General features: G+C 71.1%; 110 protein-coding genes, 2 pseudogenes and 1 riboswitch (2 of these 113 running past the window's edge). Of the genes and pseudogenes, 61 read left to right on the top strand and 51 right to left on the bottom strand.

The features are described 5' to 3' along the window. The 3 genes from AB5J55_RS09035 to AB5J55_RS09045 form a co-directional block, all read left to right on the top strand. Positions 1 to 679, top strand: partial view of a sporulation protein gene (locus AB5J55_RS09035; RefSeq protein WP_369270144.1) — the 3' portion only. It extends 104 nt beyond the left edge of the window; 679 of the gene's 783 nt are visible here — the last part of the coding sequence; its start codon lies off the left edge, out of view; it ends in the stop codon at positions 677 to 679. Positions 680 to 722: 43 nt separating this feature from the next. Continuing rightward, positions 723 to 1,262 carry a YbhB/YbcL family Raf kinase inhibitor-like protein gene (locus AB5J55_RS09040; RefSeq protein ID WP_369270145.1) on the top strand — a complete coding sequence of 180 codons (540 nt, stop codon included), beginning with the start codon at positions 723 to 725 and terminating at the stop codon, positions 1,260 to 1,262. Positions 1,263 to 1,408: 146 nt separating this feature from the next. Continuing rightward, entirely contained in the window at positions 1,409 to 1,915 is a 507-nt protein-coding gene (locus tag AB5J55_RS09045; protein ID WP_369270146.1) for an HNH endonuclease, read from the top strand. Positions 1,916 to 2,055: 140 nt separating this feature from the next. Here the strand turns inward: AB5J55_RS09045 and AB5J55_RS09050 are convergent, their stop codons facing one another. From AB5J55_RS09050 to AB5J55_RS09060, 3 genes are all read right to left on the bottom strand, one after another. Further along, positions 2,056 to 3,000: an SPFH domain-containing protein gene (locus tag AB5J55_RS09050; protein WP_328882571.1), complete on the bottom strand. Its 945-nt coding sequence runs from the start codon at positions 2,998 to 3,000 to the stop codon at positions 2,056 to 2,058. 132 nt (positions 3,001 to 3,132) lie between these two features. Further along, positions 3,133 to 3,564: an NfeD family protein gene (locus tag AB5J55_RS09055; RefSeq protein ID WP_369270147.1), complete on the bottom strand. Its 432-nt coding sequence runs from the start codon at positions 3,562 to 3,564 to the stop codon at positions 3,133 to 3,135. A 94-nt stretch (positions 3,565 to 3,658) separates the two neighbouring features. After that, on the bottom strand, positions 3,659 to 4,456 hold the full coding sequence (locus AB5J55_RS09060; RefSeq protein WP_362378668.1) for an ABC transporter ATP-binding protein: 798 nt from the start codon (positions 4,454 to 4,456) through the stop codon (positions 3,659 to 3,661). Positions 4,457 to 4,602: 146 nt separating this feature from the next. On the opposite strand from AB5J55_RS09060, the gene AB5J55_RS09065 reads away from it, so the two are divergent. Further along, positions 4,603 to 5,391: a hypothetical protein gene (locus tag AB5J55_RS09065; protein WP_369270148.1), complete on the top strand. Its 789-nt coding sequence runs from the start codon at positions 4,603 to 4,605 to the stop codon at positions 5,389 to 5,391. Positions 5,392 to 5,601: 210 nt separating this feature from the next. Here the strand turns inward: AB5J55_RS09065 and chpE are convergent, their stop codons facing one another. The 3 genes from chpE to AB5J55_RS09080 all read right to left on the bottom strand — a co-directional run bounded on the left by chpE (position 5,602) and on the right by AB5J55_RS09080 (position 7,795). Then, entirely contained in the window at positions 5,602 to 5,847 is a 246-nt protein-coding gene (chpE, locus tag AB5J55_RS09070; RefSeq protein WP_328428681.1) for a chaplin ChpE, read from the bottom strand. Positions 5,848 to 6,015: 168 nt separating this feature from the next. Next, positions 6,016 to 6,657, bottom strand: a complete 642-nt coding sequence (locus tag AB5J55_RS09075) for a response regulator (RefSeq protein WP_369270149.1) — start codon at positions 6,655 to 6,657, stop codon at positions 6,016 to 6,018. Next, on the bottom strand, positions 6,650 to 7,795 hold the full coding sequence (locus tag AB5J55_RS09080) for a GAF domain-containing sensor histidine kinase (protein WP_369270150.1): 1,146 nt from the start codon (positions 7,793 to 7,795) through the stop codon (positions 6,650 to 6,652). Before AB5J55_RS09080 ends, AB5J55_RS09075 begins: the two co-directional genes overlap by 8 nt. Positions 7,796 to 8,036: 241 nt before the next feature. Between AB5J55_RS09080 and AB5J55_RS09085 the strand changes: the two genes are divergently transcribed. The 3 genes from AB5J55_RS09085 to AB5J55_RS09095 all read left to right on the top strand — a co-directional run bounded on the left by AB5J55_RS09085 (position 8,037) and on the right by AB5J55_RS09095 (position 10,908). Continuing rightward, positions 8,037 to 8,735, top strand: coding sequence for an SDR family NAD(P)-dependent oxidoreductase (locus tag AB5J55_RS09085; protein ID WP_369270151.1), 699 nt, complete (start codon positions 8,037 to 8,039; stop codon positions 8,733 to 8,735). Beyond that, positions 8,732 to 9,838, top strand: coding sequence for an S-adenosylmethionine:tRNA ribosyltransferase-isomerase (locus AB5J55_RS09090; RefSeq protein ID WP_369270152.1), 1,107 nt, complete (start codon positions 8,732 to 8,734; stop codon positions 9,836 to 9,838). Before AB5J55_RS09085 ends, AB5J55_RS09090 begins: the two co-directional genes overlap by 4 nt. Positions 9,839 to 10,137: 299 nt before the next feature. Beyond that, positions 10,138 to 10,908, top strand: coding sequence for a transglycosylase SLT domain-containing protein (locus AB5J55_RS09095; protein WP_369270153.1), 771 nt, complete (start codon positions 10,138 to 10,140; stop codon positions 10,906 to 10,908). Between the two features lie 111 nt (positions 10,909 to 11,019). Here AB5J55_RS09095 and AB5J55_RS09100 read toward each other — a convergent pair whose 3' ends face one another. Beyond that, complete coding sequence (locus AB5J55_RS09100; RefSeq protein ID WP_369270154.1) at positions 11,020 to 13,575, bottom strand: FHA domain-containing protein; 2,556 nt, start codon at positions 13,573 to 13,575, stop codon at positions 11,020 to 11,022. Positions 13,576 to 13,817: 242 nt separating this feature from the next. On the opposite strand from AB5J55_RS09100, the gene AB5J55_RS09105 reads away from it, so the two are divergent. Then, the gene (locus tag AB5J55_RS09105; protein ID WP_369270155.1) at positions 13,818 to 15,773 is read left to right on the top strand and encodes a streptophobe family protein; all 1,956 of its coding nucleotides are present in this window, start codon (positions 13,818 to 13,820) and stop codon (positions 15,771 to 15,773) included. A gap of 280 nt (positions 15,774 to 16,053) precedes the next feature. Next, positions 16,054 to 17,265 carry a phosphoserine phosphatase SerB gene (gene serB / locus AB5J55_RS09110; RefSeq protein WP_369270156.1) on the top strand — a complete coding sequence of 404 codons (1,212 nt, stop codon included), beginning with the start codon at positions 16,054 to 16,056 and terminating at the stop codon, positions 17,263 to 17,265. Positions 17,266 to 17,339: 74 nt separating this feature from the next. Here the strand turns inward: serB and AB5J55_RS09115 are convergent, their stop codons facing one another. From AB5J55_RS09115 to AB5J55_RS09130, 4 genes are all read right to left on the bottom strand, one after another. Continuing rightward, positions 17,340 to 17,858 (bottom strand): histidine phosphatase family protein, encoded by a 519-nt coding sequence (locus AB5J55_RS09115; RefSeq protein ID WP_362378655.1) that lies wholly within the window; start codon positions 17,856 to 17,858, stop codon positions 17,340 to 17,342. Between the two features lie 65 nt (positions 17,859 to 17,923). Next, the gene (locus AB5J55_RS09120) at positions 17,924 to 18,130 is read right to left on the bottom strand and encodes a hypothetical protein (RefSeq protein WP_369270157.1); all 207 of its coding nucleotides are present in this window, start codon (positions 18,128 to 18,130) and stop codon (positions 17,924 to 17,926) included. A 195-nt stretch (positions 18,131 to 18,325) separates the two neighbouring features. Beyond that, positions 18,326 to 18,442, bottom strand: coding sequence for an SGM_5486 family transporter-associated protein (locus AB5J55_RS09125; RefSeq protein ID WP_363051485.1), 117 nt, complete (start codon positions 18,440 to 18,442; stop codon positions 18,326 to 18,328). A 49-nt stretch (positions 18,443 to 18,491) separates the two neighbouring features. After that, positions 18,492 to 19,766: a CynX/NimT family MFS transporter gene (locus AB5J55_RS09130; RefSeq protein WP_369270158.1), complete on the bottom strand. Its 1,275-nt coding sequence runs from the start codon at positions 19,764 to 19,766 to the stop codon at positions 18,492 to 18,494. 82 nt (positions 19,767 to 19,848) lie between these two features. Here AB5J55_RS09130 and AB5J55_RS09135 point away from each other — a divergent pair, with 82 nt between their 5' ends. Continuing rightward, the gene (locus AB5J55_RS09135) at positions 19,849 to 20,541 is read left to right on the top strand and encodes a FadR/GntR family transcriptional regulator (RefSeq protein ID WP_369270159.1); all 693 of its coding nucleotides are present in this window, start codon (positions 19,849 to 19,851) and stop codon (positions 20,539 to 20,541) included. Here the strand turns inward: AB5J55_RS09135 and AB5J55_RS09140 are convergent. From AB5J55_RS09140 to fabG, 3 genes are all read right to left on the bottom strand, one after another. Next, complete coding sequence (locus AB5J55_RS09140; protein WP_369270160.1) at positions 20,519 to 20,881, bottom strand: hypothetical protein; 363 nt, start codon at positions 20,879 to 20,881, stop codon at positions 20,519 to 20,521. The genes AB5J55_RS09135 and AB5J55_RS09140 overlap by 23 nt on opposite strands. 163 nt (positions 20,882 to 21,044) lie before the next feature. Beyond that, complete coding sequence (gene fabI, locus AB5J55_RS09145) at positions 21,045 to 21,821, bottom strand: enoyl-ACP reductase FabI (RefSeq protein ID WP_328882553.1); 777 nt, start codon at positions 21,819 to 21,821, stop codon at positions 21,045 to 21,047. 5 nt (positions 21,822 to 21,826) lie between these two features. Beyond that, the gene (gene fabG, locus AB5J55_RS09150; RefSeq protein ID WP_328428666.1) at positions 21,827 to 22,531 is read right to left on the bottom strand and encodes a 3-oxoacyl-[acyl-carrier-protein] reductase; all 705 of its coding nucleotides are present in this window, start codon (positions 22,529 to 22,531) and stop codon (positions 21,827 to 21,829) included. A gap of 240 nt (positions 22,532 to 22,771) precedes the next feature. On the opposite strand from fabG, the gene AB5J55_RS09155 reads away from it, so the two are divergent. From AB5J55_RS09155 to tyrS, 3 genes are read left to right on the top strand one after another with little or no spacing between them, the layout of a single operon-like run. Then, positions 22,772 to 24,295 (top strand): TldD/PmbA family protein, encoded by a 1,524-nt coding sequence (locus AB5J55_RS09155; protein ID WP_369270161.1) that lies wholly within the window; start codon positions 22,772 to 22,774, stop codon positions 24,293 to 24,295. Further along, positions 24,292 to 25,686: a metallopeptidase TldD-related protein gene (locus AB5J55_RS09160; protein WP_369270162.1), complete on the top strand. Its 1,395-nt coding sequence runs from the start codon at positions 24,292 to 24,294 to the stop codon at positions 25,684 to 25,686. Before AB5J55_RS09155 ends, AB5J55_RS09160 begins: the two co-directional genes overlap by 4 nt. Before the next feature lie 55 nt (positions 25,687 to 25,741). Next, the gene (gene tyrS, locus AB5J55_RS09165; RefSeq protein ID WP_369270163.1) at positions 25,742 to 27,010 is read left to right on the top strand and encodes a tyrosine--tRNA ligase; all 1,269 of its coding nucleotides are present in this window, start codon (positions 25,742 to 25,744) and stop codon (positions 27,008 to 27,010) included. Positions 27,011 to 27,090: 80 nt separating this feature from the next. Here the strand turns inward: tyrS and AB5J55_RS09170 are convergent, their stop codons facing one another. Then, complete coding sequence (locus tag AB5J55_RS09170; RefSeq protein ID WP_369270164.1) at positions 27,091 to 27,375, bottom strand: GlsB/YeaQ/YmgE family stress response membrane protein; 285 nt, start codon at positions 27,373 to 27,375, stop codon at positions 27,091 to 27,093. Between the two features lie 244 nt (positions 27,376 to 27,619). On the opposite strand from AB5J55_RS09170, the gene AB5J55_RS09175 reads away from it, so the two are divergent. After that, complete coding sequence (locus AB5J55_RS09175; protein WP_369270165.1) at positions 27,620 to 28,018, top strand: DUF3099 domain-containing protein; 399 nt, start codon at positions 27,620 to 27,622, stop codon at positions 28,016 to 28,018. A gap of 213 nt (positions 28,019 to 28,231) precedes the next feature. Then, on the top strand, positions 28,232 to 28,459 hold the full coding sequence (locus AB5J55_RS09180; RefSeq protein WP_328428660.1) for a hypothetical protein: 228 nt from the start codon (positions 28,232 to 28,234) through the stop codon (positions 28,457 to 28,459). Here the strand turns inward: AB5J55_RS09180 and moaA are convergent. The 3 genes from moaA to AB5J55_RS09195 form a co-directional block, all read right to left on the bottom strand. Then, positions 28,442 to 29,431: a GTP 3',8-cyclase MoaA gene (gene moaA / locus AB5J55_RS09185; protein ID WP_328428659.1), complete on the bottom strand. Its 990-nt coding sequence runs from the start codon at positions 29,429 to 29,431 to the stop codon at positions 28,442 to 28,444. The two genes, AB5J55_RS09180 and moaA, sit on opposite strands and share 18 nt — an antisense overlap. A gap of 160 nt (positions 29,432 to 29,591) precedes the next feature. Then, entirely contained in the window at positions 29,592 to 31,211 is a 1,620-nt protein-coding gene (locus AB5J55_RS09190; RefSeq protein WP_369270166.1) for a cation acetate symporter, read from the bottom strand. After that, positions 31,208 to 31,564, bottom strand: a complete 357-nt coding sequence (locus AB5J55_RS09195) for a DUF485 domain-containing protein (RefSeq protein ID WP_369270167.1) — start codon at positions 31,562 to 31,564, stop codon at positions 31,208 to 31,210. The genes AB5J55_RS09190 and AB5J55_RS09195 overlap by 4 nt, the downstream gene beginning before the upstream one ends. A gap of 387 nt (positions 31,565 to 31,951) precedes the next feature. Here AB5J55_RS09195 and AB5J55_RS09200 point away from each other — a divergent pair, with 387 nt between their 5' ends. From AB5J55_RS09200 to AB5J55_RS09210, 3 genes are all read left to right on the top strand, one after another. Continuing rightward, positions 31,952 to 33,481 (top strand): S8 family serine peptidase, encoded by a 1,530-nt coding sequence (locus AB5J55_RS09200; protein WP_369270168.1) that lies wholly within the window; start codon positions 31,952 to 31,954, stop codon positions 33,479 to 33,481. Positions 33,482 to 33,528: 47 nt separating this feature from the next. Next, the gene (locus AB5J55_RS09205) at positions 33,529 to 34,941 is read left to right on the top strand and encodes a CoA transferase (protein WP_369270169.1); all 1,413 of its coding nucleotides are present in this window, start codon (positions 33,529 to 33,531) and stop codon (positions 34,939 to 34,941) included. Between the two features lie 127 nt (positions 34,942 to 35,068). Then, a complete protein-coding gene (locus AB5J55_RS09210; RefSeq protein WP_369270170.1) occupies positions 35,069 to 36,049 on the top strand; it encodes a CopD family protein in 981 nt (326 codons plus the stop codon). A 170-nt stretch (positions 36,050 to 36,219) separates the two neighbouring features. On the opposite strand, the gene AB5J55_RS09215 is transcribed toward AB5J55_RS09210, so the two are convergent. Beyond that, positions 36,220 to 36,930, bottom strand: coding sequence for a VIT family protein (locus AB5J55_RS09215; protein WP_369270171.1), 711 nt, complete (start codon positions 36,928 to 36,930; stop codon positions 36,220 to 36,222). A 218-nt stretch (positions 36,931 to 37,148) separates the two neighbouring features. Between AB5J55_RS09215 and AB5J55_RS09220 the strand changes: the two genes are divergently transcribed. From AB5J55_RS09220 to AB5J55_RS09230, 3 genes are all read left to right on the top strand, one after another. Then, positions 37,149 to 38,174 carry a DEDDh family exonuclease gene (locus AB5J55_RS09220; RefSeq protein ID WP_369270172.1) on the top strand — a complete coding sequence of 342 codons (1,026 nt, stop codon included), beginning with the start codon at positions 37,149 to 37,151 and terminating at the stop codon, positions 38,172 to 38,174. Positions 38,175 to 38,253: 79 nt separating this feature from the next. Beyond that, entirely contained in the window at positions 38,254 to 38,487 is a 234-nt protein-coding gene (locus AB5J55_RS09225) for a hypothetical protein (RefSeq protein ID WP_369270173.1), read from the top strand. Between the two features lie 49 nt (positions 38,488 to 38,536). After that, positions 38,537 to 39,328, top strand: a complete 792-nt coding sequence (locus tag AB5J55_RS09230) for an SURF1 family protein (protein ID WP_369270174.1) — start codon at positions 38,537 to 38,539, stop codon at positions 39,326 to 39,328. 257 nt (positions 39,329 to 39,585) lie between these two features. On the opposite strand, the pseudogene AB5J55_RS09235 reads toward AB5J55_RS09230, so the two are convergent. Continuing rightward, positions 39,586 to 40,310, bottom strand: a pseudogene (locus AB5J55_RS09235) (carbon starvation CstA 5TM domain-containing protein); the annotation flags it as partial. A 6-nt stretch (positions 40,311 to 40,316) separates the two neighbouring features. On the opposite strand from AB5J55_RS09235, the pseudogene AB5J55_RS09240 reads away from it, so the two are divergent. The 4 genes and pseudogenes from AB5J55_RS09240 to AB5J55_RS09255 all read left to right on the top strand — a co-directional run. Further along, positions 40,317 to 40,520 (top strand): annotated as a pseudogene (locus tag AB5J55_RS09240) (sigma-70 family RNA polymerase sigma factor); the annotation flags it as partial. After that, a complete protein-coding gene (locus AB5J55_RS09245; RefSeq protein ID WP_369270175.1) occupies positions 40,517 to 40,828 on the top strand; it encodes a hypothetical protein in 312 nt (103 codons plus the stop codon). The pseudogene AB5J55_RS09240 and the gene AB5J55_RS09245, both read left to right, overlap by 4 nt. Positions 40,829 to 40,862: 34 nt before the next feature. Further along, positions 40,863 to 42,650 carry a glycoside hydrolase family 15 protein gene (locus tag AB5J55_RS09250; protein ID WP_369270176.1) on the top strand — a complete coding sequence of 596 codons (1,788 nt, stop codon included), beginning with the start codon at positions 40,863 to 40,865 and terminating at the stop codon, positions 42,648 to 42,650. 5 nt (positions 42,651 to 42,655) lie between these two features. Then, on the top strand, positions 42,656 to 43,411 hold the full coding sequence (locus AB5J55_RS09255) for an SDR family oxidoreductase (protein ID WP_369270177.1): 756 nt from the start codon (positions 42,656 to 42,658) through the stop codon (positions 43,409 to 43,411). Here AB5J55_RS09255 and amaP read toward each other — a convergent pair. From amaP to AB5J55_RS09280, 5 genes are read right to left on the bottom strand one after another with little or no spacing between them, the layout of a single operon-like run. Beyond that, the gene (gene amaP / locus AB5J55_RS09260) at positions 43,408 to 43,995 is read right to left on the bottom strand and encodes an alkaline shock response membrane anchor protein AmaP (RefSeq protein ID WP_369270178.1); all 588 of its coding nucleotides are present in this window, start codon (positions 43,993 to 43,995) and stop codon (positions 43,408 to 43,410) included. The two genes, AB5J55_RS09255 and amaP, sit on opposite strands and share 4 nt — an antisense overlap. After that, the gene (locus AB5J55_RS09265) at positions 43,992 to 44,672 is read right to left on the bottom strand and encodes a DUF6286 domain-containing protein (protein WP_369270179.1); all 681 of its coding nucleotides are present in this window, start codon (positions 44,670 to 44,672) and stop codon (positions 43,992 to 43,994) included. Before AB5J55_RS09265 ends, amaP begins: the two co-directional genes overlap by 4 nt. Continuing rightward, positions 44,669 to 45,052 (bottom strand): Asp23/Gls24 family envelope stress response protein, encoded by a 384-nt coding sequence (locus tag AB5J55_RS09270; protein WP_369270180.1) that lies wholly within the window; start codon positions 45,050 to 45,052, stop codon positions 44,669 to 44,671. The genes AB5J55_RS09265 and AB5J55_RS09270 overlap by 4 nt, the downstream gene beginning before the upstream one ends. Next, the gene (locus AB5J55_RS09275) at positions 45,049 to 45,234 is read right to left on the bottom strand and encodes a hypothetical protein (RefSeq protein WP_362378616.1); all 186 of its coding nucleotides are present in this window, start codon (positions 45,232 to 45,234) and stop codon (positions 45,049 to 45,051) included. The genes AB5J55_RS09270 and AB5J55_RS09275 overlap by 4 nt, the downstream gene beginning before the upstream one ends. Positions 45,235 to 45,294: 60 nt before the next feature. Continuing rightward, positions 45,295 to 45,780 carry an Asp23/Gls24 family envelope stress response protein gene (locus tag AB5J55_RS09280; protein WP_369270181.1) on the bottom strand — a complete coding sequence of 162 codons (486 nt, stop codon included), beginning with the start codon at positions 45,778 to 45,780 and terminating at the stop codon, positions 45,295 to 45,297. Positions 45,781 to 45,867: 87 nt separating this feature from the next. Here AB5J55_RS09280 and AB5J55_RS09285 point away from each other — a divergent pair, with 87 nt between their 5' ends. Then, positions 45,868 to 46,590, top strand: a complete 723-nt coding sequence (locus tag AB5J55_RS09285; protein WP_369270182.1) for a nucleopolyhedrovirus P10 family protein — start codon at positions 45,868 to 45,870, stop codon at positions 46,588 to 46,590. Between the two features lie 27 nt (positions 46,591 to 46,617). Here AB5J55_RS09285 and AB5J55_RS09290 read toward each other — a convergent pair whose 3' ends face one another. From AB5J55_RS09290 to AB5J55_RS09305, 4 genes are all read right to left on the bottom strand, one after another. Beyond that, a complete protein-coding gene (locus tag AB5J55_RS09290) occupies positions 46,618 to 47,421 on the bottom strand; it encodes an enoyl-CoA hydratase/isomerase family protein (protein WP_369270183.1) in 804 nt (267 codons plus the stop codon). A 132-nt stretch (positions 47,422 to 47,553) separates the two neighbouring features. Beyond that, positions 47,554 to 47,772, bottom strand: coding sequence for a helix-turn-helix domain-containing protein (locus tag AB5J55_RS09295; RefSeq protein ID WP_019758351.1), 219 nt, complete (start codon positions 47,770 to 47,772; stop codon positions 47,554 to 47,556). Between the two features lie 335 nt (positions 47,773 to 48,107). Next, a complete protein-coding gene (locus AB5J55_RS09300; RefSeq protein WP_369270184.1) occupies positions 48,108 to 49,706 on the bottom strand; it encodes an ABC-F family ATP-binding cassette domain-containing protein in 1,599 nt (532 codons plus the stop codon). A gap of 124 nt (positions 49,707 to 49,830) precedes the next feature. Further along, positions 49,831 to 50,625, bottom strand: coding sequence for a hypothetical protein (locus tag AB5J55_RS09305; protein ID WP_369270185.1), 795 nt, complete (start codon positions 50,623 to 50,625; stop codon positions 49,831 to 49,833). A gap of 263 nt (positions 50,626 to 50,888) precedes the next feature. On the opposite strand from AB5J55_RS09305, the gene AB5J55_RS09310 reads away from it, so the two are divergent. Further along, positions 50,889 to 51,326 carry a VOC family protein gene (locus AB5J55_RS09310; protein ID WP_369270186.1) on the top strand — a complete coding sequence of 146 codons (438 nt, stop codon included), beginning with the start codon at positions 50,889 to 50,891 and terminating at the stop codon, positions 51,324 to 51,326. 13 nt (positions 51,327 to 51,339) lie between these two features. Here AB5J55_RS09310 and AB5J55_RS09315 read toward each other — a convergent pair whose 3' ends face one another. From AB5J55_RS09315 to AB5J55_RS09325, 3 genes are all read right to left on the bottom strand, one after another. Then, positions 51,340 to 52,749 carry a hypothetical protein gene (locus tag AB5J55_RS09315; RefSeq protein WP_369270187.1) on the bottom strand — a complete coding sequence of 470 codons (1,410 nt, stop codon included), beginning with the start codon at positions 52,747 to 52,749 and terminating at the stop codon, positions 51,340 to 51,342. Positions 52,750 to 52,930: 181 nt separating this feature from the next. Beyond that, positions 52,931 to 54,058 (bottom strand): alpha/beta hydrolase, encoded by a 1,128-nt coding sequence (locus tag AB5J55_RS09320; protein ID WP_369270188.1) that lies wholly within the window; start codon positions 54,056 to 54,058, stop codon positions 52,931 to 52,933. A 273-nt stretch (positions 54,059 to 54,331) separates the two neighbouring features. Beyond that, a complete protein-coding gene (locus AB5J55_RS09325) occupies positions 54,332 to 55,063 on the bottom strand; it encodes a class II aldolase/adducin family protein (RefSeq protein ID WP_369270189.1) in 732 nt (243 codons plus the stop codon). A 208-nt stretch (positions 55,064 to 55,271) separates the two neighbouring features. On the opposite strand from AB5J55_RS09325, the gene AB5J55_RS09330 reads away from it, so the two are divergent. The 16 genes from AB5J55_RS09330 to cobC all read left to right on the top strand — a co-directional run bounded on the left by AB5J55_RS09330 (position 55,272) and on the right by cobC (position 75,364). Further along, entirely contained in the window at positions 55,272 to 56,021 is a 750-nt protein-coding gene (locus AB5J55_RS09330; RefSeq protein WP_369270190.1) for a lysozyme, read from the top strand. A 164-nt stretch (positions 56,022 to 56,185) separates the two neighbouring features. Then, the gene (locus tag AB5J55_RS09335) at positions 56,186 to 57,418 is read left to right on the top strand and encodes an anion permease (protein WP_369270191.1); all 1,233 of its coding nucleotides are present in this window, start codon (positions 56,186 to 56,188) and stop codon (positions 57,416 to 57,418) included. Between the two features lie 52 nt (positions 57,419 to 57,470). After that, positions 57,471 to 57,692, top strand: a complete 222-nt coding sequence (locus AB5J55_RS09340) for a hypothetical protein (protein ID WP_328428633.1) — start codon at positions 57,471 to 57,473, stop codon at positions 57,690 to 57,692. A 115-nt stretch (positions 57,693 to 57,807) separates the two neighbouring features. Next, positions 57,808 to 57,950, top strand: a riboswitch (cobalamin riboswitch). Between the two features lie 100 nt (positions 57,951 to 58,050). Continuing rightward, a complete protein-coding gene (locus tag AB5J55_RS09345) occupies positions 58,051 to 58,992 on the top strand; it encodes a cobalamin biosynthesis protein (protein WP_369270192.1) in 942 nt (313 codons plus the stop codon). After that, a complete protein-coding gene (locus AB5J55_RS09350) occupies positions 58,989 to 60,500 on the top strand; it encodes a cobyric acid synthase (RefSeq protein ID WP_369270193.1) in 1,512 nt (503 codons plus the stop codon). The genes AB5J55_RS09345 and AB5J55_RS09350 overlap by 4 nt, the downstream gene beginning before the upstream one ends. Continuing rightward, positions 60,497 to 64,153, top strand: a complete 3,657-nt coding sequence (gene cobN / locus AB5J55_RS09355; RefSeq protein ID WP_369270194.1) for a cobaltochelatase subunit CobN — start codon at positions 60,497 to 60,499, stop codon at positions 64,151 to 64,153. Before AB5J55_RS09350 ends, cobN begins: the two co-directional genes overlap by 4 nt. Next, the gene (locus AB5J55_RS09360) at positions 64,150 to 66,213 is read left to right on the top strand and encodes a putative cobaltochelatase (protein ID WP_369270195.1); all 2,064 of its coding nucleotides are present in this window, start codon (positions 64,150 to 64,152) and stop codon (positions 66,211 to 66,213) included. The genes cobN and AB5J55_RS09360 overlap by 4 nt, the downstream gene beginning before the upstream one ends. Then, positions 66,213 to 66,812 (top strand): cob(I)yrinic acid a,c-diamide adenosyltransferase, encoded by a 600-nt coding sequence (cobO, locus tag AB5J55_RS09365; protein ID WP_369270196.1) that lies wholly within the window; start codon positions 66,213 to 66,215, stop codon positions 66,810 to 66,812. The genes AB5J55_RS09360 and cobO overlap by 1 nt, the downstream gene beginning before the upstream one ends. Before the next feature lie 7 nt (positions 66,813 to 66,819). Then, positions 66,820 to 68,202, top strand: coding sequence for a cobyrinate a,c-diamide synthase (locus tag AB5J55_RS09370; RefSeq protein ID WP_369270197.1), 1,383 nt, complete (start codon positions 66,820 to 66,822; stop codon positions 68,200 to 68,202). Beyond that, positions 68,199 to 68,951: a precorrin-2 C(20)-methyltransferase gene (gene cobI / locus AB5J55_RS09375; protein WP_369270198.1), complete on the top strand. Its 753-nt coding sequence runs from the start codon at positions 68,199 to 68,201 to the stop codon at positions 68,949 to 68,951. Before AB5J55_RS09370 ends, cobI begins: the two co-directional genes overlap by 4 nt. A 62-nt stretch (positions 68,952 to 69,013) precedes the next feature. Then, positions 69,014 to 69,832: a precorrin-4 C(11)-methyltransferase gene (gene cobM / locus AB5J55_RS09380; RefSeq protein WP_369270199.1), complete on the top strand. Its 819-nt coding sequence runs from the start codon at positions 69,014 to 69,016 to the stop codon at positions 69,830 to 69,832. Further along, on the top strand, positions 69,829 to 71,064 hold the full coding sequence (gene cbiE, locus AB5J55_RS09385) for a precorrin-6y C5,15-methyltransferase (decarboxylating) subunit CbiE (protein WP_369270200.1): 1,236 nt from the start codon (positions 69,829 to 69,831) through the stop codon (positions 71,062 to 71,064). Before cobM ends, cbiE begins: the two co-directional genes overlap by 4 nt. After that, positions 71,061 to 72,764 carry a precorrin-3B C(17)-methyltransferase gene (gene cobJ, locus AB5J55_RS09390; protein ID WP_369270201.1) on the top strand — a complete coding sequence of 568 codons (1,704 nt, stop codon included), beginning with the start codon at positions 71,061 to 71,063 and terminating at the stop codon, positions 72,762 to 72,764. The genes cbiE and cobJ overlap by 4 nt, the downstream gene beginning before the upstream one ends. Next, positions 72,761 to 73,375, top strand: a complete 615-nt coding sequence (locus AB5J55_RS09395) for a precorrin-8X methylmutase (protein WP_369270202.1) — start codon at positions 72,761 to 72,763, stop codon at positions 73,373 to 73,375. Before cobJ ends, AB5J55_RS09395 begins: the two co-directional genes overlap by 4 nt. Next, complete coding sequence (locus AB5J55_RS09400; RefSeq protein WP_369270203.1) at positions 73,372 to 74,301, top strand: sirohydrochlorin chelatase; 930 nt, start codon at positions 73,372 to 73,374, stop codon at positions 74,299 to 74,301. Before AB5J55_RS09395 ends, AB5J55_RS09400 begins: the two co-directional genes overlap by 4 nt. Continuing rightward, on the top strand, positions 74,291 to 75,364 hold the full coding sequence (cobC, locus tag AB5J55_RS09405; protein ID WP_369270204.1) for an Rv2231c family pyridoxal phosphate-dependent protein CobC: 1,074 nt from the start codon (positions 74,291 to 74,293) through the stop codon (positions 75,362 to 75,364). The genes AB5J55_RS09400 and cobC overlap by 11 nt, the downstream gene beginning before the upstream one ends. Positions 75,365 to 75,400: 36 nt before the next feature. Here the strand turns inward: cobC and AB5J55_RS09410 are convergent, their stop codons facing one another. Beyond that, positions 75,401 to 76,306: an SCO1860 family LAETG-anchored protein gene (locus AB5J55_RS09410; protein ID WP_369270205.1), complete on the bottom strand. Its 906-nt coding sequence runs from the start codon at positions 76,304 to 76,306 to the stop codon at positions 75,401 to 75,403. A 277-nt stretch (positions 76,307 to 76,583) separates the two neighbouring features. Here AB5J55_RS09410 and AB5J55_RS09415 point away from each other — a divergent pair, with 277 nt between their 5' ends. Beyond that, positions 76,584 to 76,985 carry a carboxymuconolactone decarboxylase family protein gene (locus tag AB5J55_RS09415; protein WP_369270206.1) on the top strand — a complete coding sequence of 134 codons (402 nt, stop codon included), beginning with the start codon at positions 76,584 to 76,586 and terminating at the stop codon, positions 76,983 to 76,985. On the opposite strand, the gene AB5J55_RS09420 is transcribed toward AB5J55_RS09415, so the two are convergent. From AB5J55_RS09420 to AB5J55_RS09435, 4 genes are read right to left on the bottom strand one after another with little or no spacing between them, the layout of a single operon-like run. Continuing rightward, positions 76,982 to 78,076 carry an amidohydrolase family protein gene (locus AB5J55_RS09420; RefSeq protein ID WP_369270207.1) on the bottom strand — a complete coding sequence of 365 codons (1,095 nt, stop codon included), beginning with the start codon at positions 78,074 to 78,076 and terminating at the stop codon, positions 76,982 to 76,984. The two genes, AB5J55_RS09415 and AB5J55_RS09420, sit on opposite strands and share 4 nt — an antisense overlap. Before the next feature lie 21 nt (positions 78,077 to 78,097). Continuing rightward, entirely contained in the window at positions 78,098 to 78,907 is an 810-nt protein-coding gene (locus tag AB5J55_RS09425; protein ID WP_369270208.1) for an amino acid ABC transporter ATP-binding protein, read from the bottom strand. Continuing rightward, positions 78,904 to 79,746 carry an amino acid ABC transporter permease gene (locus tag AB5J55_RS09430; RefSeq protein WP_362378573.1) on the bottom strand — a complete coding sequence of 281 codons (843 nt, stop codon included), beginning with the start codon at positions 79,744 to 79,746 and terminating at the stop codon, positions 78,904 to 78,906. The genes AB5J55_RS09425 and AB5J55_RS09430 overlap by 4 nt, the downstream gene beginning before the upstream one ends. A gap of 4 nt (positions 79,747 to 79,750) precedes the next feature. After that, the gene (locus tag AB5J55_RS09435) at positions 79,751 to 80,599 is read right to left on the bottom strand and encodes a transporter substrate-binding domain-containing protein (RefSeq protein ID WP_369270209.1); all 849 of its coding nucleotides are present in this window, start codon (positions 80,597 to 80,599) and stop codon (positions 79,751 to 79,753) included. A gap of 192 nt (positions 80,600 to 80,791) precedes the next feature. Here AB5J55_RS09435 and AB5J55_RS09440 point away from each other — a divergent pair, with 192 nt between their 5' ends. The 6 genes from AB5J55_RS09440 (at position 80,792) to thpD (ending at position 86,052) form a co-directional block, all read left to right on the top strand. Continuing rightward, the gene (locus AB5J55_RS09440) at positions 80,792 to 81,892 is read left to right on the top strand and encodes an alanine--glyoxylate aminotransferase family protein (RefSeq protein ID WP_369276138.1); all 1,101 of its coding nucleotides are present in this window, start codon (positions 80,792 to 80,794) and stop codon (positions 81,890 to 81,892) included. Between the two features lie 183 nt (positions 81,893 to 82,075). Then, the gene (locus AB5J55_RS09445; RefSeq protein ID WP_369270210.1) at positions 82,076 to 82,609 is read left to right on the top strand and encodes a DinB family protein; all 534 of its coding nucleotides are present in this window, start codon (positions 82,076 to 82,078) and stop codon (positions 82,607 to 82,609) included. Positions 82,610 to 82,915: 306 nt separating this feature from the next. After that, positions 82,916 to 83,422: a diaminobutyrate acetyltransferase gene (gene ectA, locus AB5J55_RS09450; RefSeq protein ID WP_369270211.1), complete on the top strand. Its 507-nt coding sequence runs from the start codon at positions 82,916 to 82,918 to the stop codon at positions 83,420 to 83,422. Positions 83,423 to 83,453: 31 nt separating this feature from the next. After that, positions 83,454 to 84,725, top strand: a complete 1,272-nt coding sequence (gene ectB, locus AB5J55_RS09455; RefSeq protein ID WP_369270212.1) for a diaminobutyrate--2-oxoglutarate transaminase — start codon at positions 83,454 to 83,456, stop codon at positions 84,723 to 84,725. A 28-nt stretch (positions 84,726 to 84,753) separates the two neighbouring features. Further along, complete coding sequence (locus AB5J55_RS09460) at positions 84,754 to 85,158, top strand: ectoine synthase (protein WP_369270213.1); 405 nt, start codon at positions 84,754 to 84,756, stop codon at positions 85,156 to 85,158. Positions 85,159 to 85,164: 6 nt separating this feature from the next. After that, positions 85,165 to 86,052, top strand: coding sequence for an ectoine hydroxylase (gene thpD, locus AB5J55_RS09465; protein WP_369270214.1), 888 nt, complete (start codon positions 85,165 to 85,167; stop codon positions 86,050 to 86,052). Positions 86,053 to 86,056: 4 nt separating this feature from the next. Here thpD and AB5J55_RS09470 read toward each other — a convergent pair whose 3' ends face one another. The 6 genes from AB5J55_RS09470 to AB5J55_RS09495 all read right to left on the bottom strand — a co-directional run bounded on the left by AB5J55_RS09470 (position 86,057) and on the right by AB5J55_RS09495 (position 91,223). Continuing rightward, positions 86,057 to 87,073 carry a maleylpyruvate isomerase family mycothiol-dependent enzyme gene (locus AB5J55_RS09470; RefSeq protein WP_369270215.1) on the bottom strand — a complete coding sequence of 339 codons (1,017 nt, stop codon included), beginning with the start codon at positions 87,071 to 87,073 and terminating at the stop codon, positions 86,057 to 86,059. A gap of 48 nt (positions 87,074 to 87,121) precedes the next feature. Continuing rightward, positions 87,122 to 87,739, bottom strand: a complete 618-nt coding sequence (locus tag AB5J55_RS09475) for an RNA polymerase sigma factor (RefSeq protein WP_369270216.1) — start codon at positions 87,737 to 87,739, stop codon at positions 87,122 to 87,124. A 45-nt stretch (positions 87,740 to 87,784) separates the two neighbouring features. After that, positions 87,785 to 88,837 (bottom strand): aminotransferase class V-fold PLP-dependent enzyme, encoded by a 1,053-nt coding sequence (locus AB5J55_RS09480; RefSeq protein ID WP_369270217.1) that lies wholly within the window; start codon positions 88,835 to 88,837, stop codon positions 87,785 to 87,787. Positions 88,838 to 88,936: 99 nt separating this feature from the next. Beyond that, a complete protein-coding gene (locus tag AB5J55_RS09485; RefSeq protein WP_369270218.1) occupies positions 88,937 to 89,653 on the bottom strand; it encodes a DsbA family oxidoreductase in 717 nt (238 codons plus the stop codon). A 74-nt stretch (positions 89,654 to 89,727) separates the two neighbouring features. After that, positions 89,728 to 90,231 (bottom strand): N-acetyltransferase family protein, encoded by a 504-nt coding sequence (locus AB5J55_RS09490; RefSeq protein WP_369270219.1) that lies wholly within the window; start codon positions 90,229 to 90,231, stop codon positions 89,728 to 89,730. Further along, complete coding sequence (locus tag AB5J55_RS09495; protein WP_369270220.1) at positions 90,228 to 91,223, bottom strand: GlxA family transcriptional regulator; 996 nt, start codon at positions 91,221 to 91,223, stop codon at positions 90,228 to 90,230. Before AB5J55_RS09495 ends, AB5J55_RS09490 begins: the two co-directional genes overlap by 4 nt. Before the next feature lie 71 nt (positions 91,224 to 91,294). Between AB5J55_RS09495 and AB5J55_RS09500 the strand changes: the two genes are divergently transcribed. Then, positions 91,295 to 92,683 (top strand): MFS transporter, encoded by a 1,389-nt coding sequence (locus AB5J55_RS09500; RefSeq protein ID WP_369270221.1) that lies wholly within the window; start codon positions 91,295 to 91,297, stop codon positions 92,681 to 92,683. On the opposite strand, the gene AB5J55_RS09505 is transcribed toward AB5J55_RS09500, so the two are convergent. Both AB5J55_RS09505 and AB5J55_RS09510 read right to left on the bottom strand, forming a co-directional pair. Then, positions 92,643 to 93,251, bottom strand: coding sequence for a DUF1349 domain-containing protein (locus AB5J55_RS09505; protein WP_369270222.1), 609 nt, complete (start codon positions 93,249 to 93,251; stop codon positions 92,643 to 92,645). The genes AB5J55_RS09500 and AB5J55_RS09505 overlap by 41 nt on opposite strands. 54 nt (positions 93,252 to 93,305) lie before the next feature. After that, positions 93,306 to 93,902 (bottom strand): hypothetical protein, encoded by a 597-nt coding sequence (locus AB5J55_RS09510; RefSeq protein ID WP_369270223.1) that lies wholly within the window; start codon positions 93,900 to 93,902, stop codon positions 93,306 to 93,308. Positions 93,903 to 94,119: 217 nt separating this feature from the next. On the opposite strand from AB5J55_RS09510, the gene AB5J55_RS09515 reads away from it, so the two are divergent. Together AB5J55_RS09515 and AB5J55_RS09520 are read left to right on the top strand one after the other, a co-directional pair. After that, positions 94,120 to 95,844: a sensor histidine kinase gene (locus AB5J55_RS09515; protein ID WP_369270224.1), complete on the top strand. Its 1,725-nt coding sequence runs from the start codon at positions 94,120 to 94,122 to the stop codon at positions 95,842 to 95,844. Positions 95,845 to 95,937: 93 nt separating this feature from the next. Further along, entirely contained in the window at positions 95,938 to 96,600 is a 663-nt protein-coding gene (locus AB5J55_RS09520; protein WP_369270225.1) for a response regulator, read from the top strand. A gap of 12 nt (positions 96,601 to 96,612) precedes the next feature. On the opposite strand, the gene AB5J55_RS09525 is transcribed toward AB5J55_RS09520, so the two are convergent. Then, positions 96,613 to 98,079 (bottom strand): aldehyde dehydrogenase (NADP(+)), encoded by a 1,467-nt coding sequence (locus tag AB5J55_RS09525; protein ID WP_369276139.1) that lies wholly within the window; start codon positions 98,077 to 98,079, stop codon positions 96,613 to 96,615. Between the two features lie 193 nt (positions 98,080 to 98,272). On the opposite strand from AB5J55_RS09525, the gene AB5J55_RS09530 reads away from it, so the two are divergent. From AB5J55_RS09530 to AB5J55_RS09555, 6 genes are all read left to right on the top strand, one after another. Then, positions 98,273 to 99,046: an IclR family transcriptional regulator gene (locus AB5J55_RS09530; protein ID WP_369270226.1), complete on the top strand. Its 774-nt coding sequence runs from the start codon at positions 98,273 to 98,275 to the stop codon at positions 99,044 to 99,046. A 4-nt stretch (positions 99,047 to 99,050) separates the two neighbouring features. Then, a complete protein-coding gene (locus AB5J55_RS09535; RefSeq protein ID WP_369270227.1) occupies positions 99,051 to 99,521 on the top strand; it encodes a GNAT family N-acetyltransferase in 471 nt (156 codons plus the stop codon). 80 nt (positions 99,522 to 99,601) lie between these two features. Continuing rightward, a complete protein-coding gene (locus AB5J55_RS09540; RefSeq protein ID WP_369270228.1) occupies positions 99,602 to 100,600 on the top strand; it encodes a hypothetical protein in 999 nt (332 codons plus the stop codon). Continuing rightward, on the top strand, positions 100,597 to 101,871 hold the full coding sequence (locus AB5J55_RS09545) for a sensor histidine kinase (RefSeq protein ID WP_369270229.1): 1,275 nt from the start codon (positions 100,597 to 100,599) through the stop codon (positions 101,869 to 101,871). The genes AB5J55_RS09540 and AB5J55_RS09545 overlap by 4 nt, the downstream gene beginning before the upstream one ends. Beyond that, complete coding sequence (locus tag AB5J55_RS09550) at positions 101,868 to 102,530, top strand: response regulator (RefSeq protein ID WP_369270230.1); 663 nt, start codon at positions 101,868 to 101,870, stop codon at positions 102,528 to 102,530. The genes AB5J55_RS09545 and AB5J55_RS09550 overlap by 4 nt, the downstream gene beginning before the upstream one ends. A 55-nt stretch (positions 102,531 to 102,585) precedes the next feature. Beyond that, the gene (locus tag AB5J55_RS09555; protein WP_369270231.1) at positions 102,586 to 104,031 is read left to right on the top strand and encodes a peptidoglycan D,D-transpeptidase FtsI family protein; all 1,446 of its coding nucleotides are present in this window, start codon (positions 102,586 to 102,588) and stop codon (positions 104,029 to 104,031) included. A gap of 4 nt (positions 104,032 to 104,035) precedes the next feature. Here the strand turns inward: AB5J55_RS09555 and AB5J55_RS09560 are convergent, their stop codons facing one another. Continuing rightward, positions 104,036 to 105,487, bottom strand: coding sequence for an NCS2 family permease (locus tag AB5J55_RS09560; RefSeq protein ID WP_369270232.1), 1,452 nt, complete (start codon positions 105,485 to 105,487; stop codon positions 104,036 to 104,038). Positions 105,488 to 105,745: 258 nt separating this feature from the next. Here AB5J55_RS09560 and AB5J55_RS09565 point away from each other — a divergent pair, with 258 nt between their 5' ends. Together AB5J55_RS09565 and AB5J55_RS09570 are read left to right on the top strand one after the other, a co-directional pair. After that, on the top strand, positions 105,746 to 106,315 hold the full coding sequence (locus AB5J55_RS09565; RefSeq protein ID WP_369270233.1) for a SigE family RNA polymerase sigma factor: 570 nt from the start codon (positions 105,746 to 105,748) through the stop codon (positions 106,313 to 106,315). Beyond that, positions 106,312 to 107,178 (top strand): hypothetical protein, encoded by an 867-nt coding sequence (locus AB5J55_RS09570; protein ID WP_369270234.1) that lies wholly within the window; start codon positions 106,312 to 106,314, stop codon positions 107,176 to 107,178. The genes AB5J55_RS09565 and AB5J55_RS09570 overlap by 4 nt, the downstream gene beginning before the upstream one ends. 358 nt (positions 107,179 to 107,536) lie before the next feature. On the opposite strand, the gene AB5J55_RS09575 is transcribed toward AB5J55_RS09570, so the two are convergent. From AB5J55_RS09575 to AB5J55_RS09590, 4 genes are all read right to left on the bottom strand, one after another. Next, positions 107,537 to 108,682, bottom strand: a complete 1,146-nt coding sequence (locus tag AB5J55_RS09575; protein WP_369270235.1) for a pectinesterase family protein — start codon at positions 108,680 to 108,682, stop codon at positions 107,537 to 107,539. Between the two features lie 82 nt (positions 108,683 to 108,764). Next, positions 108,765 to 110,075, bottom strand: a complete 1,311-nt coding sequence (locus tag AB5J55_RS09580; RefSeq protein WP_369270236.1) for a polysaccharide lyase family 1 protein — start codon at positions 110,073 to 110,075, stop codon at positions 108,765 to 108,767. Positions 110,076 to 110,110: 35 nt separating this feature from the next. Then, a complete protein-coding gene (locus tag AB5J55_RS09585) occupies positions 110,111 to 110,914 on the bottom strand; it encodes a rhamnogalacturonan acetylesterase (RefSeq protein ID WP_369270237.1) in 804 nt (267 codons plus the stop codon). Between the two features lie 106 nt (positions 110,915 to 111,020). Continuing rightward, on the bottom strand, positions 111,021 to 111,191 hold the 3' portion of the coding sequence (locus AB5J55_RS09590; protein ID WP_369270238.1) for a sugar ABC transporter substrate-binding protein. Its footprint extends 1,179 nt past the window's final position; 171 of the gene's 1,350 nt are visible here — the last part of the coding sequence; the start codon falls outside the window, past its right edge; it ends in the stop codon at positions 111,021 to 111,023.

Below are 111,191 nucleotides of genomic sequence, written 5' to 3' on the forward strand. Positions count from 1 at the left end.
GGTGCGGATTCAGGGCGGGTCCGTGAACCAGAACATCGAGGGCCTGTCCGTGGGCCTGCAGGCGCGGGTCGAGGTCGAGGGCCAGGACTCGGAGTACAAGCAGGACATCGAGTTCACGAAGATGCAGCTCGGTGGAGCCTTCGAGCTGCAGGCCGGGGGTGTGCACGCGGTGCCCTTCGGGCTGGAGATCCCGTGGGAGACGCCGGTCACGACGATCGACGGTCAGACGCTGCGCGGCATGAACATCGGCGTGACGACGGAGCTGGCGATCGCGCGGGCCGTGGACTCCACCGACCTGGACCCGATCAACGTGCACCCGCTGCCCGCGCAGAAGGCGATCCTCGACGCCTTCATCCAGCTGGGCTTCCGCTTCAAGAACGCGGACATGGAGCGCGGCCACATCCGCGGTACGCGGCAGAAGCTGCCGTTCTACCAGGAGATCGAGTTCTTCCCGCCGCAGCAGTACCGCGGGATCAACCAGGTCGAGCTGAGCTTCGTCGCGGACGAGCGCACGATGGACGTCGTCCTCGAGATGGACAAGAAGCCGGGGCTGTTCAGCGAGGGCAGCGACACCTTCCGGTCCTTCCAGGTGGGTCTGAACGACTTCCAGGGGACCGACTGGGCGGCGTACCTCAACCAGTGGCTGTCCGAGGTCGGCAGCAAGCGCAACTGGTTCTAGGCTCGGAACTGCTGATTCCACCGGTTCATCAGGAGGTATCGAAGTGACCGAGCTCAAGCGGCGGCCGCTGCCCCACGACTTCCATCCGCCTGTGCCGTCCTTCACGGTCACGAGCGAGGACGTCGAGCAGGGCGGGACCCTCAAGGACGCTCAGGTCCACGCGGCGGGCAACACCTCGCCGCAGCTGCGCTGGGAAGGCTTCCCGGCCGAGACCAAGAGTTTCGCCGTGACCTGCTACGACCCCGACGCCCCTACGGGCAGCGGGTTCTGGCACTGGGTCCTCTTCGACATCCCGGCCTCGGTGAGCGAGCTGCCGGCCGGTGCGGGCAGCGGCAAGTTCGAGGGGCTGCCGGAGGGTGCCGTACACGCGCGGAACGACTATGGGTCGAAGGAGTTCGGCGGTGCCGCGCCGCCGCCCGGGGACGGGCCGCATCGCTACGTGTTCACGGTGTACGCCGTGGACCAGGAGAAGCTCGGTCCGGACTCGGACGCCAGTCCGGCCGTCGTCGGCTTCAACCTGCGGTTCCACACGCTCGCGCGTGCCCATGTGATCGCCGAGTACGAGGTGCCCGCCGAAGCCTGACGTTCATGGAACGTTTGCCCGCCCCCGGTCATGGAAGTGATCGGGGGCGGGCATTTTTTATTTCGTTGTCCATCTCGGCGTGCCCGGCCAGAGTTGATCCCAGCCCGCCACGGGGTGGGCAGCTGCACACGGGAGGTGGGCTGGTCATGCGGGACACGCTGGTACTGAACGCGAGCTTCGAGCCGCTGTCGACGGTGACGTTGAACCGAGCCGTCGTTCTGGTGCTTCAGGACAAGGCCGTCGTTGAGCAGGCCCACCCCGAACTGCGCATGCGCGGAGCCGCGGTCGACATACCCGCGCCCCGGGTGATCAGGCTCTGCAGGTACGTACGGGTGCCGTTCCGAAGACAAGCGCCGTGGTCGAGGCGGGGTGTGCTGGTGCGGGACCGGCACCGGTGCGCGTACTGCGGGCGCAGGGCGACGACTGTGGACCACGTGGTGCCGCGGTCGCACGGTGGGCAGGACACGTGGCTGAATACGGTCGCCTCGTGCGCCGAGGACAATCATCGGAAGGCCGACCGGACGCCTGAGCAGGCGGGTATGCCGTTGCTTCGGGAGCCGTTCGAGCCGACGCCTGCCGATGCGATGTTGCTGACGCTGGGGGCCGACAAGTTTGCTGCGCTGCCGGATTGGCTGGCAACGGACGCGGCCTGACTATTCTCCGTGGGACCACTGGTGGTTCGTAGGTCGCGGGTTCGTTGTGGCTTGTCGCGCAGTTCCCCGCGCCCCTGAAGACATTTGGGGCTCGCCTTCTTCAAGAAGGCGAGCCCCTTTGTCGTACGACGAGCTTCGCGTCAGTCGATCGACGGCTTCTCCCGGCGTTCCGTGCCTGTGCCGGAACCTCCGTTGCCTGAACCGCCGCCCAGGCCGCCCAGGTTGCCCATCGCGCCCGACAGGCCCTTGAGGGCGTCGCCGATTTCGCTGGGGACGATCCAGAGCTTGTTGGCGTCGCCTTCGGCGATCTTGGGGAGCATTTGGAGGTACTGGTAGCTGAGGAGCTTCTGGTCGGGGTCGCCGGCGTGGATGGCTTCGAAGACCGTGCGGACGGCCTGGGCCTCGCCCTCGGCGCGCAGGGCGGCGGCCTTGGCCTCACCTTCGGCGCGCAGGATCTGGGACTGCTTCTCACCTTCGGCGGTGAGGATCGCGGCCTGGCGCGTACCTTCGGCGGTGAGGATCGCGGCGCGCTTGTCACGGTCGGCGCGCATCTGCTTCTCCATCGAGTCCTGGATGGAGGTGGGGGGCTCAATTGCCTTGAGCTCGACGCGGTTCACGCGGATGCCCCACTTGCCCGTCGCCTCGTCGAGGACACCGCGCAGGGCCGCGTTGATCTCCTCGCGGGAGGTCAGGGTGCGCTCCAGGTCCATGCCGCCGATGATGTTGCGGAGCGTGGTGACGGTGAGCTGCTCGATCGCCTGGATGTAGCTGGCGACTTCGTAGGTGGCGGCGCGGGCGTCGGTCACCTGGTAGTAGATGACGGTGTCGATGTTCACGACCAGGTTGTCCTGGGTGATCACCGGCTGGGGTGGGAACGGTACGACCTGTTCGCGCAGGTCGATGCGGTTGCGGATGGTGTCGATGAACGGGACCACGATGTTGAGGCCCGCGTTGAGTGTCCGCGTGTAGCGGCCGAAGCGCTCGACGATGGCCGCGCTGGCCTGCGGGATGACCTGGATCGTCTTGATCAGGGCGATGAAGACCAACACCACCAGAATGATCAAGACGATGATGACCGGTTCCATGGTCTTTCCCCGTACCCCTTCTCCGCCGCGGCTTCTTCCGCAGATCTTATGGTTGTTGAAGATCTTGCTGGTCGAGTCTGACAGACCGTCGCGGAACTCGCGGCGGGTTCGCGCCAGTTACGTCGTGCGAGGTCACATGACGATCGCCGTGGCCCCCTCGATGTCCACGACGTCCACTTCCTGGCCTACTTCGTAGGCGCGGTCGGTGTCGAGGGCGCGTGCCGACCAGACCTCTCCGGCGAGCTTGATCCGGCCGCCGGAGGCATCGACGCGCTCCAGAACCACGGCCTGTTTGCCCTTCAAGGCCTCGATGCCGGTGGCGAGTTGGGGCCGCTGTGCGCGATGTCTGTTCGCGATGGGCCGTACGACGGCGATGAGTGCGGTGGAAACGACGACGAAGGACACGACTTGGACGACGGCGCCACCGCCGAAGATGCCGGCGACCACCGCTGCCGCAACGGCGCCCACCGCCAGCATGGCGAGTTCGGGCATCGCGGTGACCACGAGCCCGATGCCGAGCGCTGCCGCTCCGATCAACCACCAAACCCACGCGTCGATTTCCACATGGTCATGGTAGGACTGCGGGCCCGGTCGCGGACAGGGCGCCGATCGTTTGAGAAGCGGTTCTTACCGGGGTTTTGCGGGGTGAAGGACCGGGTCAGGAGAGCGGGAGGCCCTGTGCCGTCCAGCGGTCGCCAACCTGTTCGACGACGAGCGGGAGGCCGAAGCAGAGGGAGAGGTTGCGGGAGGTGAGTTCGAGCTCCAGCGGGCCCGCGGCGAGGACCTTGCCCTGACGGATCATCAGGACGTGGGTGAAGCCGGGAGCGATCTCCTCGACGTGGTGCGTGACCATGATCATGGAGGGCGCGATCGGGTCGCGGGCGAGGCGGCCGAGGCGGCGTACGAGGTCCTCGCGGCCACCGAGGTCGAGGCCTGCGGCGGGCTCGTCGAGGAGGAGGAGCTCGGGGTCGGTCATCAGGGCACGGGCGATGAGGGTGCGCTTGCGCTCGCCCTCGGAGAGGGTGCCGAACTTGCGGTCCACGTAGTCGCTCATGCCGAGACGGTCGAGGAAGGCGCGGGCGCGCTGCTCGTCGATCTCGTCGTAGTCCTCGTGCCAGCCGGCGGTCATGCCGTACGCGGCGGTCAGCACGGTCTGCAGGACCGTCTGCTTCTTGGGCAGCTTGTCGATCATGGCCACGCCGGCCGTTCCGATGCGCGGACGCAGTTCGAAGACGTCGGTGCCGGGCTTGCCGAGGGTCTCGTCGAGGATGGAGACGGTGCCCTTGCTGGGGAAGACGTAGCTGGAGGCGAGGTTCAGGAGGGTGGTCTTGCCGGCGCCGTTCGGGCCGAGGATGACCCAGCGCTCGCCCTCCTTGACCGACCAGGAGACCTGGTCCACCAGAGCCCGGCCCTCGCGGACCACGGATACGTCCTGAAGCTCCAGAACATCGCTCATGAGCGCGTTGTCTCCCCTTGCAGTGTGACCGGTCTCGGCGTCTCGGCGTCTCGGTGGTCGCGTGCGCCTGTGGGCGCAGCCCTCAACGAAATCTACGCCACCGGTCGGGCGCTTCATTCCATCGGTCCGGTCCTTAGGGTGGAGGCATGCTCTCGGAACCGCGTTCAGGACGCCTTGCGGCTTGGGGAAATGCCCTTTTGGCCGGACTTATCTCGCCGGATGACGCTGTGCTGGAGATCGTCGGGGACGATGCCGTGCACAGGGTGGAGGGGCTGCCGGGGGAGTCGGCGCCCGTCGGACTCACGCTGGCGCTGGGCCGGCTGCGGACGCTCGGGGTCAGCGGGCTGCGGGTCGCGCTGCCGGCGCCGGGGCATCCGCTGGGGCTGAGCGGGCCGCCCGAGTTCAATGCGCGGGCGATGGATGCCGAGGAGGCGGTGGTCTGTCACGGCGCCGCGTTGGGGCTGGTGCCGGAGGTGTACGAGGCCGGGCCCGATGGTGATGTACATGTCGAGGTCGTGTGGCATGTGCTGCCGGTACGGGAGGCGCCTCCTGCGGATGTGCCGTCTCTGGGCGAGGCGGAGCGGGAGCTGGCGGAGGCCCTGCGGGATGCGACCGAGGTCTTGGCACGGCTGGATGTGGCCGGGTCGGGGCCGGTGGCCGAGGCGGCGATCGATGCGTACCGGGCTCGGGCCGAGCGGGGGCGGGAGGTTTTGGCTCCGGGGTATCCGCCGCGGGCGGTGCGGGTGCTGGAGCTGGCGCAGCGGGTGGGGTTGTTGATCTCGCTGGCTTATACGAACGGGCACGGGGGTGCGGTGAGCTCCGCTGAGATGGGGGCTCGGGCTGAGGCCCTGCGGCCGGTGGAGCGGGTGGCGCGGCGGGCGCAGGTCGCTTCGTACAACGCGTACGTGGAGGAGCGGGAGCGGGGCGTGCGGTGAGCGTCCCTGGGCCGGCGCTGGTGTGACCGTCCTCTGGGGGCTCCGCCCCCAGACCCCCGTATTCGGCCTGGACGGCCTCGGCCTCAAACGCCGGACGGGCTGGATTGTGCCGACCTGCGCTGGAGAGTCCCCGAGCCCGCGCCGACAAACAGACCGGCCTCCCGGGGTGGGGCCGGGAGGCCGGAGGTCACTGCTTGCTTCGGGTGGGCGTCACTTGTTGACGGCCAGGTTGCCGAAGGCCGGGTTCAGGATGCCGACGACGTTCACGCTGTTGCCCGCGACGTTGACCGGGATGTGAACCGGGGCCTGGACGAGGTTGCCCGAGGCGACGCCCGGGGAGCCCACGGCCTTGCCGTCGGCGTGCGCGCCGTCGGTGGCGGAGGCCATTCCGGCACCGGCGGCCAGCAGGCCACCCGCCACCATCGTCACGGCCGCTGCCTTCTTCAGGTTCTTCACTTTCAAGCCCTCCTTGCGATTGCCGCGGCAGTCGCCGCAGCACGCACTGGAGAACGGTGGAGATCCCCGAAGGATGCGCCATCCGGGGGACATTCCCACGACGGTATGAATCTCAGTCCGGAGCGGAACCCTCCGTATTGCCGTCCGTCACGTCCTGCGGAGAGCGTTTCAGCCGGTCACGCCATGGCGTACGGCCCACAGGGCAGCCTGTGTGCGGTCCGCCAGGTCGAGCTTCATCAAGATGTTTGAGACGTGTGTCTTGACGGTCTTCTCGGAGAGGACCAGGGCACGCGCGATCTCGCGGTTCGAACGGCCGTCCGCGATCAGGCCGAGGACCTCACGCTCGCGGTCGGTCAGCAAACCAGCTCTTCCCTGCCCCGAGTTGGCCTCCTCCTGGGACAGCAGGGCGCCCGCGACCTCGGGTTGGAGCAGGATGTGCCCGGCGTACACGGAGCGGATGGCGCCGGCGAGGGCGTCCGGGTCCACGTCCTTGTAGACGTAACCGGCGGCGCCCGCGCGCAGGGCGGGGATCACCGTGCGCTGTTCGGTGAAGCTGGTGACGATCAGCACCCGCGCGGGGTTGTCGAGTTCGCGGAGCTTGCGCAGGGCGTCGACGCCGTCCATGCCCGGCATCTTGACGTCCATCAGCACGACGTCGGGCTTGAGTTCCTCGGCGCGGGCCACTCCCTCGGCGCCGTCGGCGGCCTCACCCACGACCTCGATGTCGTCCTGTACTTCGAGGAAGGTGCGCAGGCCCCGGCGGACAACCTGGTGGTCGTCGACGAGCAGCACCTTGATTGCGTCAGCCACCGGGGACCTCCATCTCGATCACGGTGCCCTTGCCGGGCGCCGATTCCACGGTCAGCGTGCCGCCGACGCCGCTCGCCCGGTCCCGCATGGAGACCAGGCCCAGGTGGCGCCCGGCGCGGCGTATCGCCTTCGGGTCGAAGCCGCCGCCGTCGTCCGTGATGCGCAGTACGGCTCCGCTGCCGCGCTTGTCCAGCGTCACGTCGACGTGCTCGCCGCCGGAGTGCCGCAGCGCGTTGTGCAGGGCCTCCTGGGCGACGCGCAGTACGGCCTCCTCCTGGGCGGAGGGCAGGGCCTTCACGCCGCGGCCGGCGAAGGTCACGCGCGCGGAGTGGGCGCGGTCGAGGACCTGGATCTGGGTGCGCAGGGTGGCGACGAGGCCGTCCTCGTCCAGGGCTGCGGGGCGCAACTCGACGACTGCGGCGCGCAGTTCATCGGCGGCCTCGGCGGCGAGCGCGGCCACCTGGTGCAACTCGCCCTTGGCGCGGGACGGGTCACGGTCGATCAGGGCGGCCGCCGCCTGGGCCGTCAGGCGCAGGGAGAAGAGCTTCTGGCTGACAGCGTCGTGCAGTTCGTGCGCGAGGCGCGAGCGTTCCTCCGCGATCGTCAGCTCGCGGCTGCGTTCGTACAGGCGGGCGTTGGTCAGGGCGATCGCGGCGTGCTGGGCGAGGATGCCGAGGAGGTCCTCGTCCTCCTCGGTGAAGCCGCAACTGCCTTCTGGCTTCGGGCAGTTCTTGTTCGCCAGGAACAGCGCGCCGATGACCTCGTCGCCGTCCCGGATCGGCAGGCCCAGGAAGTCGGACATGTCGGGGTGCGCCGATGGCCAGCCCTCGAAACGGGGGTCCTTGCGGACGTCGGCGAGGCGCTCGATCTCGGCCTCCTGGAGCATCGCGGCGAGGATGCCGTGCTGGCGCGGGAGCGGGCCGATGGCCTTCCACTGCTCGTCGCTGACTCCGTCGACCACGAACTGGGCGAAGCCGCCGTGGTCGTCCGGGACGCCGAGCGCCGCATACTGCGCGTCGAGCAGCTCGCGGGCCGAGGCGACGATCGTCTTGAGGACGTCACGCACCTCGAGATGCCTGCTCATGGCCAGCAACGCGGAGCTCACCGCGGCGAGGCCGGACCGGGGGCCTTGACTCATGCCCTCACGGTACCGGCGGGGTGTGACAGTCGGATCGGACCTGTGGCGGCGGCCGACTAGGGCGCCGGTCCTAGTCCTCTGGTCCCCCGAGCAGCGGCGTAGGGCGAACGGCCCCCCGGTGCGGCTTAGGACGAAGGACCCCGCGGCTTTGCGGCCCGCGTCCGAGGCGGTACGGGCGGCCCCGTTCCTACGTTGGGGGCACCGCCGATCGGAGGCGGCCTGGTACGAGGGGACGGTTGTCATGCCGGTAGCAATCATCACGGGAGCCTCGAAGGGTCTGGGGCGTGCGCTCGCCGAGGCGCTGGCCGCGCGCGACTGGGATCTGGTGCTCGACGCCAGGACGGCGGAGGTCCTCCAAGAGGCGGCGGCCGGGCTCCGGTCGTACGGCACGCGCGTGAAGGCCGTACCCGGGGACGTCACGGACGCCGGGCACCGGGCCGAGCTGGTGGCCGCCGCCTGGCAGCTGGGCGGCATCGACCTGCTGGTGAGCAACGCCAGCGCGCTGGGCGCCGAGCCGCTCGTACGGCTGGACGAGCTGCCCCTGGAGGGGCTGCGGCGGGCGCTGGAGGTGAACGTCGTCGCCGCGCTCGGCCTGGTCCAGGAGGCGCTGCCGCTGCTGCGGGCGTCGGGGACGGGTGCGGTGATCACGGTCAGCTCGGACGCTGCCGCCGAGGCGTACGAGACCTGGGGCGGGTACGGCGCGTCGAAGGCCGCCCTGGACCATCTCGCGGCGGTGCTCGGCGAGGAGGAGGCGGGGCTGCGGATCTGGGCGGTCGACCCCGGGGACATGGCCACGGACCTGTATGCGGCGGCCGTACCGGACGACTACGAGCCACGGCCGACGCCGGGCGACGTGGTGCCGGCCTTCCTGCGGCTGCTGGACGAGCGGCCGGCGAGCGGCCGCTATGGGGCGCCGGCTCTGCTGGAGGGACGGCGATGACTCTGGCGGTGCGGGTACCCGAGGAGCTGTCGGCCCGGGTACCGGCCGAGCAGCGGGGGCCGGGGCTGGACCGCGATGCCGTACGGCTGCTGGTGTCGAGAGGCACCGACGTGACGCATCACGCGTTCGGCGAGCTGCCGCGCCTGTTGCGGGCCGGAGATCTGTTGGTCGTGAACACGTCGGAGACGCTGGCCGCCGCCGTGGACGGGCGGATCGGGCGCGCACGCGTGGTGGTGCACTTCTCCACGCGCGGGGACGACGGGCGGTGGGCGGTCGAGCTGCGGGATCCCGACCCGCGCGGCGCCACGCGCGCGCGTGCGGGCGGGCCCGCGGGAACTGACGTGGGGCTGCCGGGCGGGCTGCGGCTGGTGCTGGAGGAGCCGCTCAGCCCGGGGAGTGAGCGGCTTTGGTGGGCGCGGGTCCCAGGGGCCCGGGAGAGCTCCCCTGCGGCAGGGGTCCGCGGGCTCATGCGTGAACACGGGCGGCCGATTCGTTACTCCTATACGGAGCGCGACCAGCCGCTCTCCGTGTACCAGACGGTGTTCGCGCTGCCGGCCGCCGACGGGACGGGCAGCGCGGAGATGCCGAGTGCGGCGCGGCCCTTCACGCTGCGGATGGTGACGGAGCTGGTCAGCCGGGGTGTGCAGTTCGCGCCGATCACCCTGCACACCGGGGTGGCCTCGGCGGAGGCGCACGAGCCGCCGTATCCGGAGCGCTTCGCGGTGCCGGAGGCCTCGGCTCGGCTGATCAACGCAGCGAAGGCAGGGGGCGGCAGGGTCGTCGCCGTAGGGACGACGGCCGTGCGGGCGGTGGAGTCGGCGGCGGGCGCCGACGGGGTCGTACGCGCGCGTGAGGGGTGGACGGACCTCGTCGTCACGCCGGAGCGCGGCGTGCGGGTGGTGGACGGGCTGCTGACCGGGCTGCACGAGCCGGAGGCCTCGCATCTGCTGATGCTGGAGGCGGTCGCCGGGCGGGCCGCGATCGACCGCAGCTACGAGGCGGCGCTGCAAGGGCTCTACCTGTGGCACGAGTTCGGCGACGTGCATCTCATCCTGCCGGAGGAGCGCCCTCACACAGAGCATTGCGCCAGCAACTGCCGGTGAGACTGTTACGCGGCCGATGTGAGCCCGCGCATAGGGCGCAGGTCACGTACGAAAGTCCGTAGTAGGTAGCGACGTCCCTTTTGAGCGGGACAGACGGTCCCGTCTGTCCCGTTTTGCCCTTCCTGGGTCCACTACCGGGGATCGTACGTCACACCTTTGCCTCGCCATTTTGCGGCCGCTAAGAATTGCTCTCGTCGCTCAGCGCCGTGGGTTCAGCCCGCGGCGTTTGTGCAGGAAGCACCCGTGTCCCCTGACGGACAGCGAGCGACCTCCGCGCTATTCGAAGAGGTCCCACTGCCATGCTCAAGAACACCAAGAACCGTCTTAGTCGCACGCTCACCAAGCGCCACAAGATCGCGATAGCCGGCGTCGGTACGCTCGGCGCCGCCGCTCTCGCCCTGTCCGCCGTCCCGGGCAACGCCCAGACGACCACGGCCGACGCCCCCGCGGGCAAGGTGGCGTACAGCAGCGAGCAGATCAAGGACGTCAAGCCGAGCGTCACCAACCAGCTCGCCGGTGCCGGCGTGAAGGCCGAGGCGATGTCGGCCAAGCACAAGGCCGCCGTGGCCGCCGCCCAGCACCGTGCCGCCGTGGCCCACGACAAGCACGTGGCCGCCCAGGCCGCCGCCAAGCAGCGGGCCGCCAAGGCCGCCGCCGCGAAGAAGGCCGAAGCCGCGCGCAAGGCCGAGGCCGCCGCGAGCCGGGACGCCAAGCGCGTCCAGGTCAAGCCGGTCGCCGCCAAGACCTACGCGAACAACCTCGACGGTTGGATCCGCGAGGCCCTGGACATCATGAAGAAGCACGACATCCCGGGCACCTACAACGGCCTGCACAAGAACATCATGCGGGAGTCCTCGGGTAACCCGAACGCGATCAACAACTGGGACATCAACGCCCAGAACGGCGTCCCGTCGATCGGTCTGCTCCAGGTCATCAAGCCGACCTTCGACGCGTACCACGTCCCGGGCACGGCCAAGAGCCAGTACGACCCGGTCGCCAACCTCACCGCCGCCGCCAACTACGCGGCCGACCGGTACGGCTCGATCGACAACGTCAACAGCGCGTACTGAGCGAGGTAGGCGCGGGCCTCTGATCCGTACGCCGAAGGGCGGCACCCTCCTGACGGGTGCCGCCCTTCGGGCGTGCTACGAGCAGTCCGCTCGCGGTCGTACGGGAGGCAACTACTTGCGCATGACCTCGGGCTCGTGGCGGCGCAGGAAGCGGGCCACGAAGATGCCGCAGATCACGCCGAGGACGATCAGCGCGAGCATGTCCATGGTCCAGGCGCCGACCGTGTGCTCCCACAGGGGGTCGTTGCTGTCGCCCTTGGCGGGCGGGCTGATCTGGTTGAAGTCGAGCGTGGCACCCGCGGCGGCGACCGCCCAGCGCGACGGCATCAGGTACGAGAGCTCGTTGACACCGATGGAGTTGGCCAACGGGAACAGGCAGCCGGTGAAGACGACCTGGACGATCGCGAACATGACCAGCAGCGGCATGGTCTTCTCGGCGGTCTTCACCAGGGCCGAGATGATCAGGCCGAACATCATCGCGGTGAAGCCCAGCGCCATGATCGGAATACACAGCTCCAGCAGAATCTGGCTGCCGAGGATCAGGCCCTCGTCCGGGATGGTGCGGCTGGAGAAGCCGATGACACCGACCATCAAGCCCTGCAGCACGGTGATCAGGCCGAGCACGAACACCTTGGACATCAGGTACGCGGACCGGGACAGGCCGGTCGCGCGCTCCCGCTCGTAGATGACCCGTTCCTTGATCAGCTCACGGACGGAGTTGGCGGCGCCGGCGAAGCAGGCGCCCACCGCGAGGATCAGCAGGACGGTGAGGGCCGTGCCGTTGGCGACGGGCTTGCCGGTGTTCGGATTGATCTCTGTGTTGACCAGGAGGTCCTTGCCGGAGTCGATGAGCAGGCTCACCGAGCCGAGGACGAGCGGCAGGATCACCGTCAGGGCCAGGAAGCCCTTGTCGGAGGCGATCACCGCGACATAGCGGCGCACCAGGGTCAAGAACTGGGACAGCCAGCCCTGCGGCTTCGGAGGCCTCATCGCCTGCATGGGCGGCATCTGTACGGACTGCGGAGCAATCGCGTCGATGTCCGCGGCGTACATCTGGTAGTGCTGCGAGCCCTTCCAGCGGCCCGCCCAGTCGTAGTCGCGGTAGTTCTCGAAGGCGGAGAAGACATCGGCCCAGGTGTCGTAGCCGAAGAAGTTCAGCGCCTCCTCGGGCGGGCCGAAGTAGGCGACCGCACCGCCGGGCGCCATCACCAGGAGCTTGTCGCACAGCGCCAGCTCGGCCACCGAGTGCGTGACGACGAGCACCGTACGGCCGTCGTCGGCGAGGCCGCGCAGCAGTTGCATGACGTCGCGGTCCATGCCCGGGTCGAGACCCGACGTGGGCTCGTCCAGGAAGATCAGCGACGGCTTGGTGAGCAGCTCCAGGGCCACCGAGACGCGCTTGCGCTGGCCACCGGAGAGGGAGGTGACCTTCTTCTCCTTGTGGATGTCCAGCTTCAGCTCGCGCAGCACCTCGTCGATACGGGCCTCGCGCTCGGCGGCCGTGGTGTCGGCCGGGAAACGGAGCTTGGCCGCGTACTTGAGGGCTTTCTTTACGGTCAACTCCTTGTGCAGGATGTCGTCCTGCGGGACCAGACCGATGCGCTGACGCAGCTCGGCGAACTGCTTGTAGAGGTTCCGGTTGTCGTAGAGGACGTCGCCCTGGTTGGCGGGCCGGTAGCCGGTGAGCGCCTTGAGCAGGGTCGACTTGCCGGAACCGGACGGGCCGATGACCGCGACCAGGGACTTCTCCGGGACTCCGAAGGAGACGTCCTTGAGGATCTGCTTGCCGCCGTCGACCGTGACGGTCAGGTGGCGTGCGGAGAAGGACACCTCACCGGTGTCGACGAACTCCTCGAGGCGGTCGCCGACGATCCGGAACGTCGAGTGACCGACACCGACGATGTCCGCCGGGCCCAGCAGCTGCGAGCCGCCCTTGGCGATCGGCTGGCCGTTGACGTACGTGCCGTTGTGGGAGCCGAGGTCGCGGATCTCCATACGGCCGTCGGGCGTCGAGTGGAACTCGGCGTGGTGCCGGGAGACCTGGAGGTCGGAGACGACCAGCTCGTTCTCCAGGGCACGGCCGATGCGCATGACGCGGCCGACGGAGAACTGGTGGAACGTGGTGGGGCTGCGGTCGCCGTAGACCGGCGGCGCCCCCGCGCCACCACCGGGGCCCTGTTGCTGCGGGATGTGAGCGGCGGCCTGCTGCGGCTGCTGCCAGCCGGCCTGCTGGGCGTGCTGCTGCGGGACCTGCTGGGACCCCTGCTGCTGCGGCGCCTGCTGCGGCGGGGCCTGCTGGGCCCAGCCGGGGTTCGCGCCCTGCGCGGCGTACGGCTGCTGCTGTGGCTGAGCCTGCGGCGAGGCGACGGAGGCCGCGGTGCCCGAGAGGTTCAGACACGGTCCGTCGGTCGCGTTGCCCAGGAACACGGCCGAGCCGCCGCCGATCTCCAGGTGATGGATCCGCTGGCCCTGCACGAACGTGCCGTTGGTGCTGCCGTGGTCCTCGATGACCCAACTGCGGCCGCTCCAGCTGATCGTGGCGTGCCGCCAGGACACTCTGGCGTCGTCGAGCACGATGTCACCCTGCGGATCACGTCCGAGGGTGTAGGGCCTGGACGGGTCGAGCGTCCAGGTCCTTCCATTCAATTCCAGTACGAGTTCCGGCACTCCAGCCCCACTGAGTAGTCCCCCGAGTTACCCCCAACACAGGGAGTCTAGGGATGTCGAACATCGTCGGGAACTATTTCAGGCTCCGCCCCCTGACCGAAAGTCGGGCCTTGTGAGGACCACGCCCACGCGCTTCGAATGGTTCCGTTGACGGGGTTGAAATCAGTCCGGAGAGTGGTAATCCACGCGAGGGGGACATGCGCGGCGAACACCTCGCCGTGCTGCGGATCGGGGGGTCTGCCATGAGCGCGTCCACGAACGTCGAGAGCGCGAGGCACGGCACACGGCTGCCGTGGGGAGACATCCTGTTGTCCGCGATCGCCTGCGTGAGCTGGGCATTGATCGGGATGGCGGGCACGGCGGCACTCGGGCTGCATCTGCTGGAGGCCGACACCGCGGGCTCCCTCTGGCCCATGACAGCGGCGGTGGTGGCCCTTGGGGCGGGTGGTTCTGTCACACCGTCCGGCGATGTGTCCGCTTTCGGGCTGACGGGCGCGGAGGCGTCGACCGCCATCGAGATCACGCCACTCGGGGTGAGCCTGGTCGGCGCGGTGCTCCTGTCGTGGTTCTTCCTACGGTCCTTGCGCGGTGCGGGAGTTGTGATCTCACCGTCCGAACTCCTCGCGCGCGCGGGCGCGGTGGTCGTGCTGTTCGTGGCGATGCTGGGCGGACTTGCCTGGGCCGGGCACGACGTCATCACGATCGACGGGAGCTCGCTGGGGCTCGACGACCTGCCGGGCGGTGGCGGGGGCGGTCTCGAGATCCCCGGAGTGGGTGACATCGGGGACATCGGCGGGCTGCTGCCCGACCAGATCGGCGACCTCGTCGACGCGAAGGCGGCGGTCGGCTTCACGGTGGACACGGCGCCGACGCTGCTCGGCGGCATGGCCTGGTCGGCGGGCATCCTGCTGATCGCTCTGCTGGCCTCGCGCCGCACCCCGCTGCCGCGCGGCTGGGAGGCTCTGCACCGCGTCGTACGGCCTGCCGCGTCCGCCCTCGTCACGGTGCTGCTGGTGGCCGTGGCAGCCGGGCTCGCGGCGGCGGCGTACGCCGCGATCGGCGACGACCACCCCAAGCGGATCGCGGGCGCGGCCCTGCTGGGCGCCCCGAACGGTGTGTGGCTCGGCATCCCGATCGGCCTGCTCGTGCCGTTCGACGGCCGTGCCACGGGAGCGCTGGTGGGCCTGCTCCCGGACCCCATGGACGACCTTCTGAACAGCGGCGCCGACCAGTCCGTGACGCTGAGCAGGCTCGCGGAGCTGGACGGCCGGGTGTGGCTGCTGGGAGTCGCGGCGGCGCTGATGATGCTGCTCGCGGGCGTGCTGACAGCCGTGCGGACGCCGGTCGTGGCGGGCGCGTTGGAGAGTCCGGGTTCCGGGGACGTACGGGATCCGGGTGCCCTGCGCTTCGCGGGGCGGTGTGCGCTCCGGCTCGGTGTCGCCACGGCGCTGACGCTGCCGTTGCTCGCATGGCTGACGGAGCTGTCCGTGGACGCCTCCCTGTCGGTGCTGGGCTTCGACGCGTTCGGCGCCGGGGTGCGGTTGCAGGGGAACCTCGGTGTGGCGCTGCTGCTGGGGGCGGCTTGGGGCGCGGGGGCGGGCGTACTCGGGGCGCTCATGGCCCGGGCGACGGGGGCGGCGGGGCAGCGGGCGGCGCCGTTTGCTCGGGGGACGGTGGTGGGTGTGGTGCCGGGTGGGACCGGAGTGGCCGCGCCTTGGAGTACGGCGAGCTCGGCGGCCGAGGGTTCCGGGGTTTCGTCGGATGCGAGCCCGTCCGGGCCCTACACCCCGGGCGCGCCGTACCGGCCACCCAACCCGGGGACGAACCCGTATCTGCGGGTGCCCGACCAGCTGCGCGAACCGGAGGACGCGCGGCCGCCGGGGACGACGCCGCCTCCCGGGGGCGCGCGGGCGGCCGGGGACGCGCCGGGGCGTGATGCGCGGTGGGGGCGCGGTGGTGTGCGGCGCCCTGGTGACCCGCCGGTGGGCGAGCCGCCGGCTGGTGAGCCGCCGTCCGCCGGTGACGGCGATATCTACGGGGCACCCACGGTCGTACGGCCGATTGCGCCGCCGCCGCGATCGCCGCGGCCTCCGCGGCGGCGTGGAGACGGGGCGTCGTCCGGAGGGGCCGACGGGCCGCCCCCTCCGCCACCGCCGCCTCCTCCCCCGCCGCCGGGGAAGCCGAAGAGGCGCTCATGAGCCGTGTGCTGGGGACGGGTCTCTTGGGTGATTCGAGTGCTGGGGGCTGCCGGTTTGTGACTGGCGGGTCCGCTGTGGCTGGTCGCGCAGTTCCCCGTGCCCCTTTGGGGCGCGGGGCGCGGCCGAACGCACAGGTGCCGCTGGTGTGATTCACAGGCAAATGGTGTGCCCGTGGCCGTCACGTAAAGCTCGCGCCACCCCGTCGACACCCAGTGTTCCGTGTCCGCTAGACGGACCTCAGGGGCGGCAGGCACTCGGTGCCGGATACGGTGGAAGCACCATGAGCGCTTCGCAGACCTCTGACATCCCCACCCTTCTCGTCAAGATCTTCGGGAAGGACAGGCCGGGAATCACGGCCGGACTCTTCGACACGCTGGCCGCCTACTCCGTCGACGTGGTCGACATCGAGCAGGTCGTCACCCGTGGTCGGATCACGCTGTGCGCGCTCGTGACGCAGCCTCCGGCCGGGATGGAGGGGGATCTGAGGGCGACCGTCCACAGCTGGGCCGATTCGATGAAGATGCAGGCGGAGATCATCTCTGGCCTGGGCGACAACCGGCCGCGTGGCCTCGGGCGCTCCCTGGTGACCGTGCTCGGCCACCCGCTGACCGCGGAGGCGGCTGCCTCGATCGCCTCCCGGATCACCAAGTCGGGCGGCAACATCGACCGTATCTTCAGGCTGGCCAAGTACCCCGTGACGGCGGTGGAGTTCGCGGTGTCCGGCGTGGAGACCGAGCCGCTGCGCACCGCCCTGGTGACCCACGCGGCGGCACTGGGTGTCGACATCGCGGTCGTCGCGGCGGGTCTGCACCGGCGTGCGCAGCGTCTGGTCGTCATGGACGTGGACTCGACCCTCATCCAGGACGAGGTGATCGAGCTCTTCGCGGCGCACGCCGGCTGTGAGGACAAGGTGGCCGAGGTGACGGCGGCCGCGATGCGCGGGGAGCTGGACTTCGAGCAGTCGCTGCACGCGCGTGTGGCGCTGCTGAAGGGGCTGGACGCCTCGGTGGTGGAGAAGGTGCGCACCGAGGTGCGGCTGACACCGGGTGCGCGCACCCTGATCCGCACGCTGAAGCGGCTCGGCTACCAAGTGGGGGTCGTCTCAGGTGGGTTCACGCAGGTCACCGATGATCTGAAGGAGCGGCTCGGGCTCGACTTCGCCCAGGCGAACACACTGGAGATCGTCGACGGACAGCTGACCGGCAAGGTCACCGGCGAGATCGTGGACCGGGCGGGCAAGGCGCGGCTGCTGCGCCGGTTCGCCGCCGAGGCGGGGGTGCCGCTGTCCCAGACGGTGGCGATCGGTGACGGTGCCAACGACCTGGACATGCTGAACGCGGCCGGCCTGGGCGTCGCCTTCAATGCCAAGCCGGTGGTGCGGGAGGCCGCGCACACGGCGGTGAACGTGCCGTTCCTCGACACGGTCCTGTATCTGCTGGGCGTCACCCGCGAAGAGGTCGAGGCCGCCGACATGCACGACGACGAGGTCTGACGACCCGCACGCGATGCCTCACGTGCGCAGGGGCCCGGCGCCGCGACGGTGCCGGGCCCCTGCGCGTGGGTCGGTCACTCGGAGGGTGCCCAGTAGTCGAGCAGTGTGGCCACGCCGGGCTCCAGCGTCTTCCAGCTGCCGCTGAAGGACAGGACGGCGAAGGCGGCGGTCGGGAAGCCCCGGCGGCTCATCCGGTCGCGCGGATCGGTCTCGGCCGAACCGGAGAGGATCTCGGCGAGGCCCTGCACGCCCGGGTTGTGGCCGATCAGCAGGACGTTCTGCGCGTCGTCGGGCGTTTCGTTGAGCACAGCAATCAGTTCGCCGGGCGAAGCCTCGTACACCCGCTCTTCGTAGACGGTTTTCGGCCGGTGCGGGAACTCATGGACGGCGAGCTTCCAGGTCTCCCGGGTCCGGGTCGCGGTGGAGCACAGGGCCAGGTCGAAGGGGATGTCGGTGTCGGCCAGCCTGCGGCCGGCCTCTGCCGCGTCCATTCGGCCCCGGTCGGCGAGCGGCCGCTCGTGGTCGTTCACCTGTGGCCAGTCGGCTTTCGCATGCCGGAAGAGGACAATCCTGCGGGATTCTGCGACGCTCATGAGATCCAGCTTCGCATGAAACAGGCCACGGGGCGCAGGGAGTTGACGGGCGGCTTCGGCGGTGCTCAGCGCGTGATCAACTGCATTATGCGCTCGAAGAGCTGGGTGATCGCGGGCTCGGCGGTCGCGGCATGCGCGTCGGACGGGTCGAGTATCAGCATCAGCAGCGTGATGAAGGCGAGCGTCGGCAGGGCCAGGGCCCACCAGGGCAGCCGGATGTCGGCACGGCCCGTGGACACCGGGTGGGGCGGGGTGTGCGTGCGGGCCGACATGTCGCCTCCGTGAGTCTTCGAGTGGTCCGTGACCGGCTCTCGCGGTCACACTTCGAAGTTACGGACTCCGCGACTCTCAACCCATCCGGTGATCCACCCAGTTGACCCTGACACTCACCCCCTAGGGGATGGTGGTGCTAGCCCCACCATCGCCGGGCCGCGGTGCGGCGAGTGACGTCCGCGAGGAGGCGTGCGTCAGGGCGAGGCGATCGTCGCGACGACGGCGATGATCACGAAGATGGCGAAGAACGTGCCGAAGACGAGCAGCAGCTTCTTCTGGCCGTTGCGGGGGTTCGGGTCGAGCACTGGCATACGGCAAGTCTCGCACCCGCGGGCCGGGGCGGGTCCGCCGGGGTGACGCTCAGCGGGCCGCCTCGTCCTCGACCGTGCGGTTGCGTCCCGCCAGGACCCCCACCGCCATCTGCGGGATCATCAGGCCGGCCATGAGCGCGATCGGGAGCCCCCAACCACCGCTGTGCTGGTAGAGCACGCCGACCAGGAGAGGGCCGGGGATCGAGATCAGATAGCCGGTGCTCTGCGCGAAGCCCGACAGCTGGGCCACTCCCGCACTGGTCCTGGCCCGCATGCCGACCATGGTGAGGGCCAGCGGGAACGAGCAGTTGGAGACGCCGAGCAGCAGCGCCCAGACCCAGGCGCCGGCGACCGGCGCGAGGTACAGACCGGCGTACCCCGCGAGGCCGCAGGCGCCGAGCGCGAGCACGATCGGCCCTTGGTGGGGCAGCTTGGTGGCGAGGCGCGGGATGACGAAGGCGAGCGGCACGCCCATCACCATCGTGAGGGCGAGCAGCAGCCCCGCCGTGCCGGCATGCACACCGGCGTCCCGGAAGATCTGCGCCATCCAGCCCATTGTGATGTAGGCGCCGGTGGCCTGGAGCCCGAAGTAGACGGCGAGGGCCCAGGCGGTGCGGCTCCGGGTGATCCGCAGCTGGGGTGCGGCCACGCGCTCGCGGCTCTCCGGCACGGCGGACGCCGCCTCCCGGTCCCGTACGAAGGGAATCCACGGCAGTATGGCCGCCGCCGCGAGGCCCGCCCACACCGTGAGCCCGGTCTGCCAACTTCCGCCCAGCGCCTCGGTCATGGGCACCGTCACCGCCGCGGCGGACGCGGTGCCGAGGGCGAGGGCCATCGAGTACAGGCCGGTCATGGAGCCGACCCGGTCGGGGAACCAGCGCTTGACGATGACCGGCATCAGGACGTTGCTGACGGCGATGCCCATGAGGGCGAGGGCGCTGGCGGCCAGGAAGCCGCCCGTGCTGCCCACGTACGGGCGTAGGAGCAGGCCGGCGGTGATGGCGACCATGCCCGCGCACACCACCGCGCCGGGGCCGAAGCGGCGGGCGAGCCGGGGTGCCATGACGCCGAAGACGGCGAAGCAGAGCGGGGGCACGGAGGTGAGCAGTCCGGCCACGCTGCCGCTCATGCCGAGCCCGTCGCGGACCTCTTCGAGGAGCGCGCCGAGGCTGGTGATGGCGGGGCGCAGGTTCAGCGCGGTCAGCACGATGCCGAGCACGACCAGCCGTACCGTCCACGCGCGCGTGGCGGGCTCGGTCGTGGTGGGTGCCTGCGGGGTGCGTATTCGCGTGGACGTCGCCGTCCGATTTTCCTCACATGCCATGCGACCCATCATAGAATCATGGGATGATTGGTTGTCCACCCCTGGGCTGTCCGGCCCCGGCCCTACCGTGCGAAGGTGTGCCATGCCCCTGAGCAATCCCCGTCGTTCGGCGCTGTCCGAGCAGGTCATCGCCGCGCTGCGGAACCAGATCACCTCGGGCGAATGGCCGGTCGGCACCCGCATCCCGACCGAGCCCGAGCTGGTCGAGCAGCTCGGTGTGGCCCGCAACACGGTCCGTGAGGCGGTCCGCGCGCTCGCCCACAACGGCCTGCTGGACATCCGCCAGGGCTCCGGCACCTACGTGGTGGCCACCAGCGAGCTGGCCGGCGTGATGCACCGCCGCTTCGCCGACGCCGACCCCCGGCACATCGCCGAGCTGCGCTCAACCCTGGAGTCGGGCGCCGCGCAGCTGGCCGCCGAGCGGCGCACCGAGAAGGACCTCAAGCAGCTGGACGCACTGCTGGCGCGGCGTGAGGAGGCCTGGGAGTCGGGCGACACGGAGGCGTTCGTGACGGCCGACGCGACCTTCCACCTGGCCGTGGTGGCGGCCTCCCACAACGACGCGATGATCGCGATGTACGCGGACCTCGGCGAGGTCCTGCGGGACTGGCTGCGCGACGACGTCGGCGCGGAGCTGACGCCGGATGCGTACCTGGACCACGCGCGGCTGGTCGACGCCATCCACGCGGGCGACGCGTCGGCGGCCGGGACAGAGGCCGCGGGCTACCCCTTCCACTGCAATCCGGGGCGCTTCAGCGCTCCTGCCGGTGGCTGACCCAAGCCGAGCCGACCTCTTTCCAGCAGCGCCCGGTCAGCCGCACGGTCTGCGCGGGCTCGGCGTCCACCGGGGAGCCGTCGCTGTCGATGTCCCACCAGCGGGCGCACTCCACGTGCAGGCTCACGCGGTCGGTCTCCGGATAGGGGTTGTGGCAGTACGCGGTCACCTGGGAGCCGGTGACGCTGATCCGGCACGCGGAGCCGAACGGCTCCCAGGGCTCCGCTTCCGCTTTCGCGGCGGGCACACGCACGTGCGCGTGGGCCATCGCCTCGTACGAAAGAGGCAGTACGAGAGCGACGGCAACGGTCGTCGAGGCCAGGCGGCGGGACAAGCGCACAACGGGACCTCCTCGGCCGTACGGGGGAGGGGCTCGCGTGATGAACGCGTACTCCAGACTGCGCTGTCGCAGGCCTTCCCCGCCTCGCCGGATGGGCCGAACGGGTGACGCCCCGCTCCCCCGCGCGCGGCGGGAGAACGGGGCGTCGACGGCGTACGGGCGATCAGGCGCCGATGGCGTGCAGGCCGCCGTCCACGTGGACGATCTCGCCGGTGGTCTTCGGGAACCAGTCGCTCAGCAGCGCGACCACGCCCTTGCCGGCCGGCTCCGGGTCCTCCAGCTTCCACTCCAGCGGGGAGCGGCTGTCCCACACGGACGCCAGCTCGGCGAAGCCGGGGATGGACTTCGCGGCCATGGAGCCGATCGGACCGGCCGAGATCAGGTTGCAGCGGATGTCGTGCTTGCCGAGGTCACGCGCCATGTAGCGGTTCGTGGCCTCCAGGGCGGCCTTGGCCGGGCCCATCCAGTCGTACTGCGGCCAGGCGAACTGCGCGTCGAAGGTGAGGCCGACGACGGATCCGCCCTCGGTCATCAGCGGCAGCAGCGCCATGGTCAGCGACTTCAGGGAGAAGGCGGAGACATGCATGGCGGTGGCCACGGACTCGAACGGCGTGTTCAGGAAGTTGCCGCCGAGCGCGTCCTGGGGCGCGAAGCCGATGGAGTGCACGACGCCGTCGAGCTTGTCGCCCAGGTGCTCACGCACCTGGCTCTCCAGGCGGGCGAGGTGCTCGTCGTTGGAGACGTCGAGCTCCAGGACCTTGACCTTCTCCGGCTGGGGGAGCTTCTTCGCGATGCGCTCCGTGAGCGTCGGACGCGGCCAGGCGGTGAGGATGATCTCCGCGCCCTGCTCCTGGGCCAGCTTCGCGGTGTGGAAGGCGATGGAGGACTCCATCAGCACACCGGTGATGAGGATCTTCTTGCCCTCAAGGATTCCAGCCATGGTGATCAGTGACCCATTCCCAGTCCGCCGTCAACGGGAATGACGGCTCCAGTGATGTACGAGGCGTCGTCCGACGCGAGGAACCGCACCGCGGCGGCGATCTCGTCCGGCTGCGCGTACCGGCCGAGCGGGACCTGCGTCACGATGTTCGCGCGCTGCTCGTCGGTGAGCACCTTGGTCATGTCGGTGTCGACGAAACCGGGCGCGACGACGTTGAAGGTGATGTTGCGCGAGCCCAGCTCACGGGCGAGGGAGCGCGCGAAGCCGACCAGGCCGGCCTTGGACGCGGCGTAGTTGGCCTGACCGGGCCCGCCGTACAGCCCGACGACCGACGAGATGAGCACCACGCGGCCCTTCTTGGCGCGCAGCATGCCGCGGTTGGCACGCTTGACCACGCGGAAGGTGCCGGTGAGGTTGGTGTCGACGACCGAGGTGAAGTCCTCCTCGGACATCCGCATCAGGAGCTGGTCCTTGGTGATGCCGGCGTTGGCGATCAGAACCTCGACCGGGCCGTGCTCGGCCTCGATCTCCTTGTAGGCCTGCTCCACCTGCTCGGTGTCGGTGATGTCGCACTTGACGGCCAGGAAGCCGGCCGGCGGCTCTCCCGAGCGGTACGTGATCGCGACCTTGTCGCCGGCGTCGGCGAAAGCGCGGGCGATGGCGAGGCCGATGCCCCGGTTGCCTCCGGTGACGAGAACCGAGCGGCTCAACGGATCACCCTTTCGATTGGGGTCTGAACACACCCGCCCGAACACTGGATGGCAGGCGGCTTCCCCGAAAACCTATCGGGCCGGTCGCGCCGAGGGACATTCGGGCACCGACAGTGGCTTACGGGTGTCACTGTCGGGTCCCTACAGAAAGTTGCGCAGTCCAGCCGGAAACGTGTGGTCCGTGGGCCCGGCCGCGCGACATGATCGGTGCCGACAGGCCACGACAGCAGGGAGACCTCCGTGCCCCATACGATCGATGAAGCCTTCACGGCGCTTCCGCTACGCGCCCTGGCCGACGCGGCGCTGGCCCGCGCGCGTGCGCTGGGTGCCGAGCACGCGGACTTCCGGTTCGAGCGGGTGCGCAGCGCGTCCTGGCGGCTGCGGGACGCCAAGCTCGCCGGGTCGTCGGACACCACCGACCTCGGGTACGCGGTGCGGGTCGTGCACGGCGGCACCTGGGGGTTCGCGTCCGGGGTGGATCTGACGCTGGACGCCGCCGCCAAGGTCGCCTCGCAGGCGGTGGCGATGGCGAAGCTGTCCGCGCAGGTGATCAAGGCCGCCGGGTCGGACGAGCGGGTGGAGCTCGCCGACGAGCCCGTGCACACCGACCGGACGTGGATCTCGTCGTACGAGATCGATCCGTTCACCGTGCCCGACGAGGAGAAGTCGGGGCTGCTCGCGGACTGGAGCGCGCGGCTGCTGGCGGCGGACGGGGTCAATCACGTCGACGCCTCGCTGCTCACCGTCCACGAGAACAAGTTCTACGCCGACACCGCCGGGACCGTGACCACTCAGCAGCGGGTCCGGCTGCACCCGCAGCTGACGGCCGTGTCGGTGGACGAGTCGACCGGCGAGTTCGACTCCATGCGCACCATCGCGCCGCCCGTGGGACGCGGCTGGGAGTACCTGACGGGCACCGGCTGGGACTGGGGCGACGAGCTCGCGCGCATCCCCGAGCTGCTCGCCGAGAAGATGCGGGCGCCGAGCGTCGAGCCGGGGCCGTACGACCTCGTCGTCGACCCCTCCAACCTGTGGCTGACCATCCACGAGTCCATCGGACACGCCACCGAACTGGACCGCGCCCTCGGCTACGAGGCCGCCTACGCCGGCACCTCCTTCGCCACCTTCGACCAGCTCGGCAAGCTCCGGTACGGCTCCGACCTGATGAACGTCACCGGTGACCGCACCGCCGAACACGGCCTCGCGACCATCGGATACGACGACGAGGGCGTCGAGGGCCAGTCCTGGGACCTGGTGAGGAACGGCACGCTCGTCGGCTACCAGCTGGACCGGCGGATCGCGAAGCTGACGGGGTTCGAGCGGTCCAACGGGTGCGCGTTCGCCGACTCCCCCGGCCATGTGCCGGTGCAGCGCATGGCCAATGTGTCGCTGCAGCCGGATCCGGCCGGGATGTCGACGGAGGATCTGATCGGCGGCGTCGACCGGGGCATCTACGTGGTCGGCGACCGGTCCTGGTCGATCGACATGCAGCGCTACAACTTCCAGTTCACCGGGCAGCGGTTCTTCAGGATCGAGAACGGGCGGATCACCGGCCAGCTGCGGGACGTGGCCTACCAGGCGACGACGACGGACTTCTGGGGCTCCATGGCCGCGGTGGGCGGTCCGCAGACGTATGTCCTGGGTGGCGCCTTCAACTGCGGCAAGGCGCAGCCGGGGCAGGTCGCGGCGGTCTCGCACGGCTGTCCGTCGGCCCTCTTCAAGGGAGTCAACATTCTCAACACCACACAGGAGGCCGGTCGATGAGCGCCCGTACCAACAAGCCGCACGAGATCGTCGAGCGTGCCCTGGAGCTGTCGCAGGCCGACGGGTGTGTCGTCATCGCCGACGAGCAGTCGACCGCCAATCTGCGCTGGGCCGGCAACGCGCTGACCACGAACGGCGTCACGCGCGGGCGGACGCTCACCGTCGTCGCGACCGTGGACGGCAAGGAGGGCACGGCCTCCGGGGTCGTGTCGCGGGCGGCGGTGACGGTGGACGACCTGGAGCCGCTGGTGCGGGCCGCAGAGGCCGCCGCGCGCGGCGCCGGGCCCGCCGAGGACGCGCAGCCGCTGGTGGCGGACGTGCCGGCGTCGCCGGACTTCACGGACGCCCCGGCCGAGACGTCGTCCACGGTGTTCGCCGACTTCGCCCCGGCACTCGGCGAGGCCTTCTCACGCGCGCGTACCGGCGGCCGGGAGCTGTACGGCTTCGCCAACCACGAGATGGTGTCGACGTACGTGGGCACGTCCACCGGGCTGCGGCTGCGGCACGACCAGCCGAACGGCACGCTGGAGCTGAACGCCAAGTCCCCGGACCGCACCCGCTCGGCGTGGGCGGGGCGCTCCACGCGGGACTTCAAGGACGTGGACCCCACGGCACTGGACGCCGAGCTGGCCGTACGCCTCGGCTGGGCCGAGCGGCGCCTTGAACTGCCGGCGGGCCGGTACGAGACGCTGCTGCCGCCGACCGCCGTGGCCGACCTGCTGATCTACCAGTTCTGGTCGGCTTCGGGGCGGGACGCTGTCGAGGGGCGGACCGTGTTCTCCAAGCCGGGCGGGAAGACACGCGTCGGCGAGAGGCTGAGCGAGCTGCCGCTGACCCTGCGCAGCGACCCGAACGAGCCGGGTCTGGAGTCCGCGCCCTTCGTGATCGCCCACTCCTCCGGGGGCGATCAGTCGGTGTTCGACAACGGGCTGCCGCTCGGCGCCACCGAGTGGGTGCGTGCGGGCGAGCTGAAGCACCTCACGACCAGCCGGCACAGCGCGGGGCTGACCGGTCTGCCGGTGGCGCCGGCCGTCGACAACCTGATCCTGGACGGCGGCGAGGACCGCTCGCTCGAGGAGATGGTCGCGAACACCGAGCGCGGGCTGCTGCTGACCTGCCTGTGGTACATCCGCGAGGTCGACCCGGCGACGCTGCTGCTCACCGGCCTGACCCGGGACGGGGTGTACCTCGTCGAGAACGGCGAGGTGACGGGCGAGGTGAACAACTTCCGGTTCAACGAGTCGCCGGTGGGCCTGCTCGGGCGGGCGACGGAGGCGGGGCGCACGGAGAAGACCCTGCCCAGGGAGTGGGGTGACTGGTTCACCAGGGCGGCGATGCCGGCGCTGCGCGTCCCCGATTTCAACATGAGCTCTGTCAGTCAGGGCGTATAACCTCGTAGTCGGCTGTCACCCGGCTGCCCGAGATCTTCAAGGAGACACGAGAACCGTGACGGACATCGTCGACGAGCTGAAGTGGCGCGGCGTGATCGCCCTGTCCACTGACGAGGACGCATTGCGCAAGGCGCTCGCGGACGGTCCCGTCACGTTCTATTGCGGTTTCGACCCGACCGCGGCCAGCCTGCACGTCGGCCACCTGGTCCAGGTGCTCACCATGCGCCGCCTCCAGCAGGCGGGCCTGCGCCCGCTGGCGCTGGTCGGCGGCGCGACGGGCCAGATCGGCGACCCGCGCCCGACGGCCGAGCGCACGCTGAACGACCCGGAGACGGTCGCGAACTGGGTGAACCGCCTGCGCGCCCAGATCGAGCCCTTCCTCTCCTTCGAGGGCGACAACGCCGCGACGATGGTCAACAACCTGGACTGGACGGCCGGCCTGTCGGCCATCGAGTTCCTGCGGGACATCGGCAAGCACTTCCGTGTCAACAAGATGCTGACCAAGGACTCGGTCGCCCGCCGGCTCCAGTCCGAGGAGGGCATCAGCTACACGGAGTTCAGCTACCAGCTGCTCCAGGGCATGGACTTCCTGGAGCTGTACCGGCGCCACGGCTGCACGCTCCAGCAGGGCGGCAGCGACCAGTGGGGCAACCTCACGGCCGGTCTGGACCTGATCCACAGGCTGGAGCCGCACGCCAATGTGCATGCTCTGGCGACGCCGCTGATGACCAAGGCGGACGGCACCAAGTTCGGCAAGACCGAGGGCGGCGCCATCTGGCTCGACCCGGAGATGACGACGCCGTACGCGTTCTACCAGTTCTGGCTGAACGCGGACGACCGGGACATCTCCACCTACATGCGCATCCTGTCCTTCAAGTCCCGTGCGGAGCTGGAGGAGCTGGAGAAGCAGACCGAGGAGCGTCCGCAGGCCCGTGCCGCTCAGCGTGCGCTGGCCGAGGAGCTGACGACGCTGGTGCACGGCGCCGATCAGACGGCCGCCGTGATCGCCGCGTCCAAGGCCCTCTTCGGCCAGGGCGAGCTGGCGGAGCTGGACGACCGGACGCTGGCCGCGGCGCTCTCCGAGGTGCCGCACATCCAGGTCGAGCAGCTCGGCTCGGTCGTCGACCTCCTCGCCGAGGTCGGCCTCGTGGCCAGCAAGTCCGCCGCGCGGCGCACCGTGAAAGAGGGCGGGGCCTACGTGAACAACGTCAAGGTGGCCGGCGAGGACGCGGTGCCCGCGAAGGAGGACCTGCTGCACGGGCGGTGGCTGGTGCTGCGGCGCGGGAAGAAGAACCTGGCGGCCGTCGAGGTCACCGGGGTCTGAGCGGACGCACCCATGGCGATGGGGCGGCCTCCTGGAAGGGAGGCCGCCCCATCGCCATGATCACGCCCACATCGTCATGATCACGCTCGGTTTTGCTGCTTCCTCTTGCCCAGCGTCGCCATGTACAGCATGTCGCCCAGGTACACGATGATCACCGCGGCGACGATCTGGAAGATGTGCCGGCTCCAGTCGATCCCGCGGGTCGACTCGACGCCGAACCCCCGGGCGACGGCGTTGCCGGCAATGGCGCCGAGGATGCCGAAGATGGTGGTCAGCCAGAGCGGGCTGTGCTGCTTGCCCGGGATCAGCAGTTTCGCGATCAGACCCAGCACGAATCCCACGATGATGGCCCACAACCAGCCCATTGCTGCCTCCTCGTACGGCTCGGGGTGAGCAGTACGCCCAGTCTTGGTCCGGCCCTGGTACGCCGCATGCCGGGCACCGCCATACGCGTTACGGCTGTCGGTGTTCCTCCAGGTGGCAGGTGCCCCGGTCTCGTAGGCGGCGGAGGCGAGGCGTACCGTGGGAGGTGTCCCGGCCCGGGTCCCCGACCGAGGGTGCACGGGTGCGGTCAGGGGAGAGTCCGATGCGGGCGGATGGTGGAATGTGATGCGGAAGCTGCATGCGAGCGGCAACACCGAGGTGTTCCGGATCACCGGGGCCCGGGCGGGTCTCCAGGACGATGTGCGCGCCCGGCAGCGCCGGTACATCATCTCGATGTCGGTCCGTACGCTGTCGGTGATCCTCGCAGCCTCGCTGTGGAACGTCGAACGCCATGTCGCGATCGTGGCGTTGGTGCTCGGCGCGGTACTGCCGTACATCGCGGTGGTGATCGCCAACGCGGGGCGGGAGAACGCGCCAGGTCTGCCCTCCACGTTCGTGACCGCGCCGATGCGACCGATGATCACGCCGCCGCGGACGAATGACGGTTTCGCGGAATCGGTCCCGGAAGATGTCGTGGGCGACTCCGCGCCAGGAGCACAGAGCAAACCCCGCGACGGGGTGTGATCCCGCGGACCCCTTCCCTCCGGAAGCCGACTCCAAGCCAAGCTCAGGAAAAGCTCAGATCAATAGTGTTGTTCCGGTGCCGGGCGACGGGTTACCCGTGACATACTTCGTAGGCGCTCCGCATCCCCCGTCGGAGCGACAGACCGACGCCGGGCAGCTCCCCCCGTGGCTGCTCGGCGTCGCCTTTTGTGCGCGAATCTGTGAGACGAATCTGTGAGTGACGAGACGCCGATCTGCTCCGCCAAGGGGTGCCGTGCCGACGCCGTGTGGGTGCTGGCGTGGAACAACCCGAAGATTCACACGCCGGAGCGGCGCAAGACGTGGCTCGCCTGTGAGGAGCACCGCGAGCATCTGTCGCAGTTCCTCGGGGTGCGGGGGTTCTTGAAGGACGTGGTCCTGCTCGCGGAGTGGGAAGAGGTCCCCTCAGCCACCGATGGCTGACATCGGCCGGTCCGGCTGCACGAACGACGGGTCGTCCAGGCCCGCTCCCGCCTTCTTGCCCCACATCGCCAGCCGCCAGATGCGGGCGATCTCCTCGTCGGGGGCGTCGGAGCGCAGCGCCGCGCGCAGATCCGTCTCCTCCGTGGCGAACAGGCATGTGCGTACCTGACCGTCAGCCGTCAGGCGGGTGCGGTCGCAGGCCGAGCAGAACGGGCGGGTGACGGAGGCGATGACGCCCACCACGTGCGGGCCGCCGTCGACGAGCCAGCGCTCCGCCGGGGCCGAGCCGCGCTTCGCCTCGCCCTCGGGGGTCAGCTCGAAGCGGGTGCGCAGGGACGTCAGGATGTCCCCGGCGGTGATCATGCCGTCGCGCTTCCAGCCGTGCTGGGCGTCCAGGGGCATCTGCTCGATGAAGCGCAGTTCGTAGTCGTGCTCCACGGCCCAGGCCAGCAGGTCGGGGGCCTCGTCGCCGTTCAGGCCCGGCATCAGCACCGAGTTGACCTTGACCGGGGTCAGGCCCTCCTCGCGGGCGGCGTGCAGGCCCTCGATGACGTCCTTGTGGCGGTCGCGGCGGGTCAGGGTCTTGAAGACGTCCGGGCGGAGGGTGTCCAGGGAGACGTTGACCCGGTCCAGGCCCGCGGTCTTCAGAGCGGCGGCGGTGCGCTTGAGGCCGATGCCGTTGGTTGTCAGCGACATCTGGGGGCGGGGCTCCAGGGCCGCGACCCGCTCGACTATGCCGACCAGGCCGGGGCGCAGCAGGGGCTCGCCGCCGGTGAAGCGGACTTCCTCGATGCCGAGAGAGGTGACGGCGATGTCGATCAGGCGGACGATCTCGTCGTCCGTGAGCAGGTCGGGCTTGGCCAGCCACTGCAGGCCCTCCTCGGGCATGCAGTAGGTGCACCGCAGGTTGCAGCGGTCGGTCAGCGAAACCCTCAGGTCGGTGGCCACTCGGCCGTAGGTGTCGATGAGCACGTGGGCCCCCTCCCTCGTCACGACCAGATTCAACTTCGTTCACCTGCGAGCCTACGCGACCGCACTGACAGCGACACCGGCCCGATCCCACGACGTACGACGCGGCCGCGTCGTAGGGATCTACGACACGGCCGCTCGGAACGCACTTTCAGGGGGCTTGCTAGTGGGCGCCGGTGCCGGTCAGGGACCGGACCTCCAGCTCCGCGTACTTGCCGGCGTCCGGCTCCTCCTTCGACAGGACCGTGCCGAGCCAGCCCATGAGGAAGCCGAACGGGATGGAGATGATGCCCGGGTTCTTCAGCGGGAACCAGGCGAAGTCGACGTCGGGGAACATCGCCTTGGGGTCGCCGGAGACGACGGGCGAGAACAGCACCAGGCCGACGGCGACGATCAGACCGCCGTAGATCGACCACAGCGCGCCCTGGGTGGTGAACCGCTTCCAGAACAGGCTGTAGAGGATCGTCGGCAGGTTGGCGGAGGCCGCGACCGCGAAGGCCAGGGCGACCAGGCCGGCGACGTTCAGGTCGCGGGCGAGGGCGCCCAGGAGGATGGAGACGGCGCCGATGCCGATGGTGGCGAGGCGGGCCGCCCGGACCTCCTCCTTCTCGGTGGCCTGGCCCTTCCTGATGACGTTCGCGTAGATGTCGTGGGCGAACGACGAGGACGAGGCCAGCGTCAGACCGGCGACGACCGCGAGGATCGTCGCGAAGGCCACCGCCGAGATCGTGGCGAGCAGGATCGCGCCCCACGCCGAGTCCACACCGCCCAGATGGAGGGCGAGCAGTGGTGCGGCGGTGTTGCCGGACGGGTTGGACGCGATGATCTCTTCCTGGGAGATCAGCGCGGCGGCGCCGAAGCCGAGGGCGATGGTCATCAGGTAGAAGCCGCCGATGATGCCGATGGCCCAGTTCACGGACTTCCTGGCGGCCTTGGCGTTGGGCACCGTGTAGAAGCGGATCAGGATGTGCGGCAGGCCGGCGGTGCCGAGGACCAGGGCGATGCCGAGGGAGATGAAGTCCAGCTTGGAGGTGCCGGTGGCGCCGTACTGCAGGCCGGGCTCCAGGAAGGCGGCGCCCTTGCCGCTGTTCTCGGCGGCCTTGCCCAGCAGGTCCGAGATGTTGAAGTTGAACTTCAGCAGCACCAGGAACGTAATCAGGATCGTGCCACCGATCAGAAGCACGGCCTTGACCATCTGGACCCAGGTGGTGCCCTTCATGCCGCCGATGGAGACGTACACGATCATCAGGACGCCGACGAGACCGACGATGAGGATCTTGCCCGCGTCGGAGGTGATGCCGAGCAGCAGCGAGACCAGGACACCGGCACCGGCCATCTGGGCCAGCAGGTAGAAGATCGACACGACGATCGTGGAGGTGCCGGCCGCCGTGCGCACCGGACGCTGGCGCATGCGGTACGCGAGGACGTCGCCCATCGTGTAGCGGCCGGAGTTGCGCAGCGGCTCGGCCACCAGGAGCAGCGCGACCAGCCAGGCGACCAGGAAGCCGATGGAGTACAGGAAACCGTCGTAGCCGAACAGGGCGATGGCGCCCGCGATGCCGAGGAAGGACGCGGCGGACATGTAGTCGCCGGAGACGGCGAGGCCGTTCTGGAAGGCGCTGAACGACCGTCCGCCCGCGTAGAAGTCGGCGGCGTCCTTGGTCTGACGGCCCGCCCACACGGTGATGAAAAGGGTCGCGACCACGAAGAGCGCGAACAGGGTGATGATCAGCGGCCGGTGCTCGCTGGCCTCGTTGGCCGCAAGGGTCATCGCGGGGCTCATGCGCCGCCCTCCATACGGGTCTTGATGGCCTCGGCCTTGGGGTCGAGCTTGGCGCTTGCGTGCCGCGCGTACCACCAGGCGATGAGGAACGTGGTGACGAACTGGGCGATACCGAAGACGAACGCGACATTGATGTTGCCGAACAGCTTGGTGCCCATGAAGTCGCCCGCGTAGTTGGACAGCAGGACGTACAGCAGGTACCAGGCGATGAAGGCGACGGTCAGCGGAAAGGCGAAGGAGCGGTAGGAGCGGCGCAGTTCACCGAACTCCGCGCTCTCGTGCACCTCGACGAACTCCTCGGTGGAGGGGAGTTTGTGTTGCTCTTTCGAGGGGGGCGGTGCGTCGGTGGCCACGGAGTCTCCTCGCGTTGCGGGCGCTGTTGCGACGGTGGACGGGGGCGGTTCGGGGATCGGGGACGGATCAGGGGTGGGGGACGGCTCGGGTACGGGCATGACGGCTCTGTTCCTCGCAGTGACGCGGATCACTTGAACCGGCTGGCGATGCTAGGGCCCCGGCACGTGATCCAACAGGGGGCTCGATCGTGCTCGCGCCTCCTGTCCAAGGTCACGGCGCCACGCGAGGACCGGTTCAACTCCCCGCACTTCTTTCCGAAGTCGATCGGTCGGATTGCTGGCCAGCAGGTTCGGGGATAGCTTCGCCTCTGCACCACTCGTCATGTACCTGCCTGAGCGCCCAACCGGTGTCTCGGGCGGTCTCGTTCCGGATGATGTGGAGAACCCATGGCTCATCTGCGGTCCAGACGCCGACTCGGCCTCGCCGTCCCGCTCGCCCTGTCGCTGACGGCCTCGCTCGGATTCCTGCCGACGGCGGCATCGGCCTCAGCCGCACCTCCCGCGCAGCCCGTCGCGCAGGTCACGGACGCACCCTCTTTGGCCTACGTCGTCAACACCCGGCAGGACCGCCGCACGATCGAGTCGGTGAAGAAGGCGATCGCCACGGCCGGCGGCACGGTCGTGATCGCGTACGAGAAGATCGGCGTGATCGTCGTCCACTCGGCGAACCCCGACTTCGCCAAGACGATGCGCAAGGTGCGGGGCGTCCAGTCGGCGGGTGCCTCGCGTACGGCCCCCCTGACCGCCGCCGGGACCACGGACGAGGGCCCCGCCCAGCTCATGACGGAGCAGCAGGCGGCACGGACGCAGAGCGCCGCGGCGGGCGCCGACGAGCCTCTCGAGGCCGATCAGTGGAGCCTGCGCGCCATCGGCGCCGACCGGGCGGCGAAGATCGACCCCGGCAGCCGCAGGGTGACCGTCGCCGTGATCGACAACGGCGTCGACGACACCCACCCCGACCTCGCGCCGAACTTCTCCGCCGGCCAGTCCGCGAACTGCGCGGGCGGCAAGGCGGACACCAGCCCCGGCGCGTGGCGGCCGTACACCACCGCCGACGCCCACGGCACCCATGTGGCGGGCGAGATCGCCGCGCCCCGCAACGGCATCGGCATCGCCGGCGTCGCCCCCGGTGTCAAGGTCTCCGCCATCCAGGTGAGCGACCCGGTCAACGGCCTCTACTACCCCGAAAGCGTCGTCTGCGCCTTCGTGTTCGCCGCCGATCACGGCGTCGAGATCACCAACAACAGCTACTACGTCGACCCGTGGCTCTACAACTGCATGGACGATCCGGACCAGCGGGCCATCGTCGACTCGGTCAACAGGGCCCAGCAGTACGCCCAGAAGAAGGGCACGCTCAACCTGGCGTCGGCGGGCAACTCCAACCACGACCTCGCCTCCGACGCGATCGTCGACGCCAGCAGCCCCGACGACTCGACCCCGGTCGAGCGCACCGTCGACCCGCACGAGTGCTTCGACGTACCGACGCAGCTGCCGGGCATCGTCACGGTCAGCGCGACGGGCGTGCAGAACGTCAAGTCGTACTACTCCACGTACGGTTACGGCGTCATCGACATCGCGGCGCCGGGCGGCGACCGGCTCTACCAGATCCCGGACACCCCGTCGAAGAACGGGCGCATCCTGGCCACCCTCCCGGACGGCAAGTACGGCTTCCTGCAGGGCACGTCGATGGCCTCCCCGCACGCCGCGGGCGTGGCCGCGCTGCTGAAGTCCCGGTACCCGCACGCGACCGGCGCCCAGTTGCACGCGCTCCTGAAGGCCCAGGCGGACAACCCGGGTTGCCCGGAGTCGTACGACCAGGACGGCGACGGCAAGCAGGACGCGGTGTGCGAGGGCGGCAAGCGGTTCAACGGCTTCTACGGGTTCGGCATCGTCAACGCGCTGGACGCCGTCGACTGAGTCGAAAACGACTCCGTTGACTGAGTCAAATACTGCATAGTGCAGTCATGACTCCGATCAGCACTCCGATCAGTTCTGCCTGGTCCGCGGTGGGCGGCGATCCCGCCCTTCTTCCGCGGCTGTCGATCGTGGAGCGGGAAGGCGCGTTGCGTGCGCGCCTTCCCGTACGGGAGTTGGCGCGCGCGTGCGTGGGCGCGTGTGCGCTGGCCGCCGCCGAGTTGGGGGCGCGGCGGGCCGGGCTTGGCGAGGTGCCCGGGGTGCGGCTGGACGACGGGGCGATCGCCACCGCGTTCGTGAGCGAACGGCATCTGCTGGTCGACGGGCGCGCACCGGTCAACTTCGCCCCGATGTCGCGGTTTTGGCGCACGTCGGACGGCTGGGTCCGCACCCATGCCAACTATCCGCACCACCGGGCCCGGCTGCTGGCCGCGCTGGGGGTGGCGCAGGAGGATCCGGACGCCGTGGGGGCGGTGCTCGCCGAGCGTTCCGCGCGCGAGGTGGAGGACGCCGTGTACGCGGCCGGCGGGCTGGCCGTGGCGCTGCGTACGCCCGAGGAGTGGGCGGCGCACGAGCAGGCGGTCGCGGTGGCGCGGCGGCCGCTGGTCGAGCACGAGCGGTCGGACACGGCACGCGCGCGTGCGCTCCCGTCCCTCGACGGCGCTCCCCTGCTGCCCGCCGCCGGGGTACGCGTACTGGACCTGACACGGGTCATCGCCGGACCGGTCGCCACCCGCACCCTCGCGCTGCTCGGCGCCGACGTCCTGCGCGTGGATGCGCCGCAGCTGCCCGAACTCCCCGACCAGCAAGCCGACACGGGCTTCGGCAAGCGCTCGGCGACGCTGGACCTGACGACGGACCGGCGGGCCTTCGAGGAACTGCTCGCGACGGCCGACGTCGTCGTCACCGGGTACCGGCCGGGCGCCCTGGACCGGTTCGGGCTGTCGGCGCGGGCACTGACCGAGCGGCGGCCGGGGCTGGTCGTGGCGGAGGTGTCGGCCTGGGGGGCGTACGGGCCGTGGGGCGGGCGGCGCGGGTTCGACAGCCTGGTGCAGGTCGCCACCGGGATCGCCGCGACCGAGGGAGGCATGGCCCACGGATCGGCCGGGCGACCCGGAGCGCTGCCCGCGCAGGCCCTCGACCACGGGACGGGATATCTGCTGGCGGCTGCCGTGCTGCGCGCTCTGACCGAGCAGTTGGACCAGGGGTACGGCCGTTGCGTACGGCTGTCCTTGGCGCGTACGGCGAAATGGCTGACGACCGGGATCCAGCCGGGCACGGAGGGGACCTTGGCATCGGAGGAGTCGGAGGCGTACGACGCTCCCGACGCCTGGCTCACCGAGCGGGACAGCGCGCTCGGGCGGCTGCGGTACGCCCGGACGCCGGTGTCGTTCGCGGGCGGTCCCGTCGACTGGGCGCGGCCGCCCGGGGCTTGGGGCGCGGATTTGGCGCGGTGGGTCTGAGCGCCGGGGGGCACCGGCGCCGTACCCCCGTACGGAATGCCGCACCACCACTTGTTTTCCGGTGCTTGCCCGACTATGTGATTTTTGTGAAGATCTTGAGGTGACGTTGACAAGACCTTCCCCCGGCATGATCGACGGGAGTGCTCCAAGACCCCGTCCCGGCGTCAGCCGGGCCGTGGCCGTTCTCGTCCTGGTCGCGCTGGCGGCGCTGATCCCCCTGCTGGGGCCGTCGGCCGCGCTGCACGGCACCGGGGAGGCCGCCGCGCCCGGCACCGGTGGGATCGGGCTGCTGCGCACGGTGCTGTTCGCGGCGCTGTGCGTCCCGGTGGGCGAGCTGTTCGTGAACCGGCTGGCCCGGTCCGTGCCCGGCGCTCCCCCGGCCATGCCCCGCAGTTGGGCGCCCTACGCTGCGACGGCCGGTTTCGTCGCCGCGCTCGCCCTCGCGTCGGTCGTGTCCACCGGCAACCTCGTGCCGAGCAGCCCGGCCGACCTCGACGTGGGCGGCCTCTACGCGACGCGCGACGGCAAGCTCGCGCTGCTGGAGGTCAACGCCTTCGCCGTGGCCGGGCTGTGCGCCCTCTCACGCCGGCCGGCCACCCAGCTCTGGCCACTGGCCGCGGTCGTGGTCGCCGAGGCGCTGCGCGCGCATCCCACGACCGAGCACAGCCCCCTGCTGGGCTCCGGTCTGACGCTGGTGCACCTGACCTGCGCGACGCTCTGGGTCGGCGGGCTGCTGTACGCCCTGCGGACCCAGCACGGATGGGGCGTCAGGGAGGCGGGCGCGGCCCTGCTGGGCCTCTACGCGCGCGTGGCGGCCGTGCTGCTCGCCGCCATCACGGCGACAGGGGTGTGGAGTTCGCTGCGCCGGATGCCGCCGGACACGGTCCTGCACCAGCTGACCGAGACGGCGTACGGACGTGCCCTGCTGGCCAAGGTGATCCTGATGGTGGCCGTGGTCGCGCTCGCTCTGTGGGCACGGATCCGGCTGCACCGCGCGGCCGACCCGCTGGCCGCCTGCTCGCCCGCGCGGGCGGAGGTCGTCGCGCTGGGCGTGGTGGTCGCCGTGTCGGGGCTGCTGACGGCCCTTCCGGTGCCGATCCGCTGGTGAGGTCCGCGGTGAGGGCGGGCTTGTGAGGGCTCCGCGGTGAGAGCGGGCTCGACGGTGAGGGCTCCGCGATTCGGGAGGGGCTCGACGGTGAGGGCTCCGCGATGAGGGCTTCACGTCGCAGCAGTCGAGCGCACCCCCATGCCGTACGCCGCTGCAGGGAGCCGGAGGCGCTACACCCCCGCCACGTCCAGCAGCGTCCCGGCCGCGTACGTGACCCCCATGGCCAGCGCCCCGCCCGCCATATTGCGCAGCACCGCGCGGGGTGGGGCGGCTGCGCCCAGGCGGGCGCTGCTCCAGCCGGTCAGGGCGAGGGCGGCCAGGACGGAGGCGACGGTGACCGCCAGCCGCCAGTCCGCCGGCGGCAGCACCATCGCCAGCAGCGGCAGCAGCGCCCCGGCCGTGAAGGCCACAAAGCTCGCCCACGCCGCGTGCCAGGGGTTGGTCAGCCGGTCCGGGTCGATCCCGAGCTCCACGCGCGCGTGCGCCTTCAGCGCGTCCCGTTCCGTCAGCTGGACCGCCGCCTCCATGGCCACCTCCCGGGACAGCCCGCGTCGTTCCAGCAGTTCCGCCAGTTCCTCCAGCTCCGCCTCCGGTCGTTCCCGCAACTCCCTCTTCTCCTGGGCCAACGCGGCCTTCTCCGAGTCGCGCTGGGTGGAGACCGAGACGTACTCCCCCGCCGCCATCGACATCGACCCGGCGAGCAGCCCGGCCAGCCCGGCCGTGAGCAGGGCCGCACGCTCGTCGGTCGCACCGGCCACGCCGACGACGAGCCCCGCGGTCGAGACGACGCCGTCGTTCGCCCCGAGAACCGCCGCCCGCAACCAGTTCAGCCGCTCGCTCAGCGCGCCGCCGTGGGTCTCGTCATGCGTTGGTTCGGTCATATGCGGAGGATCGCACCGCACGGGACATCGGGTACGTACCGACGCTCCCGGGCCGGCGCCGGGCCCGGCACCCGCGGCCGCCACCGCTGCTCGGGGTCGGCAACACCGCGCGGACGCCGACCGGTTGACGCGCTGGCGTTCGTGGCGCTCGAACGGGCAGGCGGGGCAAGCCACCTGACGGGCAGGAGTGTCAGTCCGGGCCCGTATCCTCAGTGACCATGCTCGAAGACCCTGCGACGGCAGCGCCCTCCCCCACAGCATGGCCGACCGCGTACCCCCAGGGATACGCGGTCGTTGACGTGGAGACCACCGGCCTGGCCCGGCACGACCGGATAATCTCCGCGGCGGTGTACCGGCTGGACGCGCGCGGCGAGGTCGAGGACCACTGGTACACGCTGGTCAACCCGGAGCGCGACCCGGGCCCGGTCTGGATCCACGGTCTGACGAGCGAGGCACTGGAGGGCGCTCCCCTCTTCACGGACATCGCCGAGGAGTTCTCGGCGCGGCTGGACGGCCGGGTCCTCGTCGCGCACAACGCCGTCTTCGACTGGCAGATGATCGCGCGGGAGTACGCGCGCGCGGAGCGCCGGGCCCCGGTGCAGCAGCGGCTGTGCACCATCGCGCTGTCGAAGGAGCTGGCCCTGCCGCTGCCCAACCACAAGCTGGAGTCGCTGGCCGCGCACTTCGGCGTCGTGCAGCAGCGGGCGCACCACGCGCTGGACGACGCGCGCGTGCTGGCGGAGGCGTTCCGGCCGAGCCTGCGGGCCGCAGCGGCGGGCAGTGTGCGGCTGCCGCTGCAGGAGTGCCTGCCGCTGACCGAGTGGCGGGACACCGCGACGGCGGCCCCGCGGATCGGTCAGCAGGCGGGCTCCCAGGGCGGCTACGGCGGCAGCAGCGGCTACAGCAGTTATCAGCCGACCACTTGGCGACCGTCCCGCAAGAGGCCGGCCTGCCCCTACCCCAACCCAGGTCGCTACGAGGACGGCAAACGGCTCAAGCAGGGCATGCGGGTCGCCTTCTCCGGAGACACGTCCGTCGAGCGCGACCTGCTGGAGGACCGTGCGATCGAGGCCGGGCTGCATGTGTCGACGAGCCTGTCCCGGCTGACCAGCCTGCTCGTCACGAACGACCCGGACGCGGGCACGTCCAAGGTCGTCAAGGCCCGCCAGTACGGCACGCCGGTGATCGACGAGGCGGCGTTCGGACAACTCCTGCGGGACGTGGAACCGGCGTCGGAGCGGTGACCGTACGGACGGGTGATTGCCGCGCGACTCGCCCGGAGCCCCCTCGCCCGGGCCGCGGGGACGGCTCACCCTGTGGCGCATGGCGACATGTGAAGTGTGCGGAAACGACTACGGCATGACCTTCGAGGTGCACGCGCAGGGCGCGGTGCACGTCTTCGACTGCTTCTCCTGTGCGATCCACCGCATGGCACCCATCTGTGAGCACTGCCGTGTGCAGGTCATCGGGCAGGGCGTCGAGGTCGAGGGTCACTGGTACTGCGGCGCCCACTGCGCCCGCGCGGAAGGAAAGGCGGGGATCGTCGACAAGGTGTGACCCGGTACCCGCCTGAACGCACCCCACGACCGAGTTGTACGGTCGTGGGGTGTACCGCTTCCTGTTGTCCCGGCAGTGGGTGATCCTCACGCTGGTCGCCCTGCTGCTCATCCCCACGATGATCAGGCTGGGCATCTGGCAGATGCACCGCTACGAGGAGCGCAGCGCCCGGAATCAGCTGGTCGCCGACGCCCTGGGCGCCAAGCCGCTGCCCGTGGAGAAGCTGACCTCTCCGGGGCACAAGGTGACCTCCAACGAGCGGTACCGCACGGTGACCGCGCAGGGCCACTTCGACACCGACCGGGAGGTCGTGGTCAGGCGGCGCGTCAACTCCGACGAAGAGGTCGGCTTCCACGTCCTCACGCCGTTCGTCCTGGCGGACGGCAAGGTGCTGCTCATCAACCGCGGCTGGATCCCCGCCGACGGGCCCAGCCAGACGGCGTTCCCCAAGGTCCCCGCGCCGCCGAGCGGCCGTGTCACCGTGACCGGGCGGCTGATGCCCGACGAGACGACCGAGGCCAGCGGGATCAAGAACCTCAAGGGGCTTCCCGACCGGCAGGTCATGCTGATCAGCAGCGAGCAGGAGGCTCGGCGTCTCGACGCGTCGGTGCTCGGGGGGTACGTCGTGCAGACGGCTCCCGAGCCGGCGGGGGACGCACCGGAGCTGATCGGTAAGCCGGGTAACGAGAACGCTCCGCTGAACTACGCGTATGCCCTGCAGTGGTGGCTGTTTGCTGCCGGGGTGCCTGTCGGGTGGCTGGTGCTGGCTCGTCGGGAGGCCCGTGAGCGGCGGGCCGCGGAGACGGAGAAGGCGACCGAGGCCGAGCCGGTGGGTGCGTAGTACCCGGCGTAGGCGGGGGGCTTTACGCCCACCCGCCGTGGCCGGGTCAGGCTGTCGGGCGGGTGCGGGTCGCATGCGGCTGGTCGCGCCCACGCGGCGGAGCCGCACATCGATACGGCCCCGCGCCCCTTGAGGGCGTCCACTGAGCCCGCGTCAGCAGCAGCGTCCCTGTCTGTGGTCCTCCCGGTGCTGTCGGCTCATCGCCTCCGTCAGCTCCCTCACGTACCAGCGCACCGCCCTCGCCCAGCGTGCCGCCCTCACGACCGGGCCCCCACGAGAGGCTCGCCCGTCTGCTCGGGCACGTCGAGGCGGGACTCGACGTACGGGGCCTCCGTGGTCGGCAGGGTGCCCGGCGTGCGGATCGCTCGGACGCAGACCGCTGCCGCGTTGACGGTCACGATCGCGACGAGGAGCGGGAACAGGGCGATCAGTACGCCCTCGACCGTGGAGTTGGTGACCACGATGTGCATGTCGTCGAGGGTCTTGGCGGGGGGGGCAGGACCTGGCCGGAGGCGATGCCGTCGGCGTACCTGGTGCGCTGGGCGAAGAAGCCGATCTTGGGGTGGTCGGAGACGATCTTCTGCCAGCCCGCGGTGAAGGTGATCGCGACGACCCAGGCGAGGGGGACGCCCGTCACCCAGGCCCAGCGCGGTCGGCCGGACTTGATCAGGACTGTGGTGCAGATCGTCAGCGCCAGGGCGGCGAAGAGCTGGTTGGCGGTGCCGAAGAGCGGGAAGAGCTGGTTGATCCCGCCGAGCGGGTCGGTGGCGCCGGTGTAGAGGAAGTAGCCCCAGGCCGCCACGACGAGGCCGCTGCACAGCCAGATGCCGGGCTTCCAGTTGACCCGGCCGATCGGCTTCCAGACGTTGCCGAGCATGTCCTGGAGCATGAAGCGCCCGACGCGGGTGCCGGCGTCGACCGGGGTCAGGATGAACAGCACCTCGAACATGATCGCGAAGTGGTACCAGAAGGCCTTCATCGCGCCACGCTCCTGCATGACGACCAGCGGGTGCTGATCGACGCGCTCCAGCAGTTGCCGGCCCGGCAGCGCGAGGCGCTGGTGCTGCGACACTGGCTCGGGCTGAAGGAGAGCGAGATCGCCTCGGCGATGGGGATCTCGCGCGGATCCGTCAAAACCCATACGGCGCGCGGCCTCGCCGCCCTGACCCAGGCGATGGAGGCCCGGCGATGACGCATCGAGGCGCGACTCCGGCGCGCGGCACCGGTCCGGACCGCACGGAGCGGGAGCTGCGCGAGGCCCTGTCCGCCCTCGCCGACGGGGTGCAGGCGGCGCCCGACGCCTACCGCACCGCTCGCGGCGAGTGGCTGCGCCGGGAACGCAGGCGGCGGCTCGTCCTCACCGTTCTGATCGCGGTCGTGTTCGCTTTGGCCGCCCTGATCGGGCTGTGGGTGCTCAATCAGACCCCGGCCGATCCGGGCGTGATCTTCTCGGGCACCGGCTCCCCGGCAGCCGGATCACTCCCGCGGCCCCACCCCTGATTGGCCCATCGGCCCTTGGGGAACCCGCACTTGCGTGCCCCAGCGTATCGAGGACTACGCCCTCATCGGCGACGAACAGACGGCCGCCCTGGTCGGCAGGGACGGTTCCGTCGACTGGCTGTGCCTGCCCCGCTTCGACTCGGGTGCCTGCTTCGCCAGGCTCCTCGGCGACAAGGACAACGGCCACTGGCGCATCGCCCCCAAGCACGCCAAGGGCACCTGCACACGCCGCGCCTACCGCCGGGACACTCTGGTGCTGGACACGGAGTGGGAGACCGACGAGGGCGCGATCCGCGTCACGGACCTGATGCCCCAACGCGACCGCGCGCCCGACCTCGTACGCATCGTGGAGGGCCTCAGCGGCCGCGTCACCGTACGCAGCACCCTGCGGCTGCGCTTCGACTACGGCTCGATCGTCCCCTGGGTGCGCGAGTCCGACGGGCACCGGGTGGCCGTCGCCGGCCCGGACTCGGCGTGGCTGCGCAGCGAACCCGAGGTGCGCACCTGGGGCAGGAACTTCGGTACGCACTCGGAGTTCACGGTCGAGAAGGGCGAGAAGGTCGCGTTCGTCCTCACCTGGCACCCCTCGCACGAGCCGCGCCCGCCGCTCGTCGACCCGTACGAGGCGTTGCACAGCAGCGTGCGGGACTGGCGGAAGTGGGTGGGGCACTGCCGTTATGACGGGCCGTACCGCGACGCCGTCGTGCGCTCCCTGATCACTCTCAAGGCCCTCACCTACCGGCCGACCGGCGGCATCGTCGCCGCCCCCACCACCTCGCTCCCCGAGGAGATCGGCGGCGTCCGCAACTGGGACTACCGCCACTGCTGGCTGCGCGACTCCACCCTCACCCTGAACGTGGGCCTGTCGGCGGGCTACCGGGAAGCAGCGGAGGCCTGGCGCGACTGGCTGCTGCGCGCGGTCGCCGGCAACCCGGCCGACCTGCAGATCATGTACGGCCTGGCGGGCGAGCGACGGCTGCCCGAGTTCGAGGTGCCGTGGCTGTCCGGCTTCGCCGGCTCCACCCCCGTACGGGTCGGCAACGAGGCCGTGAACCAGCTCCAGTTGGACGTGTACGGCGAGGTGATGGACACGCTGGCCCTGGCCCGGGAGGCGGGACTGTCCGCCAAGCCGCACATCTGGGCGATTCAGGCCGCCCTCGTCGAATGGCTGCGCGCGGCGTGGCGGCAGCCCGACGAGGGGCTGTGGGAAGTGCGCGGCGGCCGTCGGCACTTCGTGCACTCGAAGGTGATGGTGTGGGTGGCGGCGGACCGGGCGGTGCGCAGCCTGGAGAAGAACCCGAAGCTGGACGGCGACCTCGACGGCTGGCGCGAGTTTCGCGACGAGGTGCACCGCGAGGTGTGCGAGAAGGGCTACGACGCCGAGCGGAACACCTTCACGCAGTCCTACGGCTCCGCCGAACTCGACGCCGCGCTGCTGCTGATCCCGCGCGTGGGCTTCCTGCCGCCCGACGACCCGCGCGTCGCCGGCACCATCGACGCGATCCGCTCAGAGCTCAGCCATCAGGGCTTCCTGCGCCGCTACAGCACCGACGGGACCGCCGTCGACGGGCTGCCCGGCGGCGAGGGCACCTTCCTGGCCTGCTCCTTCTGGCTGGCGGAGGCGCTGCACATGACCGGTCGTACGCAGGAGGCACGCGAGCTGTTCGACCGGCTCGTCGGGCTCGCCAACGACGTGGGCCTGCTGGCCGAGGAGTACGACCCTGTGGCCGGCCGCCAGCTCGGCAACTTCCCGCAGGCCTTCAGCCACATCGGCCTGGTGAACACCGCCCTCGCCCTGTTCGGGGACGACGGGGCAGGATAGGGACCATGGATCTTGGACTGAAGGACCGGGTGTACGTCGTCACGGGAGCCACGCGCGGGCTGGGCAACGCGGCGGCGCGTGAGCTGGTGGCCGACGGGGCGAAGGTCGTCGTGACCGGCAGGGACGAGGAGCGGGTCGCCGCCGCGGCGGCCGAACTGGGGCCGAACGCCGTCGGGGTCGCCGTGGACAACGCCGAAGCGGATGCCGCGGCACGTCTGATCGCTGCCGCGCGGGATGCCTTCGGCGGGTTCGACGGCGTCCTCATCAGCGTGGGCGGGCCGCCGGCCGGGTTCGTCGCGGACAACACGGACGAGCAGTGGCAGGCCGCGTTCGAGTCGGTGTTCCTCGGGGCGGTGCGGCTGGCCAGGACGGCGGCGGCGGAACTCGACGAGGGCGGCGTCATCGGGTTCGTGCTGTCGGCCTCGGTGCACGAGCCGCTGCCGGGGCTGACCATTTCGAACGGGCTGCGGCCGGGGCTCGCCGGGTTCGCCAAGTCTCTTGCGGACGAGTTGGGGCCGCGGGGAATTCGGGTCGTGGGACTGCTGCCGTCACGGATCGACACGGACCGCGTGCGCGAGCTGGACGGCCTGTCGGCCGACCCGGAGGCCACTCGGGCCGCCAACGAGTCGCGGATTCCGCTGCGGCGGTACGGAACCCCGGACGAGTTCGGGCGTGCTGCGGCCTTTCTGCTGTCTCCGGCCGCGTCCTACCTGACGGGGATCATGCTGCCGGTGGACGGCGGAATGCGGCACGGGTTCTAACTCACCCTTTCCGCACCGTGCTTGACGCCCCGCAGGCGGACCTCCGCCGGCAGTGACGCGAGGCCCGCCGAATTGCGGGCGTGGTCCAGCGCCTGGGTGGTGAGGTCGTTCAAGGCGGTCCCCGGATCCACGTGCGGTTCAAGGCGGAGGCGCACCCGGGCCTCGGGGGCTGTGCGCCTGCCCGTCAGCTGGACGCGGGCCCGCTGGACGCCCTCCTGCCCCGTCGCCTCGCCGGCGAGGACGTTCTCCAGGGCCCGGCCCCGCAGCAGTGCGCCCTCGCCGTCGCCGGTGTCGACCAGGACCTCGGCGAGGCGGTGCCGGCGCAGGACCGAGGTCAGCCACCACAGGGCGAGCAGCAGCAGGACGGCCAGCACGGCGATCACCACAGGCCACCACCAGCCGTCGTCCCGCCAACGCGTGCGTTCGGCGTCGCTGAGCAGGACGTCGTGCCGACTGTCGTGGATCCACCAGGGCGGGGGATCCAGCCCGAGCCCGACTGCCAGAACGGACCCGCCGATCACGAGCAGCACCAGCCCGACGAGCCCGATCAGTACCCGGTTGACCATCCTGAGCACGGCCCTCACCCCTTCCGTCCCGGCCGCCGTACATGCACCGACAGCGACGGCGGGCGGGCCAGCCCGAGGCCCCTGATCGCGTCGGCGAGCGTGGCGTCCAGGTCGGCGCGTACGTCGTCCAGTTCACGGAAGTGCGACATGGCGCGGACGTCGGCCCGGGACCTGCGCACTCGTACCCGTACCGACTGGACCCCGGAGACCTCCATGGCCCGGTCGCGCAGGACCAGGGCGGCGAGGTCGCGGTGGAGTCCGGCGCGGACGTCGGGGTGGGTGCGCCGCATCGGCAGTACGGACCGCAGGCCCGGCGTGGCGGCCAGGACGAGCAGCCAGAGGCCGAGCACGGCGGCGACGCCCGCGCCGACGAGCACCCAGATGTCGTCGAGGGGACGCTCGGCGAGTTGCTGGGCCAGTTCCCGACGCCAGCGCATCGCGGACCGGCCGGCGCGCACCGAGACGATGTCGTAGAGGAACATGCCCGCGACGAACAGGAGCACGAGCGCCGTGATCGCCGCCGGGATGCGACGCGCCGACCAGAAGCGACGCCGGCCGCGGCCCTTGTCGTCGACCGGCGGCGGGGGGTCGTAGGCCGCCGCCGACGCCGACTGGTCGAGGGTGGCGGGTCCGGCCTCCTTCTCGATGACCGGCAGTCTCTGTGTGGTGCCCTCGGAACCCTGGGACTCGCTCATCGCGTCCTCCCCTGTGCAGCGCCCGTTCCGGGCGCCGGGTGCAGCCGCTCCACGTGCACGGCGACCTCCGGCACCTCCATGCCCACCAACGCGCCTACCCGCTCGACGACGTGCCGACGCACGGTCGCGCACCGGGAGCCGATGTCCGTGGGGTAGTCGAGTTCCAGGTGGACGAGGACCCGCGCGGTCTCGTGGTGCACGACGACGTTGGCATGCGGCCTGGCGGCGTCCTTGGCGAGGTCCCCCACGGCCTCGCGGGCAGCCTGGGAGGCGACCTTCGCCACGACCCGGTCGGCGATCCTGGTGGCCCCGCGTCCGCCCGGACGGACGGTGGCAAGAGGTCTGCCGACTTCACCGGCCCCCGTGCTCACCGGCGTCACCGCCGCCGTTCGTCACGACGCCGGAAGAAGTCACCGAGCTCGTACTCCCCCTCCGAGAAGCGCCCGACGACGAAGCCGACGGCGCCCAGAGCCGCCACCAGCAGGAAGGCGCCGAACCCGCCGAAATACCCGGCGAAGCCCAGTGCCATGCCGGCGATCATGCCGACCACGGCCATGCTCATGCTGCGCTCCTCAGTTCCTCAGCAGTTCCCCGGCCACTGCGTTGTCGGGTCGTCGGCACCTCACTGGATCCGGCGCTCCTCTTCCTCTTCCTCTTCCTCTTCCTCCGGAAGCTTCACATCGCTCACCGCGATGTTGACCTCGACGACTTCGAGGCCGGTCATCCGCTCGACGGCGTTGATCACGTTCTCGCGCACGTCCCGCGCCACGTCGGAGATCGACACGCCGTACTCGACGACGATCTCCAGGTCGAGCGCGGTCTGTACCTCGCCGACCTCGACCTTCACCCCACGCGACACCGACTTCGTCGTGCCGCCCGGCACCCGGTCGCGCACGGCCCCGAAGGTCCGCGAGATACCGCTGCCCATGGCGTGCACACCGTCCACATCGCGTGCGGCCATCCCGGCGATCTTCTCCACGACACCGTCGGCGATGGTGGTCCGGCCGCGGGCACCGGGTTCTCCCCCACCGCGCCTGGTCACCTGGCTCTTGCGGGTGCTGAGGGCCTCGCCCTCCGCCGGCCGGTTCTGCTCCGTCGTCTCGCTCATGGCCGTTCGTCCTTTTCGGTCGTCGTCCCTTGACCACCGTAAGCACGGTTACACGATCCCGCCCCAGGGATGCGGCAGGCTGGAGGAATGACAACGGCGGACGGGTGGACACAGGCGGTCCGACAGCAGCTGGGGCTCGGCAGGCTGCTGCCCCTCGGCAGCGCGCGCGATGGCGCGTGGATCTCCGAGAGGGCGGCTGAGGCGGCGCTACGGCGCGCCACCGAGGACATGCGCGGGGTACGGCTGGACGCGCTCCGGATCGGGCTCACCGACCCGGAGGACACGCAGGAGGCGGCCGTACCGCCGCCGCCGAGCGCGCTGCCACCGGGCCCCTTGCGGGTGACGGCGGACTTCGCGGCGACGGCGGCCGAGGCTCTGCCCACGACGGCGGACCGGCTGCGCGGACTGCTGGCCACCGCAGCCACGGAGCGTCTCGGCCTCACGGTGACGGAAGTGGATCTGCGCGTGACGGCCCTGCTCGACGAGGACGCCGAACCCGCTCCCGTGCACCAGCCGGAACCGACGCGGGCCGCGAAGCTCGGGGGCCCCGACGAGGAGCGCGTCGCCGCCGCGGCCCTGGCGGTCCCGGGGGTGATCCAACTGACGGGCGCCCTGGGCGGATTGAACCGTGCGGTGCACATCGAGGAACGGCAGGGCGAGGCCGCCCTGCCGCGCCGGCACGTACGCGTGGAGATTGCCGTGCGCTCGGACCGCCGGGCGGTGGAGGTGGCCCGGGAGGTCCGCGAGTGGGTGAGAGAGGCGCTGGCGGATCGCCCGACGGTGGCGGTGCTGATCACAGCCGTCAGTTGATCAGCGCATGGCTGATCGGCGCATGACTCAGTCGCCGAGGCCGGCCAGGTCCCGCAGCCGGCGCGCCTGCGCGGCCCGCTCGGCACCGCGCTGCTCGTCGTAGGTCCGGTCCACGGCGCCACGAAGCAGCGCCTTGGTCTCGATCACGGCATCCCGCGGCGCGGCGACGATCGCCGCCGCCAGATCCCGTACGGCATCGTCGAGTTGGTCCGCGGGCACGGCGAGGTTGGCCAGCCCGCTGCTGACGGCCTCCTCGGCCAGCACGAAGCGGCCCGTCACGCAGATCTCCAGCGCACGGCCGTATCCGACCAGCCCGACCAGCGGGTGCGTACCCGTCAGGTCCGGCACCAGCCCGAGGCTGGTCTCACGCATGGCGAACTGCACGTCGTCCGCGACGACGCGCACGTCACAGGCGAGCGCGAGCTGGAAGCCCGCCCCGATGGCATGCCCCTGTACGGCGGCGATGGACACGACGTCGTTACGCCGCCACCAGGTGAAGCCCTCCTGGAACTCGGCGATGGCAGCGTCGAGTTCACCGTCGCTGCTGCGCGCGAGTTCGATGAACGAGGGCTCACCCTCGATCCCGTCGGGCGTGAACATCTGCCGGTCGAGCCCGGCGGAGAAGGACTTGCCCTCACCGCGCAGCACGACGACCCGCACGCTGCCCGGCACGGCCCGCCCGGCCTCGGCGAGCGTCCGCCACATGGCGGGGCTCTGCGCGTTGCGCTTGGTCGGGTTCGACAGCGTCACCGTGGCGATCGCGCCGTCGACGGTGAGCCGTACGCCGTTCTTGTCGAGCAGGGGAGCGTGGTCCTGGTCGGGCGAAGCCATGGGGCGCCTCCGATGAGTGCGGTCATCATGGGATGCCCGGAAGGGCACCCCCTAAGTGACTGCACAGTAACCACCCGGCCGATCAGTCGACCGACCGGGTGGCCACCATCGAAGCCGATGGGCCGCCCGGTGTCAGCCGGCCGCCTTCTTGCCTCGCGTCGCGCCGCCACGCCCACGAAGCGTGACGCCCGACTCGCTGAGCATCCGGTGTACGAAGCCATACGAGCGGCCGGTTTCCTCGGCCAGTGCCCGAATGCTCGCACCGGAGTCGTACTTCTTCTTCAGGTCTGCCGCGAGCTTGTCGCGCGCGGCGCCGGTTACCCGGCTGCCCTTCTTCAGAGTCTCGGCCACCCGTGCCTCCTCATGGGAAGTGCGCTCTGGTCTCCTCATGATCACCCCTCCGGGGCTTCATGGCCACCCATTCGGCAAGGTCCGTGAGACATGGTTGTGACGACAGGAGCACATCCCCACATGCGGAATCCGTGATTCCGGAGAATGCTGTCCGCTCGGCCGAACGGGTTCTTTTACGAACTCCCAGGTCAGCGTCGTGAGACGGCCGAGCCCTTGTCGATAAAGGACTCGGCCGCAAAATCGATGTAGTACACACCTCGGTACGAGGAGATCTCACACAGATGATGGATCACCGATAGGCCGAATGATCCATACGCCGTTGATCACGCATTCGATCAAGCCAGGGCGACGAGATCCGCGTAGTCGGCGCCCCACAGGTCCTCGACGCCGTCCGGCAGCAGAATGATCCGCTCCGGCTGCAGCGCCTCGACGGCGCCCTCGTCGTGGGTGACGAGCACGACCGCGCCCTTGTAGGTGCGCAGCGCACCGAGGATCTCCTCGCGGCTGGCCGGGTCGAGGTTGTTGGTCGGCTCGTCGAGGAGCAGGACGTTCGCCGACGACACCACGAGGGTGGCGAGGGCGAGGCGGGTCTTCTCGCCGCCGGAGAGGACGCTGGCGGGCTTGTCGACGTCGTCGCCGGAGAACAGGAACGAGCCGAGCACCTTGCGGACCTCGACGAGGTCCATGTCGGGGGCGGCCGAGCGCATGTTCTCCAGGACGGTGCGGTCGGCGTCCAGGGTCTCGTGCTCCTGGGCGTAGTAGCCGACCTTGAGGCCGTGGCCGGGGATGACGGCGCCGGTGTCCGGCTGCTCGACACCGGCGAGAAGCCTCAACAGGGTTGTCTTTCCCGCACCGTTGAGACCGAGGATGACGACCCTCGACCCCTTGTCGATGGCCAGGTCGACGTCGGTGAAGATCTCCAAGGAGCCGTACGACTTCGACAGGCCCTCCGCGGTCAGCGGGGTCTTGCCGCAGGGCGCGGGCTCGGGGAAGCGGAGCTTGGCGACCTTGTCCTGCATCCGCACCGCTTCGAGGCCGGCGAGGAGCTTGTCGGCCCGCTTGGCCATGTTCTGCGCGGCGACCGTCTTGGTCGCCTTGGCGCGCATCTTGTCGGCCTGCGAGTGCAACGCGGCGGCCTTCTTCTCGGCGTTCTGCCGCTCGCGCTTGCGGCGCTTCTCGTCGGCCTCGCGCTGCTGCTGGTAGAGCTTCCAGCCCATGTTGTAGATGTCGATCTGGGCGCGGTTGGCGTCCAGGTAGAACACCTTGTTGACGACCGTGTCGACCAGGTCGACGTCGTGGGAGATCACGATGAAGCCGCCGCGGTACGTCTTCAGGTAGTCGCGCAGCCAGACGATCGAGTCGGCGTCGAGGTGGTTCGTCGGCTCGTCGAGCAGCAGGGTGTCCGCGTCCGAGAACAGGATGCGGGCGAGCTCGATACGGCGGCGCTGACCGCCGGAGAGGGTGTGCAGCGGCTGGCCGAGCACCCGGTCGGGCAGGTTCAGCGCGGCGGCGATGGTGGCGGCCTCGGCCTCGGCGGAGTACCCGCCCTTGGTGAGGAACTCCGTCTCCTGGCGCTCGTACTGCCGGAGGGCCTTCTCGCGGGTGGCGCCCTGGCCGTTGGCGATGCGCTGTTCGTTGTCGCGCATCTTGCGGATCAGGACGTCCAGGCCGCGCGCGGAGAGGATGCGGTCGCGGGCGAGGACGTCGAGGTCGCCGGTGCGGGGGTCCTGCGGGAGGTAGCCGACCTCGCCGGAGCGGGTGATGGTGCCGCCGGCGGGCATGCCCTCGCCGGCGAGGCACTTGGTGAGGGTGGTCTTGCCGGCGCCGTTGCGGCCGACGAGGCCGATGCGGTCGCCCTTGGCGACGCGGAAGGTCGCGGACTCGATGAGGATGCGCGCACCGGCGCGCAGCTCGATACCGGAGGCGGAGATCACGGACAGACTCCAGGGCAAGGGTGGGTGGCGGGATGGGCGGCTGAGGACGTTCCCGCCGTCTAATGCGCGAGGAGAATGGCCATGAGGCCAGTCTAACGGGGCGGTGCAACCACTTTTTCTGGGTTCACGTGTTCGGCCGGGGCTCGGCGCCCCTCTCGCGGAATTCGTTGCCGAGCGGCCGGCGGTGCGGGGTGATCTGCCCCAGGTCGTCCACGGCGATGACCTGCGCGGTCCGGTCCGCGCCGGTGCAGGGCTGGGCGAGGAGCAGCGTCTTGCCGTGATGTACGGCACGTGCGGGCCGGAAGGCACAGCCCTCGCGGGCGGGCAGCACCCAGCGCAGGTCGCCGTCGGCGATGCGGTACGCGGCGACGCGGTGCGGAGTGACGACGGCGAGCATGCCGCGGCCGAGGGCATGCAGGACGCCGGTGCTGCCGTGGTCCGGCAGCCACTCGTCGGCCGCGGGCAGGGCGCGGTGCCAGCGCACCGAGCGGCCGTCGGTGGCGGTGACCATGCCGTCGTCCCAGAGCGTGATCGCCTCCCCGCGCGTGTGGAGCGACGTGAGGGGGCGGCGGCCTTCGCGGGCGTAGCGCCACAGGGGGGCGCCGGTGACGGGGTGGTGAGCCTCGATGGCCGCTCCGCGCGTGCGGAGGGGCGTCGGTGGCGGCTGCGGCTGCCGTGGGGTGGTGGCGGGGCGCACGCGCGCGTGGGCGGCCGCGTGGACCGCGTGGACGGTGAGGTGGTCGCCGTAGGGGGCTGGACGGGCGTGGTGGGCGATCGCGAGGAGCGGGGGCGCGAGGAGGAGCGCGAGAAACGCCGGCAGCAGGCGGGAGCGGGTGGCCGCGGTGGGCTTGGGGGCGGTGACACCGGGAGCCGCGGTCCCTTCGCTGCCTGCGGCCGCCTCGACCGGCTGAGTGGCCACCACACCCCCTGGTCTCATCGGCCCGGTCTCATCGGCCAGGTCTCGTCCGGCCGTTCCGGAGCCCGCTTCCCACGGATCAGGCGCAGAAGCGTAGCCACGCCCGGGGCCGGTGGCGGTGTCTGCCGTCGGGACACGGCGAGGGGGCTCGGGCCTTCCCCCGCTTGGCCGCTTCGGTTCGCGGGCCGTTGTCGGTGGTGGCTGCAAGACTGGGCAGCGGTCGGTTTTCCGGCGGTCGACAGCGACCACGGAGCTGGATCACGGCGATGGATCACGAAGGAGTGATCGGTGTGGCAGGCACGAGCGGTGGGCGTCCGAGCATCTACCCCACGCTGCTGTACGCGGACGCGCAGGCGGCGATCAAGCAGCTCACGGAGGCCTTCGGGTTCACGGCGCTGGCCGTGTACGAGGGCGAGGACGGCTCGGTGGCGCACGCCGAGCTGGCGCAGGGCAACGGCGCTGTGATGCTCGGTTCCAAGGGCACCGGCAGCGCCTTCGACAAGGTGATGAAGGAGGCGGGCACGACCGGGGTGTACGTCGTCGTGGACGACGTCGACGCACACCACCGGCGGGCCGTGGAACAGGGCGCGGAGATCCTGATGCCCCCGACGGACCAGGACTACGGCTCGCGGGACTACATGGCCCGGGACATCGAGGGCAATGTGTGGAGCTTCGGCACCTACGCCCCCGAGATCAAGGGCTGAGCGCCGGTCCGGCTCAGCTCCCCCCGGTGTGCACCTGGAAGGCGGCGCGGCGTACGGCCTTGGCGAGGGCGGGGTCGGGGTGCGCGGCGGCGAGCGCCACCAGGACCTGCACGGTGCGGGGGTGGCCGACGGCGCGCACCTCGTCGAGGAGCGCGGGCACGGTCGGCTGCACCGAGGACTCCAGGTGCCGTACCAGCATCGGGGCCTCGCCGTGGTCGGCGACGGCGGCGGCGGTGTCGACCCACAGCCAGGTGGCCTCGTCCCGGGTGAGCACCTCGTGTGCGTCCTCGGGGTCGATGCCGTCGTGCTCGGCCAGCCACAGCAGGGCGTACGGGCGCAGGGTCGGCTGGTCCAGGACGGCACGCACGTCGGGCTCGGCGGGGGCGCCCACGACGCGCAGCGCCTCGAAGGCGAGGCCGCGCAGGAGGGCGTCGTCGCCGCGGGCGGCGCCGAGGAGTTCGGCGACGGCGCTGCCCACCGGGCGGGCGGCGAGCCAGGCGCGGTATTCGTCGCGGGCGGCGTTCGGCCGGAGCTGGGCGCAGCCGCGGAGCATGGCTTCGGCGGACTGCTCGATGTTCCCGGCGGGGCTCTGTGCGGCGACGCAGATCTGCTCCAGTTTGACCCAGACCGCCCAGCTGCCGAGCGGGGTGAGCGTGGCCTGGCCGTCGCCGTAGGTGAGGGCGCCGACGGAGGCGAGGGCGTGCAGGGCCCAGTCGAGCAGCGGGGCGAGGGGCGTGTCCTCGGCGGCCGCGGCTTCGGCGACCGGCTCGGGCTGGGGCTGGGGCCCGTAGGGGATCTCGCACCTCTCGGTGCGCAGCTCGGTGACGCGCTGCTCCAGCAGGTCCAGGAGCTGCTCCACCGGGACGGGCCCGGCGGACAGCTGAAGGAAGGAGAGCACCTGGGGCAGGGCGGAGACAACGTCGGCCACGGCGCCGTGCTCGTGCTGCTCGGGTTCCGGGTGGGCGAGCGACCAGGCGTCGAAGAGGGCGACCCAGCCGCGCAGCACGGCGCTGTCGTCACGGTCCCAGGCGCGCAGGCGCCAGCCGGGGCGGGCGCTGTCGCCGTGCACCTCGACGAGTCCGGCCAGGCGGGCGGTGTCCCAGTCGGCGCGGACCTGAGTCACGGTCAGGCCGAGGTCGCGGGCCGCGCGTTCGGCCGTTGCCTCGGAGAGGGTGCCTTTGCCGTCGGGGCTGGCGCTGTCGCGGCCGGGGCGCAGCGCGGTGTCGGCCCAGTGGGCGACGCGGGCCGCGGCGGCCAGACCGGAGCGAGCCATTCTGGCCAGCTCCGCCTGGGCCGGTGTGCCCTCCGGGGGGCGGGGCGCGGGGCGGCGGGGGCGCCGTTGGTTCACAGCTCGTGGGGCGGCGGCCAGGGGTCGCGGGCGGACGAGTCGAAGCCTGGAGTCGCGCGGGATACGGGACGTCACGGGTGCAGTCTTCCGGTTGACGGTCCGAAAACCCAAACGGAATGTCACGAGGGGCGACGGGATGGCCAACGCACGGGGTCCTGCGAGCGGCAAGGGGCCTAATACAGGCCACTGGTACGGGGTTAAATGGAATCTGCGGGACCGGTGTGGGAAGGGTGGGCCGCGGGGCGTCCCACCGGCGTCACATCAGCGGTGTCAGGAAGCGACGCAGGGACTCCTCGTAGAACTCGGGGTCGGCGTTCCACATGGCCGCGTGGGGTGCGCGGTCGACGGTCTGCAGGGCCACCAGGTTGGGGCGGGCGTCGGCCAGTCGGCGGGAGAGGCTCCAGGGGGCCACCCGATCGTCGGGCCCGTGGAAGATCAGAGTCGGCACGGCGAGGTCGTCGCGGGTGCCGTCGCCGTCGGCGCGCTCGGCGTTCAGGCCGGTGCGGCCCTGTGCCGCGCGGACCGCGAGCGGAAGCAGCGCGCTCGGTGTGTGGCGGGCCGACGCGAGGGCGCGCAGGGTGGCCTCCCAGCTCAGGACCGGGGAGTCCAGGACGAGGCCCGAGACACGGTCGCGGAGCCCGGAGCGCGCGGCGGCGCGCAGCGCCATCGTGGCGCCGGTGGACCAGCCGAGCAGGACGAGTTGCTTGGCGCCGTACCGCACGGCGTAGCGCATCGCGGCGTCCAGGTCGCGCCACTCGGTCTCGCCGAGGTGGTTCAGGCCGTCGGGCGGGCGGGGCGCGCCGAGGTCGCCCCGGTAGGCGAGGGCGAGGACCGGGAAGTGGCGGCCGCTGAGGAACTCCATGACGTTCATGGCCTGTTCGCGGGTGGTGCCGAGGCCGTGCACCGCGATGACCCAGGTGTCCCGCGCGCCGGGGACGAACCAGGCGGGCAGGGCGCCGAGTTCGCCGGGGATGTCGACGTCGGCGTGCTCCAGGCCGAGGGCGGCGCTCGGGTTGCCGACGTACACGTTCGGGGTGAGCCAGACGTTGTCGCCGGGCTCCAGGGTGCCGTGGGTGACGCGCTCCAGGCGGCGTACGACGGTGTCGGCGGAGTGCTTCGCCGCGGCGAGGACGGGGCCGACGACCGCGTGCGAGCCGTCGCCGGAGAGGCCGTAGGTGCCGGGGCGCAGGGAGGCCAGGTCGCGGGTGAGCGCGATCTGGCCGGCGGCCGTGGCGTGCACGGTGAGGCGGGGTTCCGTGGGCAGTGGCCTGCCGGGGGGCGCCGTCAGCGCGACGCCACTGGCGAACCGCCCGGCGGCGACGCTTGCGGCGCCGGCGGCCAGGGCCACGGTGACGGCAGCGGCCGTCGCTTTGACAGTGCGCACCCATCCAGTGTCCGGGTGGATGGGGGTGGCGGCCAGTGGGAGGTCACTGCCGTGGGCTATGCGGGGGTGCGGGGTCACTGCCGTGGGCTTGCGGGGGTGCGGGGTCACTGCCGTGGGCTTGCGGAGGTGCGTCGTGCCGGCGCGTGCCCTTCTGGGGGCTGCCGCCCCCAGACCCCCGCTTCGGCCTGAACGGCCTCGTCCTCAAACGCCGGACGGGCTGAAATACCTGGACCGGCATCGGGCAACGGCCGTGGGCACCCGCACCCGCACCCGTCACCCCCGCTGCCCGTACCCCCGCAACCGCTCCGCCACCTCCCCCAGCTGCCCCTCCGACAAGAGCGTCGGGGACAGGCCCGGTACCGAGGATGCCGTGAGCCACAGGCGGGACATCCACTCGAGCTGGGCCGTGCGGTCGTAGGCCTGGTCCAGGGTCGTGCCGTGGGCCATCGTGCCGTGGTTCTGGAGGAGGCAGGCGGTGCGGTCGGTGAGGGCCTGGAGCATGTTCTCGGCCAACTCCTGGGTGCCGTACGTCGCATAGGGGGCAACTCGGACGGAGCCGCCGAGGGCTGCGGCCATGTAGTGGATCAGCGGGAGCTCGGGCACCAGGGTCGAGACGGCCGTCGCGTGGACCGCGTGGGTGTGGACGACGGCGCCGGCGTCCGTGGCTCGGTAGACGGCGAGATGCATGGGCAGCTCACTCGTCGGCACCAGGGTGCCCAGCACCTGCCTGCCGTCCAGGTCGACCCCGGTCACATCCTCCGGCGTCAGGCGGTCGTACGGCACTCCCGACGGCGTGACCAGCACGGTGTCGTCGACCCGCACCGAGACGTTCCCTGACGTGCCGACGACCAGGCCGTCGGAGACGGTCCGGCGGGCCGCCGCCACGAGGGCATCCCAGGCATCCACCTCCTCGGGGCGGGCACTGCGGCCCCACGACTCCCCCATTTCCTGTGCGCCCTCCCGCGCGTCTCGCGCGCCCCGCTGGTCCCGCCGCTCCTCAGCCATGCGGCGATCCTGCCAGGCGCGGCGGCGGCACGGCATCAAGTCGCCGTCGGGCCGGGGCACTTTAGGGGAGGAAGAGCGGCGTCCGGCAGGGTGCATACCGGGACATAACCCTTCGCCCGCCACCTTGGCCTGGGATCGATCAGGATTCAACGATCTTCCCGTAGCCTCTGGCTGATTTGTCGTGCACGCCGCCATTCCGGGGGAAAATATGGCCCGTGATCGCAAACCGTCCCGTCACCGCTCCCGCCTCCTCGCGATATCCGTCGCAGCGCTCACGCTCGGCGGAACCGCGCTCGCCGAGACACCTGCCGCGGCGGCCGGCAAGCCCAAGGGCCATGACGTCTCTTCCCACCAGAAGAACGTCAACTGGCAGAGCTCGAAGAGCAAGGGCGCCAAGTTCGTCTACGTCAAGGCGACCGAGTCCCACACCTACCGCAACCCCTACTTCGGCCAGCAGTACAACGGCTCCCGCAACGCGGGCCTGATCCGCGGCGCCTACCACTTCGCGCTGCCGAACAAGTCGTCCGGCAAGACGCAGGCCGCGTACTTCGTGCGCAACGGCGGCGGCTGGCGGTCCGACGGCTGGACCCTGCCACCAGCTCTCGACATCGAGTACAACCCGTACAGCAAGCACAAGTGCTACGGACTGAGCAAGGCGAAGATGGTCAGCTGGATCCAGCCCTTCAGCAACGAGGTGAAGCGGCTGACCGGGCGCCGCCCGGTGATCTACACGACCACGCACTGGTGGAACAACTGCACCGGCGGCAGCCGCGCCTTCGCCTCGAACCACGCACTGTGGATAGCGCGCTACGACTCCTCCAGCGCGGGGGCACTGCCGGCCGGATGGCAGTTCTGGACCATCTGGCAGTACGACAACGGCAGCGGCAGCCTGCCGGGTGACCAAAATCTCTTCAACGGGTCCATGAGCCAGCTGAAAAAGTTTGCCCGAGGCTACTGACCTTGCGGCGACTGGGCCGCGCGATGACCGAAGCAGGGGGGCCTCGCCCACCGGACGATTAACCCCCTCACCCGGACACCGTGCGGCTCACCCCAGTTCACCTTCCGTTCACTCAGGTTACCTACGTTCGTCCGGCCAATGACCTCGAACGATTGCCTGGGTAAATGGAAAACTTCTCGCTGATCCTCGCGATTGTGGTGGTAACCGCACTCGCGTTCGATTTCACGAACGGTTTCCACGACACCGCCAACGCGATGGCCACCACCATCTCGACCGGTGCGCTCAAGCCCAAGGTGGCGGTGGCCATGTCCGCCGCGCTGAACCTTGTCGGCGCCTTCCTCTCCGTGGAGGTCGCCAACACGATCTCCAAAGGTCTCGTCGACGAGACCGGCATCCGTCCCGAGGTCATCTTCGCCGCGTTGGTCGGCGCGATCCTCTGGAATCTCCTGACCTGGCTGGTGGGCCTGCCCTCCAGCTCCTCGCACGCCCTGATGGGCGGTCTGATCGGCGCCACCATCGCCTCGGCCGGCGTCGGCGCGGTCCACGGCGACGCGCTCGTCACCAAGGTGCTGATCCCGGCGATCGCCGCCCCGCTGGTCGCGGGCATCGCCGCGCTGCTGGCCACACGCCTGACCTACTCGCTCGGCAAGAAGGCCGACGGCGAGTCCGCCAAGAAGGGCTACCGCGCCGGCCAGATCGCCTCGGCCGGCCTGGTCTCCCTGGCCCACGGCACCAACGACGCGCAGAAGACCATGGGCATCATCACCCTCGCCCTGGTCGCCGGCGGCACCCTCGCGCCCGACTCCGACCCGCCCATGTGGGTCATCCTCTCCGCGGGCCTGGCCATCGCGCTCGGCACCTACCTCGGCGGCTGGCGCATCATCCGCACCATGGGCAAGGGCCTGACCGACCTTCAGCCGCAGCAGGGCTTCGCCGCCCAGACCAGCGCGGCCACCGTCATCCTGGCCTCCTCCCACCTCGGCTTCTCCCTGTCCACCACGCACTCCGTCTCCGGCGCGGTGATGGGCGCGGGCCTCGGCCGCAAGGGCGGCGTGGTCCGCTGGTCGACGGCGACCCGCATGTTCGTCGCCTGGGGCCTGACCCTCCCGGCCGCCGCACTGGTCGGCGCGATCGCGGAGTACGTGACGGGCTTCGGCGCCTGGGGCACGGCCGTGGTCGCGGTCTTCCTGGTGGTCTCCAGCGCCGCGATCTGGAAGATCTCCCGCCGCGAGGTCATCGACCACACCAACGTCAACGAGTCCGACGAGCCGGCCGGCGTGGTGACCACGGCCATGGCCGCCGTGACCCCGCCGCCCGCGGGCACGGCGAGCGAGGACCTCACGGCCACCATCCCGGCCCAGTCCTCGGAGCCGGAGCCTTCGAAGGCCTCCGTCTGACGCACCCGGTCACTCCAGTCACTCCCCCGCACTCACTCAAGAAAGCAGAAGCATGAAGATCGACTGGGCGGCACTCGGCTCCGTCTTCGGCGTCAGCCTCGTGGTCACCGTGGCCCTGGTGGGCCTGTTCACCCTCGGCATCGCGGGCCTGTCCCGGCGCGAACGAGCCGTGGCGCAGGGCGACTCGGCCTCTCTCGCGGTCACGGGAGCGTACGCGTGCTTCGCGGCATGCGCGGCGGCAGTGGCGTACGGCATCTATCTGATCGTCGCCTGACGCACGACGCGCATCACCTGAAACACCCGAGGTGCGGGACGGATCACCGTCCCGCACCTCACTGCTGTGTGGGCCTTCGCACACTCTCCCTTCGCAGGTCAACGGCAAGTTGACGGCCGTTCCAACCCCGTGGTGGACTGCCGGAGCCATGTGCGGCGGTAGGAGAGGAAGCCGGTGTGAATCCGGCGCGGTCCCGCCACTGTCACCGGGGTAGACACCCCCGGGAGCCAGGAACTCTCACCGCCGGTCTCGTCGAACCAGGGCGCGGACACCCTGAGTGAGGACATAACGCGATGCTCGCTTGCCGATCGACATGCAGAACCGGACCCTCGTCTGACTCGACGATCGGCTGACCCCGATGCGTGCCGATCGCGTCTTCGCGTACGGCGCCGCCGCCGGACTTCTCGGTGATCTGCTGCTCGGCGATCCTCGCCGGGGGCATCCGGTCGCCGTGTTCGGGCGGACCGCCGCCGCCGTGGAACGGGTGTTGTGGCGCGACCACCGCGCGTGGGGTGCGGTGCACACCGCCGTGTGCGCCGGTGGCGCCGTGGCGCTCGGTGCCGCGGCAGCTCGTCTCGTACGCACGTCCCCCGCCACCTCCGTCGCGCTGACCGGTGCCGCCACCTGGGCGGTCGTCGGGGGGACTTCGCTCGCCCGGGAGGCCCGGGTCATCGGGCAGGCGCTGGAAGCGGGGGACGTCGAGGCGGCTCGTGCCCGGCTGCCGCATCTGTGCGGGCGGGATCCGCAGGCGCTGGACGCGGACGGGATCGCGCGGGCGGTCGTGGAGTCCGTTGCCGAGAACACCTCCGACGCGGTCGTGGGGGCGCTGGTGTGGGGCGCCGCGGCAGGCGTTCCCGGGCTGGTCGGGTTCCGGGCCGTGAACACGCTCGACGCCATGGTGGGGCACAAGTCGCCCAAGTACCGGCGATACGGCTGGGCTTCGGCGAGGCTCGACGACGTGGCGGGGTGGCCGGGGTCGCGGCTGACCGCCGTGCTCGCAGCCGTCGCCGGAGGTGACCCCCGTGGGGCGGTACGAGCCTGGCGCGCCGACGCGGGCAAGCACCCGAGCCCCAACGCCGGGCCCGTGGAGGCCTCGTTCGCGGGGGCGCTCGGGGTGCGGCTGGGCGGGACGCTGTCGTACGGCGGACGGGTCGAGCACCGGCCCGTGCTGAACGGGGACGGGCGGGCCGTCGGCACGCAGGACATCGAACGGGCCGTACGGCTGTCGAAGCGCGTCGGTTGGCTGGCGCTCGGCGTCTGTGTCGCCGCGCGCCGCATCGTGAAGGGGCGTACCTCATGACGGGCGGTGGTCTCCTCGTCGCCGGCACCACATCCGACGCCGGCAAGAGCGTCGTCACCGCCGGGATCTGCCGGTGGCTGGTACGGCAAGGAGTGAAGGTCGCGCCGTTCAAGGCGCAGAACATGTCCCTCAACTCGTTCGTCACGCGTGAGGGTGCCGAGATCGGGCGGGCGCAGGCGATGCAGGCACAGGCGTGCCGGGTCGAGCCGACCGCGCTGATGAATCCCGTGCTGCTCAAGCCCGGTGGGGAACAGAGCAGTCAGGTCGTGCTGCTGGGCAAGCCGGTGGGTGAGCTGAGCGCACGCGGCTATCACGGCGGGCGGCAGCAGCAGTTGCTCGGGACCGTGCTCGACTGTCTCGCCGAGTTGCGGGGCACGTATGACGCGGTGATCTGTGAGGGAGCCGGCTCTCCGGCCGAGATCAATCTGCGGCGGACCGACATCGTCAACATGGGGATCGCCCGCAACGCCGGGCTGCCCGTGCTGGTGGTGGGTGACATCGACCGCGGGGGCGTGTTCGCCTCCTTCTTCGGGACGGTCGCGCTCCTCTCGCCCGAGGATCAGGCGCTCGTCGCCGGGTTCCTGGTGAACAAGTTCCGCGGGGACGTCAGCCTCCTGGAGCCGGGCATCGACATGCTGCACGGCCTCACCGGACGCCACACCTACGGCGTCCTCCCCTTCCAGCACGGCCTCGGCATCGACGAGGAGGACGGGCTGCGGGTGTCCCTGCGCGGGACCGTCCGCGAGTCGAACGTCGCCCCGCCCGTCGGCGAGGACGTGCTGCGGGTCGCCGTCTGTGCCATTCCGCTGATGTCGAACTTCACCGACGTCGACGCCCTCGCCGCCGAACCCGGTGTCGTGGTGCGGTTCGTGGACCGCCCCGAGGAACTGGCCGACGCCGACCTCGTGGTGATTCCGGGGACCCGGGGGACGGTCCGGGCGCTGGAGTGGCTGCGGGAGCGTGGGCTCGCGCAGGCCCTGAGGCGCAGGGTCGCCGAGGGACGGCCCGTCCTCGGCATCTGCGGCGGCTTCCAGGTCCTCGGCGAGCACATCGAGGACGAGGTCGAGAGCCGGCAGGGTCATGTCGAGGGGCTCGGTGTCCTGCCCGTGCGGGTGCGGTTCGCCCGCGAGAAGACCCTCACCCGGCCGACGGGAGAAGCCCTCGGCGCGCACGTCGCGGGGTACGAGATCCACCACGGCGTCGCCGAGATCCATGGCGGGGAGGCCTTCCTCGACGGCTGCCGGGTCGGCCAGACCTGGGGCACGCACTGGCACGGCTCGCTGGAGTCGGACGACTTCCGCCGGGCCTTCCTGCGCGAGGTGGCCGCCGCCGCGGGCCGCCGCTTCGTGCCGGCCCCCGACACGTCGTTCGCCGCGCTGCGCGAGGAGCAGCTCGACCGGCTCGGCGACCTGATCGAACAGCACGCTGACACGGACGCGCTCTGGCGGCTCATCGAGTCGGGCGCGCCGCAAGGACTGCCTTTCATTCCACCGGGAGCGCCCGCATGAGCACTGTGTTGTTGTTGTCGACCGCCGACACGGACCTGTTGGCGGCCAGGGCCGCTTCCGGTGCCTCGTACCGGATCGGCAATCCGACCCGCGTGGACGTCACCGAGGAGCTGCCCGCGCTCATCGAGGGCTCGGACATCGCCGTCGTACGCCTGCTGGGCGGCAAGCGGGCCTGGGAGGACGGGCTCGCCGCGCTGAAGGCCTCGGGCATCCCGACCGTGCTGCTCGGCGGCGAGGCCGTCCCGGACGCGGAGTTGATGGCCGAGTCGTCCGTCCCGGCCGGTGTGGTGGCCGAGGCGCTGAGGTATCTCGTCGAGGGCGGGCCCGCCAACCTCACCGAACTTGCGCGGTTCCTCTCGGACACCGTGCTGCTGACGGGCGAGGGGTTCGTCGAGCCGCGGAAGATGCCGGAGTACGGCGTCCATGGCGAGCGTGTCTTCGTCGAGGGCCGTCCGACCGTCGGCGTGCTCTTCTACCGGGCCCACGAACTCAGCGGCAACACCGCCTTCGTGGACACCCTGTGCGACGCGATCGAGGCTCGGGGCGCCAACGCCCTTCCCGTGTACTGCGGTTCGCTGCGCGGGGCGGACGCCGAACTGTACGAGATCCTCGGCAAGGCCGACGCCCTGGTCGCCACCGTCCTCGCCGCCGGCGGCACGCACGCCTCGCAGGCGTCGGCGGGCGGTGACGAGGAGGCGTGGGACATCGGCCGGCTCGCCGAGCTCAACGTGCCGGTGCTGCAAGGCCTCTGCCTGACCTCCTCGCGAGCAACGTGGGACGAGTCCGACGCCGCCCTCTCCCCCATGGACGCGGCGATGCAGGTCGCGATCCCCGAGTTCGACGGGCGACTCGTCACCGTGCCGTTCTCCTTCAAGGAGCAGGGCCCGGACGACGTGCCCGTGTACGTCGCCGACCCGGAGCGGGCCGGGCGGGTCGCCGGGATCGCCGTACGGCACGCCCAGTTGAAGCACAAGGCGAACGGCGACAAGAAGCTCGCGCTCGTCTTCACCGCATACCCGACCAAGCACTCGCGCGTCGGCAACGCGGTGGGCCTCGACACGCCCGCCTCGGCGGTGCGGGTGCTGGACGCGCTCAGGGACGCCGGGTACGGCCTCACCGATTATCCGGACAACGGCGACGAGCTGATCCACCGGCTCATCAACGCCGGTGGCCACGACGTCGAATGGCTCACCGAGGAGCAGCTGGCCGCCGCGCCCGCGCGTGTGCCGCTGGCCGACTACCGGGCCTGGTTCGACAAGCTCGATCCGGAGCTCAGGGACGGCATGCTGGAGGCGTGGGGCGAGCCGCCGGGGTCGCTGTACGTCGACGGGGACGACATCGTCCTCGCGTCGCTGCAGTTCGGGAACGTCGTCGTGATGATCCAGCCGCCGCGCGGCTTCGGCGAGAACCCGATCGCGATCTACCACGACCCCGACATGCCGCCGTCGCACCACTACATGGCGGCGTACAGGTGGCTGGACAACAGCTTCGGCGCCGACGCGATCGTGCACATGGGCAAGCACGGCACGATGGAGTGGCTGCCGGGCAAGGGGCTGGGACTCAGCGGCGGGTGCGCGCCGGACGCGGTCCTCGGGGACCTGCCGCTGATCTACCCGTTCATCGTCAACGACCCGGGCGAGGGCACCCAGGCCAAGCGGCGCGGACACGCCACCGTCGTCGACCACCTGGTGCCGCCGATGGCACGGGCCGACACCTACGGCGACCTGGCCAAGCTGGAGCAGCTGCTCGACGAGTACGCGCTCGTCTCGGACCTGGACCCGGCCAAGGCTCCGGCGGTCCGCGCGCAGATCTGGACGCTGGTGAAGGCCGCCGAGCTGCATCACGACCTGCATGTCGACGACCAGCCGGACGACGACGACTTCGACGAGTTCGTCATGCACATCGACGGCTATCTGTGCGAGATCAAGGACGTGCAGATCCGCGACGGGCTGCACATCCTCGGCGGCGGGCCCGTCGACGAGGCGCGCGTGAACCTCGTACTGGCCGTGCTGCGGGCCTCGCAGGTGTGGGGCGGGCAGGCCAATGCCCTGCCGGGCCTGAGGGCCTCGCTGGCCGCTCACTTCGGGCTCGACGAGAAGGAGCTGCTGGGCGAGCCGGGCGCGCCGTTGAAGGTGCCGGTGGAGCTGTCGGATCTGGTCGACGGCCCCGCGCGCACGGCCGCCGACGCGATCGACCTGCTGGAGCAGCTGTGCCGGCGGATCGCGGAGGGGATGGAGGAGCGCGCCTGGGCGGTCGCGCAGAGCCGTGCGCTGATCCGGGACGTCCTCGGCACCGAACTCCCCGACGCCGTCGCCGTGTTGGAGTTCGCCTGCAACGAGGTCGTGCCGCGTCTCGCCCGTACGACGGACGAGATCGGCCACATCCTCAAGGCGCTCGACGGCGGTTACGTCCCGGCGGGGCCGTCCGGTTCACCCACGCGCGGGCTGGTCAACGTCCTGCCGACGGGACGCAACTTCTACTCCGTCGACCCCAAGGCCATTCCGTCCAGGCTGAGCTGGGAGGTCGGGCAGTCGCTCGCCGACTCGCTGGTCGCGCGGTACCTCCAGGACACCGGCGAATACCCGAAGTCGGTCGGCCTGACCGTCTGGGGCACGTCCGCGATGCGCACCCAGGGCGACGACATCGCCGAGATCCTCGCGCTGCTGGGCTGCCGCCCGGTGTGGGACGACGCCTCGCGCCGGGTGACCGGCTTCGAGGTCATCTCCCTGGAGGAGCTCGGACGGCCGCGCATCGACGTCACGGTGCGCATCTCCGGCTTCTTCCGGGACGCGTTCCCGCACGTGGTGGGGCTGATCGACGACGCGGTCCGCAAGGTCGCCGAGCTGGACGAGCCCGCCGACCGGAACTACGTGCGGGCGCACGCCGACGAGGACACCGCCGAGCACGGCGACCGGCGGCGCGCGACGGCCCGTGTCTTCGGCTCGAAGCCGGGCGCCTACGGAGCCGGCCTGCTGCCGCTGATCGACGCCCGCAACTGGCGCTCCGACGCCGACCTGGCCGAGGTGTACGCCGTCTGGGGCGGCTACGCCTACGGGCGCGGGCTCGACGGGCGGGCGGCGCGCGGCGACATGGAGACCGCGTTCAAGCGGATCGCCGTCGCCGCGAAGAACGTCGACACCCGCGAACACGACCTCGTCGACGCCGACGACTACTTCCAGTACCACGGCGGCATGGTCGCCATGGTGCGGCACCTGACGGGCGCGAACCCCGAGGCGTACGTGGGCGACAGTGCCGTACCCGACCAGGTGAGGACGCGGACGCTCGGCGAGGAGACGCACCGCGTGTTCCGCGCCCGCGTCGTCAACCCGCGCTGGATGGCGGCCATGCGCCGGCACGGCTACAAGGGCGCCTTCGAGATGGCGGCGACCGTCGACTACCTCTTCGGGTACGACGCCACGGCGGGCGTGGTCGACGACTGGATGTACGAGAAGCTCAGTGCCGAGTACGTCTTCGACCCGGAGAACCGGGACTTCATGAAGAAGTCCAACCCGTGGGCGCTGCGCGGCATCACCGAGCGGCTCCTGGAGGCCGCCGACCGCGGGCTGTGGGCGGAGCCGGACGCCGAGACGCTGGAGCGGCTGCGCGCCACCTACCTGGAGCTCGAAGGCGACTTGGAGGGCGACGACCAGTGACAACCCCCTTTCCCTTTACGGCCGTTGTCGGCCAGGACGACCTGCGGCTCGCGCTGCTGCTGAACGCCGTGTCACCGGCGGTCGGCGGTGTGCTGGTGCGCGGCGAGAAGGGCACCGCCAAGTCGACGGCGGTACGCGCGCTGTCGGCGCTGATGCCGGAGGTTCCGGTGGTCGCCGGGTGCCGTTTCTCCTGCGACCCGGGCGCCCCCGACCCCGCGTGCCCCGACGGGCCGCACGAGGCAGGGGCCGGCGCGCAGCGCCCGGCCCGCATGGTCGAACTCCCCGTCGGTGCCTCCGAGGACCGGCTGGTCGGCGCGCTGGACATCGAGCGCGCGCTGGCCGAGGGCGTGAAGGCCTTTGAGCCCGGCCTGCTCGCTGACGCCCACCGCGGAATCCTGTACGTCGACGAGGTCAACCTGCTCCACGACCACCTCGTCGACCTGCTCCTGGACGCGGCGGCGATGGGTGCGTCGTACGTGGAGCGCGAGGGCGTCTCCGTACGGCATGCCGCGCGTTTCCTGCTCGTCGGGACCATGAACCCCGAAGAGGGCGAGCTGCGGCCGCAGTTGCTCGACCGGTTCGGGCTGACCGTCGAGGTCGCCGCCTCGCGGGAGCCGGAGCAGCGGGTGGAGGTCGTACGGCGGCGGCTCGCCTACGACGACGATCCGGGCGGGTTCGCCGCGCGGTGGGCGGACGACGAGGCCGCTGTGCGTCAACGCATCGTCGCCGCACGGGAGTTGCTGCCCTCGGTACGGCTCGGCGACGGGGCGCTGCGGCAGATCGCGGCGACCTGCGCGGCCTTCGAGGTGGACGGCATGCGGGCCGACATCGTGATGGCCCGTACGGCCACCGCGCTGGCCGCGTGGGCCGGGCGCACCGAGGTGCTGGCCGAGGACGTCCGGCAGGCGGCGCTGCTGGCGCTGCCGCACCGTCGGCGCCGCAACCCCTTCGACGCGCCGGGGCTGGACGAGGACAAGCTCGACGAGACCCTGGAGGAGTTCTCCGGTGACGACGAGAGCGATGACGATCCCGACCCCGACGGGCCCGGCGGGGGTGGCGGGCAGCCGCCGTCTCAGTCCGATGGACCGCAGGGCGGCGACTCAGCCGCGCGGCCCGAGGCCGGCGAGGACGGGGAGCCGCAGGCTTCCGGGGCCGGGGAGCCGCAGGCTTCCGGGGCCGGGGAGCCGCAGGCTTCCGGGGCCGGGGAGCCGCAGGCTTCCGGGGCCGGGGAGCAGACTCCCGCGCGGGCGTCCGAGCCCTTCCGGACGAAGGTGCTGAGCGTGCCGGGCATCGGTGAGGGTGCCGCCGGGCGGCGTTCGCGGGCGCGGACCGAGCATGGGCGCACGACCGGCGCGCGGCGGCCCCGAGGGGCGCTCACCAAGCTGCACCTGGCGGCCACCGTGCAGGCGGCGGCGCCGCATCAGCGGGCGCGGGGCCGGTCCGGGCGGGGTCTCGTCGTGCGGCGGGACGATCTGCGGCAGGCCGTTCGGGAAGGGCGCGAGGGGAACCTCGTGCTGTTCGTCGTGGACGCCTCCGGGTCGATGGCGGCCCGGCAGCGGATGAGTGCGGTGAAGGGTGCTGTCCTGTCGCTGTTGCTGGACGCGTACCAGCGGCGGGACAAGGTGGGGCTGGTGACGTTCCGGGGTACCGCCGGCGATGTCGCGCTGCCGCCCACGTCGTCGGTGGATGCCGCCGCGGCCCGGCTGGAGTCGTTGCCGACGGGTGGCCGTACGCCGCTTGCGGCCGGGCTGCTGAAGGCGCACGAGGTGCTGCGGGTGGAGCGGCTGCGGGATCCGGCTCGGCGGGCGCTGGTCGTGGTGGTGACCGACGGGCGGGCCACGGGCGGTCCCGAGCCGGTCGCGCTCGCGGGGCGGGCGGCCCGGTTGTTCGCGGCCGAGGGTGTCGCGTCCGTGGTCGTCGACTGTGAGTCCGGGCCCGTGCGGCTGGGACTGGCGGGGCAGCTGGCGGGTGAACTGGGCGGTACGGCGGTGACGTTGGACGAGCTGCGGGCGGAGTCCATCGCCGGCCTGGTGAAGGACGTACAGAGGAGGGCCGCGTAATGCCGCAGGGACAGCCGAGTGTCGTGCCGGACGACGGACTAACGACTCGTCAGCGTCGTAACCGGCCTCTGGTGGTCGTGCACACGGGGATCGGCAAGGGCAAGTCGACCGCTGCCTTCGGGCTCGCTCTGCGCGCCTGGAATCAGGGGTGGCCCATCGGTGTGTTCCAGTTCGTCAAGTCGGCGAAGTGGAAGGTCGGCGAGGAGAACGCGCTGCGCGTGCTGGGAGCGTCCGGGCAGGGCGGGACCGTGGACTGGCACAAGATGGGCGAAGGGTGGTCCTGGGTTCAGCGGGACGCCCAGATGGACAACGAGGAAAAGGCCCGGGAGGGCTGGGAGCAGGTCAAGCGGGACCTGGCCGCCGAGACGTACAAGCTGTACGTGCTCGACGAGTTCGCCTACCCCATGCACTGGGGTTGGGTGGACACCGACGAGGTCATCTCCGTGCTGCGTGACCGGCCGGGGACCCAGCACGTGGTCATCACCGGGCGGAACGCGCCCGAGAAGCTGGTCGGCCTCGCCGATCTCGTGACCGACATGTCCAAGGTCAAGCACCCCATGGACGCGGGCCAGAAGGGCCAGAGAGGCATCGAGTGGTGATCGCGTGATGTCCTCCTCCGTCCCTCGGCTGGTCATTGCCGCGCCTTCCTCCGGCAGCGGCAAGACCACCGTTGCCACCGGGCTGATGGCCGCGTTCGCCGCGCGGGGGCTTGCCGTGTCCCCGCACAAGGTCGGGCCGGACTACATCGATCCCGGGTATCACGCGCTCGCGACCGGGCGGGTGGGGCGGAACCTCGACGCGTATCTGTGCGGGCCGGAATTGGTCGAGCCCTTGTTCCTGCATGGGGCCCGTGGCTGTGACATCGCCGTCGTCGAGGGCGTGATGGGGCTGTACGACGGGGCCGCCGGGGAGGGTGAGCTGGCGTCCACGGCGCAGGTGGCGAAGCTGCTGCGGGCGCCGGTCGTGCTCGTCGTGGACGCCTCGTCGCAGTCGCGGTCCGTGGCGGCGCTGGTGCACGGGTTCGCGTCCTGGGATCCGCAGGTGCGGGTCGGGGGCGTGATTCTGAACAAGGTCGCCTCGGATCGACATGAGGCGTTGCTGCGGGAGGCGTTGGACTCGGCCGGGGTGCCTGTGCTGGGGGTGCTGCGGCGGGTGGCTCAGGTGGACACGCCGTCGCGGCATCTGGGGCTGGTGCCGGTTGCCGAGCGGCGGGGGGAGGCCGTGGAGGCTGTTGCGGCGATGGCGGCGCAGGTCGCGGCGGGGTGCGATCTGGACGCGTTGCAGGGGCTGGCTCGGGGCGCGGGTGTGGTGTCGGGTGCGGCTTGGGATGCGGCTGAGGTCCTCGCTCCCGCGGCCTCGAACGCCGGACGGGCCGAAATGCCTGAAAAGCCGGTGGTCGCCATTGCGGGAGGGTCCGCGTTCACCTTCTCCTACGCCGAGCACGCAGAACTGCTCACCACCGCCGGTGCCGAGGTCGTCCCCTTCGATCCGCTGCGGGACGAGCAACTGCCCGACGGCACCCGGGGCCTGGTCATCGGTGGCGGGTTTCCCGAGGTGTACGCCGCTGAGCTGTCCGCCAACGAGCCGCTGCGCAAGGCCGTTGCCGCCCTCGCGGAGAGCGGTGGTCCGGTGGCCGCCGAGTGTGCGGGGTTGCTCTATCTGAGCCGGGAGCTGGACGGGCAGCCCATGTGTGGGGTGCTCGACGTGACCGCGCGGATGAGCGAGCGGCTGACGCTGGGGTATCGGGACGCGGTCGCCGTGAGTGACAGTGTGCTGGCGGCGGCAGGAACGCGGATGCGGGCGCACGAGTTTCATCGGACCGTCGTCGAGCCCGGCTCGGGGACGGCTCCCGCCTGGGGGGTCAGAACCCCTCTGCGGCGGGTCGAAGGTTTCGTACAGCAGGGCGTGCACGCGAGTTATCTGCACACGCACTGGGCCGCACAGCCCGGTGTCGCCCGTCGGTTCGTGGAGAGGTGCCGCACGTCATGAGCAGCAGCAGGTTGATCGGAGTCGGGGTCGGTCCCGGCGATCCGGAGCTGGTGACCGTCAAGGGCGTCAACGCTCTGCGCGGGGCCGACGTGGTCGTCGTACCCGTGATGGCTGCGCCTGATGGAAAGGACGGCGGTGAGCGTGGGCGGGCCGAGGCCACCGTGCTGCACTACGTTCCCGAGGACAAGGTCGTGCGGGTCGTGTTCGCGCTCAACGAGCGGACCGATCGTGCTCGGCGCGAGGCCGCCTGGGACGCGGCGGGTGAGCGGGTCGCCGAGCTGCTCAAGCAGCATGGCACCGTCGCCTTCGCCACCATCGGCGATCCCAATGTGTACTCCACGTTCACCTATCTCGCGCAGACCATCGGCGAGGCGGTGCCCGGCACCGTCATCGAGACCGTCCCCGGCATCACCGCCATGCAGGACCTCGCCGCGAGGTCGGGCGCGGTTCTGACCGAGGGGACCGAGCCGCTCACGCTCGTGCCCGTGACCGCGGGGGCGACGGTGCTCAAGGAAGCTCTCAGCGGGCCCGGGACCGTCGTCGCCTACAAGTTCGGTCGGCAGGCCGGTGAGGTCGCCGAGGCCCTGCGGGAGACCGGGCGGCTCGAGGACGCCGTGTGGGGGTCGGCGCTGGGGCTTACGGAGGAGTCGATCAGAGCGGCCGCCGACCTCGACGGCTCCCCCCTGCCCTACCTCTCGACCCTCATCGCGCCCGCCCGGCGCGACGGCGGGCGGGGCGGCAAGCTCTGACGCCGGTCCCACGCCCCGCACACCAACCCCCGCCGACCCCTGTAGGAGAGGACCGAATTCCCATGGCCGATGCCCCCACCGGCAAGGTGACCTTCGTCGGTGCCGGCCCCGGCGCCGCCGATCTGCTGACATTCCGTGCCGCGCGTGCCATCGCCGAGGCGGACGTCGTGATCTGGGCGGCCAGCCTGGTCCAGGCGGAGGTCCTCCAGCATGCGCGCGAGGACGCCGAGATCCTCGACTCGGCGACGATGTCCCTCGAGGACGTCGTCGCCGTGTACGAGCGGGCCCGCGCCGACGGCCTCAAGGTCGCCCGCATCCACTCCGGTGACCCCGCCCTCTGGGGCGGTACGCAGGAGCAGCTCGACCGGTGTGCAGTGATCGGCGTCGAGACCGAGGTCGTACCCGGGGTCTCCGCCTTCTCCGCCGTCGCCGCGCTCGCCGGGCGCGAGCTGACCATCCCCGAGGTCGCGCAGTCCGTCGTCCTCACCCGGCTCGGCGGCGGCAAGACGCCGATGCCGCCCGGGGAGGAGGTCAGGGAGTTCGCGAAGCACGGCACCACCATGGCGATCTTCCTGTCGGCCGCCCGCAGTGGCCAGCTCGTCAGGGAGTTGCTGGAGGGCGGGTATCCGACGTCCACGCCGGTCGTCGTCGCCTACCAGGCGACCTGGCCCGAGGAACTCGTCGTGAAGTGCACCATCGGGACCCTGGAGGAGACCGTCAAGGAGCACAAGCTCTGGAAGCACACCCTGTTCCTGGTCGGCCCCGCCCTCGACGCGCACGGCACGCGCTCGCACCTCTACCACCCCGGTCACTTCCACGGGTACCGCAAGGCGGATCCGCAGGCGCGCAGGGCGCTGCGTGAGCGGGGAGCCAGTACGTGATCACCGTCGTCGGCACGGGGACGGGGGCGCCGGTTCCCGAGGACGTCCTCGCCGGGGCCGAGCTGGTCGTCGGCGGGCAGCGGCATCTGGACGCCGTACGGCTGCCCGAGGACGTGGAGCGGGTCGTTCTCGGGGCGCTGGCGCCCGCCCTCGACACCATCGCGGAGTACGTCGAGAAGGAGCGGCCCGTGGTGGTGCTCGCCTCGGGCGACCCGGGGTTCCTCGGGATCGTGCGGGCGCTGGCCGAGCGGTTCGGGTCGGGGCGGCTGGATGTGCGTGCCGGGGTGTCCTCGGTTGCGGCGGCGTTCGCGCGGGTCGCACTGCCGTGGGACGACGCGGTGGTGGTGAGCGCGCACGGGCGTGAGCCGCGTACGGCGGTGAACGTGTGCCGGGCGCATCCCAAGGTGGCGGTGCTGACCGGGCCGGGTGCCGGGCCGGCCGAGCTGGGCGCGGCGCTGCGGCACACCGGGCGGGTCCTGGTCGTCGCCTCCGCGCTGGGCGATCCTCGGCGCGAGCGCGTGGAGCGGGTGACGCCCGCCGAGGCCGCCGCCCGCGACTGGGGTTCGACGGTGAGCGTCGTGCTGTGCCTTGACCCCGAGCGGGCCGTCGGCGCGGTGCGTACGGTGGCCGGTCCGGCGCCGGGGCCCGACCGATGGGCCCTGGACGAGGCCGACTTCGCGCACCGCGACTCGATGATCACCAAGTTCGAGGTGCGGGCGCTGGCCCTGGCCCGGCTGGGCCCGCGGCTCGGCCACCTGGTGTGGGACATCGGCGCGGGCTCCGGCTCGGTGGCCGTGGAGTGCGCCCGGCTCGGCGCGGCGGCCGTCGCCGTCGAGAAGGCACGGGACGGTGTGGAGCGGATCCGCGCCAACGCCGCCGCGCACGGCGTCGACGTGCAGGTGGTGCACGGGGCGGCGCCGACCGTCCTGTCCGACCTCGACGATCCGGACGCGGTGTTCATCGGGGGCGGGGGGCGCGAGCTGCCCGCCATCGTCACCGCGTGCGCGCGTCGGGCGCGGCGGACCGTCGTCGTCGCCATGGCCGCGCTCGACCGGGTGCCCGCCGCTCGCGAGGCGCTCACCGGTGCCGGGTTCTCCTGCGACGGAGTGCTGCTGCAGTCGTCGCGGCTCGCCCCGCTGCCCGGGGACGTGACCCGGCTCGCGGCGACCAATCCCGTATTTCTGCTGTGGGGTGTCAGAAACCCCGTGTACCGAGAGGGAGTTGCCCAGTGATCGGCCTCATTTCCGCCACCGCGGCGGGGGCGGCTGCGCGGGACCGGCTGGTCGCGGCGTGGCCGGACCGGGTGCGCGTGTACGACGGTCCCGTCGGGGACGCCGTACGGCGGGCGTTCGCCGAGTGCGAGCAGCTCGTGTGTTTCCTGGCGACCGGGGCCGTCGTACGGCTCGTCGCGCCGCTGCTGGGAGACAAGGCGACCGACCCGGGTGTGGTGTGCGTCGACGAGGGCGGGCGGTTCGCCGTGTCGCTGGTCGGCGGGCACGGCGGCGGAGCCAATGAACTCGCCCGGCAGATCGGGGAGTTGCTGGGGGCGCAGCCCGTGGTGACGACGGCGACCGATGCCGTGGGGGTGCCCGGTCTGGACACGCTCGGGCTGCCCGTGGAGGGCGATGTCGCCGGGGTCTCGCGGGCGCTGCTCGACGGTGAGCCGGTGGCGCTGCGGGCCGAGGTGGCCTGGCCGTTGCCGCCGCTGCGGGTCGGCGCCGAGGGCGCGTACGTCGTCCGTGTGACGGATCGGCTCGTCGAGCGCGTCGCCGAGCGCGAGGTCGTGCTGCGCCCGCCGTCCCTGATCGTCGGCGTCGGGGCCTCCAAGGGCGCCCCGGTCGACGAGCTGCTCGGGCTGATCGAGAGCACGCTCGGCGAGGCCGGCCTCTCCCCCAAGTCCCTCGCCGAACTGGCCACCGTCGACGCCAAGGCCGACGAACCCGGCATCGTGGAGGCCGCCGAGCGGCTCGGGGTGCCGGTGGTGACCTACTCCGCCGAGCAGCTCGCCGGCGTCGAGGTCCCCAACCCCTCCGACGCGCCCCTCGCCGCGATCGGCACCCCCTCGGTCGCCGAGGCCGCGGCTCTCGTGCGCGGCGGTGAACTCCTCGTACCGAAGCGGAAGTCCGAGCGCGCAGACGGACGGCCCGCGATGGCGACCTGTGCCGTCGTACGGCGTCCGGGGCGCGGGCGGCTCGCGGTCGTCGGGCTCGGGCCGGGCGCACGGGACCTGCTGACGCCGCGCGCGAAGGCCGAGCTCCGGCGCGCCTCCGTGCTGGTCGGGCTCGACCAGTACGTCGACCAGATCCGCGACCTGCTGCGGCCCGGCACCCGGATCCTGGAGTCGGGCCTCGGCGCCGAGGAGGAACGGGCGCGCACGGCCGTCGAGGAGGCCCGCAAGGGGCAGGCGGTCGCGCTGATCGGCAGCGGGGACGCGGGCGTGTACGCGATGGCCTCCCCCGCGCTCGCCGAGGCGTCCGACGACATCGACGTGATCGGCGTGCCGGGTGTGACCGCCGCCCTCGCCGCCGCCGCGATCCTGGGCGCCCCGCTCGGCCACGACCATGTGTCCATCAGCCTCTCCGACCTGCACACGCCGTGGGAGGTCATCGAACGGCGGGTGCGGGCCGCGGCCGAGGCGGACATCGTGGTCACCTTCTACAACCCCCGTTCCCGGGGCAGGGACTGGCAGTTGCCCAAGGCCCTGGCGATCCTCGCCGAGCATCGCAAGCCGACGACGCCGGTCGGTGTCGTACGGAACGCGTCGCGGCCGGACGAGTCCAGTCGGGTCACGACACTCGGCACCCTCGACCCCGCGACGGTCGACATGATGACGGTCGTGACCGTGGGCAACACGGCGACCCGGGAGATCGCGGGGCGCATGGTGACGCCGCGCGGCTACCGCTGGCAGGCATCGCAGGAGGGAGCGGAGTGAACCGCGTCGTCCATCCGATCGAGGAGGAGTCCTACCGGCGGCTGCGCGCCCGGCTGGACACCTCGCACTTCCCGCCGCTGACGCGGGCCGTGGTGGAGCGGGTCATCCACTCCGCCGCCGACCTCGACTACGCCACCGATCTCGTCATGGACGAGGGTTCCCTGGAGAAGGCGCACGCCGCACTGCACGCCGGCGCGCCCGTCGTCGTGGACGTCGAGATGGTGGCGGCCGGGATCACCCGGCGGGAGACCGTCTGCCGGCTCAGGGACGCGGTGGCCGGTCCTGGGCTGACGCGTTCTGCGCACGCGATACGGCTCGCCCACGAGCAGGTCGGCCCCGGCGCGCTGTGGGTGATCGGCAACGCGCCGACCGCGCTGGAGGAGTTGCTGACCCTGGACGCCGCCCCGGCGCTCGTCATCGGGCTGCCCGTCGGCTTCGTCGGCGCGGTCGAGTCCAAGGCGGCGTTGCGCGAGAGCGGGCTGCCCGCCGTGAGCAACGTGTCCGAGAAGGGCGGTTCGGCGGTCGCCTCCGCCGCGCTCAACGCCCTGCTGTACCACCCCCTTTCGCACCCTGTTCCACACCCCGATTCGCATTCCGAGGAGAAATCGTGACCACCCCGCCGCCCGCCCTGCTCATCGCCGGTCACGGCACCCGGGACGAGGCCGGAGCCGAGGCGTTCCGCGACTTCGTGCGGGAGCTGGGGCGCCGCCACCCCGAACTGCCCGTCGCGGGCGGCTTCATCGAGCTCTCCCCGCCGCCGCTGGGCGAGGCAGTCACCGAGCTGGTCGAGCGGGGCGTACGACGCTTCGCCGCCGTGCCGCTGATGCTGGTGTCCGCCGGACACGCCAAGGGCGACATCCCGGCCGCGCTGGCCCGCGAGAAGGAACGGCACCCCGGGATCTCGTACACCTACGGCCGCCCGCTGGGCCCGCACCCGTCGCTGCTGTCCGTCCTGGAGCGGCGGTTGGACGAGGCGCTCGGCACCGAGGGGCGCACGCCCGGGGACCGGGCCGACGTCACCGTGCTGCTGGTCGGGCGCGGCTCGACCGACCCGGACGCCAACGCCGAGGTGCACAAGGCGGCGCGGCTGCTGTGGGAGGGGCGCGGATACGCGGGCGTGGAGACGGCGTTCGTGTCGCTGGCCGCGCCGGACGTGCCGAGCGGGCTCGACCGGTGTGTGAAGCTGGGGGCGCGGAAGATCGTCGTCCTGCCCTACTTCCTGTTCACCGGCATCCTGCCGGACCGGGTCCGGCACCAGACGGAGGGCTGGGCGGCGGCCCACCCGGAGATCGAGGTGCGCTCCGCGGACGTCATCGGTCCGGAGCCGGAACTGCTCGACCTGGTGATGGAGCGGTACGAGGAGGCCCTGAAGGGCGATCTGCGGATGAACTGCGACTCGTGCGTGTACCGCATCGCGCTGCCCGGCTTCGAGGACAAGGTCGGCATGCCGCAGCAGCCGCACTTCCACCCGGACGACGACGGCCACGACCACGGTCACCACCACCATCACCACGGCGCCCACTCGCATGCCCACTGAGACACCCGGTCCGTCGCACGACCTGCGGCACCACGGCGACGCCGAGGTCCGTGACGACGGCGCGGCGCTCGTCGACCTGGCCGTGAACGTCCGCGCGGACACGCCACCCGTGTGGCTGCGCGAGCGCATCGCCGAGTCACTGGGCTCCCTCGCGGCCTACCCCGACGGGCGGGCCGCGCGGGCGGCGGTGGCGGCGCGGCACGGGCTGGCGGCCGAGCGGGTGCTGCTGACGGCGGGGGCGGCGGAGGCGTTCGTGCTGCTGGCACGGGCGTCGAAGGTGGTCCGGCCGGTCGTCGTGCATCCCCAGTTCACGGAGCCGGAGGCGGCGCTGCGGGACGCGGGCCACACCGTCGACCGGGTGCTGCTGCGCGAGGAGGACGGCTTCCGCCTCGACCCGGCTCTCGTCCCCGAGGACGCCGACCTGGTCGTCATCGGCAACCCGACGAACCCCACGTCGGTCCTGCACCCGGCCGCGTCCATCGCCGGACTCGCGCGTCCCGGGCGGACGTTGGTGGTGGACGAGGCGTTCATGGACGCGGTGCCGGGCGAGCGGGAGGCGCTGGCCGGGCGGACCGACGTGCCGGGTCTGGTGGTGCTGCGCAGCCTCACCAAGACGTGGGGGCTGGCCGGACTGCGGATCGGCTATGTCCTGGCCGCCCCGGAGACCGTCGCCGAGTTGGAGCGCGCCCAGCCCCTGTGGCCGGTCGCCACGCCCGCGCTCGCCGCCGCCGAGGCGTGCGTGTCACCACAGGCACTCGCGGAGGCGGCCCACGCGGCTCACCGCATCGCCTCCGACCGCGCCCATCTCGTCGCCGGGCTCGGCGAGTTCGCGTCGGCTGGACTCCGGGTCGTCGAGCCCGCCGAGGGTTCCTTCGTCCTGGTACGGCTGCCGGGGGCCACTGCCGTCCGACAGCACCTGCGCGGGCTCGGGTTCGCCGTGCGGCGCGGGGACACCTTCCCCGGGCTCGGCGAGGAGTGGCTGCGGCTGGCCGTGCGGGACCGGGCGACGGTCAGCCGCTTCCTGCGGGCGCTGGAACGGGCGATGGCTCTCGCACATGGCTGAGCCGGGTCGGCACCCGCTCCAGCGTGCCGTACCCGGTCAGCTCCGGCCCCGCCGCGCCAGCGCCACCGCTCCGCCGCCCGCGATGAGGAGCGCGACCGCGCCGCCCGCGATGTACGGCGTCATGGAGTTGCCGCCGGTCTCGGCGAGGCCCTCGTCGGCGGCCTCGCCCTGGGGCTTCACGTCGCCGGCCGGCTCGGTGCTCGGGGCGGCCTCCTCCTCGGGCGCGGCCGGGGTCTCGCAGGTCGCCTCGGCCAGGGTCAGGGTGCCCTCGACCTCGGCGACGTTCAGCTTCAACGGGTTGACGGACACCTTGAGTTCGAGGGCGGTGGCGGCGGCCGTACGCGAGGTGTTCTCCGTCTTGGAGTAGTCCAGCCGCACGTCACCGACGCCCGGCACCTGGACGTTCGTGGTGCCGCCGGCGGTCAGCGTGACCTTCCTGCCCAGCACGGTGACGTCGCCGAGCAGGTTGGACGAGGCGGTCGGCTCCTTGCCGGCCTCGCAGGTCGCCTTGGAGGTGACCTGGCCGACCTCGATGAGCGAGAGCAGCGGCAGGCCGGGGACGTGGACCTTGGCGTGGGCGAGGTTGGTGTACCCCTCGGCCTTGCCACCCTCGACCGTGGCCTTCGACGAGGCGACCTCGGCGCTCAGCACGCTGAACGGCTTTCCGCCGTCCACGCCGTTCAGCTCGGCCGTCAGCGTTGCCTTTTCGGCGCTCTGCGGCGCCTGAACCTCGTTGAGCGAGACCGCGAGCGGGACGTTCACGGTCTTGTTGAGCAGGGAGACGTCGAGCCCCGTACGGAGCACGACGGCGCTCGCGCGGCCCTCGTCGTCGGTCGCGTGGGCGGGGCCCGCGGCCAGAACCAGGGGTCCGGCGGTGAGGGCGGTGGCCGTCGCGACGGTGGCGAGACGGCGTGCGGGCAGGCGGAAGTTCTTGCCGTTCAAGGTGGGGACCCCCAGAGAGGACTTGCTCGGGACCCGGCAAGAATTGCGCACTGAGAGTGAAGAGTCAGCAATCCGCCAGGACTTCACTCCAACGTGACTCTCCCGTGAATGCTTTCGATTCCCTGGGCACGGATGTTCCTCGAAGTCACCCCCGTACCCCCTTCTGTGCGAGCGCTCGCGTGAACACGTGGGCGCGGGTGCGGGAGCGGGCGTCGACACCGGACTACCCGTCGTTACGCTGCGTCAACCGGCTGCCCGAAACGAAGGGAAGCGAAAGATGGCCGACCACGACGAGGAGCGGGACTACTCCGCCGCACTGCGCACGGCCGAGCGGCTGCTCGGCATGCCGTTGGAGCGCTTCCTCGAACCCGGTGCGGGAGAGCCCGCCAACGCGGCGGACTTCAAGCGCCTCGCCACGGTCCACACCTTCGGCGACGCATGGCCGAGGACCGAAATCCTCGACATCCGTACCCGGGCCCTGGTGTCCGTGACGATCGCGGCGACCCTGGGCACCCTCGAACCGCTGCGCGGGCAGCTGCGCATCGCGCTCAACAACGGGGTCACCCCGGAGGAGATCGTCGAGGCGTTCATCCACATCGAGGCCTACGCCGGTGCCGCGCGCGCCTTCGACAGCTACCGAGTCGCCCGCGAGGTCTTCGCCGAGACGGCGAGCGGCTAGCCGACGACGTGTCCGTTCAGCACGATCCGTCGTGGCGCCGCCAGCACGCGTACGTCGGCCCGCGGGTCGGATTCGTAGACGACGACGTCGGCCGCGGCGCCCTCCTCCAGACCCGGGCGGCCGAGCCAGGTGCGGGCCGACCAGGTGGTCGCCGCGAGGGCCTCGACCGCGGGGATGCCGGCGGTGACGAGTTCCGCGACCTCGGCGGCCACCAGGCCGTGCGGCAGGGTGCCGCCCGCGTCCGTGCCGACGAAGACCGGGATGCCGGCGTCGTAGGCGGAGCGGACCGTGTCGTAGCGGCGTTCGTGGAGCCGGCGCATGTGGGCCGACCAGCGGGGGTACCTGGACTCGCCGCCGTCGGCCAGCTTCGGGAAGGTCGCGATGTTCACCAGGGTGGGGACGATCGCCACCCCGCGCTCGGCGAACAGGGGGATCAGGTCTTCCGTGAGCCCCGTGGCGTGCTCGATGCAGTCGATGCCCGACTCGACCAGGTCGCGCAGCGAGGACTCGGCGAAGCAGTGCGCCGTCACACGGGCGCCCAGCCGGTGCGCCTCCGCGATGCCCGCCTCGACCGCCTCGCGCGGCCAGGTGGGCGCGAGGTCACCGAGGTCGCGGTCGATCCAGTCGCCGACCAGCTTGACCCAGCCGTCGCCGCGCCGGGCCTCCTGGGCGACATAGGCGACCAGGTCCTCCGGCTCGATCTCATGGGCGTAGCCGCGGATGTAGCGGCGGGTGCGGGCGATGTGCCGGCCGGCCCGGATGATCTTCGGCAGGTCCTCGCGGTCGTCGACCCAGCGGGTGTCGGAGGGCGAGCCGGCGTCACGGATCAGCAGGGTGCCCGCCTCGCGGTCGGTCAGGGCCTGCTTCTCCGCGATGTCGTCGTCGACCGGGCCGTGCGCGCCGAGGCCCACATGGCAGTGCGCGTCGACCAGGCCGGGCAGGGCCCAGCCCTCGACGGTCCGCACGTCGCGCGCGCCCACGGGACGGTCGTAGGAGATCCGGCCGTCGACGACCCACAGCTCGTCCCGGACGTCGTCCGGTCCGACGAGGACCCGGCCCTTCAGGTGCAGCACAACCCCGCGATCGCTCATGCACCGCACCTTAGTGACCGGCTAGTCGTTCCTGCCCACCTGGTCCGAGGTCTCCTCCTCCACCTCGGCCATCGCCGGGTCGAGGAGGCGGGAGAGGAAGTGGCGGGTGCGTTCGTGCTGCGGGTTGCCGATGACCTGGTCGGGGGTGCCGTCCTCGACGATCACTCCGCCGTCCATGAAGACGACCCGGTCGGCGACCTCGCGCGCGAAGGTCATCTCGTGGGTGACGACCATCATCGTCATGCCCTCGTCGGCGAGCATGCGCATGACGGCGAGGACATCCCCCACCAGCTCCGGGTCCAGCGCCGACGTCGGCTCGTCGAACAGCATCACCGCGGGGCCCATCGCGAGGGCGCGGGCGATGGCGACGCGCTGCTGCTGACCGCCGGAGAGGGAGGACGGGTACGCCGTCGCCTTCTCCGACAGGCCGACCCGCTCCAGGTTCTCGGCGGCGACCTTCGCGGCCGCGGCCCTGTCCCGCTTGAGAACCCTGCGCTGCGGCAGCGTGAGGTTCTCGGTCACCGTGAGGTGCGGGAACAGGTTGAACTGCTGGAAGACCATGCCGATACGGCGGCGTACGGCGTCGATGTCGACGTCCTCGTCGGTGAGCTCGGCGCCGCCGACGAACACCTGGCCCTTGGTGGGCTCTTCCAGCAGGTTCACGCAGCGCAGGAGGGTCGACTTGCCCGAGCCGGACGGGCCGATGACGCACACGACCTCGCCCTGGTTGATCTGCAGGTCGATGCCGCGCAGCACCTCGTTGTCGCCGAAGGACTTGTGCAGGCCGCGGACCTCGATCTCCGGGCCGGCCTTGAGAAGGCTCTCGCTCATTTCACGGCCTCCTGGGCCTTCGCCTCCATGCGGCGTACGACGAAGCCGAGCGGGATCGTGACCAGCAGGTAGCACAGGCCCGCGACCAGGATCGGCGTGGAGTTGGCGGTCTGGCTGGCCAGGTCACGGCCGAACTTGGACAGTTCCCGCTCCTCCAGCGTCACTCCGAGGAACAGCACCAGCGAGGAGTCCTTGAAGAGCAGGACGAGTTCGTTGGTCAGCGGCGGGAGGATGATCCGGAAGGCCTGCGGGATGATGATCGAGATCATGGCGCGGGCGGGCGAGAAGCCGAGCGAGCGCGCCGCCTCCATCTGCCCCTTGGGCACGGCCTGGATGCCCGCGCGGATCGTCTCCGCCATGTACGCGGCCGCCACCAGGCCGAGCGCGAGCGCGACCTTGCCGTAGGTGCCGCCCGGGATCTCCGTGCCCGGGAAGGCCAGCGGCACGGCGACACCGATGAAGATGAAGATCAGCAGGGCGGGCAGCCCGCGGAAGATCTCGATGTAGATCCCGGCGAGCCAGCGGTACGGGCCCACGGAGGACAGCCGCATCAGCGCGATCACCATGCCGAGGACCAGTCCGACGACGAAGCCGGACAGGGTGTAGAGCACGGTGTTCTTCAGCGCCAGCGTGATGACGTCCGGAAACATCTGCTCGGCGATGTCGCCCTGCGCGAACTGGTTCTGCAGGCGCCCCCAGTCGGCCGCGACCGCGAAGGCGATCACGGCCGCGACGAAGACGACGTACTGGATGCCGCGTGACAGGCTGCGCTTCTGGCGCCGGGTCAGGCCCTTCTTCCTGGGCTGCTTCGGCTGGAGTTGTACGTCCGTGTCGGCCATGGGGTCAGGCGGCGGGCGAGGCAGAGGCGGCGGACTCGTCGTACGGGCCGATCCACTGCTCGTACAGCTTCTTGTACGTGCCGTCGGCCTTGGCGTCCTTGATCGCCTTGTTGATGGCCTCGCGGAGCTTGGTGTTGCCCTTCTTCACCGTGAAGCCGTACTGCTCACCGGTGTTGATCTGCTCGGCGACCTCGAAGGCGGCGGCGTTGGCCTTGTCCTTCAGCCAGCCCTGGACGACCGGGTAGTCGATGACGACCGCTTCGACCTGGCCGGTGCGCAGGCCGTTGATGACGGCGTCGGAGGACTCGAAGGAGACGGGGTCCAGGCCCTTGCTCTTGGCGTAGTCCTCGCCGGTCGTCTGCGCCTGGGCACCGACCTTCTTGCCCTTGAGGTCCGCGAAGGAGGAGATGCCGCTCTTCTTGTCGACCAGGACGGCCTGGGTGGCCTCGAAGTACGGGTCCGAGAAGTCGACGTTCTTCTTGCGCTCCTCGGTGATGGTCATGCCGGCGGCGGCGAGGTCGCAGCTGCCGGCGTTGAGGGAGCCGCCGGTCTTGAAGTTCTCGAAGGGCTGGTCGACGATCGTCTGCTTCACGCCGAGGTCGTCCGCGACCAGGTCGATGAGGGCGACGTCGAAGCCCTGCACCTTGCCGTCGATCTCCGACTGGAAGGGCGGGTACGGCAGGTGGGTGCAGGTGGTGAGCTGGCCCGCCTTGACGACTTCGACACCGCCGGCGGCCGTCTTCGTACCACTGCCGCCGCTGTCGTCGGAGGAGCAGCCGGCCACGAGCACCAGCCCGGCCGTCGCGGTGGTGGCGGCCAGAATGCGGGTCCGGCGCCCGAAGGTCGTCTTCACGGGGAGCCTCCTGTGAGGGAACTGGAGCTTCCGATTATAAGGAGAAGTTTGAGGTCCTCAAATACAACTGATGGTTAGGGGGCTGTTTGACCTAAGAAGTCGGTAGCCGGCTGGGGTGTTGGGGTGCCCGGTTACGCTCGTCACGTCCATCTGCGGACCCGAGAGAGCTGAGAGAGCGACGTGAGCCCCGCCGTGAACCACCCCTTCCTGGACCTGGCCCCGCTGAGCGCCGCGCGATTCGCCGCGATCGAGGACCGGGTGGCCCGGCTGCTCGGGACCGAGCAGGACGTCGTGATCATGCAGGGCGAGGCGCTGCTGCCGCTGGAGGGGGCGATCCGGGGGACGGCCGGGCCCGGTACGACCGCGCTGAACGTGATCACCGGGCCGTACGGGCAGACCTTCGGGGACTGGCTGCGGGACTGCGGCGCGACCGTGATCGATCTGACGGTGCCCTTCCACACGGCGGTCACGGCCGATCAGATCCGGTCGGCCTTCGCCGAGCACCCCGAGATCGACTTCGTGTCCCTGGTGCACGCGGAGGCTGCCACCGGCAACACCAATCCCGTCGCCGAGATCGGCGAGGTCGTGCGGGCGCACGGGGCGCTGTTCTACCTGGACGCGGTGGCGTCGATCGGCGCCGAGCCGGTGCTGCCGGACGCCTGGGGTGTCGATCTGTGCGTGATCGGGGCGCAGAAGGCGATGGGCGGTCCTGCCGGGGTGTCGGCGGTGTCGGTGAGCGAGCGGGCGTGGGCCCGGATGGCGGCGAATCCGAGGGCGCCGCGGCGGTCGTATCTGTCGCTGCTGGACTGGAAGCAGCGGTGGATCGACGGGGGCCGGAAGGCTCTGCTGCACGCGCCGGCACAGCTGGAGATGCTGGCGCTGGAGGCTTGCGTGGAGCGGATCGAGGCGGACGGGCTGGATGCGGTGATGGCCCGGCACCGGGCTGCTGCGCTGTCCACCCGTGCCGGGGCGGTGGCGCTGGGCGGGGGCCTGGGGCCGTATGTGCACGACGTCGGGGACGCGGCGCCGGTCGCCACCACGCTTCGGGTGCCCGAGGGGGTGGTGGCGTCGGAGGTGGTGGCTCGGGCGCTGGCGGCCGACCCTGCGTTGCCGCTGGCCGCGGGGGGTGGGGCGTTGACCAAGGAGATGGTTCGGGTCAATCACTACGGGGTGGATGCGACGGTCGGTGCGGTGCGGGGGTGTGTGGCGGCGCTGGGGGCCGCGCTGGCGGAGGCGGGGCTGAGGGTGGATGTCGAGGGGGCGTTGCGCGCCGTGGAGAACGCCTGGCGGTAGTGGTCGGCCGGGGCCCGTATCCCCTCGCCCCCGCCGCCCCTTCCCGTCCCGAACCTGGGGGCTCCGCCCCCAGCCGCCCGTATCGGCCTGAACGGCCTCGTCCTCAATCGCCGGACGGGCTGGAGTGGCTGGACCGCAGCGGCCGGCTGAACGCCACCTGCGAAGTGGCGCCATGCTCGCCCCATGACCACCGAAGCGCCCACCCACCTCCCCGACGGCCGTCCCATCCCCCTCATGACCGGCGGCGAGCGGCCCATGCTCGAGAGCTGGCTCGACTTTCATCGGGCCACGCTGGAGCTCAAGTGTGCGGGGCTGGAGGACGCGCAGCTGCGGCTTGCTTCCGCCGAGCCGTCGGGGCTGACGTTGCTCGGGCTGGTGCAGCATCTCGCGGAGTGTGAGCGCAACTGGTTCCAGCGGGTGGTCGGAGGGCTGGACGTGCCGCCCGTGTTCGGGGAGGGGAACGAGACCGGGTACGGCCTCGAGCCCGGGCGTGGGGTCGGCGAGGCGCTCGTGGCCTGGCGGCGGGAGATCGCTCGGGGGCGGGAGGTGTGTGCCGGGCGGGGGCTGGAGAGTGTCGGGCGGATCCAGGGCGGGGCGATGGCCGGGGTGGAGGTCACTCTGCGGTGGGTGTTGATTCACATGATCGAGGAATACGCGCGGCACAACGGTCACGCCGACATTCTGCGAGAGTGCATCGACGGTGTTACCGGAGCCTGAATTCAACGTAATTCCAGGAATTCCTTAAGGGGTAGCTTCCCATCTTCTTCTGCCCGCTTTCCCCGGACCTAAACGCAAAGATTTCGCGAACACCAACCGACGTAATTCGGGCAGGTCTCGTGGGAGTTACACGGCTGTGACGCGTTCCACATCGTGACCGTTTTGGGATGGATTAGCCGGTCAAATTCGGGCGTTTCGCACCTCCTCGGCCGTATCACTCACGCCCGCGTGATAACACACCCGACGCTCATACGTAACCCCTGAGGGCAATGCAATTTTGAATTTCCCTCGGTAAATTCAATTCGCATGACTGCCGCACAAGCAGACCTGCAAATCGACCGACCGGCGGTGGCCGACGGGGCCGCGCTGTGGCGGATTGCCCGTGACTCCAAGGCCCTCGACCTCAACTCGTCGTACAGCTATCTGCTGTGGTGCCGCGACTTCGCCGGCACGTCGGCCGTCGCCCGCGACGAGCACGGGGAGCCGGTCGGCTTCGTCACCGGATACGTACGGCCGGAGCGTCCGCACACCCTGCTCGTCTGGCAGGTGGCCGTGGACGACGCCTATCGCGGACGCGGCATCGCCGCCGCGCTGCTCGACGGGCTCGTCGCACGGGTCGGTGGCGAGTACGGCGTCACGAGCGTCGAGACCACCATCACACCCGGCAACACCGCCTCCGAACGCCTGTTCGGCGCCTTCGCCGAGCGGCACAACGTTGCTCTGGAGCGTGAGGTGCTGTTCCCCACAAGCCTTTTTCCGGACGGACCGCACGACCCGGAAGTGCTTTACCGCATCGGTCCCCTCTCCCTCTGACTTCCCCCCACGCAACGAGGAGCGATTCGTCGTGACCATCACCCAGCCCGACCTCAGCGTCTTCGAGACCCTCGAGTCCGAGGTGCGCAGCTACTGCCGCGGCTGGCCCACCGTCTTCGACCGCGCGCGCGGCAGCCGTATGTACGACGAGGACGGCCACGAGTACCTGGACTTCTTCGCCGGCGCGGGCTCGCTGAACTACGGGCACAACAACCCGGTCCTGAAACGGGCCCTGATCGACTACCTGGAACGCGACGGCGTCACGCACGGGCTCGACATGTCCACGAGCGCCAAGCGTGCCTTCCTGGAGTCCTTCCAGAACATCGTGCTGCGGCCGCGTGACCTGCCTTACAAGGTCATGTTCCCGGGCCCCACGGGTACCAACGCCGTGGAGTCCGCGCTCAAGCTGGCGCGGAAGGTGAAGGGCCGCGAGTCCATCGTGTCCTTCACCAACGCCTTCCACGGGATGTCCCTGGGCTCGCTCGCCGTGACCGGCAACGCCTTCAAGCGGGCCGGGGCGGGCATCCCGCTCGTGCACGGCACGCCGATGCCGTTCGACAACTACTTCGACGGCACGGTCGAGGACTTCCTGTGGTTCGAGCGGCTCCTGGAGGACCAGGGCTCCGGACTCAACAAGCCCGCCGCCGTGATCGTGGAGACCGTGCAGGGCGAGGGCGGCATCAACGTCGCCCGCGTGGAGTGGCTGCGCGCCCTGTCGGAGCTGTGCGAGCGGCAGGACATGCTGCTCATCGTCGACGACATCCAGATGGGCTGCGGCCGTACCGGTGCCTTCTTCTCCTTCGAGGAGGCGGGCATCACCCCGGACATCGTCACCGTGTCCAAGTCCATCAGCGGCTACGGACTGCCCATGTCGCTGTGCCTGTTCAAGCCCGAGCTGGACATCTGGGAGCCGGGCGAGCACAACGGCACCTTCCGCGGCAACAACCCCGCCTTCGTCACCGCCACCGCCGCGCTGGAGACGTACTGGACGGACGGGTCCGCGATGGAGAAGCAGACCCGCAAGCGCGGTGAGCAGATCGAGCAGGCGTTCATCTCCATCACCGAGGAGAACCTCGCCGACGTGCGGGAGTACCGCGGGCGCGGGCTCGTGTGGGGCCTGGAGTTCCACGACAAGGAGCGCGCCGGACGAGTGGCGAAGCGCGCCTTCGAGCTGGGGCTGCTCATCGAGACGTCGGGCCCCGAGAGCGAGGTCGTGAAGCTGCTTCCGGCGCTCACGATCACCCCGGACGAGCTGGACGAGGGGCTCAGCATCCTCGCCCGCGCCGTGCGGGAAACCATCTGAAACACCACCTAGGAGGCATCGCAGCACCGTGATCGTCCGTTCGTTCAAGGACATCGAAGGCACCGACCGCCACGTGAAATCGGCGTCCGGTACCTGGGAGAGCAAGCGCATCGTCCTCGCCAAGGAGAGGGTCGGCTTCTCGCTGCACGAGACGATCCTGTACGCGGGTACGGAGACGTCGATGTGGTACGCGAACCACATCGAGGCCGTCGTCTGCGTCGAGGGCGAGGCCGAGCTGACCGACCACGAGACCGGGCGGACGCACCTGATCACGCCCGGGACCATGTACCTCCTGGACGGGCACGAGAGGCACACGCTGCGGGTCAAGAAGGACTTCCGCTGCATCTGTGTCTTCAACCCGCCCGTGACCGGCCGGGAGGACCACGACGAGAACGGCGTATACCCGTTGCTCACCGAGCCCGAGGAGGTGTGAGAACCCATGACCACCGTCACCGATCTCTACCCCAGCCGCGGCGCCACCGAGGTGTCGATCCCGCGCCAGGACCCCGTTGTGTGGGGCTCCCCCGACACGCCGGGGCCGATGGGGGCCACCGAACTCCAGTCGTTCGAGCGCGACGGCTTCCTGGCCGTCGACCAGCTCATCACGGACGACGAGGTGGCCGTCTACGCACAGGAGTTGGAACGGCTGGTCACCGACCCGGCGATCCGTGCCGACGAGCGGTCGATCATCGAGCCGCAGTCCAAGGAGATCCGGTCCGTCTTCGAAGTGCACAAGATCAGTGAGGTGTTCGCCTCCCTGGTGCGCGACGAGCGGGTCGTCGGCCGGGCGCGGCAGATCCTCGGCTCGGACGTGTACGTCCACCAGTCGCGGATCAACGTCAAGCCGGGTTTCGGGGCCAGTGGGTTCTACTGGCACTCCGACTTCGAGACCTGGCACGCCGAGGACGGTCTGCCGAACATGCGGACGGTGTCCGTCTCGATCGCGCTGACCGAGAACTACGACACCAACGGCGGGCTCATGATCATGCCCGGCTCGCACCGGACCTACCTCGGGTGCGCGGGGGCCACGCCGAAGGACAACTACAAGAAGTCCCTCCAGATGCAGGACGCGGGCACGCCGTCCGACGAGGCGCTGACGAAGATGGCCTCCGAGTACGGCATCAAGCTCTTCACGGGCAAGGCCGGTTCGGCGACCTGGTTCGACTGCAACTGCATGCACGGCTCCGGCGACAACATCACGCCGTTCCCGCGCAGCAACGTGTTCATCGTCTTCAACAGCGTCGAGAACACGGCCGTCGAGCCCTTCGCGGCCCCGATCCGCCGTCCGGAGTTCATCGGCGCACGGGACTTCACCCCGGTGAAGTAACCCCTCAAAGCCACGCCAGCGACGCGGCCCGCTCCAGTACGTTCCGGGCGGCGGCCGCGTCGCCCGTGGTGCCCCTCGGGACCGTCTTCGGGGATCGGCGACCGCCGACCAGGAGGCAGAAGTCGAGGGGGTCGAGGGTGAGTTCGGCCTGTACGGGCTCGTCCTCGGAACCCAGTACCCATTCCTCGCCCCCGGTGACCGAGAAGAGCACCGGGGGCGCGGTGGGTCCCAGGGAGAGGCCGAGGATGCGGACGGCGAGGCGGATCAGCTGCCTCAGATGCTGCTCGGGCGGCGGCGGGACGGTGAGGCCGAGCGCGCGGCCGATGTCGTCGGTGTGGATCCAGGTCTCGAAGGCGCGCACCAGGAAGTGCTCGGCCACGGGCAGCCGCAGCCCCATCAACGTCACGGCCCGGGCGGCGAGTTCGGCGTCGTGGGCCTCGGGCGCGCCGAGCAGTTCGTCCGCCTGCGCGGCCCAGTCGGCCACGGTCTCGTCCGGCGTACGGCCGTGCTCATGGGCGATGACCTCCGCGGTACGGCGGTTCCAGGCGTCCTCCCACTGCGGTCCCTCCTCGACCGGCGAGGGCCGCACGCGGGATCCGGCGCCGAGCCGGGCGGCCAGGTGCTCGTCGGCGGCGAGGAGGTGGGCGACGGTGGCGTGCGCGTCCCAGTCGTGCACGACCGGCGTGGCCCAGCGGCCCGCGAGCTCGGGCAGCAGCGCCTTCAGCCCGGCAACCGCGGCGGCGTAGGGCGCGGCGTGCGCGGGCACGGCAGGGCCGGCGGCCGGGCGCGTGCGCAGGGCCAGGGACAGCGCGGGCGGCGTACCGTCGGCCGGCCACCCCGCGGGAGCACCGAGCGGCGGCCCCTCCAGCAGTCGTACCGTCTCCCGCAGCCGCTCCGCCTCCGCCGCGCAGCTCTCGCACTCGGCGAGGTGCGCCGGGACCGCCTTCTCCTCGGCCGGATCGAGGGCGCCGAAGGCCCACGCGGCCAGCAGGTCACGTACCGCCTCGTGATCGTCGGTCACCGCGCGCCTCCTCTGCGTGCCCGTTCCCGGTACGTGCCCCTCTCGCCATCATGCGCCTCTTTCGAGCGCCGGGTCCGGTGGGTCGGCCAAAGTCTCCGCCAGGGTGCGCAGGGCGGTGCGCAGCCGGGTCTTGGCCGTGCCCTCGGGGATGCCCAGCTCGGCGGCGGCCTGTCGGTAGGTGCGCCCGGCGAAATAGGCGAGGTGCACGACCTCCCGTTGGGGCTGAGGGAGTTCGGCGAGCGCGGTGTGCAGCAGGAGGGAGCGTTCCCGGTCGACGACCGTCTCGTCCGGGCCGGGACCGGTGTCGGGGATGGCCTGGAGCACCGAGTCGTCGGCCCCGGCGTTCTTGCGGTGCCGGGCCTCGCTGCGGACCCAGTCCACGGCCCGCCGGTGGGCGACCACGGACAGCCAGGTGCGCAGCGAGCCACGGCGCGCGTCGAAGGTGTACGGCCTGCTCCACAGCTGGGCGAAGACCTCCTGCGCCACGTCCTCGGCGGCGGCCGCGGAGCGGGTGACGCGCACGGCGACCCGCCGCACCAGCCCGCCGTACGTCGCGTACACCTCGGCCAGCGCGGACTCGTCGCCGTACACCAACCGCCGGTGCACCTCCGCGTCGGCAGGCGGCTGTACGGACGTGTCGCCCGGGTACTCCACCGGCACCACCACCCCTGGTGCCCTTCCTAGCGTCCCGGCCGAGCCCGCGCCAGTGGTTCAGGAAGACAGGACGTCCAGCAACCGGTCGACATCCTCAGGGGCGTTGTAGAGGTGGAAGGCCGCGCGCAGGTTGCCCGCGCGGTCGGAGACCTGGATTCCGGCCTCGCCCAACTCGGGCTGGCGGTGGCCGAGTCCGGGCACGGACACGATCGCCGAGCCGGGGGCCGGCACGGGTTCGTGGCCGAGCGTGGCGAGTCCGGCGCGGAAACGGTCGGCGAGGGCCAGGTCGTGGGCCTGGATGGCGCTCACGCCGAGTTCCTCGATCAGCTCCAGGGAGGTGCGCAGCCCGGCGAAGGTGAAGAGGCCGGGGCTGATGTCGAAGCGCCGGGCGGAGCGGGCGAGGTTCTCGACGGGCCCGTAGCAGCTGTCCCACGGGACCTCCCCGGCGACCCAGCCGGCGAGCAGCGGGGTGAGCCCGCCGAAGTCCTCGGGGACGACGCAGAAGGCGGCTCCGTGCGGGCCCATGAGCCATTTGAAGCCGACGGCGGCGAGGAAGTCGTGTTCGCCGGCCTCCATCGGCAGCCATCCGGCCGACTGGGAGGCGTCGACGTAGGTGCGCGCCCCGTGCGCCCGGGCCGCCGCGCGCACCGCGGGCAGGTCGGCGAGGCGGCCGTCGGCGGACTGCGCCGAGCTGACGGCGACGAGTGCGGTGTCCGGGCGGACGGACTCGGCGAGACGGTCCAGCGGGACGGCGCGCACCTTGAGGTCGCCGCGCATGTGGAAGGGGTTCACGAGGGAGGCGAAGTCGGCCTCCGCGGTGAGGACTTCGGCTCCGGCGGGCAGCGAGGCGGCGATCAGCCCGCCGTACTCGGCGACCGAGGCCCCGGTCGCGACCCGCTCGACGGGGACGCCGGCCAGCCGGGCGAAGGAGGCGCGGACGGCCTCCACGTCCTCGTACAGCGGGCCGAGCGGCGTGCCCTCGGCCCGCATCCGCACGGCCTGCTGCACGGCGCTGACGGTGCGGGCCGGCAGCAGGCCGTTGCTCGCGGTGTTGAGATAGACGTTCTTCGGGGCGAACTCGGCACGGACGAGGGTCTCGAAGGTCTCCATGGCTCCACTCTGAGCCCTCGGCACCTCTCGGTCCATTGCGATTCCCTGCGTGGTTTCACCAAGCGACGCTTATGGATCCGCCCCGACCTGCGCGTTCGGTCAGTGCTGCGGCACCGCGCAGCCGTCCGGACCGCACGCATCCGCGTCACCCTGGTCGATGAGCGTCAGCGGCGACCGCTCGCCCCACGCCTGCGTGAGCGCCTGCTCGAAGACCTCGGCGGGCTGGGCGCCGGAGACGCCGAACTTGCGGTCGAGGACGAAGAACGGCACTCCGGTGGCCCCGAGCTGGGCGGCCTCGCGCTCGTCGGCGCGCACCTCGTCGGCGTAGGCGTCCGGGTCGGCGAGGACCTTGCGGGCGTCGTCGGCGTCGAGCCCGGCGGCGACGGCGAGCTCCACGAGCCGCTCCTCGCCCTCGGCGAACACGGACCGCTCCTCGGCGAAGTTCGCCCGGTAGAAGTTCTGGATCAGCGCGTCCTGCTTGCCCTGCTCCTTGGCGAGGTGCAGGAGCCGGTGCATGTCGAAGGTGTTGCCGTGGTCGCGGCCCTCGGTGCGGTAGTCGAGTCCCTCCGCGGCGGCCTGCGCGCCGAGGTTCTCCTCGCCGGCCTGCGCCTGCGCCGCGCTCATGCCGTACTTCTTCGTCAGCATGGTGATCACGGGCTGGATGTCGCCCTTGGCGCGCCCCGGATCCAGTTCGAACGAGCGGTGCACCACCTCGACCTGCTCGCGGTGCGGGAAGGCCTCGAGCGCCTTCTCGAAGCGGGCCTTGCCCACATAGCACCAGGGGCAGGCGATGTCGCTCCAGATCTCGACGCGCATGTCTTCGGCTCTCCAGGTCGTACGGGATGCGGAGACCCCCTCCGCCTAATGCATGAACGTTCAAACAGCAGCGTTCATTCCCCGGGCACGGAGTAGCGCAGATTCAGGTGGTGGTCCCCTTCGGCGGGCGGGCTGTCCGGGTCCGGGATCCAGCCCTGACGGGCGTAGAAGGCCTGGGCGCGCCGGTTGTCGGCATGCACGTCGAGCACCGCCGTGAGCTTGCCGTCGGCCCGCCACTCCTCCGCACAGGCCGTGTGCAGGGCCGCACCGACACCGCGGCCCCAGTGCTCGGGATCGACATGGAACTGGAACAGCTTGACCGTGTCGGCGGGGGCGCCCTCCGGGGTGCGGAAGGAGGCGAGCCCGATGAGGCGGCCGTCCTCCACGACGCACAGCACATGCCCCTCCGGCCGCGCGATGGCGCTCTGCCAGGCGGCGAGCCAGTCGGTGCCGTCCTGCGGCAACCCAGCGGGGTAGTAGGTCGCCCGGGCACGCGCGTGCAGGGCGGCGACCGTCTCCGCCTCGGCGGGCAGGACGGTACGGATCACCCGGGTTCCGGTCGCTCTGTGGCTGATCATGCAACGGAGGACGTGGCTTCGGCCGCCCCGGTTCCGAGCCGGCTGAACTGCGCCCGGTAGCCGCTCGGCGTCAATCCGGTACGGCGGATCAGATGCCCCCGCAGCGAGTCGGCCGTGCCCAGGCCGCAGGCGCGGGCCACCTGGTCCATGGGCAGGGCGGTGGTCTCCAGCAGCTCCTTGGCGCGCTCGATGCGCTGGTGGAGCAGCCACTGCAGCGGGCTCACCCCGCTCTCGGCGTGGAACCGGCGGGTGAGGGTGCGCACGCTGACGCCGGCGTGGCGGGCCAGGTCGGTGAGGGTGAGCGGCTTGTCGAGGTTGCGCATGGCCCAGCCGCGGGTGTCGGCGCACGCGTTGCCCCGCTCGGGCGGCAGCGGGGTCTGGGTGAACTGGGTCTGGCCGCCCGGCCGTACGGGCGCGACTAGGGCTCGGCGGGCGACCTCGTTGGCGACGGCGGCGCCGTAGTCGGTGCGGATGACGTGCAGGCACAGGTCGATGCCGGCGGCGTAGCCGGAGGAGGTGACGTACGGCCCGTCCTGCACGTAGAGCACATCGCCCCGCAGGTCGACGTGCGGGTACCGGCGGCGCAGCTCCTCGGCGTGCGCCCAGTACGTCGTGGCCCGGCGCCCGTGCAGCAGGCCCGCCTCGGCGAGTTGGAAGGCGCCGGTGCACAGGGACGCGATCCGCTTGCCCGCGTCGGCCGCCTCGCGGACGGCGGTGACGATCCGCGAGTCCGGCTCGAAGGGTTCCCCGGTCCCGGCGACGAGCACGGTGTCGGCCTCCCGTACGGCGTCGAGTCCGTGCCGTACGTACAGGTCCAGCCCGCCGCTGGTGGGCACCGGTCCCGGCTCGGCCGCGCAGATGACCACCTCATAGCCCGGCCGCCCGGCCACCTCGACCTTGCCGAACAGCATCTCCGGGATGGCGAGGTTGAACATCGAGACCGGCGACGGTGCGACGACGGCGATGCGGTGCGGGGCGCGCAGCTGGGGCATGGCCAGAACCTCCGGGTGCATGGCATTCCGGCCACTACTGTACGACGGCGCGGATCCGCAGCATGGAGGGCATGTCCACGAACCAGACCCTCAAGAGCGATGAACTCGCCTTTTCCCCCGGCGGGTTGGGGCCCAAGAAGCCGTCCTCCGCCCTCACCCTCACCGCCGGCCTCCTCGGCTTCGCGCTGGTCTGCCTCGACGCGTCCATCGTGAACGTGGCCCTGCCCGCGATCGGTTCCTCCCTCGGGGGCGGAATGTCCGGCCTCCAGTGGGTTGTGGACGCCTACACGCTGGCGTTCGCCGCGCTGATGCTGTCCACCGGCGCGTTCTCGGACCGGGTGGGGGCGAGCCGGGCGTACGCGATCGGAGCCGCCGTGTTCACGCTCGCCTCGGCGGCCTGCGGTCTGGCGCCGAACCTGCCGGCGCTGATCGGGGCGCGCGTGGTGCAGGGCGTGGCGGCAGCCGTGGTCCTGCCGGCCTCGCTTGCGCTGGTGCGGCAGGCGTACGCCGATCCGGCGCGGCGCGCGCGTGCGGTGGCCGTGTGGGCGGCGGGCGGTTCGGCGGCGGTGGCGCTGGGCCCGGTGGCGGGTGGTGCGCTGACCACGGCCTGGGACTGGCGCGGGATCTTCTTCGTCAACCTTCCCGTCGGCGCGCTGATCCTCGCGCTGCTGCTGCGGGCCCCGCGCTCGCAACGCCGTCCGGCACCGCTGGACCTGCCCGGCCAGGTGGCGGCGGTGGTGGCGCTCACGGCGCTGACGTTCGCGGTGATCGAGGGCGGGGCGGCGGGCTGGGCGGCGCTGGCGGTGGCCGTGGTGGCGGTGGTGGCGTTCCTCCGGATCGAGGCACGTCACCCGCACCCGGTCGTCCCGCTGAGCCTGTTCCGCAACCGGACCGTCGCGGTGACCGTCGCCGCGGGAGCGGCGGTCAGCGTGGCCTTCTACAGCATGGTGTTCGTCTTCTCGCTCTTCTTCCAGCAGGTACAGGGCCGTTCGGCGCTCCAGGCCGGGCTGATGTTCCTGCCGATGACGGGTCTGATCGCGGTGACGAACGTGGTGGCCGGCAAGCTCGCGGGACGCCACGGCGCCCGGCTGCCCATGCTGGTGGGACAGGGCCTGGCCGTCCTGGGCCTGCTCGCGATGCTGTACGTCGACGCCGACACGCCTCCGACGCTGGCGGCCCTGCTCCTCGTCCCCATGGCGCTGGGCTGCGCGCTGACGGTGCCGCCGCTCACCGCGGCCATGATGGACGCCGTACCCGCCGAACGGGCGGGCCTGGCGGCCGGCGTGCTCAACGCGGCGCGGCAGATGGCCGGGGCGCTGGGCATCGCCGCCTTCGGGGCGCTGATCTCCGGCGATTTCGTGGTGGGGATGCGGCTGAGTCTGGGGATCAGCGCGGCCCTGCTCGCGGTGACGGGTCTGCTCAGCTTCCGTCTCGCAGGTCCTTCGGCCAGTCGGGCCTGAACTCGATGTGGTCGTACGTCACCACGCACCCCTCCCCCATCGGCGACTGCGTCATGAAGCCGACGAGGGCCGCGCCGGTCCCCTCCTCGTCGCCGAGGGTGAAGAGGCGGACGAAGGTCCACCGCTCGCCGTCGCGGGAGGCGTGGAAGGCGAAGGCGCGGCCGGTCCGGCTCACCCTCAGCCACACCGAACTCCCCTCCACCGTGAAGGAGTTGGCGTCGTCGGAGTGGCCCCGGGTGACGACGGTGCAGACGGTGGGCACGTCCGGGGAGTACTCCAGGCACAGCTTGGCCCAGGCGCGCTCGCCGACGTGGACGTAGAGGACCCCGGCGTCGAAGGCGCCCGCGAATCCGACGGTGACGCGAGCGATCAGCTGGAAGTCGCCCTCGGGCGCGCCGAGCAGCCGGGGCGCGTCGGAGGCGGCGTCCAGGGCCTCGCCGGTGGGCGGCACGAAACGGTCCTGCCGGGCGCCGGCCCAGCCGGAGAGCATGCCGTCCTCGTAGGACCAGTGGCCGTCGGGGCCGTAGGTGCGCAGCAGGAAAGGCAGTTCGGGGAGTTTCAGGTCCATGGCGGGATTCTTCCAGGCGGGCCCCGGCGGCGGGGGCCCCAGGGGTGGTCCAGGTCAGCGCGACTGGAGTGCGTCCAGGGCCACGGCCTGGGCGATGGCGAGACGCAGGTCGAGATCGGGCGAGGCCACGTCGACGAGATAGCGGTCGCGCAGCCCAATCTTCTTGTCGACGCTCATCACCGGCTTGTCGCCCGAGGTGAAGTCGAAGTGGTACGGCCACACGAACGGCACCAGGTCGAGCGGCAGCAGCTCCCAGACCCGGCGCAGCACGGCCACGACCCGGTTGCGCTCCTGCCCGACGGCCGCGACCGCGCCCGGCTGGTCCAGCTCCCACGTCGAGCGCAGCAGCGAGGCGGCGAACTTCTTGCGGAACGTGCCGACGAGGTTGCCCGTCGCGTCCCGCACGTCGTAGACGGCGCCGACGTCGAGGACCTGACGGGCCTGGGCGGTGAACAGGACACGGTCCTTGGACTCGTCGGTGTAGAAGGTCATCCGCTCCTTGAGCGTCATCCGCTTCTGCTCGGCGAAGGCGAGGATCCGGCCTTCGGAGCCGTCGGGCAGCGTCTCGGCCACGACATACCGGTTGATCATGAAGGTGGTCTTCTGCCGGATGGTGAAACGCTCGTTCGCCTGCTGTCGCGCGCTGTCCACTGTTCCGCTCCCCGAGCCGGTGATCTCTGCCGCCGGCTCCGTCGTCCGGCGATTCCATCCTCGCCGCGCGCCCCGACCCGGGGCAGTCTCCGTAAGTCGTCGTCCGCAGCGACCAAAGATGACGGCTGCGGTGGGGAGCGGGTGTTCACTTTCGTCGTTCGCGGGTGCGCCGAAGGGCGGATGCGGGCCCCGGGGTGCGGCTGTCTATCGTCTGCGCGTGGACGCAGCACTGACATCCCGTACCGACCGGCCGCTTCGCGCCCGGCTCGCCGCCGCCTCCCCGTGGCCCCGTAAGCGGATCGTCGGGGAGGCCGTGCTCACCGTCGTGCTCTCCGGGACGGCGGGCCTCTTCGACGGCGATGCCGGGTTCGGAGCGCGGGGCGTCGCCGTGGCCCTGGTCGTCGCCGTACTGACACTGGCCCGCCGGTCGCTGCCGGCGACGGTGCTGCTCGTCTCGTCGGCCATGGCCGGGGCGGTGACCGGCGCGGCGCTGCTGCTGACGTACGCGAGCTGGTCGGCGGGCAGCCGCATCATGCGTCCCGGGCGGGCGCTGGCCGCGTACGCTGCGGGATTCGTCCTCTACTGCGCCCTGGGCGCCCGCAGCGCCGCCGACGAGGAGATCCGGCTGTCGTTGCTCATGACGGCCGCGCTGGCAGCGGGCACGTTCCTGGCGATGGTGATCGTGCCGGGTCTGGCCTCCCGCTATCGCGCCCAGCGTCACGCGCTGCTCGACGCCCTGCAGCGGCACAACGCCCAGCTGGTGCGCGAACAGGCGATGGTGGCGCGGCAGGCCCGCCTCCTCGAACGGCAGCGCATCGCCCAGGACATGCATGACAGCCTGGGCCACCAGCTCGCCCTGATCGCCGTGCACACCGGGGCGCTGGAGGTGGACCCGGAGCTGGGCGAACGGCAGCGGGAAGGGGTCGGCATCCTCAGGGAGGCCTCCAGGGCGGCGATGCGGGAGCTGCGCGAGGCGGTGGGCATCCTGCGGGACGGCGTCGAGGCGCCTGCCGGGCAGCGGCCGGACCCGGCCGCCGCCGAGCCCCCGACGGCCCGTGTGGCGGCCGCTGTCGACGGCCTCGTCGAGGCGTCGCGGGCCGCGGGCGCCGCGATCGAACTGCACCGCTCCGGCACCGTACGTCCCCTCGCGCCCGCCGCCGACCACGCCGCGTACCGCATCGCCCAGGAGGGCCTGACCAACGCGCACAAGCATGCGCCGGGTGCCCCGATCACGGTGGCGCTGCGCTATGAACCCGACAGCCTGGTGGTCGAGGTGGCGAACGGGCCCGTGCCGGCCGGGGCACCGGCGGCCCCGCCCGCGGTGAGCGGCGGTCAGGGCCTGGCGGGCCTGCGGGAGAGGGCCCGGCTGGTCGGCGGCATGGTGCACACCGGCCCCGGCCCCGATGGCGGCTTCCGTCTCGCCGGTGTGCTGCCCTACGGCGGTGGCGAGACCCTGCCCCGCCCGGACGGCGCGACCTCCGTCTCGTCGGACGACGACTTTCGGGGGCAGCTCGGCGGGGCGGCGGCGGGCGACGGTGGAGCGGTCATCGACCGTTCCGATCCGCAAGGGGAGTTCGCCGCCATCATGAGCAGCAAGAAGAAGGTCGCCCTCGGCTGTGCCGTCACCTCCGTCGTCCTCGTCGTGGGCGTTCTCGCCCTCGGGGCCTGGGGGTTGATGGCGCTGTTCGACGAGGTGGAGAGCGGCACCATATCGCCGAGCGTGTACAAGTCCGCGAAGGTCGGCGACGCCGAGAAGGACGTGAAGGCCAAGCTGCCCGAGGGCAGTTCCCTGCTCACCGAGGGCCAGGAGCAGAACGGCCCGCCGCTGCCCGAGGGCGCGACGTGCCGTCACTATCTGGACATCGACGACGACATCGTCTACCGGTTCTGCTTCCGCGACGGGAAGCTCGTCGCGAAGGAGACCTACAAGGACGAGCTCTGAACGGCGGCAACCAGGTCGCACGGGTGACCGGATCCGGCATGATGGCGGGGCTCTGCCATCCGCTCATCACACCGACACCGCGCAGGAGGCCGCGTGATCCGGGTCCTCGTCGCCGACGACGAGCCGCTCATCCGGGCCGGCATCAGGATGATCCTCACCTCTGCCGACGACATCGACGTCGTCGCGGAGGCGGGCGACGGCCGGGAGGCGGTGGAGACCGCCCGGAGCACCGCGGTCGACGTGGCCCTGCTGGACATCCAGATGCCGGTGATGGACGGGCTGACCGCGCTGGCCGAGCTCGGCCGGGCCGCACCGGGGGTGCGTGTGCTGATCCTGACCACGTTCGGCGAGCGCGACAACGTCCTGCGAGCCCTCGGCCACGGCGGCGCGGGCTTCTTGCTGAAGGACTCCGCGCCGCAGGAGCTGATCCACGCGGTGCGCGCGGCGGCGGCCGGCAACGCCTATCTGTCCCCGGCCGCCACCCGCCACGTCGTGGACACCCTGGCCTCCCCCGCCGCCACCGCCCGCGGCGAGGAGGCCCGCCGCCGTCTGGCCGACCTGACCGCCCGCGAACGCGAGGTCCTGGCCCTGCTGGGCGAGGGCCTGTCCAACGCGGACGCGGGGGCCCGGCTGCACATGAGCGAGGCCACGGTGAAGACGTACGTCAGCCGCATCCTGACCAAGCTCGACTGCGAGAACAGGGTGCAGGCGGCCCTCCTGGCCCGGGACGCGGGCCTGGAGGCGGACCGGGGCTGACGCGGACGAACCTCAGCGCTCCAGCGTGCCGTTGAACCGCCGGGGCAGCCCCAGCGGATTGTCGTCCCGCAGCTCCGCGGGAAGCAGCGCCTCGGGCGCCCCCTGATAGGCGACCGGCCGCAGCCACCGCTCGATCGCCGTGCCGCCCACCGACGTCGACGTCGAGGTCGTCGCCGGGTACGGACCGCCGTGATGCTGGGCCGGCGCCACGGCGACACCCGTGGGCCACCCGTTGACCAGCACGCGACCGGCCAGCGGCGTCAGCTCCGCGAGGATCTCCGCGCCGCGTCCCTCGCCCGCCGCCTCCTCGGCCGACAGATGAACGGTGGCCGTGAGGTTGCCGGGCAGCCGGGACAGCACGGCCTGGGCCTGGGCGTCGTCGTCGTAGCGGACGATGACCGTCACCGGGCCGAAGCACTCCTCCAGGAGCAGGTCGTACGCCCCCTCGGCGGTCAGCTTCTCGGCCGCGACCGTCAGGAACCCGGCGCTGACCGTGTGCTCCCCGCCCGCCCCCGGAGTCACCGGCGACTCGACGTCCGGCAGCCCGGTGCGCTCGGCGACCCCGGCGATGAAGTTGTCCCGCATGCGGTGGTCCAGCAGGACGCCCGCCTCGGTGTCGCTGACGGCGTCCGTGAGGGACTTCAGCAGACGGTCGCCCGCCGCACCGCTCGGCGCGAGCACGAGCCCGGGCTTCACACAGAACTGGCCGACGCCCAGCGTCATCGAGCCGGCCAGCCCCGTGCCGATGGCCTCGGCCCGCTCGGCGGCGGCGGCCTCGGTGATCACGACGGGGTTCAGGGAGCCCAGCTCGCCGTGGAAGGGGATCGGGACCGGACGGGCCGCTGCGGCGTCGAAGAGGGCACGCCCGCCCCGCACCGAACCGGTGAAGCCGGCCGCGGCGACCAGCGGGTGCCTGATCAGCTCGATGCCGGCCTCGAAGCCGTGCACCAGACCCACGACACCCGCCGGGATGCCGTGCTCGGCGGCAGCCGTGCGCAGCACCTTGGCGACCAGCTCGGACAGCGCCGGGTGGTCGGGGTGGGCCTTGACGACGACCGGGCAGCCCGCGGCCAGCGCGCTCGCGGTGTCGCCGCCCGCGACGGAGAAGGCGAAGGGGAAGTTGGAGGCCGAGTAGACGGCGACGACGCCGAGGGACACCTTGTAGCGGCGCAGGTCCGGGATCGGCGGGGTCGCGGTGTCGTCGGGGTGGTTGATGACGACGTCGAGGAAGGCGCCCTCGTCGACGATGTCCGCGAAGGCCCTCAGCTGGTAGCAGGTGCGGGCGAGTTCACCGGTGAGGCGGACCGGGCCGAGCGCGGTCTCGGCGTCGGCGGCCTCGACGAGGTGGTCCTTGGCGCCCTGCAGCCGGTCGGCGGCGCTGCGCAGGAAGGCCGCACGGACCGTGCGGTCGGCGAGGGAACCGCGCGCGGCGTGCGCGTCGCGGACGGCGGCGTCCACCTCCTGGGCTGTGGCCTCCACCGCAACCTGTTCACGCTGCTTCCCGGTTCGGGGGTCGACACTCCAGACTGGTGCTGCTGCCACCGCGGGTCCCTCCACATGTAATGCCGCAGTACTGGGTCATCCACCAGGGTCGTTCGATATACTGAACGTTGTCTCTGATGATGAATATGCTTCGGAGACTATTTCCCGTCGAACGAAGGGGTCAAGGGCGATGTCGGCTGTCGAGACGGGGGGCGGAGCGCAGGTCAAGTCCGCGGTGCGGACGGTTGAACTGCTCGAATACTTCGCCGGACGCCCCGGTATGCACTCCCTCGCCGCGGTCCAGGAGGCCGTCGGCTACCCCAAGTCCAGTCTGTACATGCTGCTGCGCACGCTCGTGGAGCTCGGCTGGGTGGAGACGGACGCGACGGGCACGCGGTACGGCATCGGCGTACGGGCGCTGCTGGTCGGCACCTCGTACATCGACGGCGACGAGGTGGTCGCGGCGGCGCGACCGACGCTGGACCGCCTCTCGGACGACACGACGGAGACGATCCACCTGGCCCGTCTGGACGGCACGAACGTGGTCTACCTGGCCACCCGCCAGTCCCAGCACTACCTGCGCCCCTTCACCCGGGTCGGCCGCCGGCTCCCGGCCCACTCGACCTCCCTCGGCAAGGCGCTGCTGAGCACCTACACGGACGAACAGGTCCGCAAGCTGCTCCCGGAGACGCTCCCCGCGCTGACCGAGAACACGATCACCGACCGCGAGAAGCTCATCGAGGAGCTGCACCAGGTCCGCGAGCAGGGTTTCGCCGTCGACCGCGAGGAGAACACCCTCGGCCTGCGCTGCTTCGGCGTGGCGATCCCGTACCGCACGCCGGCGCGTGACGCGATCAGCTGCTCGGTGCCGGTGGCACGGCTGACGCCCGCGCACGAGCAGATGGTGAAGGACGCGTTGTTCGACGCGCGCGACAGGCTGACGCTGGCAACTCGTAGGCTCTGACTCCATGGATGTGGAACTCCGCGAGGTGCACGACAGTGATCTGCCGGTCTTCTACCGGCAGTTGAACGACCCGGAGGCCCTGCGGATGGCGGCCTTCACCCCCAAGGACCCGGAGGACTGGGACGCCTTCGACGCCCGCTGGAGGCGGATCCGGTCCTCGGACGACGTGCTGCGCACGATCCTGGCCGACGGTGACGTGGTGGGCAGCGCGGCCGTGTACGGGGAGCCGGGCGAGCGGGAGGTCACCTACTGGGTCGACCGCGCGTACTGGGGCCGGGGTATCGCCACGGCCGCCCTGCGGGGGCTGCTCGCCGAGGTCCCCGAACGCCCGCTGTACGCGCGGGCGGCGGCGGACAACGAGGGCTCGCTGCGGGTGCTGCAAAGGTGCGGGTTCCGGGTGACCGCGTACGCGCGGGGGTTCGCGAACGCGCGGGGCGAGGAGATCGACGAGGTCGTGCTGCACCTGGAGGGCTGAGGTCCTCTCCCCCGTCAGGCGGAGACGGATCATCGCCGTGCAGGAGGCGCCGGCCGGTGCTCTCGCGGGAGCGTGGCGGTATGACGCAGACACTCGCTCCCGCCCCGGAGACCGACCACGCCGTCGGTCCCGGCAGGTCCCGTCGCGCCCTGCGGGCCGTCGCCCTCGTCTCCTGCGTGCCCTATCTCTCGCTCAAGGTCGCCTGGATCGCGGGGAGTCGGATCGGCATCCCTGACGGCAGCTCGCTGCTGGAACACCGGGCGAGCATGGCCGTCGCCAACAGCGTCACCGTGCTCATGGACGCGGCCGTCATCGTGCTCGCGCTGCTGCTGACCCGGCCGTGGGGGCTGCGGGTGCCCGCGTGGCTGCTCGCCCTCCCCGCCTGGGTGGCCACCGGGCTGCTCGCGCCAATCATGGCCGGGTTCCCGATCCAGCTCGTCGTCGACGCGCTCGGCGGGCCCACGAACACCACCGCCGACGGTGAACCGTTCCTCGACGCCTGGGTCTTCGGGGTCGTCTACACCGGGTTCATCGTGCAGGGACTCACCCTCGGCGCCCTGCTCGTGCTCTACGCCCGCGACCGCTGGGGCCGGCTGTGGGAGGGGCGGGTCTGGGAACTCCCGGTCGGCCTCATCGGGGCGGCCCAGCGTGCCATCGCCGTCGCGGCGGCCGGCTGCGCGCTGCCGACACTGGTCGCCCACCTGCTGTGGGCGTGCGGGGGCACCGCCGGGCTCGACGAGACCCACGTCGCCGACCGGACCAGTGGCTTCTACGTCATGGAGGCCCTGTCCGCCGTGTTCCTCGCCATGGCCGTCACCGGCGGACTGCTCCTCGCCTTCCGGCGCGGCCGGGCCCTGCCCGTCGGGCTGCCCCTCGCCCTCGCCTGGGTCGGCTCGGCGGCCGCGGTCTGCTGGGCGGGCTGGTTGTCGCTGGCCCCGCTCACCGACGTGGCAGACGGCCCTTCACCGGTGCTGAGCCTCACCTACGCTGGCCAGATGATCGTCGGCATCCTCGTCGCCTGCCTCGGGGTGCACTTCCTCGCGGAGCGCTCCGCCTGCCGGAAGCGTCGTACGGCGTGAGCCGGTTCTTCGGGTTGCTGTTCGGGCGGCGGGCGCGCCGGCGCTGGATCCATCTGATCCTCGGCGGCGCGCTCGCCATGCCGTACGTCTTCGTCGGCCAGCTCGTCGTCGGTCCCGCCACCAACTCGCGGTACGTCTTCAACGACCTCCCTCTCCAACTGCTCTCCTTCGCCGTCGGGTTGCCCCTCGCCGCCCTCACCGCGGCCCTGTTCCCGCTGACCCGGCCCATGGAGGCCGGCGCGGTGCGGTCGCTGTGCGGTGTCAACGCGGTCCTGCTCGCTCGCGGGCCAGCCCGTACGCGGGCGGCGAGGGGGCGGGCGGCGGCCTGGTTCACGCTGCATCTCGGGTTCGGCGGGATCATCTCGGGGATGTCGCTGGCGGTGCCGCCGTTCGCCGGCTTCCTCACCGCGCTGCCGCTGCTCGTGTGGCTGGGCGGCGCCCAACTCGTCGGCCTGCCGGAGGCCCTCGACCAGACCTGGGTGCTGGCGCTCGCGCCGGTCGCCGGCGTGGCGGCGCTCGTCGCGCTCGCCGGCTGCGCGGCCGTCTGCGGCTCGCTTCTCGCCCGCTGGGCGCCCGCGTTGCTCGGCCCCACACCCGAGGACCGGCTCGCGGTGGCCGAGGCGCGCGCCGCCGACCTCGCCGTGCGCAACCGGCTCGCGCGTGAACTGCACGACTCCGTCGGCCACGCCCTGAGCGCCGTCACCCTGCAGGCGAGCGCGGCCCGCCGGGTCCTCGACACCGACCCGGAGTTCGTCCGCGAGGCCCTCGCCGCGATCGAGGACACGACCCGGCGCACGGTCGGCGAACTGGACGCCGTGCTCGGTGTGCTGAGAGAGGGCGACGCCCCCGGTACGGCCCCGGCGCCCACCCTCGCCGCCGACCTCGCCGGCCTGCTGCGCCGCACCCGCGCGGGCGGGCTGCGGCTGACCGCCACGGTCGACGCCGACCCCGACGCCCTGCCGCCCGTCCTGTCCCGCGAGGCCTACCGCATCGTGCAGGAAGGGTTGAGCAACGCCCTGAAGCACGCCGGGGAGCGGGTGAGCGTGACCCTGCGGGTCGTGATCGCCGAAGGGCACCTGGAGATCACCGTGGAGAACCCGCTGCCCCACGCCCGCACCTGCCGCCCCGGCGGCGGCCACGGCCTGCGCGGCATCGCCGACCGCGCCCGGCTGCTGGGCGGGACGATGGCGGCGGGGCCGGCGGAGGGCTTGTGGAGACTGCGCGTTCGGCTGCCGATGACCTGTCCGCCGACCCCGAGGGAACGCCCATGACGCCCCGCCCCGCGATCCGTGTCGTCCTCGCCGACGACGAGCGCATGGTCCGCAGCGCCCTGCGCGCCATCCTCTCCGCCGAGCCGGACCTGGAGGTGGTCGGCGAGGCGGGGACCGGTGCCGAGGCGGTGAGCATCGTGCGAGAGCGCCGACCCGACGTGGTCCTCATGGACGTCCGGATGCCCGAGATCGACGGCATCCGGGCCACCGAGCAGATCCTCGCCACCCTCGACGAACCGCCCCGTATCGTCGTCGTGACCACTTTCGAGAACGACTCCTACGTGTACGACGCCCTGCGCGCCGGAGCGGCCGGGTTCCTGCTGAAGCGGGCGGACGCCGACGCGCTGGTGCAGGCCGTACGGCTGGTCTCGCACACCGACACCCTGCTGTTCCCGTCGGCCGTACGCACTCTCGCTGCCGAGCACACGCGCGCGTACCCCGCGCCGCCGCCCTGGGTGGCGAGGCTCACAGGCCGTGAGAGCGAGGTGCTGCGGCTGATGGCGCAGGGCCTGACCAACGCGGAGATCGCACGGCGGATGGAGGTCGGTCCGGCCACCGTGAAGTCGCACGTGGCGGCGGTGCTGGCGAAGACCGGCACCCGGGACCGCACGCAGGCCGTGATCGCCGCATACGAGGCGGGCTTCATGAACGCCCGATGAGAAATGTGGGCGCAAGGGAACGATTGCCCCCATCCTGATCGTCCTCTTGGGTGGGATGAACAAGACGATCAGGCGGGCGTCCGTCTTCACGCTGCTCCTGGTGTTCGCTCTGCTGGTCAGGGCGACCTGGGTGCAGTTCTACGAAGGCCAGGCCCTCGCGGACGACAAGGAAAACCGGCGGAACACGATCGCGCTGTACAGCCAGCCGCTCGGCAACATCATCGTGGGCGGCGAGGCGGTCACCGGCTCCGCGCCGACGAAGAGCGGCGACCTCGCGTACAAGCGGACCTACACGGACGGCTCGCTGTACTCAGCCGTGACCGGCTACAGCTCGCAGGCGTTCGGAGCCACCCAGCTGGAGGGCATCTATCAGGACCTGCTCGACGGCAGCGACACCCGCGTCAAGAGCGTGATGGACACGATCACCGACAAGCGGGCCGACCCGGGCAACGTGGTCACGACGATCGACCCGGATGTGCAGAAGGCGGCCTACGAGGCGCTCGGCGACAACAAGGGCGCCGCAGTCGCGATCGACCCCAAGACGGGGAAGATCCTCGCGGTCGTCTCCACTCCGTCGTACGACCCGTCGCGGATCACCACGGGCGACTCGAAGGCCTGGGCGCAGCTGACCAAGGACCCCGAGAAGCCGATGACGAACCGCGCGCTGCGGCAGCCGCTGCCGCCGGGATCGACGTTCAAGCTGGTCGTGGCGGCCGCCGCGCTGGAGGACGGCCTGTACTCGTCGGTGGATGAGAAGACGGACAGCCCGGACCCGTACCCGCTGCCGGACACCAACCGGAAGCTGGGCAACGAGAACCCCAACGCCCCCTGCAAGGACGCCTCGATCCGGGTCGCCCTGCAGTACTCCTGCAACAACGTCTTCGGCAAGATGGCCGTCGACCTGGGCCAGGACAAGGTCAGGGAGACGGCCGAGAAGTTCGGCTTCAACGACGAGGAGCAGGACGTCCCGGTGCGGGCGTACCCCAGCGTGTACCCCTCCGACATGGACAAGCCGCAGACCGCGCTCTCGGGCATCGGCCAGTTCGACGTCACCGCGACCCCGCTGCAGATCGCCATGGTGTCGGCTGCCATCGCCAACGGCGGCAAGTTGGTCTCACCGCACATGGTGTCGCAGATCACCGACGGCGGCGGCGACGTCCTGGAGAACTACGACGACAGTGCCGAGACCACGGAGATCGTCAGCTCGGACACCGCCGAGCAGCTCCAGTCGGCGATGCAGACGGTCGTCGAGGAGGGCACGGGCACGAACGCGCAGATCCCGGGCGCGACGGTGGGCGGCAAGACGGGCACGGCCCAGCACGGCGAGAAGAACAGCAAGACGCCGTACGCCTGGTTCACGTCGTACGGGAAGGCCGACGGCAAGGAGGTCGCCGTGGCGGTGATCATCGAGCAGTCGAACGCCGCCAGGTCCGAGGTCAGCGGCAACGGGCTGGCCGCCCCCGTGGCCAAGAAGGTGATGGAGGCGGCGCTCAAGAACTAGCAGGTCACTTGACGCCCAGGAGCTGCTCGATCGGGTTGATGGCGAAGTACACGAGGAACAGCGCCGACGTTCCCCACAGCAGCCAGTGGATGTCCTTCGCCTTGCCCAGCACCGTCTTGATCACGACGTAGGCGAGGAAGCCCGCCCCGATGCCGTTCGTTATCGAGTAGGTGAAGGGCATGACGGCGATGGTCAGGAACGCCGGGATGGCGATCTCGTACTTGTCCCAGTCGATGTGCTTGACCTGGGTCATCATCAGGAAGCCGACGGCGACGAGCGCGGGGGCGGCCGCCTGGAGCGGGACGATGGTGAGCAGCGGGGTCAGGAAGAGGGCCAGGGCGAACAGGCCGCCGGTGACGAGGTTGGAGAAGCCGGTGCGCGCGCCTTCGCCGACGCCGGCGGCCGACTCGATGTAGGAGGTCGCCGAGGACGAGGAGGCCGCGCCGCCCGCTGCCGCCGCGGCGCCGTCGATCAGCAGCACCCGGCCGAGGTTCGGCACCTTGCCCTGCTCGTCGAGGAGTCCGGCTTCGGCGCTGATGCCGACGACCGTGCCCATGGTGTCGAAGAAGTCGGACAGCACCAGCGTGAAGATCAGCAGCACGACGGTGATGGCGGTGGTCTCGCCGAACGCGCCGAACAGGCTGAAGTCGCCGATGAGTCCGAAGTCGGGGGTGTCGACCACCTTGTCGGGCCACGCGGGCGTGGTCAGGCCCCAGGCCTTGATGTCGGCGACCGAGTTGATGACCATCGCGAGGACCGTCATGGTCACGATGCTGATCAGGATGGCGCCCTTCACCTTCCGGGCGAGCAGGGCGATCGTCAGCAGAACTCCGAGGCAGAACACGAGGATCGGCCACCCGGTGAGGGTGCCGGTGCCGCCCAGCTGAACCGGCACTGTGGTGTTCGCGACGTCCGGGATACGGCTGACGAACCCGGCGTCGACGAAGCCGATGAAGGCGATGAACAGGCCGATGCCGACGCTGATCGCCTGCTTGAGCGGCTGCGGGATGGCGTGCATGACGGCCTCGCGCAGCCCGGTGACCACCAGCACGCAGATCAGCAGGCCTTCGAGGACGACCAGGCCCATCGCGTCGTCCCAGGACATCAGCGGGGCGATCTGGAAGGCGACGACGGCGTTCAGGCCCAGGCCGGCGGCGAGGGCGAGCGGGAGGTTGCCGCCGACGCCCATGATGATCGTCATGACCGCGGCCACCAGGGCGGTGGCGGTGGTGAGTTGGACCGCATCCAACTGGTGGCCGAACTTGTCCTTCGCGCTGCCCAGGATGATGGGATTCAGGACAAGGATGTAGGCCATCGTGAAGAACGTGGCGAAGCCGCCCCGTATCTCACGGGCGAAGGTGGAACCCCGTTCGGAGATCTTGAAGAACCGGTCGACGCTGTTCACGCCTTGCGGCGGGGCAGTTGACCGGTCGGCCACCTTCTGGGAATCGGACATGGCGGTTGCTCCTTGCTGCCTGACTGATCGGTGTGCGGATGCTGGCTGGATTGTTCCCGCGTTGAACGCGCTTCAGGTTTTCTCCGTGTTACGGAATCAGGCCTGCTCACGTGCGAGGTACCACACGACGTTCGAGACCTCGTACGAACAGGGCATTCGATCGCTGCTACGCTTCCGGACCTCGCCGCATGATCGCGTAATGATCGCCGGACGATCACATGTCATACACATGCCACTCGTAGGCAAGGAGGGCCGCCCGTGGGCACGGTCGTCGACGACGCCGCCTCCGTGGAGTTCCATGCCTTCTTCGAGCGCCACTATGCCGAACTCGCGCGCCTGGCCCACCTGCTGACGGGCGAGGCGGACGCGGCCGACGATCTGGCCGCGGACGCGCTGCTGGCGCTGTGGCACCGCTGGGACCGGGTCCGCGCGGCCGACCATCCGGTGGCGTACGCGCGCGGGGTCGTGGCCAATCTGGCCCGCACCAGAATCCGCAGCGCGGTCCGGGAGCGGCGGCGGGTCGCCCTGTTCTGGTCGCAGCGCGAGGAGAGGACGGAGAATCCGGACATCGCCGGCGTCGTCGACGTCCAGGAGGCGTTGCGTGGACTCCCGTTCCGCAAACGCGCCTGTGTGGTGCTGCGGCACGCCTTCGACCTCTCCGAGAAGGACACCGCGCTCGCCCTCGGGATATCGGTCGGTACGGTGAAGAGCCAGACCTCGAAGGGGATGGCCGAGTTGCAACGGCTGCTCGGGACACAGGGCGCTCCCCTCAAGGTGCACGCGGCGGCGATGGTGCGCACCGAGGGCGCCGCAGGAAGGAACCGATGATGCGGCGGGACGTGCACGACGAACTGCGCGCCCGGCTGCACGAGACGGCCGAGGCGCACGAGCCCGACCGCGGGCGGATCCTGGCCCGGGTCGAGCGCGGCATGGCGGACCCCTCCGGGCAGACCCGCACCGACCGCCGGGCGACCCGCCCACCGGTGTACGGCTGGTTCCGGGTCGTGAGCGCGACGGCCGCGGTCGCCGGAGTGCTCGCGGCCGGCGGGTACGCGGTCGCGTCCGCCGTGAAGGAGGACACCCCGCAGCAGTCGGTGGCCACTTCGCCGACGCCCACCCCGTCCCCGGACGCGTCGGGCAGCGCCCCGGCCCCTCCCGCCCCGTCGACGGATCCGACGCCCGATCGGACGCCCGAGTCCCGCGGGACGACCGCGATGCCGACACGACAACCGAGCGCCACGGCCGAGCCCCCCGCCGCCAAGGGCGTGCAGGACGGCCCTCTGTGGTCGGACGGCTCGGTGGACCCGCACAGCAACGACTTCTGGGCCCAGAGCAATCTGACCCTGAAGACGAGCGAGCAACTCAGCGCGCTCACCGTCCGGTTGAAGATCAAGCAGACCGGCGGGGTCAGCACGGCAGGCGCATGGCGCTCGCTGCCGGAGGAGGACTTCACGCTGGCCGTCGAGGAGAAGGACGGCTTCCTCGTCTACACCTGGACACTCAAAGAGGGCCGTACGGTCCGCGAGGGCGAGTGGGTGTTCGCGGGGCAGTACGATCATGAGCGAGGCGGCCGGGACGCGCGGGGCGACAACTATGCGATGACGGCCACGGCGGACGGAGAACAACTGTCCGTGGCGGGCGACTTCGCGGCGCACGGCGACGACGACTCGGCGGCCGACGCGGATTCGTAAAGCACGATCCGGAAGCAACCTCCCGCAGTTTCTCGGCATCTGACATCACGTACGCGACCCGACACCGCGTACGCGTGAGCGGAGCCCCTGGACCTGCCGGCATGAGCCCCCCTCGGCCGGCAGAGCGGAACGCCCCGCCGGTGACGACCGGCGGGGCGTTCCGTGCGCCGAGCGCTGGTTCATGGACGAGCCGATGGTCGTCGAACCCGTCGTGACACCGGTTCGCCCTGAACGGCCCCGGACGGCCGGGCGGTGACGGCATGCACCGGGAGACGACCGTCGACCGCCTGAAGTTCGCGGCCGACGGGACGATTGAGCCGGTGCTGCCGACGCTGGAGGGGATCGGTCCGGTCGGGCGCTAGGTCAGTCCATCGCCGCCCGGCTTCCACGGCTGCCAGTCGCCGAGATAGGCCGCCCTGGTGGCCGACTCGGCCTGTTCGGCGGTGAGTTGGGGTCGGTTGGCCGGGACGGTGACGACCGCGCCGGGACCGCTGTTGCGGTACTCGGCGAAGCGCTGGTCCTGCCACGGGAAGCTGTCCGACATGTTCGTGTAGGGCGCGACCGCGTCGATGCCGGCGCCGAGGTGGGTGTCCCGGACGACGAGGCCGGGACGGGCGGTGGTGTCGGAGCTGGGCACGCAGGGGCGGGCCAGCTTGTAGTGGGCGTCCGGGGCCTCACTGCTGATACGGCTCCTGGTCACCAGGTAGCCGCGCGGGTTGGCACCCGCTGTCGAGGGGGCGAAGGCGAAGCCGTACGGGGCCGACGAGAGGTCGGTTCGGGTCAGGGTCCGGAAGTGGCAGTGCTCGTAGACGGCCGTGGCCCGCCCGAAGACGAAGTCGACGTCGCCCTCGACATAGCAGTGGGAGAAGTACTGGCGGGCGAAGGCGCCGAGGGCGATCGAGTCGGCGTACAGGGTGTCCTGGTGGCCGAGGAAACGGCAGTGGTGGAACGCGGACCGGTCGCCCTGGACCTTGATCGCGACGGCCTGGGTGCCGCTGATGCCGGGGTGGTCGGCGCGCAGCCAGTCGTTGGCGAAGGTGAGATCGCGGGCGGTGAAGCCGTCGGCCTGGACGAGGGTGGTGGCGGAGCCGGTGGTGCCGTAGGTGCCGCCGCCGGGCTTGGGGGTGCCCGCGGCGTTGTCGTACACGATGACGACATCACGCGGGTCGCCACTGGCGCCAAGCCAGCTCATCCCCGTCCGGGTCACGTCCACGGCGACGGTCTCCCGGTACGTCCCCGGCGCGATGACCAGCGTCCGGCCGCTGCCGGTCGCCGCGGTGACGGCGGCCTGGACGGAGGTGAAGTCGCCGTGGCCGGACGGGTCCACATACAGGGTCTTCGGGGTGAGACGGGCGGCAGGTGAGCCGTGGCGTCCGAGGGGGCGGGGCCGGGCGGCGGCCCGCGCGGGGCTCGACGCGAGGGTGAGGGCTGCCGCGGCCGCGGCGCCGGCGGTGAGGAATCCCCGTCTGGACAGGGGGTGTCGGATGAGGTGGGGCGAGGGCATGCGGGTGCTCCTTCGCGGGTGCGGCTCGTGCTGGGGAATTGCCGGGGGAGGAACGGCACGCGCTCCTCCCCCGGCCGGTGCGTCAGCGCAGGCGCCCCGCGCCCGCGCGGTGGTCGACGATCCCCGGCACTGCCTTGGGGTTGTCGACCTTCGTCCGCAGGGTCGGCGTCCAGCCGGCGCCGGACTGGAGGGTCTCGCCGGGGATCTCGGCGTTGTGGACGGCGATGAGGTCCGTCAGCCTGCCGTTGACGTAGTTGTTCTCAGCGGTGAGCGGCGCCTCGTTCCACTTCTTCAGCGCCTTGCCGACGCTGACGCCGGGGGCCAGCGAAAGGGCGTTGTGCGTGGCGTACAGCTGCGAGGAGGCGCCGATGCCGAAGACGTACGCATAGTTCTGGTCACCGGTGACGACGAAGTGGTTGTTGTACGAGTCGACCTGCCCGAACCGCACCCGGGGCGCCCGCTCGACGATCCCCTCGAAGCGGTTGTGGTGCAGGGTGACCTTGAGCTTGCCGGCGTCGGTGGAGGCCGCGCTGTCGCTGTTGCCGATCAGCATGGTCTTGTCGTGATCCGTGAACGAATTCCAGGACACCGTCACGAGGTTGGCGCCGCGCACGATGTCGAGGAGCCCGTCGTGCTGCTGGTAGACCTTGCCGAAGTACACCGGCAGGGTGCTGTCCGGGTACCGGCCGTCGGTGAGCGTGTTGTGGTCGATCCACACATGGGTGGAGCCGTACACCACCACGCCGTCGTACTCGGAGTTCCAGGCGCCGGTCTTGTTGTCGTCGGTCGGGTCCCACTGCGGGAAACAGTCGACGGGGGCCTCGATGGTGAGGTTGCGCAGGATGACGTTGTCCACGCCCTTGATCTGGAGGCTGCCGCCGAGGATCCCGGAGCCCTTGCCGACCCCGACGATGGTGGTGTCGGCCGGGACGTTCGCCTTGATGGCCTGGTCCTGCCGGGCGGCGGACGCGGCGCGCAGCTCCTCCTGTTCCCCGCTGACGGGGCTGTCGTGGCCCCACACGGCGGGGTCGTAGTCGGCGAGATACCGCTGGAGGTCGTACCCGTCCGCCGCGAAGGCGTCGCAGCCCTCCGACACGGCGTCGATCACGCCGTCGACCTTGATGATCCTGGGCGCGCTTCCACCGTCGGCGAGCGCCTGCCGGAACTCCGCCCAGGTGCTCACGGTGTACACGTGCGCGGCGTCGGCGGCGGCCCCGCCGGTCGTCCCGGCCCCCTCGGAGGCCCAGCCGTCACGCGCGCCGAGGACCTGACGGCCGAGGTCACGGGACCCCGCTTCCGCCCCGGTTCCGGTGAGACCGAGGACGAGGGCCGTGCAGCCGATCAGAACGGCAGCTCTCCTTGTGGCATGCCCATGCCATATCTGTGCGTTCATTGTGCGGCTCTCTCTTTCTGCGATCCGGGGGTCGGTCAGGCGGCGGAGGGTTCCGGCCAGGTGATCCAGGACTCCGGGATCACCTCACCGAGCCGGCGTACGTCCTGCGGGCCGAGCACCCGCGTACGCAGCAGCTCCCGCACCACGAGACGCGCCACGGCGATCGCGCCGGGCGGGTTGAAATGCGTGTTGTCCTGCTCGGTGGCGGTCCAGTTGAAGTACGTCTTCGTCTCCTCGACCCCGAGCCGCTGCCACAGCTCCAGGGACAGGGCCTGGCTGTCGAGCAGCGTGACCCGCTCCTGCCGGGCCAGCGCGCGCATCGCCGCCGGATAGTCGCCGTGGGTCGGCACAGCGTTGCCACCGCCGTCGAACCTGCGCCGCTCGACGGCGGTGGCGAGAAGGGGTCGGGCACCACGGGCACGGGCGCCGTCGATGTGGAGGCGCAGGTAGTCCTGGTAGGTGGTCCAGGGCTCGGTGTACCGGGTGGGGTCGGTTGCCTTCTCGTCGTTGTGCGCGAACTGGACGAGCAGGAAATCTCCGGGCCGGATGGCGGCAAGGACGACATCCAGCCGCCCCTCATCGACAAAGCTCTTGGAACTACGCCCGTTCACCGCGTGGTTGGAGACGCGCAGGTGCTTGCGCAGGAGGAAGGGGAGCGCCATGCCCCACCCGGTCTCGGGGGCGGCGTCGGCGTATTTCTGGGCGGCGGTGGAATCACCGGCGATGTAGAGGGTACGGGTGCGATGGCGCTGACCTGCCTCGGCGGTACCGATGTCCGAGAGGGCGAGAGGAACGGCGGCGACGGCCGCCAAACTGACCTGTCTGCGGGTAAGAGACACACGGGTGCCTTTCAGCGCGGGGGTGTATCCCCCTAGGGGCGCGGGGAACTGCGCGACCGGCCACAACAAGACCCGCAGCCGGCCGCGCAGCGAAGCGACCGAGCTCTCAGCCGTTACGCGACGTCCACTCGGCCTGAGCCTCATTCAGCTGACCGGCCACCGTGTCCAGGAACTCCTTGGCGCTCATGTCCCCGTTCAGCACCTTCTGGAGGTTCGGCTCATTGTCGGCCTTGGAGATGGTGTTCCAGTCGGGCAGGTAGTACGGCAACTGCACAAT

It is taken from the genome of Streptomyces sp. R11, assembly GCF_041051905.1.
Lineage (GTDB): Bacteria > Actinomycetota > Actinomycetes > Streptomycetales > Streptomycetaceae > Streptomyces.

Bases quoted from the DNA above. Each gene is read 5' to 3' on its own strand.
- AB5J55_RS09045 (WP_369270146.1), top strand. From the start codon at position 1,409: ATGCGGGACACGCTGGTACTGAACGCGAGCTTCGAGCCGCTGTCGACG.
- AB5J55_RS09050 (WP_328882571.1), bottom strand. From the start codon at position 3,000: ATGGAACCGGTCATCATCGTCTTGATCATTCTGGTGGTGTTGGTCTTC.
- AB5J55_RS09060 (WP_362378668.1), bottom strand. From the start codon at position 4,456: ATGAGCGATGTTCTGGAGCTTCAGGACGTATCCGTGGTCCGCGAGGGC.
- AB5J55_RS09065 (WP_369270148.1), top strand. From the start codon at position 4,603: ATGCTCTCGGAACCGCGTTCAGGACGCCTTGCGGCTTGGGGAAATGCC.
- AB5J55_RS09080 (WP_369270150.1), bottom strand. From the start codon at position 7,795: ATGAGTCAAGGCCCCCGGTCCGGCCTCGCCGCGGTGAGCTCCGCGTTG.
- AB5J55_RS09085 (WP_369270151.1), top strand. From the start codon at position 8,037: ATGCCGGTAGCAATCATCACGGGAGCCTCGAAGGGTCTGGGGCGTGCG.
- AB5J55_RS09090 (WP_369270152.1), top strand. From the start codon at position 8,732: ATGACTCTGGCGGTGCGGGTACCCGAGGAGCTGTCGGCCCGGGTACCG.
- AB5J55_RS09095 (WP_369270153.1), top strand. From the start codon at position 10,138: ATGCTCAAGAACACCAAGAACCGTCTTAGTCGCACGCTCACCAAGCGC.
- AB5J55_RS09105 (WP_369270155.1), top strand. From the start codon at position 13,818: ATGAGCGCGTCCACGAACGTCGAGAGCGCGAGGCACGGCACACGGCTG.
- serB (WP_369270156.1), top strand. From the start codon at position 16,054: ATGAGCGCTTCGCAGACCTCTGACATCCCCACCCTTCTCGTCAAGATC.
- AB5J55_RS09115 (WP_362378655.1), bottom strand. From the start codon at position 17,858: ATGAGCGTCGCAGAATCCCGCAGGATTGTCCTCTTCCGGCATGCGAAA.
- AB5J55_RS09120 (WP_369270157.1), bottom strand. From the start codon at position 18,130: ATGTCGGCCCGCACGCACACCCCGCCCCACCCGGTGTCCACGGGCCGT.
- AB5J55_RS09125 (WP_363051485.1), bottom strand. From the start codon at position 18,442: ATGCCAGTGCTCGACCCGAACCCCCGCAACGGCCAGAAGAAGCTGCTG.
- AB5J55_RS09130 (WP_369270158.1), bottom strand. From the start codon at position 19,766: ATGGCATGTGAGGAAAATCGGACGGCGACGTCCACGCGAATACGCACC.
- AB5J55_RS09135 (WP_369270159.1), top strand. From the start codon at position 19,849: ATGCCCCTGAGCAATCCCCGTCGTTCGGCGCTGTCCGAGCAGGTCATC.
- fabI (WP_328882553.1), bottom strand. From the start codon at position 21,821: ATGGCTGGAATCCTTGAGGGCAAGAAGATCCTCATCACCGGTGTGCTG.
- AB5J55_RS09160 (WP_369270162.1), top strand. From the start codon at position 24,292: ATGAGCGCCCGTACCAACAAGCCGCACGAGATCGTCGAGCGTGCCCTG.
- AB5J55_RS09170 (WP_369270164.1), bottom strand. From the start codon at position 27,375: ATGGGCTGGTTGTGGGCCATCATCGTGGGATTCGTGCTGGGTCTGATC.
- AB5J55_RS09175 (WP_369270165.1), top strand. From the start codon at position 27,620: ATGCGGAAGCTGCATGCGAGCGGCAACACCGAGGTGTTCCGGATCACC.
- AB5J55_RS09190 (WP_369270166.1), bottom strand. From the start codon at position 31,211: ATGAGCCCCGCGATGACCCTTGCGGCCAACGAGGCCAGCGAGCACCGG.
- AB5J55_RS09200 (WP_369270168.1), top strand. From the start codon at position 31,952: ATGGCTCATCTGCGGTCCAGACGCCGACTCGGCCTCGCCGTCCCGCTC.
- AB5J55_RS09205 (WP_369270169.1), top strand. From the start codon at position 33,529: ATGACTCCGATCAGCACTCCGATCAGTTCTGCCTGGTCCGCGGTGGGC.
- AB5J55_RS09210 (WP_369270170.1), top strand. From the start codon at position 35,069: ATGATCGACGGGAGTGCTCCAAGACCCCGTCCCGGCGTCAGCCGGGCC.
- AB5J55_RS09215 (WP_369270171.1), bottom strand. From the start codon at position 36,930: ATGACCGAACCAACGCATGACGAGACCCACGGCGGCGCGCTGAGCGAG.
- AB5J55_RS09220 (WP_369270172.1), top strand. From the start codon at position 37,149: ATGCTCGAAGACCCTGCGACGGCAGCGCCCTCCCCCACAGCATGGCCG.
- AB5J55_RS09225 (WP_369270173.1), top strand. From the start codon at position 38,254: ATGGCGACATGTGAAGTGTGCGGAAACGACTACGGCATGACCTTCGAG.
- AB5J55_RS09245 (WP_369270175.1), top strand. From the start codon at position 40,517: ATGACGCATCGAGGCGCGACTCCGGCGCGCGGCACCGGTCCGGACCGC.
- AB5J55_RS09255 (WP_369270177.1), top strand. From the start codon at position 42,656: ATGGATCTTGGACTGAAGGACCGGGTGTACGTCGTCACGGGAGCCACG.
- AB5J55_RS09265 (WP_369270179.1), bottom strand. From the start codon at position 44,672: ATGAGCGAGTCCCAGGGTTCCGAGGGCACCACACAGAGACTGCCGGTC.
- AB5J55_RS09275 (WP_362378616.1), bottom strand. From the start codon at position 45,234: ATGAGCATGGCCGTGGTCGGCATGATCGCCGGCATGGCACTGGGCTTC.
- AB5J55_RS09280 (WP_369270181.1), bottom strand. From the start codon at position 45,780: ATGAGCGAGACGACGGAGCAGAACCGGCCGGCGGAGGGCGAGGCCCTC.
- AB5J55_RS09285 (WP_369270182.1), top strand. From the start codon at position 45,868: ATGACAACGGCGGACGGGTGGACACAGGCGGTCCGACAGCAGCTGGGG.
- AB5J55_RS09290 (WP_369270183.1), bottom strand. From the start codon at position 47,421: ATGGCTTCGCCCGACCAGGACCACGCTCCCCTGCTCGACAAGAACGGC.
- AB5J55_RS09310 (WP_369270186.1), top strand. From the start codon at position 50,889: ATGGATCACGAAGGAGTGATCGGTGTGGCAGGCACGAGCGGTGGGCGT.
- AB5J55_RS09325 (WP_369270189.1), bottom strand. From the start codon at position 55,063: ATGGCTGAGGAGCGGCGGGACCAGCGGGGCGCGCGAGACGCGCGGGAG.
- AB5J55_RS09330 (WP_369270190.1), top strand. From the start codon at position 55,272: ATGGCCCGTGATCGCAAACCGTCCCGTCACCGCTCCCGCCTCCTCGCG.
- AB5J55_RS09335 (WP_369270191.1), top strand. From the start codon at position 56,186: ATGGAAAACTTCTCGCTGATCCTCGCGATTGTGGTGGTAACCGCACTC.
- AB5J55_RS09340 (WP_328428633.1), top strand. From the start codon at position 57,471: ATGAAGATCGACTGGGCGGCACTCGGCTCCGTCTTCGGCGTCAGCCTC.
- AB5J55_RS09345 (WP_369270192.1), top strand. From the start codon at position 58,051: ATGCGTGCCGATCGCGTCTTCGCGTACGGCGCCGCCGCCGGACTTCTC.
- AB5J55_RS09350 (WP_369270193.1), top strand. From the start codon at position 58,989: ATGACGGGCGGTGGTCTCCTCGTCGCCGGCACCACATCCGACGCCGGC.
- cobN (WP_369270194.1), top strand. From the start codon at position 60,497: ATGAGCACTGTGTTGTTGTTGTCGACCGCCGACACGGACCTGTTGGCG.
- cobO (WP_369270196.1), top strand. From the start codon at position 66,213: ATGCCGCAGGGACAGCCGAGTGTCGTGCCGGACGACGGACTAACGACT.
- AB5J55_RS09370 (WP_369270197.1), top strand. From the start codon at position 66,820: ATGTCCTCCTCCGTCCCTCGGCTGGTCATTGCCGCGCCTTCCTCCGGC.
- cobI (WP_369270198.1), top strand. From the start codon at position 68,199: ATGAGCAGCAGCAGGTTGATCGGAGTCGGGGTCGGTCCCGGCGATCCG.
- cobM (WP_369270199.1), top strand. From the start codon at position 69,014: ATGGCCGATGCCCCCACCGGCAAGGTGACCTTCGTCGGTGCCGGCCCC.
- cobC (WP_369270204.1), top strand. From the start codon at position 74,291: ATGCCCACTGAGACACCCGGTCCGTCGCACGACCTGCGGCACCACGGC.
- AB5J55_RS09415 (WP_369270206.1), top strand. From the start codon at position 76,584: ATGGCCGACCACGACGAGGAGCGGGACTACTCCGCCGCACTGCGCACG.
- AB5J55_RS09420 (WP_369270207.1), bottom strand. From the start codon at position 78,076: ATGAGCGATCGCGGGGTTGTGCTGCACCTGAAGGGCCGGGTCCTCGTC.
- AB5J55_RS09425 (WP_369270208.1), bottom strand. From the start codon at position 78,907: ATGAGCGAGAGCCTTCTCAAGGCCGGCCCGGAGATCGAGGTCCGCGGC.
- AB5J55_RS09430 (WP_362378573.1), bottom strand. From the start codon at position 79,746: ATGGCCGACACGGACGTACAACTCCAGCCGAAGCAGCCCAGGAAGAAG.
- AB5J55_RS09445 (WP_369270210.1), top strand. From the start codon at position 82,076: ATGACCACCGAAGCGCCCACCCACCTCCCCGACGGCCGTCCCATCCCC.
- ectA (WP_369270211.1), top strand. From the start codon at position 82,916: ATGACTGCCGCACAAGCAGACCTGCAAATCGACCGACCGGCGGTGGCC.
- thpD (WP_369270214.1), top strand. From the start codon at position 85,165: ATGACCACCGTCACCGATCTCTACCCCAGCCGCGGCGCCACCGAGGTG.
- AB5J55_RS09480 (WP_369270217.1), bottom strand. From the start codon at position 88,837: ATGGAGACCTTCGAGACCCTCGTCCGTGCCGAGTTCGCCCCGAAGAAC.
- AB5J55_RS09485 (WP_369270218.1), bottom strand. From the start codon at position 89,653: ATGCGCGTCGAGATCTGGAGCGACATCGCCTGCCCCTGGTGCTATGTG.
- AB5J55_RS09490 (WP_369270219.1), bottom strand. From the start codon at position 90,231: ATGATCAGCCACAGAGCGACCGGAACCCGGGTGATCCGTACCGTCCTG.
- AB5J55_RS09495 (WP_369270220.1), bottom strand. From the start codon at position 91,223: ATGCCCCAGCTGCGCGCCCCGCACCGCATCGCCGTCGTCGCACCGTCG.
- AB5J55_RS09500 (WP_369270221.1), top strand. From the start codon at position 91,295: ATGTCCACGAACCAGACCCTCAAGAGCGATGAACTCGCCTTTTCCCCC.
- AB5J55_RS09505 (WP_369270222.1), bottom strand. From the start codon at position 93,251: ATGGACCTGAAACTCCCCGAACTGCCTTTCCTGCTGCGCACCTACGGC.
- AB5J55_RS09530 (WP_369270226.1), top strand. From the start codon at position 98,273: ATGTCGGCTGTCGAGACGGGGGGCGGAGCGCAGGTCAAGTCCGCGGTG.
- AB5J55_RS09535 (WP_369270227.1), top strand. From the start codon at position 99,051: ATGGATGTGGAACTCCGCGAGGTGCACGACAGTGATCTGCCGGTCTTC.
- AB5J55_RS09540 (WP_369270228.1), top strand. From the start codon at position 99,602: ATGACGCAGACACTCGCTCCCGCCCCGGAGACCGACCACGCCGTCGGT.
- AB5J55_RS09550 (WP_369270230.1), top strand. From the start codon at position 101,868: ATGACGCCCCGCCCCGCGATCCGTGTCGTCCTCGCCGACGACGAGCGC.
- AB5J55_RS09555 (WP_369270231.1), top strand. From the start codon at position 102,586: ATGAACAAGACGATCAGGCGGGCGTCCGTCTTCACGCTGCTCCTGGTG.
- AB5J55_RS09560 (WP_369270232.1), bottom strand. From the start codon at position 105,487: ATGTCCGATTCCCAGAAGGTGGCCGACCGGTCAACTGCCCCGCCGCAA.
- AB5J55_RS09570 (WP_369270234.1), top strand. From the start codon at position 106,312: ATGATGCGGCGGGACGTGCACGACGAACTGCGCGCCCGGCTGCACGAG.
- AB5J55_RS09575 (WP_369270235.1), bottom strand. From the start codon at position 108,682: ATGCCCTCGCCCCACCTCATCCGACACCCCCTGTCCAGACGGGGATTC.
- AB5J55_RS09580 (WP_369270236.1), bottom strand. From the start codon at position 110,075: ATGAACGCACAGATATGGCATGGGCATGCCACAAGGAGAGCTGCCGTT.